Annotated in this window: 101 protein-coding genes and 2 tRNA genes (2 of these 103 only partly in view); 55 read left to right on the top strand and 48 right to left on the bottom strand. The window is 68.4% G+C overall.

Features of this window, described 5'->3' with window-relative positions:
- From mnmG to V5F75_RS03780, 7 genes are all read right to left on the bottom strand, one after another.
- Window positions 1–653, bottom strand: partial view of a tRNA uridine-5-carboxymethylaminomethyl(34) synthesis enzyme MnmG gene (gene mnmG / locus V5F75_RS03810; RefSeq protein ID WP_394033165.1) — the start only. 1258 nt of this gene lie to the left of the window's left edge; 653 of the gene's 1911 nt are visible here — the first part of the coding sequence; the start codon lies at window positions 651–653; its stop codon lies beyond the left edge, outside the window.
- Window positions 654–787: 134 nt separating this feature from the next.
- On the bottom strand, window positions 788–2089 hold the full coding sequence (mnmE, locus tag V5F75_RS03805; RefSeq protein WP_394033164.1) for a tRNA uridine-5-carboxymethylaminomethyl(34) synthesis GTPase MnmE: 1302 nt from the start codon (window positions 2087–2089) through the stop codon (window positions 788–790).
- Window positions 2090–2471: 382 nt separating this feature from the next.
- Window positions 2472–3194: a DNA polymerase III subunit epsilon gene (dnaQ, locus tag V5F75_RS03800; protein ID WP_394033163.1), complete on the bottom strand. Its 723-nt coding sequence runs from the start codon at window positions 3192–3194 to the stop codon at window positions 2472–2474.
- Between the two features lie 19 nt (window positions 3195–3213).
- Window positions 3214–3819, bottom strand: coding sequence for a dephospho-CoA kinase (gene coaE / locus V5F75_RS03795; protein ID WP_394033162.1), 606 nt, complete (start codon window positions 3817–3819; stop codon window positions 3214–3216).
- Window positions 3820–3823: 4 nt separating this feature from the next.
- The gene (locus V5F75_RS03790; RefSeq protein WP_394033161.1) at window positions 3824–4672 is read right to left on the bottom strand and encodes a shikimate dehydrogenase; all 849 of its coding nucleotides are present in this window, start codon (window positions 4670–4672) and stop codon (window positions 3824–3826) included.
- Window positions 4669–5283 carry a Maf family protein gene (locus tag V5F75_RS03785; RefSeq protein ID WP_394033160.1) on the bottom strand — a complete coding sequence of 205 codons (615 nt, stop codon included), beginning with the start codon at window positions 5281–5283 and terminating at the stop codon, window positions 4669–4671. The genes V5F75_RS03790 and V5F75_RS03785 overlap by 4 nt, the downstream gene beginning before the upstream one ends.
- A gap of 6 nt (window positions 5284–5289) precedes the next feature.
- Window positions 5290–6153, bottom strand: coding sequence for a pyruvate, water dikinase regulatory protein (locus V5F75_RS03780; protein ID WP_394033159.1), 864 nt, complete (start codon window positions 6151–6153; stop codon window positions 5290–5292).
- A 327-nt stretch (window positions 6154–6480) separates the two neighbouring features.
- Here V5F75_RS03780 and hemE point away from each other — a divergent pair, with 327 nt between their 5' ends.
- The 9 genes from hemE (at window position 6481) to V5F75_RS03735 (ending at window position 13915) form a co-directional block, all read left to right on the top strand.
- Window positions 6481–7527 carry a uroporphyrinogen decarboxylase gene (gene hemE, locus V5F75_RS03775; protein ID WP_394033158.1) on the top strand — a complete coding sequence of 349 codons (1047 nt, stop codon included), beginning with the start codon at window positions 6481–6483 and terminating at the stop codon, window positions 7525–7527.
- 26 nt (window positions 7528–7553) lie between these two features.
- Window positions 7554–7979, top strand: coding sequence for a protoporphyrinogen oxidase HemJ (hemJ, locus tag V5F75_RS03770; protein ID WP_394033157.1), 426 nt, complete (start codon window positions 7554–7556; stop codon window positions 7977–7979).
- 259 nt (window positions 7980–8238) lie between these two features.
- On the top strand, window positions 8239–9510 hold the full coding sequence (rho, locus tag V5F75_RS03765) for a transcription termination factor Rho (RefSeq protein ID WP_393987701.1): 1272 nt from the start codon (window positions 8239–8241) through the stop codon (window positions 9508–9510).
- A gap of 151 nt (window positions 9511–9661) precedes the next feature.
- Window positions 9662–10225 carry a NifU family protein gene (locus V5F75_RS03760; protein WP_394033156.1) on the top strand — a complete coding sequence of 188 codons (564 nt, stop codon included), beginning with the start codon at window positions 9662–9664 and terminating at the stop codon, window positions 10223–10225.
- 151 nt (window positions 10226–10376) lie between these two features.
- Entirely contained in the window at window positions 10377–11060 is a 684-nt protein-coding gene (tsaB, locus tag V5F75_RS03755) for a tRNA (adenosine(37)-N6)-threonylcarbamoyltransferase complex dimerization subunit type 1 TsaB (protein ID WP_394033155.1), read from the top strand.
- Complete coding sequence (locus V5F75_RS03750; RefSeq protein WP_394033154.1) at window positions 11057–11527, top strand: GNAT family N-acetyltransferase; 471 nt, start codon at window positions 11057–11059, stop codon at window positions 11525–11527. Before tsaB ends, V5F75_RS03750 begins: the two co-directional genes overlap by 4 nt.
- A gap of 150 nt (window positions 11528–11677) precedes the next feature.
- On the top strand, window positions 11678–12055 hold the full coding sequence (locus tag V5F75_RS03745; protein WP_394033633.1) for a Fur family transcriptional regulator: 378 nt from the start codon (window positions 11678–11680) through the stop codon (window positions 12053–12055).
- A gap of 41 nt (window positions 12056–12096) precedes the next feature.
- Window positions 12097–13002, top strand: coding sequence for a lyso-ornithine lipid O-acyltransferase (olsA, locus tag V5F75_RS03740; protein WP_394033153.1), 906 nt, complete (start codon window positions 12097–12099; stop codon window positions 13000–13002).
- 40 nt (window positions 13003–13042) lie between these two features.
- The gene (locus V5F75_RS03735; protein WP_394033152.1) at window positions 13043–13915 is read left to right on the top strand and encodes a Rossmann-fold NAD(P)-binding domain-containing protein; all 873 of its coding nucleotides are present in this window, start codon (window positions 13043–13045) and stop codon (window positions 13913–13915) included.
- A 112-nt stretch (window positions 13916–14027) separates the two neighbouring features.
- On the opposite strand, the gene trmB is transcribed toward V5F75_RS03735, so the two are convergent.
- From trmB to V5F75_RS03680, 11 genes are all read right to left on the bottom strand, one after another.
- Entirely contained in the window at window positions 14028–14738 is a 711-nt protein-coding gene (trmB, locus tag V5F75_RS03730; RefSeq protein WP_394033151.1) for a tRNA (guanine(46)-N(7))-methyltransferase TrmB, read from the bottom strand.
- Between the two features lie 187 nt (window positions 14739–14925).
- Complete coding sequence (gene metK / locus V5F75_RS03725) at window positions 14926–16119, bottom strand: methionine adenosyltransferase (RefSeq protein ID WP_393987708.1); 1194 nt, start codon at window positions 16117–16119, stop codon at window positions 14926–14928.
- 105 nt (window positions 16120–16224) lie between these two features.
- Complete coding sequence (locus tag V5F75_RS03720; RefSeq protein ID WP_394033150.1) at window positions 16225–16632, bottom strand: helix-turn-helix domain-containing protein; 408 nt, start codon at window positions 16630–16632, stop codon at window positions 16225–16227.
- 98 nt (window positions 16633–16730) lie between these two features.
- Window positions 16731–18383: an apolipoprotein N-acyltransferase gene (gene lnt, locus V5F75_RS03715; protein ID WP_394033149.1), complete on the bottom strand. Its 1653-nt coding sequence runs from the start codon at window positions 18381–18383 to the stop codon at window positions 16731–16733.
- 91 nt (window positions 18384–18474) lie between these two features.
- Window positions 18475–19449, bottom strand: a complete 975-nt coding sequence (locus V5F75_RS03710) for a hemolysin family protein (protein WP_394033148.1) — start codon at window positions 19447–19449, stop codon at window positions 18475–18477.
- A 15-nt stretch (window positions 19450–19464) separates the two neighbouring features.
- Window positions 19465–19986, bottom strand: a complete 522-nt coding sequence (gene ybeY, locus V5F75_RS03705) for an rRNA maturation RNase YbeY (protein WP_394033147.1) — start codon at window positions 19984–19986, stop codon at window positions 19465–19467.
- A 3-nt stretch (window positions 19987–19989) separates the two neighbouring features.
- Window positions 19990–21084: a PhoH family protein gene (locus V5F75_RS03700; RefSeq protein WP_394033146.1), complete on the bottom strand. Its 1095-nt coding sequence runs from the start codon at window positions 21082–21084 to the stop codon at window positions 19990–19992.
- 3 nt (window positions 21085–21087) lie between these two features.
- Window positions 21088–22506: a tRNA (N6-isopentenyl adenosine(37)-C2)-methylthiotransferase MiaB gene (gene miaB / locus V5F75_RS03695; RefSeq protein WP_394033145.1), complete on the bottom strand. Its 1419-nt coding sequence runs from the start codon at window positions 22504–22506 to the stop codon at window positions 21088–21090.
- A 174-nt stretch (window positions 22507–22680) separates the two neighbouring features.
- Window positions 22681–23706 (bottom strand): nicotinate-nucleotide--dimethylbenzimidazole phosphoribosyltransferase, encoded by a 1026-nt coding sequence (gene cobT / locus V5F75_RS03690; RefSeq protein ID WP_394033144.1) that lies wholly within the window; start codon window positions 23704–23706, stop codon window positions 22681–22683.
- A 117-nt stretch (window positions 23707–23823) separates the two neighbouring features.
- Complete coding sequence (locus tag V5F75_RS03685) at window positions 23824–24330, bottom strand: helix-turn-helix transcriptional regulator (protein WP_394033143.1); 507 nt, start codon at window positions 24328–24330, stop codon at window positions 23824–23826.
- A gap of 483 nt (window positions 24331–24813) precedes the next feature.
- Window positions 24814–25959 (bottom strand): DUF2778 domain-containing protein, encoded by a 1146-nt coding sequence (locus V5F75_RS03680; RefSeq protein WP_394033142.1) that lies wholly within the window; start codon window positions 25957–25959, stop codon window positions 24814–24816.
- 962 nt (window positions 25960–26921) lie between these two features.
- Here V5F75_RS03680 and V5F75_RS03675 point away from each other — a divergent pair.
- The 7 genes from V5F75_RS03675 (at window position 26922) to V5F75_RS03645 (ending at window position 34941) form a co-directional block, all read left to right on the top strand.
- Entirely contained in the window at window positions 26922–27842 is a 921-nt protein-coding gene (locus V5F75_RS03675; RefSeq protein ID WP_393989605.1) for an AAA family ATPase, read from the top strand.
- An 11-nt stretch (window positions 27843–27853) separates the two neighbouring features.
- Window positions 27854–28840: a DUF58 domain-containing protein gene (locus V5F75_RS03670; RefSeq protein ID WP_394033141.1), complete on the top strand. Its 987-nt coding sequence runs from the start codon at window positions 27854–27856 to the stop codon at window positions 28838–28840.
- Window positions 28840–29352, top strand: a complete 513-nt coding sequence (locus V5F75_RS03665) for a DUF4381 domain-containing protein (protein ID WP_394033140.1) — start codon at window positions 28840–28842, stop codon at window positions 29350–29352. Before V5F75_RS03670 ends, V5F75_RS03665 begins: the two co-directional genes overlap by 1 nt.
- Entirely contained in the window at window positions 29349–30374 is a 1026-nt protein-coding gene (locus V5F75_RS03660) for a vWA domain-containing protein (RefSeq protein WP_394033139.1), read from the top strand. Before V5F75_RS03665 ends, V5F75_RS03660 begins: the two co-directional genes overlap by 4 nt.
- Window positions 30371–32443, top strand: a complete 2073-nt coding sequence (locus V5F75_RS03655; protein WP_394033138.1) for a VWA domain-containing protein — start codon at window positions 30371–30373, stop codon at window positions 32441–32443. The genes V5F75_RS03660 and V5F75_RS03655 overlap by 4 nt, the downstream gene beginning before the upstream one ends.
- Window positions 32444–32549: 106 nt before the next feature.
- Complete coding sequence (locus tag V5F75_RS03650; RefSeq protein ID WP_394033137.1) at window positions 32550–34307, top strand: BatD family protein; 1758 nt, start codon at window positions 32550–32552, stop codon at window positions 34305–34307.
- 319 nt (window positions 34308–34626) lie between these two features.
- On the top strand, window positions 34627–34941 hold the full coding sequence (locus V5F75_RS03645) for a hypothetical protein (protein WP_394033136.1): 315 nt from the start codon (window positions 34627–34629) through the stop codon (window positions 34939–34941).
- 105 nt (window positions 34942–35046) lie between these two features.
- Here V5F75_RS03645 and V5F75_RS03640 read toward each other — a convergent pair whose 3' ends face one another.
- The 5 genes from V5F75_RS03640 to fabI form a co-directional block, all read right to left on the bottom strand.
- Entirely contained in the window at window positions 35047–35745 is a 699-nt protein-coding gene (locus tag V5F75_RS03640; RefSeq protein ID WP_394033135.1) for a 3-oxoacid CoA-transferase subunit B, read from the bottom strand.
- Window positions 35745–36398: a CoA transferase subunit A gene (locus V5F75_RS03635; RefSeq protein WP_394033134.1), complete on the bottom strand. Its 654-nt coding sequence runs from the start codon at window positions 36396–36398 to the stop codon at window positions 35745–35747. The genes V5F75_RS03640 and V5F75_RS03635 overlap by 1 nt, the downstream gene beginning before the upstream one ends.
- Window positions 36399–36615: 217 nt before the next feature.
- Window positions 36616–37827 carry an acetate/propionate family kinase gene (locus V5F75_RS03630; RefSeq protein ID WP_394033133.1) on the bottom strand — a complete coding sequence of 404 codons (1212 nt, stop codon included), beginning with the start codon at window positions 37825–37827 and terminating at the stop codon, window positions 36616–36618.
- 1 nt (window position 37828) lies between these two features.
- Complete coding sequence (locus V5F75_RS03625) at window positions 37829–39241, bottom strand: bifunctional enoyl-CoA hydratase/phosphate acetyltransferase (protein ID WP_394033132.1); 1413 nt, start codon at window positions 39239–39241, stop codon at window positions 37829–37831.
- Between the two features lie 91 nt (window positions 39242–39332).
- Entirely contained in the window at window positions 39333–40097 is a 765-nt protein-coding gene (gene fabI / locus V5F75_RS03620) for an enoyl-ACP reductase FabI (RefSeq protein ID WP_394033131.1), read from the bottom strand.
- 318 nt (window positions 40098–40415) lie between these two features.
- Here fabI and V5F75_RS03615 point away from each other — a divergent pair, with 318 nt between their 5' ends.
- From V5F75_RS03615 to V5F75_RS03585, 7 genes are all read left to right on the top strand, one after another.
- Complete coding sequence (locus V5F75_RS03615) at window positions 40416–41180, top strand: SDR family NAD(P)-dependent oxidoreductase (protein WP_394033130.1); 765 nt, start codon at window positions 40416–40418, stop codon at window positions 41178–41180.
- A 144-nt stretch (window positions 41181–41324) separates the two neighbouring features.
- Window positions 41325–41400, top strand: a tRNA-Lys gene (locus tag V5F75_RS03610).
- Between the two features lie 444 nt (window positions 41401–41844).
- Window positions 41845–43374 carry a histidine--tRNA ligase gene (gene hisS, locus V5F75_RS03605; protein WP_394033129.1) on the top strand — a complete coding sequence of 510 codons (1530 nt, stop codon included), beginning with the start codon at window positions 41845–41847 and terminating at the stop codon, window positions 43372–43374.
- Between the two features lie 541 nt (window positions 43375–43915).
- Window positions 43916–45103 (top strand): tyrosine-type recombinase/integrase, encoded by a 1188-nt coding sequence (locus tag V5F75_RS03600; RefSeq protein WP_394033128.1) that lies wholly within the window; start codon window positions 43916–43918, stop codon window positions 45101–45103.
- Window positions 45104–45625: 522 nt separating this feature from the next.
- Window positions 45626–47794, top strand: a complete 2169-nt coding sequence (locus V5F75_RS03595; RefSeq protein ID WP_394033127.1) for a calcium-binding protein — start codon at window positions 45626–45628, stop codon at window positions 47792–47794.
- Window positions 47795–48036: 242 nt separating this feature from the next.
- The gene (locus tag V5F75_RS03590) at window positions 48037–49062 is read left to right on the top strand and encodes a hypothetical protein (RefSeq protein ID WP_394033126.1); all 1026 of its coding nucleotides are present in this window, start codon (window positions 48037–48039) and stop codon (window positions 49060–49062) included.
- Between the two features lie 64 nt (window positions 49063–49126).
- On the top strand, window positions 49127–49828 hold the full coding sequence (locus V5F75_RS03585) for a hypothetical protein (protein ID WP_394033125.1): 702 nt from the start codon (window positions 49127–49129) through the stop codon (window positions 49826–49828).
- Between the two features lie 47 nt (window positions 49829–49875).
- On the opposite strand, the gene V5F75_RS03580 is transcribed toward V5F75_RS03585, so the two are convergent.
- Window positions 49876–50121 (bottom strand): helix-turn-helix domain-containing protein, encoded by a 246-nt coding sequence (locus V5F75_RS03580; protein WP_234050711.1) that lies wholly within the window; start codon window positions 50119–50121, stop codon window positions 49876–49878.
- Between the two features lie 181 nt (window positions 50122–50302).
- Here V5F75_RS03580 and V5F75_RS03575 point away from each other — a divergent pair, with 181 nt between their 5' ends.
- The 7 genes from V5F75_RS03575 to V5F75_RS03545 all read left to right on the top strand — a co-directional run bounded on the left by V5F75_RS03575 (window position 50303) and on the right by V5F75_RS03545 (window position 55059).
- The gene (locus V5F75_RS03575; protein WP_394033124.1) at window positions 50303–51313 is read left to right on the top strand and encodes a helix-turn-helix transcriptional regulator; all 1011 of its coding nucleotides are present in this window, start codon (window positions 50303–50305) and stop codon (window positions 51311–51313) included.
- Window positions 51314–51365: 52 nt separating this feature from the next.
- Window positions 51366–51719, top strand: a complete 354-nt coding sequence (locus tag V5F75_RS03570) for a hypothetical protein (protein ID WP_394033123.1) — start codon at window positions 51366–51368, stop codon at window positions 51717–51719.
- Between the two features lie 254 nt (window positions 51720–51973).
- On the top strand, window positions 51974–52387 hold the full coding sequence (locus tag V5F75_RS03565; protein ID WP_394033122.1) for a hypothetical protein: 414 nt from the start codon (window positions 51974–51976) through the stop codon (window positions 52385–52387).
- Window positions 52388–52520: 133 nt separating this feature from the next.
- Entirely contained in the window at window positions 52521–52967 is a 447-nt protein-coding gene (locus V5F75_RS03560) for a hypothetical protein (protein WP_394033121.1), read from the top strand.
- A 28-nt stretch (window positions 52968–52995) separates the two neighbouring features.
- Entirely contained in the window at window positions 52996–53211 is a 216-nt protein-coding gene (locus V5F75_RS03555) for a hypothetical protein (RefSeq protein WP_394033120.1), read from the top strand.
- Between the two features lie 568 nt (window positions 53212–53779).
- Window positions 53780–54286, top strand: coding sequence for a hypothetical protein (locus V5F75_RS03550; protein WP_394033119.1), 507 nt, complete (start codon window positions 53780–53782; stop codon window positions 54284–54286).
- Between the two features lie 245 nt (window positions 54287–54531).
- Window positions 54532–55059 carry a hypothetical protein gene (locus V5F75_RS03545; protein WP_394040904.1) on the top strand — a complete coding sequence of 176 codons (528 nt, stop codon included), beginning with the start codon at window positions 54532–54534 and terminating at the stop codon, window positions 55057–55059.
- 9 nt (window positions 55060–55068) lie between these two features.
- Here the strand turns inward: V5F75_RS03545 and V5F75_RS03540 are convergent, their stop codons facing one another.
- From V5F75_RS03540 to V5F75_RS03530, 3 genes are all read right to left on the bottom strand, one after another.
- On the bottom strand, window positions 55069–55968 hold the full coding sequence (locus tag V5F75_RS03540; protein ID WP_394033117.1) for a hypothetical protein: 900 nt from the start codon (window positions 55966–55968) through the stop codon (window positions 55069–55071).
- Entirely contained in the window at window positions 55969–57213 is a 1245-nt protein-coding gene (locus V5F75_RS03535) for an MBL fold metallo-hydrolase (RefSeq protein ID WP_394033116.1), read from the bottom strand.
- Between the two features lie 588 nt (window positions 57214–57801).
- Window positions 57802–58182: a hypothetical protein gene (locus V5F75_RS03530; RefSeq protein ID WP_394033115.1), complete on the bottom strand. Its 381-nt coding sequence runs from the start codon at window positions 58180–58182 to the stop codon at window positions 57802–57804.
- 160 nt (window positions 58183–58342) lie between these two features.
- Between V5F75_RS03530 and V5F75_RS03525 the strand changes: the two genes are divergently transcribed.
- The 3 genes from V5F75_RS03525 (at window position 58343) to V5F75_RS03515 (ending at window position 59484) form a co-directional block, all read left to right on the top strand.
- The gene (locus tag V5F75_RS03525) at window positions 58343–58534 is read left to right on the top strand and encodes a DNA-binding protein (RefSeq protein ID WP_238123355.1); all 192 of its coding nucleotides are present in this window, start codon (window positions 58343–58345) and stop codon (window positions 58532–58534) included.
- Between the two features lie 62 nt (window positions 58535–58596).
- Window positions 58597–58914 carry a hypothetical protein gene (locus V5F75_RS03520; RefSeq protein WP_394033114.1) on the top strand — a complete coding sequence of 106 codons (318 nt, stop codon included), beginning with the start codon at window positions 58597–58599 and terminating at the stop codon, window positions 58912–58914.
- 354 nt (window positions 58915–59268) lie between these two features.
- The gene (locus V5F75_RS03515; protein ID WP_394040902.1) at window positions 59269–59484 is read left to right on the top strand and encodes a hypothetical protein; all 216 of its coding nucleotides are present in this window, start codon (window positions 59269–59271) and stop codon (window positions 59482–59484) included.
- A gap of 420 nt (window positions 59485–59904) precedes the next feature.
- On the opposite strand, the gene V5F75_RS03510 is transcribed toward V5F75_RS03515, so the two are convergent.
- Window positions 59905–60774: a hypothetical protein gene (locus V5F75_RS03510; RefSeq protein ID WP_394033112.1), complete on the bottom strand. Its 870-nt coding sequence runs from the start codon at window positions 60772–60774 to the stop codon at window positions 59905–59907.
- Window positions 60775–60927: 153 nt separating this feature from the next.
- Between V5F75_RS03510 and V5F75_RS03505 the strand changes: the two genes are divergently transcribed.
- The 6 genes from V5F75_RS03505 (at window position 60928) to V5F75_RS03480 (ending at window position 65963) form a co-directional block, all read left to right on the top strand.
- Window positions 60928–61932 (top strand): PGN_0703 family putative restriction endonuclease, encoded by a 1005-nt coding sequence (locus V5F75_RS03505; RefSeq protein ID WP_394033111.1) that lies wholly within the window; start codon window positions 60928–60930, stop codon window positions 61930–61932.
- Between the two features lie 104 nt (window positions 61933–62036).
- Window positions 62037–62261 carry an AbrB/MazE/SpoVT family DNA-binding domain-containing protein gene (locus V5F75_RS03500; protein ID WP_234050726.1) on the top strand — a complete coding sequence of 75 codons (225 nt, stop codon included), beginning with the start codon at window positions 62037–62039 and terminating at the stop codon, window positions 62259–62261.
- A 32-nt stretch (window positions 62262–62293) separates the two neighbouring features.
- Complete coding sequence (locus V5F75_RS03495; RefSeq protein WP_394033110.1) at window positions 62294–62701, top strand: type II toxin-antitoxin system death-on-curing family toxin; 408 nt, start codon at window positions 62294–62296, stop codon at window positions 62699–62701.
- A gap of 268 nt (window positions 62702–62969) precedes the next feature.
- Window positions 62970–63485, top strand: coding sequence for a hypothetical protein (locus tag V5F75_RS03490; protein ID WP_394033109.1), 516 nt, complete (start codon window positions 62970–62972; stop codon window positions 63483–63485).
- Between the two features lie 424 nt (window positions 63486–63909).
- A complete protein-coding gene (locus V5F75_RS03485; protein WP_394033108.1) occupies window positions 63910–64509 on the top strand; it encodes a hypothetical protein in 600 nt (199 codons plus the stop codon).
- A gap of 341 nt (window positions 64510–64850) precedes the next feature.
- Window positions 64851–65963: an SIR2 family protein gene (locus V5F75_RS03480; protein WP_394033107.1), complete on the top strand. Its 1113-nt coding sequence runs from the start codon at window positions 64851–64853 to the stop codon at window positions 65961–65963.
- A 367-nt stretch (window positions 65964–66330) separates the two neighbouring features.
- Here the strand turns inward: V5F75_RS03480 and V5F75_RS03475 are convergent, their stop codons facing one another.
- Window positions 66331–67494, bottom strand: a complete 1164-nt coding sequence (locus V5F75_RS03475; RefSeq protein ID WP_394033106.1) for a Shedu immune nuclease family protein — start codon at window positions 67492–67494, stop codon at window positions 66331–66333.
- A 625-nt stretch (window positions 67495–68119) separates the two neighbouring features.
- Window positions 68120–68209, bottom strand: a tRNA-Ser gene (locus V5F75_RS03470).
- Window positions 68210–68586: 377 nt separating this feature from the next.
- Between V5F75_RS03470 and V5F75_RS03465 the strand changes: the two genes are divergently transcribed.
- The 5 genes from V5F75_RS03465 (at window position 68587) to V5F75_RS03445 (ending at window position 74741) form a co-directional block, all read left to right on the top strand.
- The gene (locus V5F75_RS03465) at window positions 68587–69282 is read left to right on the top strand and encodes a GntR family transcriptional regulator (protein WP_394033105.1); all 696 of its coding nucleotides are present in this window, start codon (window positions 68587–68589) and stop codon (window positions 69280–69282) included.
- Window positions 69283–69460: 178 nt separating this feature from the next.
- Window positions 69461–71074: an ABC transporter substrate-binding protein gene (locus tag V5F75_RS03460; RefSeq protein ID WP_394033104.1), complete on the top strand. Its 1614-nt coding sequence runs from the start codon at window positions 69461–69463 to the stop codon at window positions 71072–71074.
- Between the two features lie 60 nt (window positions 71075–71134).
- Window positions 71135–72160 (top strand): ABC transporter permease, encoded by a 1026-nt coding sequence (locus tag V5F75_RS03455; RefSeq protein WP_394033103.1) that lies wholly within the window; start codon window positions 71135–71137, stop codon window positions 72158–72160.
- Between the two features lie 23 nt (window positions 72161–72183).
- Window positions 72184–73059 carry an ABC transporter permease gene (locus V5F75_RS03450; protein WP_394033102.1) on the top strand — a complete coding sequence of 292 codons (876 nt, stop codon included), beginning with the start codon at window positions 72184–72186 and terminating at the stop codon, window positions 73057–73059.
- Between the two features lie 11 nt (window positions 73060–73070).
- Complete coding sequence (locus V5F75_RS03445; protein ID WP_394033101.1) at window positions 73071–74741, top strand: dipeptide ABC transporter ATP-binding protein; 1671 nt, start codon at window positions 73071–73073, stop codon at window positions 74739–74741.
- A gap of 64 nt (window positions 74742–74805) precedes the next feature.
- Here the strand turns inward: V5F75_RS03445 and V5F75_RS03440 are convergent, their stop codons facing one another.
- The 4 genes from V5F75_RS03440 to V5F75_RS03425 all read right to left on the bottom strand — a co-directional run bounded on the left by V5F75_RS03440 (window position 74806) and on the right by V5F75_RS03425 (window position 82048).
- Window positions 74806–76653, bottom strand: coding sequence for an aminopeptidase P family protein (locus tag V5F75_RS03440; RefSeq protein WP_394033100.1), 1848 nt, complete (start codon window positions 76651–76653; stop codon window positions 74806–74808).
- 350 nt (window positions 76654–77003) lie between these two features.
- Entirely contained in the window at window positions 77004–78593 is a 1590-nt protein-coding gene (gene purH / locus V5F75_RS03435; protein ID WP_394033099.1) for a bifunctional phosphoribosylaminoimidazolecarboxamide formyltransferase/IMP cyclohydrolase, read from the bottom strand.
- Between the two features lie 114 nt (window positions 78594–78707).
- Complete coding sequence (locus V5F75_RS03430; RefSeq protein WP_394033098.1) at window positions 78708–80468, bottom strand: heparinase II/III family protein; 1761 nt, start codon at window positions 80466–80468, stop codon at window positions 78708–78710.
- Window positions 80469–80695: 227 nt separating this feature from the next.
- Window positions 80696–82048: an RsmB/NOP family class I SAM-dependent RNA methyltransferase gene (locus tag V5F75_RS03425; RefSeq protein WP_394033097.1), complete on the bottom strand. Its 1353-nt coding sequence runs from the start codon at window positions 82046–82048 to the stop codon at window positions 80696–80698.
- Window positions 82049–82248: 200 nt separating this feature from the next.
- On the opposite strand from V5F75_RS03425, the gene V5F75_RS03420 reads away from it, so the two are divergent.
- Window positions 82249–83541 carry an adenylosuccinate synthase gene (locus tag V5F75_RS03420; protein WP_394033096.1) on the top strand — a complete coding sequence of 431 codons (1293 nt, stop codon included), beginning with the start codon at window positions 82249–82251 and terminating at the stop codon, window positions 83539–83541.
- A gap of 38 nt (window positions 83542–83579) precedes the next feature.
- On the top strand, window positions 83580–84917 hold the full coding sequence (locus V5F75_RS03415) for a hypothetical protein (protein WP_394033095.1): 1338 nt from the start codon (window positions 83580–83582) through the stop codon (window positions 84915–84917).
- A 248-nt stretch (window positions 84918–85165) separates the two neighbouring features.
- On the opposite strand, the gene coaA is transcribed toward V5F75_RS03415, so the two are convergent.
- The 7 genes from coaA to hisB form a co-directional block, all read right to left on the bottom strand.
- Entirely contained in the window at window positions 85166–86137 is a 972-nt protein-coding gene (coaA, locus tag V5F75_RS03410) for a type I pantothenate kinase (RefSeq protein ID WP_394033094.1), read from the bottom strand.
- A gap of 50 nt (window positions 86138–86187) precedes the next feature.
- On the bottom strand, window positions 86188–86529 hold the full coding sequence (locus V5F75_RS03405; protein ID WP_394033093.1) for a phosphoribosyl-ATP diphosphatase: 342 nt from the start codon (window positions 86527–86529) through the stop codon (window positions 86188–86190).
- Window positions 86530–86624: 95 nt separating this feature from the next.
- Complete coding sequence (hisF, locus tag V5F75_RS03400) at window positions 86625–87401, bottom strand: imidazole glycerol phosphate synthase subunit HisF (protein WP_394033092.1); 777 nt, start codon at window positions 87399–87401, stop codon at window positions 86625–86627.
- Between the two features lie 7 nt (window positions 87402–87408).
- The gene (gene hisA, locus V5F75_RS03395) at window positions 87409–88137 is read right to left on the bottom strand and encodes a 1-(5-phosphoribosyl)-5-[(5-phosphoribosylamino)methylideneamino]imidazole-4-carboxamide isomerase (RefSeq protein WP_394033091.1); all 729 of its coding nucleotides are present in this window, start codon (window positions 88135–88137) and stop codon (window positions 87409–87411) included.
- Window positions 88134–88781 (bottom strand): imidazole glycerol phosphate synthase subunit HisH, encoded by a 648-nt coding sequence (hisH, locus tag V5F75_RS03390; RefSeq protein WP_394033090.1) that lies wholly within the window; start codon window positions 88779–88781, stop codon window positions 88134–88136. Before hisH ends, hisA begins: the two co-directional genes overlap by 4 nt.
- Before the next feature lie 6 nt (window positions 88782–88787).
- Window positions 88788–89270: a DUF2628 domain-containing protein gene (locus V5F75_RS03385; RefSeq protein ID WP_394033089.1), complete on the bottom strand. Its 483-nt coding sequence runs from the start codon at window positions 89268–89270 to the stop codon at window positions 88788–88790.
- Between the two features lie 22 nt (window positions 89271–89292).
- Window positions 89293–89886 carry an imidazoleglycerol-phosphate dehydratase HisB gene (hisB, locus tag V5F75_RS03380; RefSeq protein ID WP_394033088.1) on the bottom strand — a complete coding sequence of 198 codons (594 nt, stop codon included), beginning with the start codon at window positions 89884–89886 and terminating at the stop codon, window positions 89293–89295.
- 150 nt (window positions 89887–90036) lie between these two features.
- Here hisB and V5F75_RS03375 point away from each other — a divergent pair, with 150 nt between their 5' ends.
- From V5F75_RS03375 to hslU, 3 genes are all read left to right on the top strand, one after another.
- Entirely contained in the window at window positions 90037–90834 is a 798-nt protein-coding gene (locus tag V5F75_RS03375; RefSeq protein WP_394033087.1) for an alpha/beta fold hydrolase, read from the top strand.
- Between the two features lie 148 nt (window positions 90835–90982).
- Window positions 90983–91531 carry an ATP-dependent protease subunit HslV gene (gene hslV, locus V5F75_RS03370; protein WP_394033086.1) on the top strand — a complete coding sequence of 183 codons (549 nt, stop codon included), beginning with the start codon at window positions 90983–90985 and terminating at the stop codon, window positions 91529–91531.
- A 49-nt stretch (window positions 91532–91580) separates the two neighbouring features.
- Window positions 91581–92891: an ATP-dependent protease ATPase subunit HslU gene (hslU, locus tag V5F75_RS03365; protein WP_394033085.1), complete on the top strand. Its 1311-nt coding sequence runs from the start codon at window positions 91581–91583 to the stop codon at window positions 92889–92891.
- Window positions 92892–92980: 89 nt separating this feature from the next.
- On the opposite strand, the gene V5F75_RS03360 is transcribed toward hslU, so the two are convergent.
- Both V5F75_RS03360 and V5F75_RS03355 read right to left on the bottom strand, forming a co-directional pair.
- Window positions 92981–94111 carry a hypothetical protein gene (locus V5F75_RS03360; RefSeq protein ID WP_394033084.1) on the bottom strand — a complete coding sequence of 377 codons (1131 nt, stop codon included), beginning with the start codon at window positions 94109–94111 and terminating at the stop codon, window positions 92981–92983.
- A gap of 637 nt (window positions 94112–94748) precedes the next feature.
- Window positions 94749–96086 carry a lytic murein transglycosylase gene (locus tag V5F75_RS03355; protein WP_394033083.1) on the bottom strand — a complete coding sequence of 446 codons (1338 nt, stop codon included), beginning with the start codon at window positions 96084–96086 and terminating at the stop codon, window positions 94749–94751.
- A gap of 324 nt (window positions 96087–96410) precedes the next feature.
- On the opposite strand from V5F75_RS03355, the gene galU reads away from it, so the two are divergent.
- The 4 genes from galU to V5F75_RS03335 all read left to right on the top strand — a co-directional run bounded on the left by galU (window position 96411) and on the right by V5F75_RS03335 (window position 100193).
- On the top strand, window positions 96411–97295 hold the full coding sequence (gene galU, locus V5F75_RS03350) for a UTP--glucose-1-phosphate uridylyltransferase GalU (protein WP_394033082.1): 885 nt from the start codon (window positions 96411–96413) through the stop codon (window positions 97293–97295).
- 111 nt (window positions 97296–97406) lie between these two features.
- Window positions 97407–98039: a DUF1007 family protein gene (locus V5F75_RS03345; RefSeq protein WP_394040898.1), complete on the top strand. Its 633-nt coding sequence runs from the start codon at window positions 97407–97409 to the stop codon at window positions 98037–98039.
- A gap of 71 nt (window positions 98040–98110) precedes the next feature.
- Window positions 98111–99094 (top strand): nickel/cobalt transporter, encoded by a 984-nt coding sequence (locus V5F75_RS03340; RefSeq protein WP_394033080.1) that lies wholly within the window; start codon window positions 98111–98113, stop codon window positions 99092–99094.
- Between the two features lie 184 nt (window positions 99095–99278).
- Window positions 99279–100193, top strand: a complete 915-nt coding sequence (locus V5F75_RS03335) for a class I SAM-dependent methyltransferase (RefSeq protein ID WP_394033079.1) — start codon at window positions 99279–99281, stop codon at window positions 100191–100193.
- Window positions 100194–100359: 166 nt separating this feature from the next.
- Here the strand turns inward: V5F75_RS03335 and V5F75_RS03330 are convergent, their stop codons facing one another.
- Entirely contained in the window at window positions 100360–103881 is a 3522-nt protein-coding gene (locus V5F75_RS03330; RefSeq protein ID WP_394033078.1) for a glycosyltransferase, read from the bottom strand.
- Window positions 103882–104681: 800 nt separating this feature from the next.
- Between V5F75_RS03330 and V5F75_RS03325 the strand changes: the two genes are divergently transcribed.
- Both V5F75_RS03325 and V5F75_RS03320 read left to right on the top strand, forming a co-directional pair.
- On the top strand, window positions 104682–108161 hold the full coding sequence (locus tag V5F75_RS03325; protein ID WP_394033077.1) for an indolepyruvate ferredoxin oxidoreductase family protein: 3480 nt from the start codon (window positions 104682–104684) through the stop codon (window positions 108159–108161).
- A gap of 430 nt (window positions 108162–108591) precedes the next feature.
- Window positions 108592–109821 carry an ArgE/DapE family deacylase gene (locus V5F75_RS03320; protein WP_394033076.1) on the top strand — a complete coding sequence of 410 codons (1230 nt, stop codon included), beginning with the start codon at window positions 108592–108594 and terminating at the stop codon, window positions 109819–109821.
- A gap of 119 nt (window positions 109822–109940) precedes the next feature.
- On the opposite strand, the gene V5F75_RS03315 is transcribed toward V5F75_RS03320, so the two are convergent.
- The 4 genes from V5F75_RS03315 to dnaA form a co-directional block, all read right to left on the bottom strand.
- Window positions 109941–110600 carry a L,D-transpeptidase gene (locus V5F75_RS03315; RefSeq protein WP_394033075.1) on the bottom strand — a complete coding sequence of 220 codons (660 nt, stop codon included), beginning with the start codon at window positions 110598–110600 and terminating at the stop codon, window positions 109941–109943.
- Between the two features lie 357 nt (window positions 110601–110957).
- The gene (gene recF, locus V5F75_RS03310; RefSeq protein ID WP_394033074.1) at window positions 110958–112100 is read right to left on the bottom strand and encodes a DNA replication/repair protein RecF; all 1143 of its coding nucleotides are present in this window, start codon (window positions 112098–112100) and stop codon (window positions 110958–110960) included.
- Between the two features lie 280 nt (window positions 112101–112380).
- Complete coding sequence (dnaN, locus tag V5F75_RS03305) at window positions 112381–113505, bottom strand: DNA polymerase III subunit beta (protein WP_394033073.1); 1125 nt, start codon at window positions 113503–113505, stop codon at window positions 112381–112383.
- A gap of 458 nt (window positions 113506–113963) precedes the next feature.
- A protein-coding gene (dnaA, locus tag V5F75_RS03300; protein ID WP_394033072.1) for a chromosomal replication initiator protein DnaA crosses the window boundary here: on the bottom strand, window positions 113964–114128 show its 3' end. The gene runs 1272 nt beyond the window's last position; 165 of the gene's 1437 nt are visible here — the last part of the coding sequence; the start codon falls outside the window, past its right edge; its stop codon occupies window positions 113964–113966.

Raw genomic sequence — 114128 nt, 5'->3', positions numbered from 1 at the left:
CCATCGAGCCGCGCCGGCGTGCCGGTCTTCAGCCGGCCGAGCGAGAGGCCCAGCCGCGCCAGCGCGGGCGAAAGCCCCAGCGCGGGCTTTTCACCGATCCGTCCCGCGGGAAAGCTCACCTCGCCCATATGGATGAGGCCATTCAGGAACGTGCCTGTGGTGAGGACCACCGCGCCCGCCGCAAGGCGCCGGCCATCGGCGAGGCGTATGGCCACCACCCGGCCGTCCCTGAACTCCAGATCGTCGGCTTCGCCTTCGAGAACGAAAAGCCCGGCGGTCTCCGCAAGCGCCTGCTGCATTGCCCGGGCATAGAGCCGGCGGTCGGCCTGCGCACGAGGGCCGCGCACCGCCGGCCCCTTTCGCCGGTTGAGCACCCGAAACTGGATTCCCCCCGCATCGGCCACGCGGCCCATGAGCCCGTCGAGGGCGTCGATCTCACGAACCAGATGGCCCTTGCCGAGGCCGCCAATGGCGGGGTTGCACGACATGGCGCCGATGGTGGACGCATTGTGCGTGACCAATGCGGTGTGCGCCCCGGCGCGCGCAGCGGCGGCGGCGGCCTCACAACCGGCGTGGCCGCCGCCCACCACGATCACGTCGAACGGCCGGGATTCGGCAGGCGCGGGGCAGGGGAGGTGGGAAGTGTCCATCATGCCTTCTGGAAACGCCGTCAGGCCGAGCGCGTCAAGCGCGGCCCTCAACAAATCCGCGACAGGGCATCCCGTGTTTCACGTGAAACACGCTCCGGCTATTCGCCGCCGCGCCCATCCGCACCTCCGCACCCGCCTCACTTGCCGATGCAGAAGGTGGAGAAGATGCGATCCAGCACATCCTCCACATCGATGCGGCCGATGGTGCGGTCCAGCGCCCGCGCCGCGAGCCGCAATTCTTCCGCCTTCAGTTCATCGCTGACCCACGGATTCTCCACCACCGCGCGCAGATAGCCCAGCGCCAGATCCACCGCATGGCGTTGCCGCTCTCGCGTGATGAGCGCCGGCTCGCCACCCACCAGAGCGTCCAGCAGCTCCCCGACCACGCCGAGCAGCTTTTCCAGCCCATCCTTCTCCACCGTGGAGAGGGCGATCCAGCCGCGCGGACAGGCGCCGCCCAGGTCCGCCTTCGTGCGCACCAGGATTGCGTGGCCGAGCTCCGGCGGCGGCGATTGCGCCTCGTCCGAGAGCCACAGCACGAGATGCGCTTCCTCCGCCCGGGCCAAAGCCCGGCGCACGCCCTCGGCCTCCACCAGGTCCACCGTCTCCCGCAGCCCCGCGGTGTCGAGCACCGTCACCGACTGGCCCGCCAGCTCCAGATGGATCTCCAGCACGTCCCGCGTCGTGCCCGCGAGGGGCGAGACGATGGCCACGTCGCGCCCGGCGAGCCGGTTCAGCAGGCTGGACTTGCCCGCATTCGGCGGACCGGCGATGGCGATGACGACCCCGTCGCGCACCCGCTCGCCGCGCTGCGAATCGCGCAGCGCCGCTTCCATCTCCGCCACCACCGGGGCCAGCGCGTGGCGCATGTCCGCGCCCAGGCGCTCCTCCACATCCCCTTCGTCGGCGAAATCGAGTCCCGTCTCCGCCATGGCGAGCGCCCACAGCAGGGCCTCGCGCCAGCTCTCCACGCGCCGCGAAAGGGCGCCCGAGGCCTGCGCGAGGGCCTGCCGACGCTGCGCCTCGCTCTCTGCGGCGATCAGATCCGCCAGCCCCTCGACCTCGGAGAGATCGAGCTTGCCATTGGCATGCGCCCGCCGCGTGAACTCTCCGGCCTCCGCCGGCCGCAGCCCCGGCAGGGATGACAGCGCGGAAAGCACCGCCGCGACCACGGCCCGCCCACCGTGCAGATGCAGTTCCGTCACATCCTCTCCCGTGGCGCTGGCCGGAGCGGGGAAGAAGATCTGCAGGCCGCGATCCAGCACGTCGCCGCCAGCGGGGTGCCTCAAAATGCCGTAGCGGGCCTGCCGCGCGGGTGGCACCTCACCGGCGAGCGCGAGAAGCGCGCCGCGCGCAATCGAGCCCGAAATGCGGATAACCGCGACCCCTGAAGGCAGCCGGCCCGAGGAAAGCGCAAAAATGGTGTCGGCGGTCGTCATCCGGTCGTCCCCTCCCGCCGCCGATCGCGGCTTGCCGCGGGCGCGTTCTGGCGCACACGAGAAGAAGATGGATAAACCGCCGCCGCCGCCGATCCAATCGGTGCCGCGAAGCAGAGCGTGGGGAGAAGATCGGGAGCGTCCATCACGCCACTACGCGCCGGGATGGGCGAAGACCCCCAAAAGGTCCTTCGCGCGGGAGCGTTTTTGACGACCCGGTTTCAAATCGCGTCAGAGGCGTCGTGGCTGGATCTCACGTTCCGATGAACTCGGCATCGAAACGAACCCGATTTAGCCGCCTGAGGCCTTCCCAATCGATCGACTTTTTCGCAATAAAACTCAAAAATTCAATTTTTGGTTGCACATGGGACTGCGTGAGCCCACCTCACGCTTCGTCCGGCTTCGCATCTTCTGGCGGCGCATATTTCAGCCACAGGGCCTTTTCCCCCAGGCTTGCGACGAACGCCGCATGGGCCTGCCCTTCCTCCGCGCTCACGCGCGAGGGGAGCGGCGCGGGGCGCGGCCGCACCGCCTTCGCCTCCACCACGAGCCGCGGCGCCTCACTGGTTTCCTCCACCAGGCCCATCAGGCTGGCCTGGCGGCCACCGAGCAGCTCGCTGTACACCTCCGCCAGAAGCTCGGCGTCCAGAAGCGCGCCGTGCTTCACGCGGCGGGAGCTGTCGATGCCGTAGCGGTTCATCAGGTCGTCGAGCCGGTTGCTCGCGCCCGGATGCCTGCGGCGGGCGAGGGCCAGCGTATCGACAACGCGATCACGTAAAATCGCCGGCCGTCCGAGCCGTGCCAGCTCCGCGTTCAAGAAGCCGATGTCGAACGCCGCATTGTGGATGACCAGCGTGTCGTCGGCGATGAATTCCAGAAATTCCTCGGCAACGGCGGCGAACACCGGCTTGTCCGAGAGGAACTCGCTCGAGAGGCCGTGCACATTGAAGGCCTCCTGCGGCATATCCCGCTCGGGATTGATATAGACGTGGTAGACCGTGCCGGTGAGGATGCGGTTCACCATCTCCACGCAGCCGATTTCCACCAGCCGGTCACCGCCATTGGCTTCGAGGCCCGTGGTTTCCGTGTCGAGCACGATCTCGCGCATAAGCGGATCTCCTTGAGTCTCAGGCGCCCGGCGCGCGCCGGCCGGGGCCGCACAAGGCCCGCATGATTCCCGCCACCTGATGGCGCGCCGCTTCAAAGCCGCGCCCGGTGTCGATGATGAAATGGGCGTGCCGGCGCTTCTCCGCGTCCGGCGTCTGCCTGGCGAGGATGGCCTCCAGCTTTTCCGGCGTCATTCCCGGCCGGTCGAGCACGCGCTGGCGCTGCACCTGCGGCGGCGCGCTCACCACCACCACCGCATGGGTGCGGCGGGTCGCCCCGGTCTCGAACAGGAGCGGTATGTCGAGCACGCACAGGCGCGTTCCCGCGCGCCGCGCCTGTTCCAGGAAGGCGCGTTCCCGCGCCCACACCAGGGGGTGGACGATGGCCTCCAGCCGCGCCATCGACTCCGGATCGTTCAGCACGCGCGCGGCGAGCGCCGGCCGCTCGACCACGCCGTCCTTCACGACGCCGGGAAAGGCCGCTCCAACCGGTTCCACCGCCTCAGTCCGGTAGAGATCGTGCACGGCCGCATCCGCATCGTGCACGGGAACGCCGAAGTCGCGGAACATGGCGGCAGTGGCCGATTTTCCCATGCCGATGGAACCGGTGAGGCCGAGAATCCACATGGCGTCACGCCTCCAGCTGCCCCTTCGCCTTCAGGTCCGCCACCAGAAGCGCGCGCAGGTCGTCCGTCACCTCGGGCCGCACGCCGAACCAGCGCTCGAAGCCCGGAACACCCTGGTGCAGCAGCATGCCGAGCCCGTCCACCGTCCTCAAGCCCCGCGCCTCGGCCGCCTTCAGGAACGGCGTCTTCAAGGGCACGTAGACGATGTCCGTCACGACAGCCTCGGGCCGTAGGCACGAGAGGTCGAGATCGAGCGGATCCGATCCCTTCATGCCGAGGGAGGTGCAATTGACGAGCACGTCCGCGTCTCCCAGCACCCCTTCCACATCGCCCAGCGGCAGCGGGCGCACCCGCGTTCCGTGGGGCGCGGCCACCGCCTCGGCGCGGGACAGGGTCCGGTTGGCAAGCACGATGCGTCCGAAGCCGCGGCTCGCCAGCGCGTGCACCACCGCACGCGAGGCGCCGCCGGCGCCGAGCACCACCACGCTCTCGCGCCGCCCCTCCCAGCCGGGGGCCATGGCGTCGAGATTGGCGAGGAAGCCATAGCCGTCGGTGTTGGCGCCGTGGAGGCGGCCATCGTCCAGCCACAGGGTGTTGGCGGCGCCGAGCGCCGCCGCGCTCTCGTCCGCCTCATCGAGGACGGAGAAGGCGATCTCCTTGTTGGGCAGGGTCACGTTGCAGCCCGCGTAGCCCCGCGCCGCAAGGCCGCGATAGAAGGCCGCCGCCTCCGCCGGCGGCACCTCCTCGCGGCCATAGGCGCCATCGATGCCGTAACGCGCGAGCCAGTAGCCGTGCAGCATCGGCGAGCGGGAATGGGCAACCGGCGACCCGGTGACGCAGGCCCGCACGGTCACGGCAGCATGCCCTGCTCGCGGAAGAAGGGCAGAAGCTGGAGCAGCGGCAGCCCCAGGATGGTGAAGTGGTCGCCCTCCACCTTGGTGAACAGGTGCACACCCACCGATTCGAGCTGATACGCCCCGACCGACGTGAGCACGCGCTGGCCCGCGGAGGCGAGATAGGTGTCCAGCATGTCCTGCGAGAGGGGGCGCATGGTGAGGTAGGCGCTCGCCACCGTCTCGAACACGAACTCGCCGTTCACCACCAGGGCGGCGGCGGAATGCAGAGCGTGCGTCTTGCCGGAAAGCGCCTCGAGCTGGCTGCGCGCCGCCTCCACCGTGCTCGGCTTGTGGAAGACCGCGCTGCCGAGGGCGAGCGTCTGGTCGGCTCCGAGCACGATGCGGCCGGGCGCCGCCATCGAGCCGGCGGCCGCCTTGGCCCGGGCGAGCATCAGCGCCACCCGGCAGGGGTCGAGATCGCCCGCCTCGGCCTGAAGGGTGCGTTCGTTCACATCGATGGAGACGGTCTCCACCGGCATGCCCGCATGCACGAGAAGGCTGAGGCGCGTGGCGCTCTTGGAGGCCAGGACGAGCGGCTGCTCGCCGCGCCAGAGGGTCTTGCTTTCCATGGGTCTTCAGGTCTCGGCGATGGCACGGCGACGGCGCTCGTTGAAGAGCGCCAGGATGGTGGCGGCCGTCTCCTCGATGGAGCGGCGGGTGACGTCGATCAAGGGCCAGCCGTTGCGCGCGCAGAGCCTGCGGCAGAAGGCGATTTCCTCCGAAACGGCATGGCGATCGGTATAGGCGGTGCCCGTATCGGCGGCGTTGAGGCCGAGCAGGCGGTTCTGGCGGATCTCCACGATCCGCTCCGGGCTCGCCACCAGCCCCACGACCAGAGGCTTCTTCAGCATCTCCATTCCCGGCGGCGTGGGCACGTTCGGCACCAGGGGAATGTTCGCGGTCTTGATCCCGCGGTTGGCGAGATAGATGGAGGTCGGCGTCTTGGACGTGCGCGAGACGCCGAGCAGCACCACGTCGGCGGTTTCCAGATCGTCGGTCATCTGGCCGTCGTCGTGCATCACCGTGAAATTCAGCGCGTCGATGCGCTTGAAATAGCTCGCGTCCAGGGAATGCTGGCCGCCGATGCGCGGGGTCGGCTCGCCGCCGAGGTAGGACTGGAACAGCCGCACGATGGGCGCCATGACCGAGAGATAGGGCACGCCCAGCTCCTGGCACTGCTGCTTCAGGTGGGTGCGGATCTCGTTGTCCACCAGCGTATAGAGCACGATGCCGGGGTTGGCCTCGATCTCGCTCAGCACCCGCTCCAGCTGCTTCATGGAGCGCACCAGCGGGTACACGTGCTCGATGGCCTGCACGTTCGCGTATTGGGCGCAGGCCGCGCGCCCCACGGTAATGAGCGTCTCGCCCGTCGCGTCGGACACCAGATGCAGGTGAAAGTAGCTCTCGCTCGGGACTCTCGTGGCCGTCACTTTATCCACCGCCGCTGTGGAAGGCTGTTGAAGAAGGCACGCTCCCTTGGCCGACGCAAGATCGGCCTGGGGAAAGGGGGGAATGTCATCCACATTTCGACTCGAAGGGAACGATTCAGAACCCCTCCTGTGTGCCGATGTGAATATCCCATGGCGCCCGGTCCGTTAATCCTTTGTTAACCGGCTCCGGAGCGCCATCGCGGGTGCGGCAAATGCGGTATCTGAATCGGGATGGCGTGTGGATTGGTTGTCGATGGCGCTGCGACTGGTTAATCAACCGTAAAGACTCTGAAGACTCTCTCTTTAAATAAGACTCTCATTGATTGAAGGCACGGGATGAGCCGCTCTCCGGCGACGCGATCGCCCTTCCTCGCCGTCCTGGACGGAACCCCCCTCGACCCGCCCCCGCTCTGGATGATGCGACAGGCCGGCCGCTACCTGCCCGAATACCGGGAGGTGCGCGCCATCGCCGGCGATTTCCTCACCCTGTGCTACAACCCCAAGTTCGCCGCCGAGGTGACCCTCCAGCCCATCCGCCGGTTCGGCTTCGACGCGGCCATCATCTTCTCCGACATCCTGGTGGTGCCCCATGCGCTCGGCGTGGACCTCACCTTCACCGCGGGCGAGGGCCCGCGCCTGGAACGGGTGGACAGCGCGCCACGCATCGCCTCCCTCGCCGGGCGGCTCGATCCCGCGCGCACGGAGCCTGTCTACGAGGCGATAGCCGCCGTGCGGGCGGAACTGCCGCCCGAAGTGGCGCTGATCGGCTTCTGCGGCGCGCCCTGGACGGTGGCCACCTACATGGTGGCGGGGCAGGGCACCGACGACCAGGCGCCCGCCCGCCTGCTGGCGCTGCGCGATCCCGTCCTGTTCGGGGTGCTCATCGACCGGCTGGTGGAAGCCTCCATCACCCACCTCTCGGCGCAGGTGCGCGCCGGCGCCGACGCGGTGCAGATCTTCGACACCTGGGCCGGCGTGCTCGATCCGCTGTCGTTCGAGGCGTGGTGCGTCGAGCCGCTGAAACGCATCGTCGCGGGCCTTCGGGCCGAGCATCCGGGTGTGCGGGTCATCGCTTTCCCCAAGGGGGCGAGCCTGGAGGCGCTGGAGCGCCTCGCCGCCATCGGCATCAGCGCCGTCGGCCTCGACTGGACGGCTGATCGCGCGGCCACGCGCGCCCGGCTTGGCGGCAAGGTGGCGCTGCAGGGCAATCTCGATCCCCTGCGGCTGATCGCCGGCGGCGATGCGCTGACGGAGGAGATCCGCCGGATCCGCGCGGATTTCTCGGGAAGCCGCCACATCTTCAATCTCGGCCACGGCATCCGCCCGGAAACGCCGCTCGCCCATGTGGAAGCGCTGGTGGACGGCGTGCGCGCGGCATCATGAGCCGGCGCCGGAGCTGAGGAGAGGCTATGCTCTACCTGTGGATCAAGGCGCTGCACGTCATGGCGGTCATCGCCTGGATGGCGGCGCTGCTCTACATGCCGCGGCTGTTCGTGTACCACGCCATGGCGCCGAAGGGCTCGGCACAATCGGAAACGTTCAAGGTCATGGAGCGGCGCCTTCTGAAGGCGATCTCCAATCCGGCCATGATCGTCACCTGGCTCGCCGGCCTGTTCCTGGCCTATGAGGGCGGCTGGTACACGCAGGGCTGGTTTCACGCCAAGCTCGCGCTGGTGCTGGCGTTGTCGGCGGTGCACGGCTTCCAGGCCCGCTGGGTGCGCGATTTCGCGGCGGATGCCAACGTGCGGACGGCAAGGTTCTACCGCGTCGCCAACGAGGTGCCGACCCTGCTGATGATCGGCATCGTCATCCTGGTGGTGGTGAAGCCTTTTTAATGAAGCCTTTTCCAAAGGAAGGGCTTGCGCTGCGCGCGCGGCGTGCATATCCTCCGCCTGCTTTCCTCAACGCAGGCAAACGCGCTCGCTGAGGCTTGAGCCCTCGGGTTTGACCCATCTGTGGCTCAGGCGCGCGCGTCAGGCGGACGCTCTCGCCCCGGCTGCTCCTGAAGACCTGCGATTTCCCTCCCTTCCTTTTTGTCCATTCCATGTGTCCGCATGGAGTGACTCTTCAAGACCCTGATCGAGGCTTTCCCATATGCGGGAAGTGAAACTTCAAGACCTGAAATCCAAGACCCCTGTCGAGCTGCTCGCCTTCGCCGAGGAGAACGGGGTGGAGAATGCGAGCACCCTGCGCAAGCAGGAGCTGCTGTTCGCCATCCTCAAGCAATTGGCCCTGAGCGAGACCGAGATCATCGGCGAGGGCGTGGTGGAGGTGCTCCAGGACGGCTTCGGCTTCCTGCGCTCCCCCGAGGCCAATTATCTGCCGGGCCCGGACGACATCTATGTCTCCCCCTCGCAGATCCGCCGCTTCGGCCTGCGCACGGGCGACACCGTGGAGGGGCAGATCCGCTCGCCCAAGGAAGGCGAGCGCTACTTCGCCCTTCTCAAGGTCAACACGATCAATTTCGAAGACCCCGAGAAGACCCGCCACAAGATCAATTTCGACAATCTGACGCCGCTTTATCCCGATGAGCGGCTCAAGCTCGAGCATGAAGAGACGACCAGCGGCAAGAAGGATTTCTCGCCGCGAATCATCGATGTGGTGGCGCCCATCGGCAAGGGCCAGCGCGGTCTCATCGTGGCGCCGCCGCGCACCGGCAAGACGGTGCTGCTGCAGAACATCGCCAAGTCCATCACCGCGAATCACCCCGAGTGCTACCTCATCGTGCTGCTCATCGACGAGCGGCCGGAGGAAGTGACCGACATGCAGCGCTCGGTGAAGGGCGAGGTGATCTCCTCTACCTTCGACGAGCCCGCCGCCCGCCATGTGCAGGTGGCCGAGATGGTCATCGAGAAGGCCAAGCGCCTCGTGGAGCACGGGCGCGACGTGGTGATCCTGCTGGATTCCATCACCCGCCTGGGCCGCGCCTACAACACCGTGGTGCCCTCTTCCGGCAAGGTGCTCACCGGCGGCGTGGACGCCAACGCCCTCCAGCGGCCCAAGCGCTTCTTCGGCGCGGCGCGCAACATCGAGGAAGGCGGCTCGCTCACCATCATCGCGACCGCGCTCATCGAGACCGGCTCGCGCATGGACGAGGTGATCTTCGAGGAGTTCAAGGGCACCGGCAATTCGGAGGTCATCCTCGACCGCAAGGTCTCCGACAAGCGCGTGTTCCCGGCCATCGACATCACCCGGTCGGGCACCCGCAAGGAAGAGCTGCTGGTTCCCTCCGACACGCTCAAGAAGATGTACGTCCTGCGCCGCATCCTGAACCCCATGGGCACGGTGGACGCCATCGAGTTCCTGCTGGACAAGCTGCGGCAGACCAAGACCAACCAGGACTTCTTCGACTCCATGAACACCTGACGGCGCTCCGCGCCGCCATGCGGACAGGGCCGGTTCGGGACATGTCAATTCCGGCATTTCCCGAAGCCGGCCTTTCGCATTTCCGGGGGAGGACCTATCTTCGCAAATGAGGAGCCGGCTCTGCCGGCACGCATTTTTTGAGGATTAGGCCATGTTCATTCAGACCGAAGCCACGCCCAATCCGGCGACTCTCAAGTTCCTGCCGGGTCGCCCCGTCCTGGGCGAGGGCGTGCTCGACCTGCGCACCACCGAGGATGCCGAGGCCTCACCCCTGGCGCGGCGGTTGTTCGAGGTGCGCGGGGTGGACGGCGTGATGCTGGGGCCGGACTTCGTCACCGTCACCAAGGCGGAGGGCGACTGGCGGCAGATGAAGCCCGCCATCCTCGGCGCCATCATGGAGCATTTCATGTCCGGCGCGCCCATCGTCGCCGAGGGCGTGACGCTCGCGGCCGACGACCACGGCGACGAATTCTATGACGGCGCCGACGCGGAGATCGTGGCTACCATCAAGGAGCTGCTCGACACCCGCGTGCGTCCGGCGGTGGCCAATGACGGCGGCGACATCACCTTCCGCGGCTTCAAGGACGGCGTGGTCTATCTCAACATGAAGGGGTCCTGCTCGGGCTGTCCCTCTTCCACCGCCACGCTGAAGAATGGCGTCGAGAACCTGCTGAAGCACTTCGTGCCGGAAATCCGCGAAGTGCAGGCCGCCTGAGGCGGCCTGGCTGGTAGCCGGTTCACGCGAGGGGAGTCGGCCATGGTCGCCCGGCTCCCGATATTAACCTTTTGGCAAGGTGAGCGGGGCGGGTCCCCTTCCGTTTGCGTCCGTTTCGGGCAATCGTGGCGGCGAGAGGGGCTTCCGGTTCATGTTCGTTCTGGCCATAGATACAGCGCTTTCGGCGTGCTCGGCGGCGGTGCTCGACGCGGAGAGCGACAGCATCGTGGCCGGTGATTCGCTGCTCATGGAGCGCGGCCATGCTGAGGCGCTGGTGCCCCTGGTGAAGCGCGTGATGGATGATGCCGGGCTCGATTTCGAGCACATCGGCCGCTTTGCCGTCACCGTCGGGCCGGGCAGCTTCACCGGGCTCCGGGTAGGACTCTCGGCGGCGCGGGGCTTCGCGCTCGCGGCTAACCGGCCGGTGGTGGGGGTGACGACGCTCGCAGCCCTTGCCACGCCCTTCCTCGCCCTCGACGACGCGGTGCCGGTGGTGAGCGCGATCGATGCCAGACACGGCCATGTCTTCCTGCAGATGTTCGGGGTCGGCGGGCGCACGCTGATCGCGCCCAAGGCGACCTCGGTGCGCGAGGCGGCGCGCGCGGTGGCCATCGGCCCGGCCCGGCTGGTGGGGTCCGGCGCCGGCCTCCTTGCCGAGGCGTGGCCGAGCGGCGAGGCGCCGCCGGTGTCGGTGGACGTGATTCCTGCGCCCGACGTGGCCTGGGTGGCGCGCCTCGGCGTGGCGGCGGACCCGGAGGCGGCCGAGCCCAAGCCCCTTTACCTGCGGCCGCCGGATGCCAAGCCGCAGGACAAGGCCCGCATCGCGCGGCGATGATGTCCCTGATCGACTACATCTTCCCGTCCGCGCCGCCGGTGATGCGCGCAGCGACGGCGGCCGATGCCGGGGAGCTGGCCGCGCTTCACGGCGCCTGCTTCGCCCAGGGCTGGGCGGCTGAGGAATTCGAGCGCCTGCTGTCGGAGAAGGCCGCGCGCGGCCATGTGGCGGTCGCCGGCCGGGGCAGCATCCTTGGCTTCGTGCTGTCCCACGTGGTGGTGCCGGAGGCGGAGATCCTCTCCATCGCGGTGGCCGCGCCGGCGCGCGGCCGGGGCCTGGGGCGGGAGCTCATCTCCCATCATCTCTCGCGCCTCGCGGCCGAGGGGGTCACCACCTCCTTCCTGGAGGTGGAGGAAGGCAATGTCCCGGCGTTGAAATTGTATGCAGGGATCGGCTATCAGCAGGCGGGGCGGCGCAAGGGCTACTACAGGGGGACCGACGCGCTGCTGCTGCGGCGGGATTTCTGAGGCTTGGTCCACGGCTTCGCGCCCGGTGCGGGAACCCCTTGCGGCATAAGGCCGGCAAGGCGATAAGGCGGTGATGTCCCGCCGTCATTGCGGAGGTGCCGCTTGAGCGGAAAGACCAGTGTCATCGAGCAGGCGTGCCTTGCCAAGGGCATGCGGATGACCGAGCAGCGCCGCGTGATCGCGCGGGTCCTCTCCTCCGCCGAGGACCACCCGGACGTGGAGGAACTGCACCGCCGCGCCGCCGCCATCGACGACAACATCTCCATCTCCACCGTCTACCGTACGGTGAAGATGCTGGAGGATGCCGGCATCATCGAGCGGCACGACTTCGGCGACGGCCGCGCGCGCTATGAGCAGATGCCGGACGAGCACCACGACCACCTCATCGACCTCAAGTCCGGCCAGGTGATCGAGTTCCGCTCCGAGGAGATCGAGAAGCTGCAGGAAGAGATCGCCCGGCGGCTCGGCTTCAAGCTGCGCGGCCACCGGCTGGAGCTCTATGCGGTGCCGCTCGACGACGAAGAGTAAAGAGCGTGGGCCAGCGCCGGAGAGAGACCGCCGGGCAGGGCGTGGATCCCCTTGCCCTTCCGCCCGATGGACCTGCCGGCGAGACGCCCGCCGCGCGTGCGCGCCGCAAGCGCGCTGGCGTTCCCGCCCTGGGCCCGGAATGTCCCCTCGGCACGGCCATCCTCGATCGGGTGCGGATGGGCACGGTGCTGGCCGGCATCGGCCTCGTGACGCTCATCGGCATTCCGCTGCAATGGGTGTCGCTGCGCCTGGGCCTGCCGTGGCGGCGGCACATCCCGGCGCTGTACCACCGCATCGTGCTGAAGGCGCTCGGCGTGCGCGTCACGGTGAAAGGCGCTCCCGATCCGCACCGGCCGCTGCTGATCCTGTCGAACCACAGTTCCTGGCTCGACATCTCGGTGATCGGCTCGCTGACGCCGCTGTTCTTCGTCGCCAAGAGCGAGGTCGCCTCCTGGCCGCTCATCGGCCTGCTCGCCAAATTCCAGCGCACGGTGTTCGTGGACCGGCAGAAGCGGCACGCGACCGGCGACGTGAATCGCGAGATCGCCGAGCGTCTGGTGGACGGTGACCCCGTGGTGCTGTTCGCCGAGGGCACCTCGGGCGACGGCAATCGCGTGCTGCCGTTCCGCACGGCCCTGGTGGGCGCGGTGCGGGATGTCTTCTCAACCCACGACGCGGTGGTGGTGCAGCCGCTGGTGGTGGCCTACACGCGGGTGCAGGGCCTGCCGATGGGCCGGGGCCTGCGCCCCCTCGCGGCGTGGTATGGAGACATGGAGCTCGCCCCGCACCTGCTAGCGGTGCTGCGCCAGGGTGCGCTCGACGTGGAGGTGACGTTCGCGTCGCCGCTGCGCCTCGGCGCGGGCCATGATCGCAAGAGCGTGACCCGCGCGGCGGAAGAGACAGTGCGCCGGCAGCTCGCCGCAAGCCTCGCCGGACGAGATGAATAAGCCGGCAAAATAAAAACTTTCCCATGGAAAGGGCTGTGCCTTGACGACCCTCGCCGCCGTTGGCCTCGGCTATTGCGCCCGCCACCTCATCGCCACCCGCCCGCAGGCCTTTACCGAGGTGATCGCCACCGCGCGCACGGAGGAGGGCATCGCGCGCCTGCCGCCCGGCACGCGCGGCTTCCGCTTTGACGGCACGTGCCTGTCGCCGGAGCTGGCGGATGCCCTTGCCGAGGCCGACGTGCTCTTGGTGTCGGCGCCGCCGGACGCCGCCGGCGACCCGCTGCTGCGGCTGGGCGCGGACGCGATTGCGTGGGGCCGCGCGCGGCAGGTGGTCTATCTCACCACCCTCGGCGTCTACGGCGACCATCAGGGCGCCTGGGTGGACGAGACGAGCCTTGCGCGCGCCGGCACGCCGCGGCTGGAGCGGCGGCTTCAGGCCGAAGCCGCGTGGTTCGAATTCGGCCACCGCCACCACATGGCGGTGGCGGCGCTGCGCCTTGCGGGAATCTACGGTCCCGGTCGCAACGCGCTGGCGCAGCTCAAGGCCGGTGACGCGCGCATCATCGACCGGCCTGGGCAGGTGTTCAACCGCATCCATGTGGAGGACATCAGCCGCGCCATCATGGCGGTGGTGGAGCAGGGCTTCGACGGCATCCTCAACGTCGCCGACGACCTGCCCACGGCGCCCGGCGAGCCGGTGGCCTACGCCGCGCGGCTGCTCGGCCTGCCGGTGCCGCCCGCCATCCCGTTCGAGGACGCGGCACGCGCCATGAGCCCCATGGCCCTCAGCTTCTGGGGCGCGAGCAAGAGGGTCTCGAACCGCCGCCTGAAGGAAGATCTGGGCGTGCGGCTCGCCTTTCCCAGCTACCGTGAGGGGCTCGATGCCCTCGCCGCTGCCGGCGAGGGGCGGTAGCGCGCTTTCCGTGCAGACCAGCCAGCGCTCGGCGCCGTGCTCTCGCCTCGCGTGGAGAGGCGCAGCCTTCGCGCGCGCCGGTTCTCGCTGTTCCTGAACGCGCCAGCGCGCCTCAGGCCCGCGTGAAGGCGAGATAGGTGGGAATGCGCCCCTCCTGCAGGGCCTTGGCCTCGTAGCGCGTGCCGGGCCAGCCGGGGTAGGGGGTGGTCCAGTCCGCCGCCGTGCCGGCGGTCCAGCGGAAGGCGCCGTGGGCCCGTACCGCGGCCAGCGTCCATCCCACATAGTCCGGCACGTCGGAGGCGACCCGCAGCGTTCCGCCGGGAACGATCACCCGCGCCAGGCGGTCGAGATTGTCGGGGCGCACGAAGCGGCGCTTCCAGTGGCGCTTCTTCGGCCAGGGGTCGGGATAGAAGAGATCGGCGCCGGCCAGCACCCCCTCGGGCAGGCGGTCGAGCAGCAGGGCGGCATCGGCGTCGAACAGGCGGATGTTGTCGCGTCCGCTGCCGTCGAGATCCACCAGCATGCGCGCCATGCCGTTGATGAAGGGCTCGACCCCGAGGAAGCCCACCTTCGGCCGGCGCGCGGCGTGGTCGAGCAGGTGCTCCCCGCCGCCGAAGCCGATTTCCAGCCACAGGGCATCCGGCGCGAAGGGGAACAGGGCGGTGGGAGCCACAGCCTCCTCGAGGGCGAAACGATAGCGGGGCAGGATCCGCGCCATGGCGTCCTGCTGCGTGGCGCGCAGCGCCTTGCCGATGCGCCGGCCGTAGAAGGCGCCGGGATTCAGGGGATCGGACGGGGATCGGCGGATGTCGGGATTGGCCACGTTGGAACTCTTGCCCTGCCGCATGGCAATGCGAAATGAGGAAACCGCCGTGATCCTCGCCCTGCAGGCGGCCAGCGCGACAGCATGAGCGCGCCGGCGCGGCGATGGCAAGGGCGTCAGGTGCGGCGCCTTAAAAGCGAATGGCCGGGACGAGCCCGGCCATTCGTGTTCGATAGACCGGCCGCGCTCAGGCGAAGGCGGACTTCAGCGCGTCCACGATGTCGGTCTTCTCCCAGGAGAAGCCGCCGTCGGCCTCCGGGGGACGGCCGAAGTGGCCGTAGGCGGCGGTGCGGGCATAGATGGGCTTGCACAGGCCGAAATGCTCGCGGATGCCGCGCGGACGCAGGTTCACCGCCTCGCGCAGCACCACTTCCAGCTTGGCCTCGTCCACCTGCCCGGTGCCGTGCAGGTCCACATAGACCGCGAGCGGATCGGAGACACCGATGGCATAGGCGAGCTGGATGGTGGCGCGGTCGGCGAGGCCGGCGGCAACCACGTTCTTCGCAAGGTAGCGCGCGGCATAGGCGGCCGAGCGGTCCACCTTGGTGGGATCCTTGCCGGAGAAGGCGCCGCCGCCGTGCGGGGCCGCGCCGCCGTAGGTGTCCACGATGATCTTGCGGCCGGTGAGGCCGGTGTCGCCGTCAGGCCCGCCGATCACGAACTTGCCGGTGGGATTGACGTGCCAGATGGTCTCCTTGGAGATCCAGCCGTCGGGCAGGGTCGAGCGGATGTAGGGCTCGACGATGGCCCGCACGTCCTGGGACGAGAGGTGCTCGTCCAGGTGCTGGGTGGAGAGCACGATCTGCGTCACGCCGGCCGGCTTGCCGTTCTCGTAGCGCACGGTCACCTGGCTCTTGGCATCCGGGCCGAGGGCGGTGGTGGCGCCGGAATGACGGGCTTCCGCCAGCGTCTTCAGGATCTTGTGGGCGTAATAGATGGGCGCGGGCATCAGCTCCGGGGTCTCGCGGACCGCGTAGCCGAACATGATGCCCTGGTCACCGGCGCCTTCGTCCTTGTTGCCGGCAATATCCACGCCCTGCGCGATATCGGCGGACTGGGAGTGCAGCACGACGTCGATGTCGGCGGTCTGCCAGTGGAAGCCGTCCTGCTCGTAGCCGATGTCCTTGATCGCGAGGCGCGCGGCATGGGCGATCAGGTCGTGGGTGATGGTGGAGGGGCCGCGGGTCTCGCCGGCGATCACCACCTTGTTCGTGGTCGCGAGCGTTTCGCAGGCGACGCGAACCTGGGTCGGATCCCAGCCTTCGGCTTCGGCAGTTCGGAAGAACGTATCCACGACCTCGTCGGAGATGCGGTCGCAAACTTTGTCCGGATGCCCCTCGGAAACGGATTCACTCGTGAACAGGTAGGATTGACGCGCCATGTCTCGGCCCTTCTTGCACCCGCACCGCGTTGCGTATGGTGCTTTTCGCAACGCGGCGGGGGGTGGTCAAGATCACCGAGGCCACGGCGTTCGTCAAATCGAACGTCAGCTCTCCGCTTCTCCGGCAAGGGCGATGACGAGGTCGACGATGCGACGGCGGACGCGTGCGTCCGAGATGCGCATGAAGTTGCGGGTGAGAGCGAGCCCGTCCGATGTCGCCAGGAAGTCCGAGACGTAAGCGGGGGATTGATCCTCCGCGAAACCTTCGCCTTCCGGCCCCACGGAAGGGGCTCCCTCGAAAAAGAACGCCACCGGCACGCCCAGCACTATGGAGATCTGCTGCAATCGGCTCGCCCCGATGCGGTTGGTCCCCTTCTCGTACTTCTGGATCTGCTGAAACGTGATGCCGAGGTGCTCACCCAGTTTCTCTTGGCTCATGCTGATCATCATGCGGCGCATCCGCACGCGTGAGCCAACATGCTTGTCTATAGGGTTCGGCGCCTTCTTGACCATGGTCTCTCCGGCTATGTCGGAAAAGAGTATTGTAACTTCGCGATGCGAAGGCTGCCCTGATTGCCCGCGAACATACGGACACAATGGGTTAGCGTCGATCAACTTTTGCGTGTAACGCGTGCGGAGAGTGGTAATAGCGCCAGGAGTAGACTGAAAAATTGCACCCAGAACAGGAACGATCTTGCATGCACCGCAGCAGGTGGAACCGTTTCCAGGGGTTGGGGCAGGCCACCATCCACCACCGCGCGAATACCCAGGGGACCGAGTGCGACGATTCGTCCCAGAGGGTCGACGATGGCGGAGATGCCCGTGTTCGCCGCGCGCACCAGGGGTAGGCCCTCCTCCACCGCCCGCAACCGTGCCTGCACAAAGTGCTGGTAGGGGCCCGGGGTCGATCCGAACCATGCGTCATTGGTCAGATTGAGAAGCAGGTGCGGTCTTTCCCCATCCGGAATCACGTTTCCAGGAAAGATAATTTCATAACATACCAGCGGAGCGACAGGCGGCAGGCCGGGCACTTCCAGCGCGTGCAGGGAGGCGGCCGAGGAGAAGCCGCCGCGCACACGCGTGAGTTGTTCTATTCCCAGGCGCTCCAGAAAGTCCTGAAGCGGCAAGTATTCACCGAAGGGAACGAGGTGCGCCTTGTCGGCGCTCCGCAGCACCTGTCCTTCGTGGTCGATGACGCGCACGGAGTTGAAGAATGGTGAATGTTGCCCTTCCGGGGGTGCCCCGTAGCGTACCGCTCCTGTAATCAAAGTAACGTTTGGGGGAAGTACTTCGCCAATGGCGGCTGCCGCCCACGGCTCGCGCTCGTAGATGAAGGGCAGCGCGCTCTCCGGCCACACCAGCACGGTGACGTCCGCAAGGCCCGCCGGATAGGTCGGCGAGGGTTCCGCGCTCTGGGCGAGATAGTCGTCGAGGATCTCCCGGCGGCGGGCATAGTTGAACTTCTGGTCCTGCGGCAGGTTGGGCTGCATGATGCGCAGCCGCACATCGGGCACGAAAAGGGTGGGGGTGGCGGCGAGGCGCGCTTCTCCCCAGAGCGCCGCGAGCGCGATCAGCGCCGCTGCCGTCGCTACGCCCGCGAGGTCCCGCCGTCGTCCGGACAGGGCGAGCACGGGGGTCGCCAGCAGCAGCAGCGCGAAGAAGGTGAGGCCGTAGGCTCCAACCAGGGCCGCGCTCTGCATCAGCGGCAGCCATTGCGCGAAGGCATAGCCGAAGGTGTTCCAGGGAAAGCCGGTGAGCACGTGCCCGCGCAGCCACTCGGACGTAGTGAAGGCGAAGGCGAAGGCGAACAGCCGCAGGGGACCATCCGACCACAGCAGGCGCGCCAGCGCGGCGCCCAGCGCGGTGAACAGGGCGAGCCCGGCCGGCATGGCCAGCACCGCGACCGGCAGGAGCCAGGCGAACACGTCCGCCTCCACCAGGAAGGCGGCGCCGATCCACCACAGGGAGGCGAAGAAGTAGCCGAAGCCGAAGGCCCAGCCGATGCCGGCGGCGGCCTTCAGCCGGGGCCATGTCGGGCCGCGGGCACCATCGAGCAGCAGCACCAGCACCGGGAAGCTCACCGCGAGCGCGGGCCACAGGCCGAACGGCGGCATGGCGAGGGCGCCGAGCGCCCCGGCCGCCATGGCCGTCAGGGCGCGCCGCCAGCCGGAAAGGCCGCGGACCCGCGCCGCGAGGCGTTGCAGGATACCGGGCGCGATCCGCCGTCCGCCGTCCGTCGGCGGGAGGGTGTTCTCGAATGTCATGACGGGGTCCGAACCGGTCTCGGGTGGCGGCGGGGCGGGCGGCCCGCGGCCGCCCTTTGAGTCGTCCGGCCGGCTGCGGGAAGCCGCCGCCTCATGCCTCGCCGGCGGCGACGGCGTCTTCCGCGGTGCCGGGCTTCACCGGGGGAATGATGCGCAGCTTCTTCACGCGGCGGGGGTCTGCCTCCAGCACCTCCACCTGGTACTGGCCGGGCAGGGTGATGATCTCGCCCTCGGGCGGCACCCGCGCGGCGAGCCGCACCACCAGGCCGCCGAGGCTGTCCACCTCTTCCAGCTCCTCCTCGGAAGCGAAGCCGGGGCCGAGCACCTCCACGATGGATTCGAGCGGGGCGCGGGCATCCACGAGATAGCTGCCGTCGTCCTGGTGTTCCAGCAGGCTCTCGGCGGCTTCGTCGTGCTCGTCCTCGATCTCGCCGACGATCTCCTCCACCACGTCCTCGATGGAGACGAGGCCGTCGGTGCCGCCGTATTCGTCGATCACCAAAGCGAGATGGGTGCGGGCGGCCTGCATGGAGACGAGCAGGTCCACCGCCGGCATGGAGGGCGGCACATAGAGCAGGCGGCGGGTGAGGCCGGCGTCTTCCAGGGTGCGGTCGAGGTCCACCGCCGAAAGGTCGACCTTGACCCCCGGCGGGCTCGCGGCGATGTCGCCGGCCAGGAAGCCGATGAGGTCGCGCAGGTGGACCATGCCCACCGGGTCGTCCAGGGTGTCGTCATAGACCACGAGCCGCGAATGGGCATCGGAGACGAAGACCTTGAGCAGATCGCTCAGGGAAATGTCCTTGCGCACGGCGACGATTTCGGCGCGGGGCACCATGATATCGCCGATGCCCACCTCCTTCAGGTGAAGGATATTGCGCAGCATCTTGCGCTCGGCGGGCGTGAATTCGCTCTCCTCCCCGGTTGCGCTCGACGCGTCCAGCACCTCCGTCAGATCGGTGCGGAGGGAGCCGTGCGGTCGGAACGTGCCGAGGAGGGCACGCAATCGATCGAGAAAACTCTGCGGCTCCGAGGAGCTGGTCTCGGTCGGTTGGTCGATGTTGGCCATGGCCTCTCTTCAGCTTCAGCCACCGTCCTGCGGCAGGCGGTAGGGATCGTCGATCCCGAGCCCGGCGAGGATCTGGCGCTCCAAGCCCTCCATTTCTTCTGCTTCGTCGTCTTCGATGTGATCATACCCTAGCAGGTGCAGGGTGCCGTGCACCACCAGATGGGTGAGGTGATGCGCGATGGGCTTCTCTTCCAGCTCCGCCTCGCGCTTCAGCGTCTCGTAGGCGACGATCACGTCACCCAGGGGCTGGGGCGCGTCCTCCACGTCCTCCGGCAGCTCCGGGGCGGGGAAGGAGAGCACGTTGGTGGCCTTGTCCATGTCGCGCCACTCCCGGTTCAGCACCTGGATGTGGGCGTCGTCGGTGAGGGTGATGCTCATCTCCGCGGGGGCCGGCACCTCCTCGGGCACGGCGGCGAGGGCCGCAAGGGCGGCGCCCACGGCGATGCCTTCGGCGTCCGGCAGGTCGGACCACTGGGGCGCCTCCACCAGGACGTCGATCTCGACCGCGTCGGGGGGCAGGGGGGCGGTATCGGCCATGGCTCAGCCCTCCGCCGCGAGCTTGCGCGGCGCGGCGGCGCGTTCATAGGCGGCGACGATACGGCCCACCAGCTCATGGCGCACCACGTCCTCGGCCTTGAAGGTGCACACGCCCACGCCCTCCACGCCCTCCAGCAGCCCCACCGCCTCCGCGAGGCCGGAGGTCTGGGCGCCCGGCAGGTCGGTCTGGCTCGGGTCGCCGGTGACGATCATGTGGGAGTTCTCGCCGAGGCGGGTGAGGAACATCTTCATCTGCATGGAGGTGGCGTTCTGCGCCTCGTCCAGGATCACGGCGGCGTTGGAGAGCGTGCGCCCGCGCATGAAGGCGAGCGGCGCGATCTCGATCTCCCCCGACTGCAGCGACCGTTCCACGAATGAGCGGTCCATGAGGTCGTACAGGGCGTCGTAGATGGGACGAAGGTAGGGGTCCACCTTGTCCTTCATGTCGCCGGGCAGGAAGCCGAGCCGCTCGCCCGCCTCCACCGCCGGACGGGAGAGGATGATGCGGTCCACCATGCGCCGTTCCAGCAGGTGCACCGCATAGGCCACCGCCAGCCAGGTCTTGCCGGTGCCCGCCGGGCCCACGCCGAACACCAGCGTGTGCCGCTTGAGCGCGCGGATGTAGGCATCCTGCGCCGCCGTGCGTGCCCGCACCGGGCGGCGGCGGAGCTGGATCTCGTCGAAGGTCTGGCGCTGGGCGGCGGGGTCGAAATCGAACAGCGAGCCCTGCGACGTCACCTCGCGGATGGCGCCGTCCACGTCGCCCTGGGAGATGTCGCGCCCCTTCCTCAGCGCCTCGTAGAGGTGCTCCAGGACCGCGCGGGCCTGCTCGCAGCCTTCCGGGCCGCCTTCGAGCGTGACGTGGTTGCCGCGCGAATCAGCCTTCACGCCCAGCTTGCGCTCGATCAGGGCGAGGTTTCGCCCGTAGTGGCCGAACAGCAGGGTGGCGAGGCGGTTGTCGTCGAAGGCGAGCACCACATGGGTGGGGGCCTCCTCCTCCGTGGTGGCCCAGGGGGCGGTCACCGCCGCGCGGGCGGGGCCCGGCGCGGGGCGATCGGAGCGGTCGGGACGGTCGCGGTCGCTGCCGGGTCTGCGCAAGCTCTAAGCCTCCAAGGGCGCCGCATGGGCCGCCGGGCCACGGGAACGGGCGATCTGCGCGGGAGCGGCCGGCGCGGCGGGGCCGCCCTGGTAGCGCCCTGCGAGGCTGTTGGGCCCCACATCGGTGATGGTGACGGTGACGATGTCGCCGATGCGGGCGGGCGGGTCGTTCACCACCACGCTCTGAAGATAGGGCGAGCGGCCGATGAGCTGGCCCGGCTGGCGGCCGGGCTTCTCCAGCAGGATGTCGAAGGTGCGGCCGCGGCAGGCGGCGTCGAAGGCGGCCTTGGAGGCCTCCAGCTCCTTCTGGAGGATGGCGAGGCGCGCGCTCTTCACCTCCTCCGGCACCTGGGCCTCGTGCTCGGCGGCCGGGGTGCCGGGGCGGGGGCTGTACTTGAAGGAATAGGCGCTGGCGAAGCCGACCCGGCGCACCAGGTCCATGGTGTCCTCGAAGTCGGCGTCGGTCTCGCCGGGGAAGCCGACGATGAAATCCGACGAGAGCGCAAGGTCCGGCCGGGCGGCGCGCATCTTCTCGATGACCGCGAAAAACGCCTCGCGCCCGTGCTTGCGGTTCATGGCGGCGAGGATGCGGTCGGAGCCGGACTGCACCGGCAGGTGCAGGTAGGGCATGAGCTGTGGCAGGTCGCGGTGGGCCGCGATCAGCGCGTCGTCCATGTCGCGCGGGTGGGAGGTGGTGTAGCGCAGCCGGGCGATGCCGGCGATGCCGGCCAGCTTCTCCAGCAGGCGGGCAAGGCCACAGGTGGCGCCGTCCTCGCCCTCCCCGTGGAAGGCGTTGACGTTCTGGCCGATGAGGGTGATCTCGCGCACCCCCTGGTCCGCGAGCCTGCGGGCCTCGTCCAGGATCTTCGCCACCGGGCGCGACATCTCGGCGCCGCGGGTATAGGGCACCACGCAGAAGGTGCAGAACTTGTCGCAGCCTTCCTGCACCGTCACGAACGCGGCGGGCCCGCGCGAGCGGGTGGCGGCGAGGGTGGGTGCGGGCAGGTGGTCGAACTTGTCCTCCACCGGGAAGTCGGTGTCGACCATGCGCCGGCCCGCCTTCGCTTCGGCCAGCAGCTCGGGCAGGCGGTGGTAGCTCTGGGGGCCGACCACGAGATCCACCACCGGCGCGCGGCGCATGATCTCGGCGCCCTCGGCCTGGGCGACGCAGCCGGCCACCGCGATCATGGTGTCGGCGCCGGCCTCCTGCTTCTGTTTGCGCAGGCGGCCCAGCTCCGAATAGACCTTCTCGGCGGCCTTCTCGCGGATGTGGCAGGTGTTGAGGATGACGAGGTCGGCGTCGGCCGGATCCTGTGTCTCCTCATAGCCCTCGCGCGCCAGGGTGTCCGCCATACGCTGCGAGTCGTAGACGTTCATCTGGCACCCGAAGGATTTCACATAGAGCTTGCGGGGCTGCTGCATTGTCGCGTGTTCTGCCGGGTCACACCTTCGCGCGCGGGCGCGACGTGATCGTGACGCCGGATCGGTTCGCCCCCCGTTGCTTCAGGATTTTGTGATCCTACCGGCAAACGGGGGCTTTGGGAACTGCGGACATCCCGGCGCGGGCCGGCGCCGCGCCTCAGCTATCCTGGCGCCTCAGCTATCCTGGGAAACGCCGGCCTCGGCGAAGGTGGCCATGCCGCGGTGGCACGCGACCGCCGCCTTCACCACGCCGATGGCGAGCGCCGCGCCCGAACCCTCGCCCAGCCGCATGCCCAGGTCGAGGACGGGCCTGAGGCCGAGCCGCTCCAGCACCGCCCCGTGCGCCTTCTCGGCCGAGACGTGGCCGGCGAGGCAGTGGTCGAGGGCGGAGGGGTCGATGGCGTGCAGCACGGCGGCGGCGGCGGTCACCACATAGCCGTCGAGGATCACCGGCACCTTCTCGTGCCGGGCGGCGAGGATGGCGCCGGCCATGGCGGCGATCTCGCGCCCGCCCAGGCGCCGCAGCAGCTCCAGCGGGTCCTTCAGGTGGTCCTTGTGCAGGGCCACCGCCTCGCGCACCACCTCGATCTTGCGCGTGAGCACATCTCCGGTGGAGCCGGTGCCGGCGCCCACCCAGTCCTCCGCCGTGCCGCCATAGAGGCCGTGGCAGATGGCGGCGGCCACCGTGGTGTTGCCGATGCCCATCTCGCCCAGGCACAGCAGGTCGGAGCCGCCGGCGATGGCCTCCATGCCGAACGCCATGGTGGCGGCGCAGGCCTTCTCGTCCAGCGCTGCCTCGCGGCTGATGTCGGGGGTGGGATGGTCGAGGGCGAGGTCGAACACCCGCAGGCCGGCGTCGAAGGTGGCGCAGATCTGGTTCACGGCGGCCTTGCCGGCGGTGAAGGTATCCAGCATCTGCCGCGTCACCGCGCCCGGATAGGGCGAGACGCCCCGGTCCGCCACGCCGTGGGTGGCGGCGAACACCGCCACCATGGGCCGGTTCACCACGGGCATGGAATTGCCCTGCCAGGCGGCCACGTGGACCGCGATCTCCTCCAGCCGGCCGAGGGCGCCCGGCGGCTTCACCAGCTCGCTCTGGCGCTTCAGCGCCGCGCCGCGGGCGCCCTCGTCGGGGCCGGGCATGGTGGCGATGAGGGCGCGGATATCGTCGAAGGGGAGGCCGGTTTCGGGAGCAAACATGGATAGCCCAGGGCAGCGCGCGGGACGGCGCGATCATGCGCGCTCAATAAAGCGCCCGGCGCCACATCGCAAATGCGGCGCCGGGAGAGGGGCCGGTGGTCGTGTCCGGCGGGAGGCTCAGGCCTCGCGGATCTCGGCGGCGGCGCGGGCCAGGATCTCGACGATGCGGGTTTCCGCCGCGCGGCTCTGCTCCAGCTTCTGCTGGGCGATGTCGCGCAGGTTCTCCACCGCCGCCTCGACGAGGCGCGGCAGCTCCGCGCCGGCATTGGGGCCGCTCTCGCTCCAGCCCATCCACTTGCGCACGCGGCTCATCTTGTCGCCGATCTGCGACAGGCGGGCGAGGATGGCGTCGGCGAAGTCGCGGTTCTGCTCCAGGTAGGCGCGGCCCTCCCCAGTGATGGAATAGAGCTTCTTGGCGCCGTCCGGCTCGGCGGTCACGTAGCCCGCCTCCTCCAGGAAGGTGAGGGTGGGATAGACCACGCCCGGGCTCGGCGAATACCAGCCGGCGGTCTTCTCCTCGATCACCTTGATGATCTCGTAGCCGTGGCGCGGCTGCTCCGCGATGAGGGAGAGCGCGAGCAGCTTCAGGTCGCCATGGGCCAGCATGCGGCCGATGCGGAACATCTCGCCGCCGCCACCACCGCGCCCACGACCGCCGCGCGACCCATGCATCTCGCCCCGCCCGCCTTCGCCGGCGCAATGGGCTTCATCCCGGAAGGATCGGCATCCGAACATTGTCAGACTCCTAAGATATGTCTTTAGATACGATCTGAGGCGAACATATCTTTTGATATATCTTGTCGTCAAGACGTGTGCCGCAGCCGCCAAGGCGGGCGCCCGCGAGGACGTGGAGACGGGAAGCGCCGAAATGTCGAGGATGGCGACGCCAAGGGCCGGTGAACCTTTGACTGGCCTTTGATCAAGCCCGCGCCGCGTTTGGGAGAAACCCGCGCATGACCGGCCTCCACCGCCAAGCGGCGTTCGCCTGGCGCCGGTCGCAGAGCGGGGGCAATGGACTCAAGTACCAAAACGCAACCGCCGCCGGAGCGTGAGCGCTGGCGCCAACGTCGGTGAGGCGTGGCGTTCAGGCGGCGCGAGGCGCGACGATCACTGTGCGGGTGTCTGCTGCTTCGGCAGCAGCCAGGAGAGCAGGGAGGGGGCGGGCTTCTGGCTGTTGGCGAGGCGCGCCACCACCACCAGCTTCTTCACCTCGCCGCGCCGATAGGCCTCCAGCACCTTGGTGTGCTCCTTCACGGAGACGCAGCCGTTGGAATCGCCGCGCGGGCCCATCATGAACGGGTGGACCAGGAAGCCGTCGCGGCCATACATCTTGCTGCCGCCCACGGGGCTGAGGCGCAGGGTCTCGACGCCGTGGAACAGTGCCTCGCGCGGGCGCAGGGTATAGACGTTGGGCGGGGTGGGGCCGCGCATCTTCAGCGCCACCTGCCGGATGTCGTCCATGGCCTCGCCATAGCCGGAATGGGCTTCCAGCTTCTCGCCATTGGGCATGTAGAGGGTGCGTCCCTCGATGTCGTAAAGCGCGAAGCCGCTGCCCGGCGTGGGCAGGGGAATCTCCTGCTCCACCGCACCCGGCACGGCGGGCGCGCTCGGGGCCGCGGGCAATGCGGGGGCGGGCGCCGCCGGTTCCGCCGGACGGCTGGCGGGCGCGGGCATCTCGGGCAGGTCGCCGGGGGTGAGGGAGGCGAGCTGGCGGCGGCCCCGCAGCAGCGGATTGCCCAGCGGCAGCGGCACCGCCGGCGCGGAAGGCTCCACCTCCGGCAGGCGGCCGGCCACCAGCGGGTTACGCGAGGGCACCGGCACGCTCTCGATGATGATGGCGGCGATGCGCGCGTCGCGCTCCGGGTTGGAACCCGCGGCGAGGGGCGGCGTGGCGAAGCTCTGCGGCGCGGCGGCGAGGCCGGGGCTGAGAATCCAGTAGGAATCGACGGCGAGGGCGCCCGCCGACGGCAGTCCGTCGGCCCGGCTCACGGAATCCGTCGCGCTGGCCAGGGTGAAGATGCGCGGGCCGGCGTTGATGGCCGCCCGGAGCGCGGCGTAGTCGATGCGGTCGACGGTGGTCTCGGGCTCGATCCGCGCGAATCCGGAGGTGGCGGCGAAGGCGCCGACGGCGATCACCGACACGCCCACGAGACCCGCCGCGACGACATGCGCCGCGCGCCAGCGCCGCCGCGGGGCCTCGTCGTACAGATCCGGGTCGAAATCCGGGTCCGTTGTGAAATTCGGTTCCGCCATGACCCTCGATGCTCGAAAGGCTGCCTCACTGCCGTCCCGGCCCCGGTCCCCCGGCAGCCAGTCTTCCATGCCGCGGTTGCCCGAGGCTGCCGCCCCGGAAACCGCCTCGCGCAGGCCCGCCGGATCTCGTGATTCCGGAGATTGAGCCCCACCCCGCCGACGCCAGCCCACGATCACCACACCATGTCCGAGGCGATGCCGGATACCATGATCCGCGATGCCCTTCCCTCGGACCCGGAAAGGGCCGGCCTTCCGGCGGCTGCCGCACTGCGGCGACCCACCTCAAGGCACTCGCCCGGACCCTAGGCCGGTTTCGTAACCAATGTCTTTACGGGGACCGGAACAGATTGAAAAGGCGAGAATAAGGAGTGACGGCAGCAGGTCCTGCCCGCCATCGTTCCCCGGCCGGGGAACCTGTTACCAGCCTCCACGCCCGGCACGCTGCGGCGCACCATGGGCGGTATTCCGCCTCAGCTCATCCGCATACCATCTCCCCTTTCCCGGCCATGGACTTGTCGGGCTCAAGTCATACACGCGCGCCCGGCGCCGGCACCGGCCGCGCTTTCACAACTGGGTGTGGCACCCGGCTGCGGCAAGCGGGGACGGGGTCTTCCCGACGCAGCGGAAGGCGCGGGGTGTCGCCGCGGAATCGAGCGCCGGCGCCGATCCGCCGGCCGTGATGGCGGAAGGGGGATGTTCCGCCTGCGTCAAGAGCACGCAGGCGGGCGCCGCGCCCCGCAGCGCCCCCTTTTGCGCGCGAAGTCATGATGAGCACACCCGTGCGTATCGCGCCGCGAGAGCGCTATAAGGGGCCCTTCGACCGCCCGAACTGGAACCGACCCGCGATGTCCTCGACACCCGATGCCGCCTTTGACGTCAGCGCCCAGGCCGGTGCGAGCGCCGCCGCCGCGAAGCCGGCCGCCGCCGACCTCGCCGGCGCGTTCGCGCGCCTCGCGGACTATATGAACGCCAGCATCCTCGGGCAGCCGGCGTTCGTGGACCTGCTGCTGGTGGCGGTGCTGGCGGACGGGCACCTCCTGGTGGAAGGCGCGCCGGGCCTCGCCAAGACCAAGGCCATCAAGGCCCTCGCCAAGGCCATCGACTGTGACGAGCAGCGCATCCAGTTCACGCCGGATCTCCTGCCCTCCGACCTCACGGGCACCGACATCTTCCGCCCGGAGGACGGCTCCTTCCGCTTCCAGCCGGGCCCGGTGTTCCACAATTTCATCCTGGCGGACGAGATCAACCGCGCCCCGGCCAAGGTGCAGGCGGCGCTGCTGGAGGCCATGGGCGAGCGGCAGGTGACCGTGGGCGGCGTCACCTATGCCCTGCCCAAGCTGTTCCTGGTGATGGCCACCCAGAACCCCATCGAGCAGGAGGGCACCTATCCGCTGCCCGAGGCCCAGCTCGACCGCTTCCTGCTGCATGTGAAGATCGACTACCCCAGCCTGGAGGCCGAGCGGCGCATCCTGCGCCTCGTGCGCGGGGAGGCGAACGGCGAGGTGGTGGGGGTCGGCGCGCCGCTCTCCCAGAGCACCATCTTCGCCGCCCGCCGCGCGGCGCTCTCCACCTATATGTCCGAGGCGGTGGAGGAATATCTGCTGCAGTTCGTGTTCGCGACCCGCAACCCCACCCTCTACGGCTCGGACCTGGACGGGCTGGTGTCGTTCGGGGCAAGCCCGCGCGGCTCCATCGCCCTCGACCGCTGCGCCCGCGCCCATGCCTGGCTGCGCGGCCGCGACTTCGTGACCCCGGAAGACGTGCAGGCGGTGGCCAAGCCCGTGCTGCGCCACCGCGTGCTGATGACCTTCGAGGCCGAGGCCGACGGCATGGGCGCCGACGACTTCCTCGACGCCCTCATCGCCCGCGTCCCCGTGAGCTGAACCGCGACGCCATGCCCCAGACCCCGCCCGCGCGCGCCGAAACGGCGACCGATCCCCTTTACGGCCTCGTCGCAAGCCTGGAGGAGCTGGTGGCGGCGCGGCCCGGCGACGGGGTGGGCGGCTTCGCGCCCGGCGGCAAGGTGCGCACCCACCAGTTCGGCGGCCACCGCTCCTCCTTCCGCGGGCGCGGCATGGAATTCGACGAGGTGCGTGCCTACCAGCCCGGCGACGACATCCGCACCATCGACTGGCGCGTGACCGCCCGCACCGGCAAGGCCCACACCAAGCTGTTCCAGGAGGAGCGCGAGCGGCCGGTGCTGCTGCTGGTGGACGCGCGCCGCGCCATGCGCTTCGGCACGCGCGACTGCTTCAAATCGGTGCTGGCGGCGCGCGCGGCGGCGGTGCTCACCTGGGTCGCCATCGCCGGGGGCGACCGGGTCGGCGGGGTGGTGCTGACGCCGTTCGAGCTGGCCGCCTTTAGGCCCGAGCGCAGCCGGCGGCGCATCCTCCATTTCGTCAAGGCCGTGGCGGAGGCCACCGCCCAGGGCCTCGGCCTGGAGGACACCGCAGCCGCGCCGGAGCCGACCCTCGCGGAAGCCTTCGCCCGCCTGCGCGGGGCGGCGCGGCCCGGCACGCTGGTGTTCATCGCCAGCGACTTCGCCGATTTCGACGCCGCCGCCGCCCGCGAGCTGAACCGCCTCTCCCACGCGAGCCAGGTGACCGCCGTCTTCACCTTCGATCCCCTGGAGGCGCGCCTGCCGCCGCGCGGCACCTACCGCATCAGCGACGGCGAGGCGGTGGCGCGGCTCGATCCGGCGCGGGGCGACCTTGCCGCCGCCTATGCCGCCCGCTTCACCGCCCGGCGCGCCCGCATCGAGAGCTTCGCCCGCCAGCACGGCATGGCCTTCGTGCCGCTGGAGACCGGGCAGGACGCGGGCGACCTTCTCCACCCCGAGCGGCTCGGGACCGGCCGCGCCGCGCGCCGGGCGGTGGGCTGATGGCGCAGGATCTCGTTCTGCCCCCGCAGGCCCCGCCGGTGACGCTGGACCCCGGCGCGGACCCGCTCGCCACCCTGCACGATATCCATCTGCCGGACGCGGTGGCCTTCTGGCCGCCGGCGCCGGGTTGGCTCGCGGTGGCGGGGCTGGTGCTGGCGCTCGTCGCGCTGGGCCTGTTCCTGGAATGGCGGCGCCGGCAGACGCTGGCCTATCGCGCCCTGCAGGAGTTCAAGCGCGTGGCGCGGCAGGGCGACACCCGCGCGGTGGGAGCCGCCGCCGCCGTGCTGGTGCGCCGGGTGCTGCTGAGCCGCGACCCCCACGCCGCCGCCGCCGCTTTCACCGGCGAGGCGTTCGCGCGCTTCGTCGGCGCCGGCCCGCAGGGGGTGCCGCCGCAGATCGGCCGCTTCCTTGCCATGGCGCCATACCTGCCGCCCGGCGCGCCCGAGGCGGAGGAGATCGACCGCGCGGCCCTGGTGGCGGCGGTGCGGCGCTGGATCCGGGGCCACGCATGATCACCTTCCAATGGCTCTGGGCCTTCCTGTTCGTGCCGCTGCCCCTGCTGGCGCGGCTGCTGCTGCCGGCCGCGCCCACCCCCAAGGCGGGGGCGCTGAAGGTGCCCTTCTTCCACGAGCTGGAGGACGAGGGACTCGTGGGCGGGCGGGGCCGGGTTCGCCCCTGGCGGATGCTGGGGCTCGCCCTCGCCTGGCTGCTGCTGGTGACGGCGGCGGCGCGGCCCACCTATGTGGGCCCGCCCATCGCCGTGCCGGTGGAGGGGCGGGACCTGATGCTGGCGGTGGACCTTTCCGGCTCCATGGCGCGGCAGGATTTCTCCGTGCGCGGCATTCCCATTGACCGGCTCTCGGTGGTGAAGGCGGTGGCCGACGACTTCATCGCCCGCCGCACGGGCGACCGGGTGGGCCTCATCCTGTTCGGCACCCGCGCCTATGTGCAGGCGCCGCTCACCTTCGACCGCAACGTGGTGCGCGAGCTGCTCGCGGCCTCCAGCATCGGCATGACCGGGCAGGAGACCGCCATCGGCGACGCCATCGGCCTCGCCATCAAGACCCTGCGCAACCGGCCGGACGACCAGCGCGTGCTGATCCTGCTCACCGATGGCGCCAACACCTCCGGCATGCTCGACCCGATGCAGGCGGCGGAGCTGGCGAAGCGCGAGCATGTGAAGATCTACACCATCGGCGTGGGTGCCGACCCCAGGGCCATGAACAACCCCTGGATGGTCAACGTGCCGAACGACCTGGACGAGGACGCCCTGCGCAAGATCGCCGCCATCACCGGCGGGCGCTATTTCCGCGCCCGCGACGTGCAGGGCCTCGCCGGCATCTATGCCGACATCGACCGGCTGGAGCCGGTGGCCGGCGACCCGCTCTACCTGAACGCCACGGTGGCCCTGTTCCAGTGGCCGCTCGGGGCGGCGCTGGTGCTCTCCTTCCTCACGGGCGTGGCGCTGCTGCGGCCTGCGAGAGCGCCGCGTCCACGCCGGACGGCGGCGCCGGCCGGGGAGGCGCAGCCGTGATCCCGGCCGATTTCCACTTCCTGCGGCCGCTGTGGCTGCTCGCGCTGGTGCCGGCGCTGCTGCTCGTCTTCGCGAGCTGGCGGGCGCTGAGGGCCGGGCACGAGGACTGGCGCGGCGTGGTGGACGCCCACCTGCTGCGCCATCTGGCGGTGCGGGGCGCGCGCGGCGCCGGCCGCTGGCCGCTGGCGATCCTGCTTGCCGGCTGGGTGCTGGCGAGCCTCGCCATGGCCGGGCCCACCTGGCAGAAGCTGCCGGCCCCCGCTCTCGACAGGCTCGACCCCACGGTGATGGTGCTGAACCTCGGCCGTTCCATGGACGCCACCGACCAGGCCCCGAGCCGCCTCGTCGCCGCCCGTCACAAGCTGGAGGACGTGGTGGCGCGCATGCGGGGCGGGCAGGTCGGCCTCATCGTCTATGCCGACGTGCCGTTCGTGGCCGCCCCGCTCACCGAGGATGGGCGCATCATCGCCCAGATGCTGCCGGAGCTGGCCACCGACCTGATGCCGGTTGGCGCCAACCGGCCCGATCTCGCCATCGCCAAGGCGGTGGAGCTGCTGCAGGGCGCCGGCGCGCGCGAGGGCCGCATCGTGCTCGTCACGGACGGCCTGGGCGATGACCCGGACAAGACCCGCGCGGCAGCGGCGGCGGCGGCGCGGGCAGGCTACCGGCTCAGCGTCATCGGCGTGGGCACCGTGGCCGGCAGCCCGCTGAAGGGGCCCTCCGGCATCGTGCGCGGGGCCGGCGGGGCGCCGGTGCTCACCCGCATGGATCAGGCGCGCCTCACCCAGCTCGCGGCGGACGGGCGCGGCACCTTCACGCCCCTCGCGGTGGATGGCCGCGACCTCGACGCGGTGCTCTCCGCTGCGCTCGACGCGCCGGCCCGCAATCCGCTCCAGGACAGCGGCATGACCGCCGACCAGTGGGCCGATGCCGGCCCCTATCTGGTGGTGGTGCTGCTGGTGCTGGCGCCGCTGGCGTTCCGCCGCGGCTTCATCATCGCGCTGCTGCTCGGCGTGCTGGCGCTGCCCGCCGCCGAGGCGCGGGCGCAGGAGGTTGAGCCCGTGCCAACGCAGGACACGCTCTGGGCCGATCTCTGGCGTCGGCCGGACCAGCAGGGCGCCGACGCGTTCGCGGGCGGCGACTTCGCCGGCGCGGCCGGTCGCTTCGAGGACCCGGCCTGGAAGGCGAGTGCCCTCTACAAGGCCGGCCGTTTTGATGAGGCCGCGTCCGCCTTCGGCAACCTTCCGGGCGCCGACTACAATCGCGGCAACGCCCTGGCCCGCGCCGGCAAGCTGGAGGAGGCGCTCGCCGCTTATGACGCGGCGCTGAAGGGCGATGCCGCAAATGCCGACGCTTTGTTCAACCGCGACCTCGTGCAGCAGCTCCTGCGGCGGCGCCAGGAGGAGCAGCAGAAACAGTCGGGCGGTGGTGGTGGCGGCCAGGGCGGCGGCCAGGATTCCGGCGGCGGGCAGGGCGGCCAGGACAAGAACAAGGCGGACGGCAAATCCGGCGACGGCAAGTCCGGTGACAGTAAGTCCGACGCCAAGAACGAGCAGAAGCCGGGCGAGGGCAAGCCCGGCGATGCCAAGCCCAACGACGAGAAATCGAACGAGGGCAAGCCGCAGGACCAGAAGCCGGGCAACGACAAGCCGGCCCCCGGCCAGGAGGGCGAGGGCAAGCCCGCGCCGAGGACGCCCGATGCCCAGGGCAAGAACGCCCCCGCCGGGTCCAAGGGCGCCGAGCCGCCGCAAAAGCCGGAACAGGCCGGCGCCGCGCAGAACCCGCCGCCCGAGCCCCCGAAGGCCGAGCCTTCCCCGCCCCAGGCTCAGCCGCAGGGGCCCGGCCCGCAGCCGCAGCGCGCGTCCCAGGTTGCGCAGCCGGGCGGCGAGGCGGGCGAGAAGGCCGATCAGGGGCAGCCGGGCGCCGTGGCGCTGCGGCCCATGAGCGAGCAGGACCAGAACAGCGAGCAGGCGCTGCGCATGGTGCCGGACGATCCCGCCGGGCTGCTGCGCGCGCGCATTCGCGCCTATTACGGCGGCAGCGGAGCGGCGGTGCGCGACGATGACTAGAGCGTTTTCGAGCGAAGTGGAAACCGGTTCGCGTGAAGAAAACGCGTCAACGCAGGAATCGGGAGCGTCTTCCCGATTCCGTGAAACGGGGAGACGCTCCCGCCGCTTGTCCTTTCTCCCCGCCCTGCTGCTGGCGGCCACGCTCGGCACCGGCGCGCAGGCCGCGAGCCTCAGCGCAGCGCCGGACCGGTTCGTGGTGACGGCCGGCGAGACCTTCGATTTCGTCCTCAGCCTCACCGATGGCGAGAGCTGGCAGCCGCCGGACGTCTCCGCACTCACGCGCGATTTCGACATCGTCGACCGCCGCCGCGCCAGCCACGCCGCCATGGTGAATGGCAAGCCGGTGCACGTGGATCAGTGGGTGATGACGCTGGCCCCGAAGCGCACGGGCACGCTGACCCTGCCGTCGCTCAACGTGGGCGGCTTCGCCTCGCCGCCGGCGCAGGTGCAGGTGGTGCCGGCCCCCGCGACCGGCCGCGCCCAGGCTTCGGACGAGCCCCTGTTCGTGCGGGTGGAGGCGGCGGACACCCCCGCCTTCGTGCAGAGCGACGTGCCGGTCACCCTGCGCATCTACGACAGCCTCGGCATGCGCTCTGGCTCCATGGAGAAGCCGGTGGCCGAGGGCGCCACCTTCACCGAGGACGGCGGCCAGCGCAGCTATGTGAAGACCAGCGGCCGGCGCCGTTACCGGGTCATCGAGCAGAGCTACATGATGCGGCCGCAGAGGAGCGGCGTCATCACCATTCCGCCGGTCAGCCTCAAGGCCAGCGTGCCCGGCTTCGCGGGCAGCGGGGCGGCATCGGACCTGCCGGGCCTGCTCGGGCGCGGGGCCATGGGCGGCCTCGCGGAGCGCGCCGTCACCGTGAAGTCGCAGCCGGTGAACGTCACCGTGCAGGCGCGGCCGGAGGGTGTGAGCGGCTGGTTCCTGCCGGCGCGCGGCGTCACCATCTCGCAGGAGTGGTCGGTCCCGCCCGGACAGATGAAGGTGGGCGACACGATCACCCGCACCATCACCATTACCGCCAAGGGCGCGAGCGCGAACCAGCTTCCACCCATCGAGGCGGCGCCGGTGGACGGCCTGCGCCAGTATGAGGAGGACAGCCACGCCGAGGCGACCCTCATCGACGGCGTGGCGGGAACCGTGCTCACCAAGCGCTTCTCCGTGGTGCCCACCCGGCCCGGCCCGGTGAGTCTGCCGGCGATCGAGGTGCCCTGGTGGAACCTCGCCGCCGCCCGGCAGGAGAAGGCGGTGCTGCCGGCGGTGACGCTCGACATCCGGCCTAGCGCCGAGAGTTCCCCGGCGCCCGCGCCGCCGCCCCTCCCGGTGGCCGCCGCGTCGGCACCGTCGCCTGTGCGTGACGCGGCCGTGGAAGGGGAGGGGCCGTCGTCCCTTCTCGGGTGGCTGCGGGCCCACAGGCTTGCCGCGAGCGTGCTGGGGGCCGTGCTCGTCGGCGTGCTGGTGCTGGCGTTCGTCTGGCGCCGCCGCGCGCGGGCGGCGCGGGGCGCGATGATGGCGATTACCCCGCCGGCCGGCGCGCGACGGCGCCGCCGCCCGCCGCTCCGGCCCGTGCCACACGATCCGGCGCAGGTGTTGGACGATCTCTTGGCTGCCTGCCGCAAGGGCGAGGCCGGCGCCGCCCATGCGGCCTACGGGCGCCTTGTGGGCCTCGGCGCCTTCGCCGCTCCGCCTCCGGAGCTGGACGCCGCCGCCGAGGCACTGGCCCGGCACCTCTATGGCGGCGATGGCCGCGCCTGGGACGGGCGGGCCATGCTGCGCGCCCTGGAGCGGGCGCGTCGGCAGGCGCGCGCGGTCAAGCGGCCCTCCGGTGCCCGGCTCGCGCCGCTCTATCCCGGCGCGGGCTGATACCATCGGCCGCTGTCCTCGATAGGCGCCAAGGGGCGCTCATGCGCCGCGCGGGGCTGGACCAGCGGTGGAGGAAGACGGCACCTGGGCGCCCATCATCTTACCATCGTTCTAGGCTTTGGACGACGCCGAGCGGGCTTGACCGCAGGTCCATGAGGATACCGTGCGGGCCATTGGGATAAGAGGTCGGCGGGTGTCGGATGCTGGCGCCGGCGGCCGGAAGAGGCATCCCCCCCCCCGCTGGACCGGAAATTGCTTGAAGTCGGGCATTGCCATTCGCGCGCGGAGAGGATGTCGCGCGCCCGCAGCGGAGATTGCCATGCCCCTCGATCTCAGGACCGAATGGACCGACGCCGACCTTGCCCGCCTCATTGCCTCGGTGTCGGACGATCGCGACTGGCGGCTGGAGGTGAGCGCCTCCGGCATCGCCGATCTCGCCGACAAGACCGCGGACCCCACCGGGGCGGACTATGACGAGACCCTGCACTGCTTTTTCGAGACCTGGATGGCGGGCACGGACTTCGTCGGCCCCTCCGCCGCCGGGGACAAGGCCCTGATCGGCAAGCTCGTCGCCGCGCTGCGGGCGAACTATCCCACGCTCAAGGCCGACAGGTTCATCTACGTGGACCTGTGAGCGACGGTAGGGGATGACGACCGTGCCCCGGCGCTGAAGGTGGCGCTCCGTCCTCGGGCCTTCCTGGGAATGAAAGGCGCCCGCCGGGGCGGGCGCCCGGGGGGCTCAGCCCAGCGCCATCTCCGGCACGTCGTCCGGCACGATGAGCTTCGCGGAGGTGGCGGCCAGGATCTCCTCCACCGACACGCCGGGCCCACGCTCCTGCAGCACGAGGCCGTCGTCGGTGGGGCGGATCACCGCCATCTCGGTGACGATCAGCGTCACGCGGCGGGCGGCCGTGAGCGGAAGGGTGCATTCCGGCACGATCTTCGGGTCGCCCTTGGCGGCGTGCTGCATGGCGACGATCACCGACTTGGCGCCCGCCACGAGGTCCATGGCGCCGCCCATGCCGGGCACCTTCTGGCCGGGCACCATCCAGTTGGCGAGGTAGCCGCGCTCGTCGACCTGCAGGCCGCCCAGCACGGTGAGGTCGAGATGGCCGCCGCGGATGAGGCCGAAGCTCATGGAGCTGTCGATGGAGGCCGCCCCCGGTACGGCGGAGACGAAGCCGCCGCCGGCATCCGTGAGGTAGGGGTCCTCCATGCCCTCGGGCGGGTGCGCGCCGAGGCCGATGACGCCGTTCTCCGCCTGGAAGAACACGTCGGCGCCGGGCTGCAGGAAGTTGGCGACGAGGCTCGGCAGGCCGATGCCCAGGTTCACCAGCATGCCCGGCTTCAGCTCCTGCGCCACGCGCGCGGCGATGATGGACTTGGGGTTCCATTCCTTGCCGGAGGCGGCCGGCGTCGGCTTTGTCATCTCGTTCATCACGCGGCCCTCGCCAGAAGATGATCCACCAGCACGCCGGGGGTGCGCACTTCGTCGGGCGGAATGACGCCCACGGGCACGATCACGTCCGGCTCGGCGATCACGGTCTTGCCGGCGAGCGCCATGATGGGATTGAAGTTCTGCGCCGTGAGCGAATATTCGAGGTTGCCCACGTAGTCCGCCTGCCGGGCGGCGAGCAGGGCGAAATCGGCGTGGATGGGCTTTTCGAGCAGGTAGCGCCTGCCGTCCACCTCCACCACCTGCTTGCCCTCTTCCACGGGGGTGCCGATGCCGGTGGCGGTGAGCACGCCGCCGAGGCCCATGCCGGCGGCGCGGATGCGCTCCACCAGCGTGCCCTGGGGCACCAGCTCCACGGTCACCTCGCCGGAGATCATCTTCTGCTGGATCTCCGGGTTGAGGCCGATGTGGGACATGATGGCGTGCTTCACCGCGCCCGCATGCACCAGGCGGCCGATGCCCTTGGTGGGCAGGCCGGCGTCGTTGGCGATGACGGTGAGGCCGCGCACGCCGCGCTCGACCAGGGCGTCGATGAGGCGCAGGGGGCTGCCGACCGCCATGAAGCCGCCGATGAGCACGCTCGCCCCGTCGGGGATGAGCGCGGCGGCGTCTTCCGGTTTGATGGCCTTCTTCATGGAGTTTCCTCTCGTCTCGCGCGGCAGTCCGGCCGGGCCGGATTGCCGCCGTTCGGGGCGGCTTCGCTCTGGAGCGTTTCCCCATTTCTCATGGAATCGGGAAACGCTCCAGGCTCCTGCGTTGACGCGTTTTCTTCACGCGAACCGGTTTCCACTTCGCTCGAAAACGCTCGATGGATGCGACCGCGCGGAGGGTTCCGCCCGGCCGCATCCGCGGCTATTCGGCGGCCTTCGCGTGCTGCTCGGCCAGGAGATTCTTGCAGGCGCGGGCGATCACCAGCTCCTCGTTGGTGGGGATCACCATGATGCGGGCGCGGCTGAACTCGGTGGAGATGACGCGGGCGCCCACGTCGTTCTGGTCGTGGTCGAGCTCGAGGCCGATCCAGCTCATGCCCTCGCAGATGCGGCGGCGGATCTTGCGTGAGTTCTCGCCGATGCCGCCGCAGAAGATGAGCGCGTCGAGGCCGCCCAGTGCGGCGGCGAGGCCGCCCAGCTCGCGGCGGATGCGGAACACGAAGTAGTCGATGGCCTCGTGGGCCTCCGGCACGTCGGCCGCCTCCAGGGTGCGCATGTCGTTGGAGATGCCGGACATGCCGAGCAGGCCGCTCTTATAATAGAAAAGGTCGCGGACCTCGTCGATGGTCTTCCCTTCCTGCTGCACCATGTAGAAGATCACGCCAGGATCGATCTGGCCGCAGCGGGTGCCCATGGGAAGGCCGTCGAGGGCGGTGAAGCCCATGGTGGACGCCACCGAGCGCCCGCCCAGGATGGCGCACATGGAGGCGCCGTTGCCCAGGTGCGCCACCACCACGCGCCCGTCGTGCAGGAGCGGGGCGATGCTCTTCAGCTCGCCGGTGATGTATTCGTAGCTGAGGCCGTGGAAGCCGTAGCGGCGCACGCCCTTGTCGTAATATTCGCGCGGCAGGGCGAAGACGTCGTTCACCTTGGGGTGGGCGCGGTGGAAGGCGGTGTCGAAGCACGCCACCTGCAGCGCCTCGGGGAAGGCGGCCTTGGCGGCCTCGATGCCGGCGAGGTTGTGCGGCTGGTGGATGGGCGCGAACGGCGAGAGCTCGCGCATCTCGTGCATCACCGCGTCGGTCACCACCACGGGGGCGGCGAAGTGCGGGCCGCCGTGCACCACCCGGTGGCCGACCACGCAGGCCCGCGCTTCCGGATACTGCGTGCGCAGCACGCCGAGGGCGGTGGCGAGGGCGGTGGTGTGGTCGCGCGCCTCGGTGAGCGTGAGCTCGCGGGTGATGGCGGGCGAAGCCGGGGACAGGGTGGCCTTCAGCTTCGGCTTGCCGCCGATGCTGTCGACCTGGCCCACGGCCATCAGGGTCGGCTCCACCGAGCCCTGGGCGATGTCATAGAGGCTGAACTTCAGCGAGGACGAGCCGGCGTTCAGCGTGAGGGCGACGGGACGCACCATGTCACACGCCCTCCTTTTCGGCCGCGGCCTTCTCAGCCATCAGGCGGGCCTGATGCACCACCGCCACCGCGCAGGAGGCGAGGCGCGCCTTCTCGCCGTCGGCGCGCGAGGTGAGGATGATCGGAACCTTCGCGCCCATCACGAGGCCGGCGGCCTCGGCGTGGGAAATGAAGGTGAGCTGCTTCGCCAGCATGTTGCCGGCGTCGAGGTCCGGCACCACCAGCACCTCGGCCCGGCCGGCCACCGGCGAGCGGATGCCCTTGATGCGGGCGGCGGTGATGTCCACCGCATTGTCCATGGCGAGCGGCCCGTCCACGAGGCCGCCGGTGATCTGCCCGCGCTCGGCCATCTTGGAGAGCAGCGCCGCGTCCACCGAGGAGGCGATGGCCGGGTTCACCGTCTCCACCGCCGAGAGCACGCCGACCTTGGGCGTGTCGATGCCCAGCGAGATGGCGAGGTCGATGGCGTTCTGGCAGATGTCCACCTTGGTGAGCAGGTCGGGCGCGATGTTGATGGCGGCGTCCGTCACCAGCAGGGGATGGGCGAGGCCGGGCACGTCCATGACGAAGATGTGGGTGAAGCGGCGGCCGATCCGGAGCCCGCGCTCCTTGCGCAGGGCGGCCTTCAGCAGCTCGTCCGTGTGCAGGTGGCCCTTCATGAGCACCTGGGCGCGGCCGTCGGCCACCAGATCCACGGCCTTGTTGGCGGCCGCGGCGTGTTCGGGGACATCGAAGACCTCGACGCCGTCGAGGCTCAGGCCGAGGCTCTTGGCGGCGGTCTCGATCTTGCGCGCGCTGCCCACCAGGATCGGGGTGATGAGCTTTTCCTTCATGGCCAGGAGCGCGCCGCCGAGGGAGGCGGGCTCCTCCGGCGCCACCACGGCCACCGACAGGGCCGGCAGGCTCTCGGCGCGTTCCAGCAGGGCGTCGAAGTGGCGGTGGCGCTGCACCACGAGGCCGGGCAGCTCCTGCTCCTCGTAGGTGTACTTGGCCTTGGGCGCCTGAACCACGGCCTCGCCTTCCAGCAGCAGCATGCCGTCGGCGACGCGCTTGACCTCGGTGGAGAGGCGCACCGAGCCGTCCGGGTCCTTGTCGATCACGGTCACCTTGGCGTCCAGCTCGTCGCCGGCGGAGGCGCGGGCGTGGAAGCGGAACACCTGGGTGCGGTAGAGGGTGCCGGGGCCGGGCAGCACGTTGCCCAGCACCGCGGAGATCAGCGAGCCCACCCACATGGAGGGCGCCACCACCACGTCTTCCTTGCCGTCGCCGTCGATGTCCTGGTTCGGCAGGTGCATCGGATTGTGGTTGCCGGAGACGTTGGCGAAGACGATGAGGTCGTCGGTGGTGCACGCGCGGCGCAGCTCGGCGCTATCGCCCGGCTTGAGCTCGTCGAAGGTCTTGTTTTCGCGCATCATTGCGGTGGAACCTTACCTTGGAGTGGTCCGAGAGGAAACGCTCGTTTCCGGGTCTGGCGCCGGCTGGCCGGGAAGGCGGGCGCGGCGGCGCTCAGCCGATGATGCTGTAGCCGCCGTCGATGAGGTGCACGCCGCCGGTCACGTTGGCCGCCTCGCGGCTGGCGAGGAAGGCGGCATAGGCACCCACGTCCTCGATGGTGGCGAGCAGGTGGGTGGGCGCGCGCGCGGCCGCAAGCTCCAGCAGCTCGTCGAACTCGGCGATGCCGGAGGCGGCGCGGGTCTTCAGTGGTCCGGGCGAGAGGGCATGGACCGAGATGCGCTTCTCGCCCAGCTCCGCGGCGACATAGCGCACCGAGGCTTCCAGCGCCGCCTTCACCGGGCCCATGATGTTGTAATTCTCCACCACCTTCTCGGAGCCGTAGAAGGAGACGGTCATGCAGGTGCCGCCCGCGCGCATCAGCGGCTCGGCGAGCCGCACCATGCGCAGGAACGAGTGCACCGACACGTCCATCGCCATGGCGAAGCCCTCGCGCGAGGAATCAACCACGCGCCCGTGCAGGTCCTCGCGCGGGCAGAAGGCGATGGAATGCAGCACCGTGTCGAGCCGGCCCCACCGTTCGGCGATGGTGGCGTAGACCGCCTCGAGCTGGATGTCGTCGGTCACGTCGAGGGGCAGGATCAGCTCGGCCCCGATCGATTCCGCCAGCGGCCGCACATGGTGCTCGGCCTTGTCGTTGAGATAGGTGATGGCCAAGTCCGCGCCCTGCTCGCGGAGGGCCTTCGCACAGCCCCAGGCAATGGATTGATCGTTCGCCACGCCCACGACGAGCGCCTTTTGTCCGGCCAGCGAAAACATGAGAGACCCTCTCCCGGCTGCTTTGCACGGCGCTCACGCCTAGAGCAAATCCACTGCAAATGGATGACGGCACTGCAGCATGCGCAAGTACGGAATTGTGCTTAGCACAAATCTGCCGAAAGCTTCTCCGTTTCGTGGAGCCTTCCTCCACAGCGAAGAAGAGCAGGCGCGGACGCCGCCAATACGTCGCCGCGCGGCGGGGTGCGGGAGGCGGCGCTTGCGGGGCGGTTCCGGGTCCAGTAAAAAAGCGAGCGCTCGTTCAGAAAACGGGCCGCGGCTCCACGCGGCTCCGGCGGGCGGAACGCACGGGAGGCGTCCATGGGGTTTCAGGTCTCGCTGGAAGGGCGGGCGGTGCTCGTCACCGGGGCATCGCAGGGGCTCGGGGCATATTTCGCCGAGCAGCTGGCGGCGGCGGGGGCCAAGGTGGCCCTCGGCGCCCGCAAGCAGGAGGCGTGTGCCGCGCTCGCCGGGCGCATCGTCGCCGCCGGCGGCACGGCCCTGCCGCTGGCGCTCGACGTTACCGACGCCGCGTCGGTGGTGGCCGGCGTCGCCGCGACGGTCGGCGCGTTCGGGCGGCTCGACGTGCTCGTCAACAATGCCGGCGTCACCGCCACCGTGCCGCTCATGGACATGAGCGAGGACAGCTGGGACCGCATCGTCGACACCAACCTCAAGGGCGCCTTCCTCTGCGCCCAGGGGGCGGCGCGGCAGATGGAGCGGCAGGGCGGGGGCGTCATCGTCAATGTCGCCTCCATCCTCGGCCACCGGGTGGCGGGGCAGGTGGCGGCCTATGCGGCCTCCAAGGCCGGGCTGGTGCAGCTCACCCGCTCCATGGCGCTCGAATGGGCGCGCCACGGCATCCGCGCCAACGCCTTGTGCCCCGGCTACGTGGAAACCGACATCAACCGCGCCTTCTTCGACACCGAGGCCGGGCAGGCGCTGGTGCGGCGCATCCCGAGCCGCCGGCTCGGCCGGCTGGAGGACCTCGCGGGGCCGCTCCTGTTCCTGTGTTCGGAAGCCTCCGCCTACATGAATGGCACGTCGCTGGTGGTGGATGGCGGGCATCTTGTCTCCTCCCTCTAGGCTGCGCGTCCGCCATGTTTTCGGCCGCCGCGGGGCGCCGCCGCGGTGAGTTATCCCCAGGTCTGCGCATTTTCCCATGCGAAAGGGGTTGCCAGGCCCGCGGCGGCTTGTTACATCGGCGACCTCTTCCGAGGCACCTCGGACGGGCGCATAGCTCAGTTGGTAGAGCAGCTGACTCTTAATCAGCGGGTCCTAGGTTCGAGCCCTAGTGCGCCCACCACTTCACAAAATCAATAAATCCGCGGCAGACGCGCTCAGGCGATAGCCTGAGGCGTGGGGAGTCGCCCTTCATGTCCGGCGGCCCGCCTGCCCATGAACGGCTTTGGTGCGTTGCGGAGAGCCGCCACGCCCCGCTGCCGTGCGGTGGGCGCTTCTGCGGGTGCGTGGAGCGCGCGGAATGGCGAAGCCGGGTGGCGGCGGTGCGATGTGCGGCCATGCCATCGGCCCCGGTCTTCGAGCGGCGCAAGCCACGTTTCGTCGAGACGCCGCAGGTGCTTGCGCCACGGCGATGAGCCGGGCGAGCGGACCGATGGCAGGGCGCCGTCGGGACGGGAGATATGGGCGCCGCACTGGCCTGTCCGTCGCGGCGGCGCCTTGCTCGGCAAGGCCCCGTCCTCTAAGACCCCGTTCGATTCCCTATTCCAGACGAGCGTTGAAGAGTGTCATGGCGAAAGATCTGAAGCCGAAGGCCCGCCTGCCCCGCGGCCTTGCCGACCGTACCGGCGCGGAGCTTGCCGCCACCCATGCCATGCTGGCGCGCATCCGCGCCGTCTATGCGCTCTACGGCTTCGAGGCGCTGGAGACCCCGGCGATCGAATACACCGACGCGCTCGGCAAGTTCCTGCCCGACCAGGACCGGCCCAACGCGGGCGTGTTCTCCTTCCAGGACGACGACGAGCAGTGGCTCTCCCTGCGCTACGACCTGACCGCGCCCCTCGCCCGCCACGTGGCCGAGCACTACGACGCCTTGCCCAAGCCGTTCCGCTCGCACCGCGCCGGCTACGTGTTTCGCAACGAGAAGCCCGGCCCGGGTCGCTTCCGCCAGTTCATGCAGTGCGACGCCGACATCGTGGGCGCGCCCTCCGTCGCCGCCGATGCCGAGATCTGCATGATGGCCGCCGACGCGCTGGAGGCGGTGGGCGTGCCGCGCGGCGACTATGTGATCCGCGTCAACAACCGCAAGGTGCTCGACGGCGTCATGGAGGCCATTGGCCTCGGCGGCGAGGAGAATGCCGCGCGCCGGCTCACCGTGCTGCGCGCCATCGACAAGTTCGACAAGTTCGGCGTCGAGGGCGTGCGCCTGCTGCTCGGCGCCGGCCGCAAGGATGAAAGTGGCGACTTCACCAAGGGCGCCGGGCTCGATGACCGCCAGAGCGCCGTGGTGCTCGCCATGCTCACCGGCGAGGGCGTTTCCGCCGATGCCGACGGGGTGAAGGTGGAGCTTTCCGGCGACGTGGCGCTCGCGGCCGCCCTCGCCAGCAACGCCGCCTTCCTCGCCGGCATGGAGGAGCTGAACCTCATCCGCGCCCTGGTGGCCGCCGCCGGCTACCAGGACCGCGTGAAGATCGACCCCTCCGTGGTGCGCGGGCTCGAATACTATACCGGCCCCGTCTACGAGGCCGAGCTGACCTTCGAGATCAAGGACGAGGACGGCCGTCCGGTGCGCTTCGGCTCGGTGGCCGGCGGCGGGCGCTACGACGGCCTCGTGGCCCGTTTCCGGGGCGAGACGGTGCCGGCCACGGGCTTCTCCATCGGCGTGTCGCGCCTGCTCTCCGCCCTCGCCTTCCTCGGCAAGATGGACGGCGAGGCGGAGCTGGGCCCGGTGGTGGTGCTGGTGATGGACAAGGAGCCGGCGCGCATCGCCGACTACATGAAGATGGTGTCGGACCTGCGCGCCAACGGCATTCGCGCCGAGATGTACCAGGGCGGCGGCGGCATGAAGGCGCAGATGAAGTATGCCGACAAGCGCGGCGCCCCCGCGGTGGTGATCCAGGGCTCCAACGAAAAGGCGGCGGGCGAGGTCCAGATCAAGGACCTGGTGGAGGGCGCGCGGATCGCCGCCTCCATCGCCGACAATGCCGAATACCGCGCCGCCCGCCCCGCCCAGCTCGCGGTGAAGGAGACGGAGCTGGTGGCCGCCATCCGCGACATCCTGGAACGCCGCGCCGCCCCGACCCTCGGCCTCGACGACTGAGGCCGGCACGGCGCCTCGCCCCACGCGCCGGCGGGCAGGGCTCCGGGGCGGAGCCTGTGCCGGCGCGCATGCTGAAAACGATGCGCAAACCCATGCCAGAGCCGTTGCGCGCTGACCTTTGAGTGTGCGGGGCGGGGGAGCATGCGAAGGGCGCACCTCGGCCGCAGCATGCCGAGGCGCCACCTCGGCGTTGTCCCGGACCTGGATCAATCAGGACGCGGGAGTCCGCCGTCAGGGGCGTTCCCGCACGGCGACCGCACTCAGAATGCGGGCCGACTCCCGGGAGCGCCCCAGGGCGGTTGCCTCGGCAGAACTTACTTCTCGTCGAAATTGGAGTGCTGGCGGAGAGGGGGTCCGACCTACTTCATGCCGCAGACATCCCTGCATTCCCGCAAACGTACAGAAAATATATGAGAGTCAGTGGATTATAGCACTTGGCGTTTGTCGGCGTTCCGTGTCGTCCGCTACAATCCCGGCTCAGCGCTGGGGCAGATGCTGGGGCAGCGGGATGGGGCGTGAAACCAAGCGACTGAATGCACGGATGGTGGCGACCCTGACCACGCCCGGACGCCATGCCGATGGTGGCAACCTCTACCTGTCCATCTCCACCAATGGCGGTCGGCGGTGGATCTTCCTGTTCCGATGGGATGGCCGGCAGCTGGAAATGGGGCTTGGCTCGGCGCGCGATGTCTCCCTCGCGCGGGCGCGGGAGTTGGCGGATGCGGCCAGGGCGAAGCTGGCGGAGGGCGTCAATCCCTTGCAGTTGAAGCGGAGCGAGCGGGTCATTCCCACGTTCGGCGAGGCAGCGGACGCCCTGGTGAACGACATCGCCCCCGGCTTCCGGAATACCAAGCACCTCGAACAGTGGCGTATGACCCTGACGGAGTATGCCGCCCCGCTGCGGTCCAAGTCGGTTGCAGAGATCACCACCGAGGATGTGCTCTCGGTGCTGAAGCCCATCTGGACCACCAAGAGCGAGACAGCTTCCCGGTTGCGCGGACGCATTGAGCGCGTCCTGGATGCGGCCAAGGCCAGAGGCGACCGGTCGGGCGAAAATCCCGCCCGTTGGCGTGGCCATCTCGACAGCCTCCTGCCCAAACGCCAGAAGCTCCAGCGCGGTCACCACGCCGCTATGGCCTATTCGGCGGTGCCCGCCTTCATGACGCGATTGCACGCCCTCGCGGGTTCATCGAGCCTTGCGCTTGAGTTCCTGATCCTGACCACCGCGCGCTCCGGGGAAATCCGAGAGGCCGTTTGGTCGGAGATTGATCTCGACACCAGGGTCTGGTCGGTTCCGGCGCACCGCATGAAGGCCGGGCGGGCTCACCGTGTGCCCCTGTCCGAATCCGCCCTGGATGTGCTGCGGCGCGCGAAGGAGCTTCAGGAGAACCCTGAGGGCGACGCCTTCATCTTTCCCGGAGGAAAGCCGGGCAAGGCGCTGTCGGTGATGGCGCTGGACATGCTGCTGCGGCGGCTCAAGGTCGAGGACACGGTGCATGGCTTCCGCTCGTCCTTTCGGGACTGGGCGGGCGAGGAGACGCCCTTTCCACGCGAGGTGGCGGAGGCGGCACTCGCCCACACCGTCGGTGACGCCGTGGAGCGCGCCTACCGACGTGCGGATGCGCTCGAGAAACGGCGCCAGTTGATGCAGGCATGGGCGACCTTCCTGGCGCAAAAGCCCGGCACTTCGGAACCGGCGATCGCGGCAGACGGTGACATCGAAGCATGATGGGCGAGCGGGGCCATCCACTGGCCCGCTTCCAGCACCGGCTTTCTCGGTCCGCATGAATCGAGGGCATCGGTCCTGCGATAGCGGCACCGATTTGCAGAACCCACGTGACCCGCCCGACCTGCGACCGGAATTGACGTGGCGCCGGTGTATAAGTTCAACCCACGAGAGAAACGCGGGTGACCGCCGGGTCGGTAACATCCTGGCGTGCAGCAGGACATGGGGGGCGCATGAGCGGGTTTCGCAGACTGACGGGCTTTGAAAAGACCGAGTATTACGAGACGCGGGGTCGGCGCGCCTCAGCTGGTGTCGCCCCACGCGATCGGCATCTAGAAATTCGGCCCGATGCAACGTCCCAACTCGTGACCAAGCTTCCGCAACGCTATGCCACGGCGCCAAGAGCGACATTCCCCACCAGCGGCTTGGATTGAAGCCCCGTGCGGCGCCGGTGAAGAGGCGTGTGTCCCGCTCTCCCGGCCATGTGCTGCGGTTTTTCCAATTGATTTTCAGAAGGCATAGATCATGGCGGCGTATAACGGCACGGATGCGAACGAGACCCTCTCGGGCGGCAGCGGAAACGATACCATCTCCGGCCTGGGGGGCTCCGACACCGTCCTCGGCTATGCTGGCGACGATACGCTGGATGGCGGCGCTGGGAATGACTGGGTCGAGGGCCAAGCGGGCAACGATGTCGTCAATGGTGGCGACGGCAATGACAGCCTCTATGGCGGCGGTGGCAACGACATCCTGGACGGTGGCGCTGGCGACGATGCGCTGGATGGCGGCGCCGGTAGCGACGTCCTGAGCGGCGGCGCCGGAAACGACATCCTCAGCGGCTCCTTTGGCAACGATACCCTCACCGGTGGCGCTGGACGTGACATATTTGTATTCAATACAGCTATCGGATCTATCGGAGAAGCCGATATCATCACCGATTTTTCTGTTCGGGATGACACGATCCAACTGGACAATTACATCTTCTCTGCTCTCTCCAGCACCGGAACCTTGAGCGCCGACAAGTTCTACATTGGCTCGGCTGCCCATGATGCCAGCGACCGGATCATCTACGATTCCCGTACCGGCGCTCTTCTCTATGATGCGGACGGCTCGGGTTCCGGGGCCGCAATCCAGTTCGCCACGCTCTCGACCGGCCTTGCGCTGACGAACGCGGACTTCGTCGTGACGGGAACCAACGCGGTCCACAGCCTCTATGGCACGAGCGGCAACGACACCCTCACGGGCGACGGGAGCCCCGACAGCATCTACGGCTATGCCGGCAATGACCGCCTCGCCGGCGGCGCCGGCAACGACACCATCGACGGCGGGACCGGCAACGACACGCTGGACGGGGGGGCCGGGATCGACTCGCTGATCGGGGGCACCGGCAACGACATCTATGTGGTGGATTCCTACGGGGATGTCGTGGTCGAAGCCACAGGTGGCGGAACTGACACGGTGCGCACGGCGCTTGTCGGCTATACCCTTGGCGCCAATGTGGAAAACCTGACCTATACCGGGGCCTCGGCCTTCACCGGAACCGGCAATGCCTTGGACAACACCATCACCGGCGGCAAAGGCAACGACAACCTGACGGGAGCCGACGGCAAGGACCACCTGCTGGGCGGCGATGGCGATGACTGGCTCTATGGAGACTGGTCGTCCAGCATTGGTGCCGACGACCGGCTCGATGGCGGTGCCGGAAACGACAATCTGGTGGGCGCGGGCGGCAACGACACACTGAACGGCGACGATGGCAATGATAGCCTGAATGGCGGCACGGGCAACGACGCCCTCAATGGTGGCGCCGGCAATGACACCTTGGACGGCGGGACCGGAAACGACACCCTGAACGGGGGCACGGGCAACGACACCCTGATCGGAGCTGACGGCAAGGACCACCTGCTCGGCGGCGATGGCAATGACTGGCTCTATGGGGACTGGGAGGCCGACATCGGCGCCGATGATCGGCTCGATGGCGGTGCCGGGAAAGACAATCTGGTGGGCGCGGGCGGCAACGACACGCTGAACGGCGATGACGGTGACGATGCCCTGAACGGCGGTGCGGGCAACGACACCCTCAATGGCGGCACCGGTAACGACGCGATGGAGGGTGGCGCCGGCAACGACACCTATGTGGTGGACAGCGCCAAGGACAAGGTGGTGGAGACCTCCGGCGCGGGTACCGACCTCGTGAAGTCCTCGGTCTCTCACACCCTGGCTGCAAACGTCGAGAGGCTGACGCTGACGGGCACGGCGGCGATCAGCGGTGTGGGCAACACCGGGGCCAACGTCATCACCGGGAATGGCGGGGCCAACACGCTGAAGGGCGGGGCCGGAAACGACAAGCTCTATGGCGGCGCCGGAGTGGACACCCTCGTCGGGGGCAGCGGCGCCGACATCTTCGTCTATACCGCGCTCTCCGACTCCACCGTGAAGAGTTCCGATACGATCTCCGACTTCTCCGCCACGGCGAAGGACAAGATTGATCTGTCCGCCCTCGACGCCCGGAGCGCGACGAAGGAGAACGACGCCTTTGTCTATATCGGCACGCGGGCCTTCTCGGGCACGGCGGGGCAGTTGCGCTTCGCAGGCGGCGTGCTTCAGGCCGATGTGAACGGGGACAGAACCGCCGACCTCTCCGTCAAGCTCACGGGGGTGTCGTCACTCGCGGCGGGCAACATCGTTCTGTAAGGGCGAAGGGGGCGGTGCCTTCGCACCGCCTTCAGCCCCTTGCGTCAGCACGGTTTCCGATGAGGTCGAGCGGATCGCAGCCGCGTTTGCGGCTCCCGATCTGTTGAAGCCACACAGCTCGTCTCACGCCCCATTCGACCTGTGACCGGAATTGACGTAGCGCGGGTGTATAAGTTCAACCCACGAGAGAAACGCAGACATCTGCCGGGCGGAGCGTCCGGCACGCCACATGACGGGGTCGCATGAGCTGGTTTCGCACACTGACGGGCTTTGAAGAGGGTGGGTATCAGGACACAAAGGACCGGCTTGAGGTCCGTGACGGTCGCCTGCACTCGCGTGCCAATGGCCGCTCCTTCGGCATCGGCACGCTGGAGCTGGTGTCGCTGGACGAGCTGCGGCGCCGCGCTGGGGTGCCGGGCGACACGGGCGGCCTGAAGGTGGATTTCATCCAGGCAGATGCCCGGAGATTGCATCGGCGGCAGGAGAGCGCCGGGGCGCTGTTCCAGGTGGCGTCCCAGTTCAACCTCTTGGAGATGATGGATTACCGCGTCACCCCCGAGGATGGCGTCGCCGGTTACGAAGGTGACCCCACCCAGGGGCCAGCCTGCGCCATAGCAGCCGGCGCGGCCACCATCTTCCGCAACTATTTCGCCCCCGTGGCCGGCGGCATCGGCCAGACCCGCGATCGGCAGCTCGACGGGTTGGCGGACCTCGGCGCCCGGCTCGGCACGCTGACCGGCCGCCCCGTGAGCGAGCTGTGGGAGATGCGCAACGGCTATGCCCTGTGCACGAAGGACGGCCTCGCCGCCATCGACGCGGCCGTGGCGGGTCTCGACGCCGAAGGGTTGGACACCCTGCGTGGCCTGCTGCGGATCGGGGTCCATGCCGATGTGGAGGTGACGGATGAGCCCGAGACGCCGGGCCAGAACGTGACGCAGGCTTTCTGCTCGGCGCTGCCGGTGAGCTACCAGCCCAGCGTGCCCAAGGCCCTTTGGATCACTTTCGCCCGGCTTGTGCTGGAGGCCGCCTATGAGGCGACGCTGCTTTCAGCCCTGGAGAACCTCGCGCGCGGCGCTTCGCAACGCGTGTACCTGACCCGGCTCGGAGGCGGGGCCTTCGGCAATGACGACCGCTGGATCAACGACGCCATCTTGCGCGCCCTGGAGCTGGCGCGGGCGTGGCCCCTCGACGTGCGCATCGTGGTGCGGGACCTCGGCGGGGTCGAAGGGCTGCGGTCCAACCTCCAGGCGCGGGGGCTGGCTTCATAGCACGACGACAGAAGGTACTCCCGTCCATCGCCGCAACCGTTCCGCCGTTTCCAGGATGTCCCGCATGTCCGCCAAGAAGATCGTGGTCTATTACCGCACACGCCCCGGCGAGCCCGTGGCCTCGGCGGCGGCGCTGGATGAGCAGAAAGCCGCCGTCGCGGCCGATCTCGCACAGCGCGATGTCACTGTCGTCGGTGAGTTCTGCGAAACGGATGACGGCGGGCTGGTGCGTCCGGCCCTGGCGGCGGCGCAACGGGCCTGCAATGCGGACGGCGCGACCTTGCTCATCGCCAGCGTCGAGGCTATCGGCCGGGGGAACCCGTTCGTGCCGAATATCTCCAGCGTGCCGGTGGAGTTCCTCCCGCGCACGCCTGAGCCGCCCGGCAGCTTCATCCGCTGTCCGGTGGGTCGTGGCGAGCAGGTGGCCTTATGGCTGCGGCGGCACGGGGATGATAGGCGCCTCTCCGTCTGCCTTGCCAATCCGGGGGCGGCGCCACTGACCGAGATCGAGAGGGGGTCAGCCGGCTTCACCGCGAAGCTTCCCGATCCCGAGACAGGCGGGCCGCTCACAACCTCGGTTTCGACCGGGAGCTTTCCAAGCCTTCCCGCCGGCCACTGCCTGGTCGTCGATACCTACGATCCCCTGGCAGATGGCGATGACGTCACCTCCTACGAGGTGAGCTTCAATGATCACCACGGTCAACGCCGCACGGGACGGATCTATGTGGACTCCGGAGGACCCAAGCGCTTCTGGATGCCGCTTTAGATGACCGCTCAAGCGGGACTTTCCCGGGCCCCGGCCGCCACGCCATCTCACTCGGCCGGCACGTCGCGCACCTGCCGGAGCAGGCCCAAGGGGTCGACGCCGATGGCTTCGGCCAAAGCGAGGAACTCGATCACGTCGATGCGGCGCTCGTTGCGTTCGATGTCGGCCACATAGGATTGCGGACGGCCCAGCCGCTCGGCCACGGCCGCCTGGGTGAGGCCGGCCGTCTTGCGGGCCTCGATCACCAATTGGCGCAGGCAGGCATAGCGGGGCTGGCGCAGGTCACGCGGCACATCGAGCTTCCGATCCCCAGCGGGGTTTCAACGGGAGCCGGTCAGTTAATCGACTTTTCGGATAATCGAGATTTCAGATAAAATGCCGCATTGTGCCTCCACTCACTCGCCCTCAAGTTGCGGCGCCGCGACGTCAGGCACGGGCGGGCGGAAGGCGGAACGGAAAGGGCGGATTCATCTCATGGCCACCAAGGACGGGACCTCCACGGACGATAGTCGCTTCAGCAAGGTCAGGGTCGCCCTGGACCTGGCGCTGTACCTGGCATCGACCACCAGCGGCCGGACCATCGATGACATCCAGCAGGAATACGGGCTGTCCCGCCGCACCGCCGAGCGCATGCGTGATCTGGTGGAGGACGTCTTCGGCGAGCTGGAGCGCCCACCAGACCACGAGTCCGGCGGCAAGAAAGTCCGCTATCGCCTGCCGCTGCCCAAAGGCTTCAGCTTCCTCACCATGCCCACGGCGGAAGAGCTGGCGGAGCTGACCAATCTCGCCGAGGCCATGCAGGCCCGCGATCCTGCGCGGGCCACCTTGCTCCGCAGTCTCCAGCGGAAGATCGGCGCGGCCCTGCTGCCGAAGGAGGCATTGCGCCTTGACCCGGATATCGAGGCCCATCTGAGCACGGAAGTGTGGGCCCATGTGCCCGGCCCCGCGCAGCTCTGCCGGCCCGAGGTGCTGAAAACCATTCGCCACGCCCTTCTAGCCGAGCGCGCGGTGGAGGTCCGTTACCGCAAGATCGGGGAGGAAGAGCCGCACCTCTATCGCCTCGTGCCGTTCGGCCTCATCCTGGGCACGCGCCATTATATCGTTTCGGGTTTTCTTGACCGGCCGAAGCCCCATCTGCTGCGGCTTGACCGCATCGACCATGTCACCGAGCTGGACGAGCCCGGCCGCCGGCCGGAAGGGTTCGACCTGCGGGCCTACGCGGACCGTTCCTTTGGCTTCTTCCAGGAAGAGCCGGAGCGCATCGAGCTGCTGTTCGCTCCCGCCGCTGCCGCCGAGGCCCGCAGCACCGCCTTCCACCCGACGCAGGAGATGCGAGAGCTGGAAGACGGGCGCCTTCAGGTGACCTTAGAGGCGGGTGGTCTCATGGAGCTGGCGCATTTTCTGGCCCCCTGGCGTGACCATGTGGAGGCGGTGCGGCCGGAACGTCTGCGCAGCTTGCTGTCACAAACTGAGCGTGCAACCTGAATACAGGGTGCGCCCTGGGGGCGTAACGGCATCGAACAGCAACGAGGTCACAATGTCGGTTTTTCCAAAGCGTGCCTCCCTGATCGCACTCGCACTGTTCTCCTTGTTGCTCCCAGCAAGCGTGTCGGCGCAGATCGTCGTCCCGGACGTGGAAAGATGGACCGACAAAGAGTGCAGGTGGCTGCATCGGCAGGCTCTGGACGCGTGCAAGAACCTCACCGACTGCACCGACACCAGCGATATGTCCATGTCGACGCAGCGGGGATTGAGCGCGCTGGATAACATCTTCACGGTTCGCGATCGTCAGAACTTTGATGGAATCTGCCTTAAGGTTTGTGAGACCAAGAAAATCCCCACTTACTCGGCGTTCAATAAGGAGTTTTGCACCACCGTGAAGTCCCGGTAGTGCATGGCATCGCCGCGACCGGCGACCGCCCTCGGCACTTCATCTTCTGAGCTGCGTGAGTAGCTTCCCGCTTGCGTCGTCACCGCGCCAGGCAGTGCCGAAGGCAGAAAGTCTTCTGCCGAAGCCGTTGCTCCTCACGCTGAGCAAGCATCGTGAATGCAAAGCCGCCCTTTTGCTCTTCGCAAGGGTACCGACACGTTCCGCGACATCACAGAGGTCCCAGAATGGCATCGCATCCGAGGATCGCACGACCCATGGCCTTCGCTCTCCCGGCCCTGGCTGTCCTGGCCATTGGCTTCATCAGCCCGGCTTTTGCGCAGAAGGGGCCGTTGGCGCAGATCCGGCCCGGTCTTTATTCCTTTGGTGAATATGGGGGCTGCGACGATTCCGACGGGATGGATCACCTCTACATCGACAAAACGGAACTGCACCAATACGAAAATCACTGCAAGATCCGGTCGGTGCAGCCCCTTTCCGCCTCCTATATCCTGAAGATGGAGTGCGAGAGCGAAGGCGAGTTCTCACCGCGCATCTATGAGCTCACGCCGCAGCCTCCCGATATGTTGATCGTGAGGACGCGGGATAGCGACACGGCAGCATCCGGGGCCGGTGATCCCACGACCTATCATTTCTGCCCGGCGGGCAGCCACGGGACGGCGGCGAAGTGAAGCATCGCGGGTTCCCCTTTCTCCTGCTCGCTCTGCCGTGGCCACCCGCGTCGATACCAAGGAATAGCCCCGCGCCTCACGGTGCCCTGTGCGCCGCCTTCCACCCTTACTCGCGACCGCGCGGGAGCCCTTCATGATGACCTCGAAGCAACAGACTGGCATCGGCTCTGCCCCTTCCGACCCCGCTGATGCTATTCCCTGCGTTGGCATCTTCTGGTTCGTGATGCAGGCGGGCCGCCCCGAGCTTTTCACCTGCCGCACACCGTGGCCGGAGGCGGAGGACTATGGCGACTTCAAAACCGAGGCGATGGCCCATTACGATTTCTGGCCGAGGCTGCGGAAGAGGCTGAAGCTCATGGGCGAATATGAAGACTGGCCGCGCGGGCGCGTCGTCTATCATGTGCGCGATGAAGTCTTCACCGCCTATATCGACCGGCAGTTGGCCGGCGATGGCTTCCGTGCAGCGATCCTCGAAGCTTTCCGCCTGCCACCCGAGCGAACCCGCTTCGCCTTCGATGCCCATTACAGCGGCGCGAAATTCAAGGTCTCGGGCCAGCCCGCCAGCTCCGGCGCATCTTGAGCTTCAGGCTGGTTCGAGCGTCCATAAGATGATGGGAAAATATCGAATTTCAACGCCCTCAACGAAGAAAGAACTTCGTGCGCGCTGGGCGAGCTATGGCGCAGCTCAAACAGCACGCAGGCTGGCCGAGGACAAGACCGCCCGGCGCAAGCTGCAAGCCATTGAGTTCACTCGCACGCGACCGCAGTCTGCGAATGACTGGCAGGCGGTGCGCCAGGTCAAGATCGCCAAAGAAAGGCGCTGAAATGTCTTTGCCCCGACTTCCCGTAGATCCTGCGGAGGAAGATGATGAGGCTGAGCGTGTTATTATTGAACAGATTCAAGCCAAGCAGCGGCGGAGGGCGGCACTCCGGCAGGCCGGCACCCCAGAGGTGGGCCTCTTCTGGGTCATCAACACTTTGGGCAAATTCAGGCTCCTGTCAAGATCAACCCCCTGGCCAGAAGCCCAGCAAATGATGGAATACTGGGTTCAGGAACATTCCCATATAGAAGAGTGGCCTGGGTATAAACTTAAGTACGAACTGGAAGGCGATTGGGCGGATTGGCCGCGTGGCCGCGTGCTTTATCACGAGCCTACGCATCAGTTCACAGTGTACGCCGACGTACAGCTCCTGACACTATACTACAGGCACCATCTTCTACGAGAGTTATCTCTGCCGCCTGATGCGACGACGTTCTTACCGGACCCGCACTACGACGCAAAATTTCAGATTCCACCGACTTTGGGCCCATCCAACGAGGACCCAGCCGTCTGACCGCTGCCCGCCCACTGCCGCGCACAGATTCAAGCTCTCTCAGAGAAAGGCCTCTAGATGACCTTCACAGGACTCCCGACGACCCCCGACGAGGAAAAGTCGTTGCGCTCCGTCATCGCCAGTTTCCACGAAAATGCGCTTCATAAGGCCTCCCTTCGTGAAGCGGAGGTGCCTCAGGTCGCCATGTTCTGGGTGACCAGGGTATTCGGCAGGTTTGTGCTCTTGTCTCTGGCTACACCCTGGCTAGAAGCCCAGCAGACAATGCATTACTGGAATGAGCCAACAGAGCATATTAAAGCGTGGCCCTCTTATAAAAAATCTCTCTACCTGGAAGGGGCCTGGAATGATTGGCCGCGCGGTCGGGTTGTGTACGATCAAAACCGTGGAGCATTCACGGTCTTTGTTGATCCTCAGCTCCTGACACCGTACTGCGAGCAGCGTATCCTGCAGGAATTCTACCTGCCGCTGGCAGCCACGGAATTCAAGACAGATCTCTCTTTCTACAACGCGCCGCTTCAGATTCCACCGACTTTGGGCACATCCAACGAGGACCCAGCCGTCTGACCGCCCCCACCCGAGCGGGCCCGCTTCGGCTTCGGTGCCCATTCTGGTGACGCGAGGTTCAAGGCATCGGGGCGGCCCGCCCGCTCCAGTTCATCTTAAGCTTCCAGCCGATTTTGGCCTCCGTAACACATTGGAAAGAGACAAGATTTCTCATGGACTTCTGCAAAGAGAGGTCCCTGCGCATGCGCCACGAGCTCCAGCTCAGGCCTGCAGACGTGTCGTCAAGAACCACGAGATCGATAAGGATGGCGAACGATATGACCCTCTCCTGGCCCGTGCGCATCATCGACTTCGAGGCGAGTTCCCTGGAGGAGGGCAGCTATCCCATCGAGGTGGGCGTGGCCGTGTGGCCTCGGAAGGACGCTCCCATCACCGTCTGGTCCACTCTGATCCGGCCCACCGACGATTGGCGCAGCTTTGGTCATTGGAGCCTGGCTTCACGCCGGGTCCATGGCATCGCCATGAGCGAGCTTTCGGCCGGCATGGCCGCGCAGGATGTCGCGGCTGCGCTCAATGAGAGGCTGGGCAGTGGTCTCGTCTGGTGCGACGGCGGACCCTATGATGCCTATTGGCTGCGCACCCTGTTCAGCGTCAGCAACCTGAAGCCGAGCTTTGCACTTGGCAATTGGTCCGCCCTTCTGCTCGGTCTGCCCGAAGCGCACCGCGAGGGTGCCATGGCCGCGCTGGAGGCAGCACCGCCCCGGCACCGGGCTGGGGCGGACGCAGAGCAGCTCATGCGGGCGCTGGAAGCGGGGATTGCCGCAACCGCGTAAGCTGCGGAACTATAGCTTGATGTCGCTGGGCTTCCCATAAGCCTGAATCGCAATATTCTTGTCCTTGAACTCTTCGACAAGGATCGCCTTTAGCTTCTTCCAGGCCCCGTCACGCTGGTCCTTGTCGAATCCATACACAATCAGATGCACGTCGGGGGATGGAGAGAGTGTGAGGGGCGCGCCCTCCGCCACCTTGCGCACCACTTCTGAAACCGTGCGGGCGCCACCGCTCATCTCGGCAATGGAGACGAGATTGCGGGCAATGGTCTGATAGGTTTCGATGACAACTGCTCTGCTCTGAATCAGCCGTTTCACGTACCTATCGATCTGCGTGACGACATTCTTCTCCCCGGATGTGCTCAGTTCCGGGTTGCCCAGCACCTTGGCCTCCCAAAACACCAGCTTCACGCCTGCATCGGTCTCGTTGAAGGTGGCGATGTCGATGCGGGGTGCGCTGCGGCTGCCCGGCTCGGCGGGGAAGGCGATCTCCACATCCACTACGTTGGGATTGGCATTGACGATGGCCTGAACGCCCGCCTTTTCGTCCCCAGCAAACAGAGCGGCCGCTTTCTTCAGCTTGGGCAGCGTCTCGCCGGGCACATAGGTACGGGTCAGGGCATCGAGGCCGTCCAGCGCGAACGCGCCGGTCTCGGTGTCGAGCGCCACCTGGCCGGAAAGGTCGGGATCGAGCAGATACTTCGGATGGGTGGTGGCGATGATGCGGTCATGCTTCATCTCCACCTTGAAGATGGACTGCCCGCGCCAATAGACGTTGAGATAGTCGTCCCGCACGCCGATGACGAGGCTCTTGTCGTGGAGCACATCCCGCCACCAGCCGGGTTGCTTCGCCAGCTCGGCCAAAGCCTCGATCATGCCATCCTTGCGAATGCCACGCTTGAACTCAGCCATTCACACCTCCCACCATTCGCCGTCGCGCCGCACGACGACATTCTCGAACAAAGACGGGAACCGATCCGCCTCGAAGGTGTGGATCGGCACCAGGGCCTGCGGCGCGATGGCGCCGGCGAGCCGCTTCAGATCGGGGATGGCCGCATGGCCCGAGGTGTGGATGACCTCGAAGCCGATGCCCTGCGCCTTCAGCGCCGCGAGGAGGGCGGCCGTCTTCTCATCTTTCAGATAGCCTGCCCATTGCGACCAGACGGCGTGGGCGCCAGCCAGGCACTGAGCCTTCACGAGGTCATCGAGCAGGCTGCCCCGGAACAGCACGACGTATCGTTCAGGGTGCGCGGCGAGGTCCTCCGGGAACACCCGGCCGGCCTTGTGGCGCTCGATCAGGTCGAAGCGCTCGGCCTTCTTCACCTTCACCCGCTGGTGCCAGGGCGTGAACAGCGCCACCTCCGACCAGGAGGTTTGCGGGATGGTGTCCTTCCCGGTGGCGTGCAGCATCTCGGCCGCGTAGAGGTCCACCATCAGCGTGCGGCCGTTGCGCTTGGCGGCGCGGAAGATCGTCACCACCCGGTCGATGTTCTGCGCCGAGGCAGCCACCAGCACCATGCCAGGCGTACGGCCGATGACCTCCGTCAGCTCCGTCTCGATCTCGGCCTCGGTGGGAAAGCGCACCTCTTCATCGAGCCGGCCGAGGCTGGAGCCCTCCATCAGCATCACGTGGATGTCCTTGGGCGGGCGGTTCACCAGCCGATCGAACAGGGCGCCCTTGCGGCCGTGGCTGCGGATGTCCCCGGAATAGAACAGCCGCCGCCCGCCCGCCTCCACCGTGAGGGCATAGGCATCGAAGGCGGAATGATCCACCAGATGGGGCGTGACGGTGAAGGGACCAATGGCGAGCGGCCGGCCATCCTCAAGATGGACCGTCGCCTGCAGCGCCGGCACGTCCTTGATGAAGAAGGACGAAGCGGCGAGGATGCGCTCGGTTCCCGCCCCCATGAAGACCTGAGGCGCCCCGGTCGCGTGGCCGAGCAGCCCCCAATGGTCGCGGTGGCCGTGGGAGAGCACGACCCCGAGCAAGGACGGATCAGGCGCGGCAAGACCCGCCACCTCCGGCAGCACGACAGGGGCATCGGGCTCAGCATCGAGCGGCAGGCCGCAGTCAAGCAGCAGGCGCTGCCCCTCGGCCTCCAGCTCCACCGCCGTCCCGCCGATCTCCTTCGTCCCGCGATGAATGCGTACACGCATGAGCGGGCCTCAGAGCTGGGCAGCGGCAAGAACCGCCGCGTCCGTCCGCCCACCCCGCCATCGTCCTGTCGCGCGCATGTTCCGCCCCCTATCAACACGTGGGTCGGAACGGTTACCACACACCTACGTCAATCCTGGGCGTAGCAGGATGATTTCCGGCGCCTGCGCACGCAAAAAGTGTGATTGGGCAGCTGGCCGGGATCAAATCCCGCTGCGCCCCTGCTGGCGCGGTTGCAGTGGTATTTGAGAACAGCGTTCGTGCATGCAATTCGACAGTGAATGCTGCGAAATAATCCGAGTCATTTTTAGCTCTCACCTGTTGAAAGAGCCCGGCCCCTTCAATGGTGACGATCTCCGGCCCTCAGCGCCTCTCCCATGGCTGCACTTGCCAGGAACAAGCCGAGGACAAGAGCACCAGCAAGCATCAAGACAACAGCGATCATGCTCATGAATGTTCCTCCTCTGACGGGAAGCCGATCTGGGGATGATGCCCCCATGCCACGTCATTTTCGGTCGTTGCTTTCTCGCCCCGCAGCCAGAGCGCGATGGGAGGGTCGCTCCCGCGAAAAATGACGGCGATCCACCGCCTCAGCGGGCCGGACACGCGAAAAGCGCGATCCGGCCGTTGATCGGCGCCGCCGGGGCAAAGATGTGCATTTCCAGTTCCAGGGTTGCGTCGGACGTGCGGACGAAGGTGAGAAGCCCTTCGCTGCCTTTGGTCTCGCCAATGTCGCAGGTCATCACCCGCTCCTCGCCGCCATAGAAGGTCCGTGTCGTCTTCGTGCGGCAGGCGAGCTTGTTGAAGGCGAACCCCTCGAAGTTCACGACGCCGCTATGCTGCGTGTCGCCGCACCCTGCCGGATTGTCGGCCCAGCGGCCGTAGGTCACGCCCTGCTGCGCGGAGGCCTCGGCCGTACAGAGCACTACTAAAATACCTAAAACTGTCGCTGATCGCAGAATTCGCGCCACGCTGGCCTCCGCTCCTGCTGCACTCCCAAGCAGGTGCAGCCCAGCGGGAGCGTAATCGCCAGCTTCGTCAGAACCGGGCGCGCCAATTTTTATCCGCCTGCGATGAGTCAGCGGAAAAGCCGCTTCTATATGGGCCAGTGCCACATCAACGGAGATCGCGATGGCACAGGCAGACGGGCACGGCGCCCTTTCCATTCTTGAGTTCTGCAAGTGGGCCGGCATCGGCCGCACCTTAGCCTACAAGGAAATCGAGTGCGGCAAGCTCCGCATCAAGAAGGTGGGCCGGCGCACCCTCATCACCATGGATGCGGCGCGCAATTGGCTGGACGCCCTGCCCAGCGGCGCCGGGTGAGTGCGCCGGATAGGCCAGCCATCACGCCACCCCATCTTCGACCCACGCGGAGAGTTTCTCCCATGAACATTGAAGACGCCCAGGCCGCCGAACTTGCGGCCTATTACCGCGAGGTGACGGACGCGGAAGACTTCATCGAAGTGATGCTCTGCCTCAACATTCCATTCACTGCGGACGAGGACTTCACCGAGTTCCAGGTGCAGGACCTCACTTATTATCCCGGAGTCGGCCGCATCCTCCGTGAGGGCGACGGACTGCTGGCCGCACGGGGTCTTGACGCCGTCCTCGGGCTCCTTGGGCGCAGCCGCGCTGAGATTCCACCCATGCCGGAGTTTAATCCGGGGCCGTGGGGACCCTTCGGGCCGCCGAAGGCCGCCTGAACCACCCCTCACCCGCCACAACACCATCAGCCTCCGCTGCCGTTCAACCCGGCACGGAGGCTTTTGTTTTGCTCGTCCGGCCGGTGAACGGCACCCCGGCAAACGAGGCGCAGGTCGGCGCTACTCAAACGCGGCCTCGCGCACCATATTCGCAATACCCCCCTGCGATGACGATCCCCCTGCCGTCCATCTCCTCTCCCCTCTCCCTCTCCCTCTCCCTCTCTCCTGACCATCTGCCCCAGATCACCCATGCCCTGGTGCGCTCCGCCACCACCTCGGCAGCAGGAGGAGAAAACCAAGATGAGCAGAAGCATTTTCCCCAGCGACGCCCCGCTGCCCGATGACCCGCCCCGGATGGCTCATGCCATCCATCGCCTGAACGCCCTCGGCATCTGCTTCGAGCGCAAGACCGCCTATCAGCTCAAAATCGACGAATGGAATTTCTATCCCGGCCGGGGCACCATCGTCCGTGACGGCCACCCCGCTGCCGAGCCGGACCGTGGCCTCGCCGCCTTGCTGGCGCGCATAGGGTGGGACGGCCAAGCCAACGCCGCCCCAAATCGCGTTTAAGCCACGCGCGATGCACATAACTTCCTGTTTCTACAGTGCTTTTCGAGTTCGATTTCCGTGAAGACGAAACGGAGGCTCCATACTCAACAAGTTCTCGAATACGGAGCCTCCGTTTCTGGCCGGGCGGACTACTTTTAGTTGAAGGCAGCTCTGCCGCTATTGCCGCGTCTACGCATCTCACAGCCGTTTTCATCGCATCCCGGCACCGGCACCGGCACCGCTGGCAGTGCAGCCAATGCTTGCCAAAGGATATGTCGATGATTGCCAGAAGACATGAGGTACCCGCACTCGGCGCATGTCTGGACGAAAGCACGCCGCCAGCGTTCCGCAGCTGACAGGTCTGGCTGCGGAACGCTGTGGTCCTTATGCCTGCATCAATAGACGCAATGCCATCGATATGGCTCAAGTCGTCAATTGTGTCTAAATTAGATCCATTGAATTGAGCGCCTTGATCGTTTCGTTAAGCAGCACATTCCGCTCGCGCTTCCCGCGAATGTACTCTATATCCGTATATCTGTATTCATCAAACACATTACTAATACGGAACGGCGCTTTATAACCGGCGTGGCCCTGCGCTTTCTTGCACATCGCGCGCGCGATGTGCACCCTCTTCATGGGGATGCGACCCGTTTCCCGGCGCCAAACACCCGCAAGCTTGTTGGTGTTAAGCGTCTCCGAACCCTCTCTCTTTGCCTCGCTTTTCATCAGCTTTGGGTCAAGGCCTTTCATGCAATACTGAAACCAGCGCCACTGGCTATGTATTGCATCCTCCTTGTGAAATCGCACAAAAATAAGCTTATCCGGGCCACCGCAATTGCTGAGCTCATCTTCGACATTCTGCCACCAGCGATGGAACGCGACCCTGTATTTTTCCGGAACATGAAACGCCAAATGCGTATGATAGCCGATCTTTCGCTCATTTTCATGGACTGCATAGTAGCAAGTCCTGAACTTTCGGTGCGTCACAAATTTACGAAACCGCCCCAGAAGGAGCTCAAGGGCCCGCGTGACAGCCTCCGGCTTTGTAATACCAGCAAGCTGCCAGGCGATCGTCATTTCGACATTCAGCACTTCACCCATATAGTTCGCAAACAGGATGCTCTCATACAGGCGGTGCAGTTCATTGCGGTTGATGTAGCGGGTCGATCGCACCAGTTTCCTGCGCCAAGCCATATCGCCGCTCGCTTTGTCTACGCGAATGGCGGATGCAAATGGCCCCATGAACTGCCCACTGGACTGGGTAGAAAGTTGCGGGAGGAGATCGGCGGAGGAGAACGAATCGAAGGACATGAAAGCGCCTCACAGGAGGTTGACGAAGGCGCCCGGAATTTGCCGGACAATAAATATAGAGTTTTGGAACCCGAATCAGACGGTCGCGAAGCTGCGTAATGTTGTCGCAGGCCGGCAGGAAATATCGTCACCGATCAGCAATCAGGTGACAAAATGTTAGATAATACATATGGTTATGAGAACTCACTTCTCCCTATTGTGCCTCGTGAGAGGCTCCAGCACTACCATGTGAATGAGCCGGGTGACACGCGCTTTGCGAGCTGTGCCCGCCTGCTTCAATCCATCTGGCGGGAAAGCCGGGGCCTGGCACCGGGCTTGCTTCGGAGCCGGGACGGACGCCAGCGCATCCTCGGCAGCCGCCTCGATCCAGACGACGCCCGCCGGGGCCGCAACCTCCTGACCCCCGACATCGCCCGCCTGACCCGCCGCGCGACGGCCTATCGGGAGATTGGCGCCTTCATCGAAGAGCCGAGGCTGTGGGAGAACCTCCTGTCGAGCCAGCCGCTCACCTTCAACCTGTTCGCCCGCTGCCAGACTGCGCCCGACCACGGCCGCGCCCTCTTCAACCACCTCTTCCCCGGTTTCTTCGGCGAAGTCAGGAAGCTCGCCTTCGAGCACTCGCCCGGCCGGGGCGACCCCACCTATCTCGGCGACTACACCGCCTTCGACCTCTTCGTGAGTGGCCTTGCCCCGGACGGCGGCCCGGCCTTCATTGCCATCGAGATGAAATATTCCGAGGCCATGCGCCAGCCGGGCCGAAGCAGCACGGCGCGCTACCGCGAACTGACCCGCACCTGCGCCCTCCACCTCGATCCCGAGGCGCCGGGCCTCCTGGCCGATCCGCTGGTTCAGCTGACCGCCGAGCACCTGCTTGCAGCCCTCATCCGCGAACGGCTGGGGCCGAGCGCCCGCGCCATCTTCGTCGTCATCGCCCCCGCCGGCAATCGCGACGTCTGGAATGCCGTGGACCTCTACCGCACCATGCTGGCCGACCGGACAGACAGCGTGCCCTTCATGGCCCTGATGCTGGAGGCCGTGATTGCGGCTGTCGGCGAGACCGGGGACCCTGACCTCGCCGCCCGCCTGCACGAGCGCTACACCGACTTCACGCCAGTTCATCGCCTGATCGAGGATTGGGAGCCGTTCACCGAGGAGTGAGCAGAACCGAGCCGATCCGCTCCCATGCCCCGCACAGCTGAGCGGATCGGCCTTGACCTCGCCATAGGGTTCATACATTCGTTCATACGGAAAGGAACATCGCCATGGTTGCGCTGAAGCTCGGAAAGATCGGCAACTCGGTGGGCGCGGTGCTGCCCAAGGAGGTGCTGGCGCGCCTCAAGGTGGGCCAGGGCGACACCCTCTATCTGACCGAGACCCCGGACGGCTACCACCTGTCGCCCTACGAGCCCGAGTTCGAGGCGCAGATGGAGGAAGCCCGCAAGATCATGAAGAAGCGCCGCAACGTGCTGCGCGAACTCGCGAAATGAGTGGGGCGAGCATCCGGGGTGAGCCGCGCTGGGTGACCAAGGCCGTCGTGCTTGCCGTTCATGACGCCCAGCTTGCGGAGCACGGTGGCGGCCGGGGCGTGCGGGACGAAGGGTTGCTGGAGACGGCTCTCGATCGTCCGAAGAACCGTTACCACTACATGCAGCCGGACGAGGCCGCCGAGGCACCAGTGTCCGCCTCCGACATGGCGGCGCTGGCCGCCGCCTATGCCTATGGCATCGCCAAGAACCACCCGTTCGTCGACGGCAACAAGCGCACGTCCTTCGTGGTGTGCGAGCTGTTCCTGGCCCTCAACGGCTATGAACTCGCCATGGACGACGCCACGGCAGTGACCACTTGGCTGGCGCTGGCCGCAAGCGAGCTGAGCGAAGACGAACTGGCGGACCGGATCGCGCCATTGATCCAAGAGGCAGCGGATTGAAAACTCACGGCCACGGCGGGTTCATACCCTGACGAGGTACCGTGTATTTCGGCCCGCGCCGCCTTTTTATATGACGCGAGCCGAAGCACTCCCGCTCGGCAGCGTCTCATTCCCGGCCTGGGTCCCTCTGCCTCAAGACCAACACCAGACCTCTTTCTTCCCATCTCTTCTACTCCAGCGGCTTTTTCCGCTGGGCTCTTCTCTCGACCTTCTCCGTAAAGCCACCCAGGCCGGGATGAGGCGCTCTTCTCACGCGAGAGGTCGCCTCATGTTCCCGCACGTTTCCGCCGCCGGCCAGCACCACCTTCTCGTCCGCCACCGCCGCCTGATCCACGCCCCGTCCGAGGCCATCATCCAGGCATGGTGCGATCCAGCCCTCTTCATCAAGCTCCACGCAGCCGAGCCCGACATGGGCGTCGCGTTCAGCCTCAACTCGGCGGACAAGCAGCACGCCTCCATCATCCTCGGCAGGCCCCACGACGAGATCCAGGAGCGGTTGCCCCTCTGCATGACCTATCAACTGAGCGGCCCCAGCGACGAGCGGCATGTCGCCGGCCCTGCCAACGACCCCTACGCGATGCGGCTTTGCCTCACCCTGTCGCCGACGCTCCATCTTGCGGCGGGCGGGCGCATGGCCTCCGTCACCTCAAGAACGTCCTGCACCCTGTCGCTCTTCGTCGCGGAAGGCGAGGTTTATGAAGACTGGGCATGGCCACTGCTGAACGACGCCCTGCAGGTGCTTGTCGACACGTTGGGACGGGAAGCGGCATGCGCCCTTGCATAATCTCCGGCAAATGCGGAGCATTGTGCTCCGCTCCCAAACTCGCCGGCTTGCGGAGCTGGCGTGTAGGCGGGGATACCTGCACGCCGGTCACTGACCGCGGCTAAGATGGCCTCTTCAGGATACCTCCACCATCCGCTCGGGGCGTTCAGGCGCATTGACCCACTTGCGCCAGGAGCCGAAGTTCGCTGCGAGCATCACGAATTGCCGGTTTGGGGCCGGGAGCGGACTGGCCGGTCTTAGCCTCGGCAAGTAGCGAAGCAGACATTCGCGTTTAGCAGGCGCATAATCGCTTTCGGCCCGAAGCCCCCTTCGTAACAAACCGCTCTGCCGCAGTGCATCGGCATCAAAGTGGACATTCCTTGACGCGATCACAGCAAGCGGTGTCATGTGTCGAGGTTGTGGAACCAAACGTAGGAGACTCGGCGTGGATATTGAGGCGTCACGACGCAAAGAAATCCTTGCCCATCTAACTGAATCATTCGACTGCATTGAGGAGTGCCGCATCTCCCTGCTGGGTTTCGAAGAACGTTTGAGGGCTGACGTTGTCGCAATATCCAAGTCCGAAACCGATCCTTGGATCCTTGCTTTTGAGGTCAAAGAGCCAAATGATAAGTGGGAGCTGAAGAACTGGTTGAAGGCTCTTCGGCAAGCTGGAGAATACCCCAATTGCAAAGTGACCGACGGGCGGGCTGGCGCCGCATATGGCAAGGTCATCAATGCGTCATTCTTGTACCCTGGACCTGAGCTATCTCCATGGGGAAGTCAGGACTCACAAGGCGGGCGCTTCTATAGAGACTATGACATCAAGCCGTTGAGCGGTGCTATTCTACTTGCCCAGCACTTCAAGGTCGGCACGGCAAAGCGAGATACCAAGACGGGCAAGTTCACCCTACGTCTGGGAACCGATCCAATATGGGATAGAAACGAGGGCTTCAGGAAAAAGTCCTCAAATCTGCTTTCCAAACGGCGGGTCGGTAGCTTGAAGAAGACGGTCTCTATCGAATCCCGAGAAAACCAAAACTAACGGCCCTGAGCCGACATTCGCGCCTGAAACCACGCATGATCGCTCCCAACCCGTCTCCGGACGGTCAGCTATCGGGTAGCGAATGGCGCGTAGCTGCCCTTCGGCTCCCGACCCCGACTTCGCCGTTCACGGCGGCTTGCGTGGAGCCCGAAAGCGGTCGTTCGTCTTGCCGCTGTTCTGACCGCACAAAGCCGATCTCGCGTGACTTGCTCTCGGCGAACCCTCACGATGTGCTGGTGTGAACTGCGCGACGACGGCGCGGAATGAGGGAGCCTCCTGTGAAGAGAGCCTTGGTCTTGTTAGGTGCCGGTGCCGCAATTGACTTCGGCGCACCTTCGACGATGAAGCTGACCGACATCATCGAGAAGACGGTCATGGCGGACCGGGTCATGCAGATGACCGGCGGCGACGGAGCCTTCCAGACGATTAAGACTGGCCTGACGGGTTACCTGAACAAGCCCGGCATCGTGCATTTTGAGCAGATCTATCACTGCGCGCACGAACTCCTGTTCGCGACGCCGCCGACTGTAGGCGCCTATGACGAATTCAAGCCGATCATGCAGCCCTTCCTGGCTGATAGGACAGGGCTTAAGGAGGCGGCTCTTAAGGCTCTTTGCGGGAAGATCGTGGAGGTCATCTACTGTGAGCTTGCCGCCCGCTCGGCAGCCCCGGCATGGGATTTGCGGCTACTGGCGGACTTCGTGAACGGTCTGCGCGCGAACCACGTCACCCGCGTCTACACGACCAACTACGACGATTTCCCGCTCCAGGCTGTGCCCGACCTCTACACCGGCTACGGATCGACCATCCGCGATGGCGCTCGGTGGTTCGATATCGACACGTTCTGGGACCAGCAGGACAGGACCGCCCTCCTGCACCTGCACGGTTCCGTGCACATGGGCTTTCCTCGCACGCCGGGCGCCGACATGGGGGAACTCACTTGGTTCGACGACCGCGCCGAGGCGCTGAAACACGCGTTCTTCTCCGGCAGTTCGCCTTCCCGCATGGATGGAACCTACACGCTTCGAACGTCGGTCGTGACCGGCCTCGAAAAGTTGTCTCGGGTCCAGGCGCGACCGCTCTCACATTACTATTCCGCGCTCGCCATCGACGCGATGCGGGCAGATATCATCTACGTCATCGGGTCCGGCCTCGCCGACCTGCACCTTAACACTTGGTTGGCTGAGGCCCGGGCACGCTCCCCCAAGCCTCCCCTCCTCTTCGTCGACTACAATCCCGGCACCCTGAAGGACGGCGGCTACTTCTCGAACGACCGCAAGGTGATCGAACTGTTCCACCGCCTCCAGGTTCACGTCAACGGCTCCATGCGCGGCAATATAGCCGGGGATTGGCTGGTCACGCAGGATCGTACTGCCGCGGTCTGGGACCGCGGCTTCCGCGCTTTCCTGGAAGAGCCTGGACAACACGCCCATGTGCTCAGCCTGATAACCTGAGCCGGCAAAGCGCCCTGAGCGCTGACGCGCCCGCTGCAGGCCGACCGTCCAGGTCGGCTCAAGCCGTGTTTCAACCGAGCATTGGCAACCCGCAGGGCTCCCATCCGGACCTGACCTGACAGGGGTCAATACGGCAGCTTCTCAGCTACTGGGGCGAAGGTCAAAAAGGGGTCAGCGGACGGACTGATACGTCTGCTTTGTCGATCATCCGATTGAAAGCGGACGGCCGGAAACCCCCCCAGTAGCGGATCGGCTGGTTCTGGCTCGGTGACCAGCTATAGCTGACGTTGCATCGCTGGCTGCACCCGCGTGACGCCCGTACCCTCGCCGCTCGCCCCTGCCGGATAAGCGCGCGTACCCTTTCCGATCAGTCCTTCACCGTGCTGGCCCGATACGTATCCGCCTGCCGTGCCGAGCGGTCGACGACGAAGGCTGCCCTCGCGAAGAGCTCACTATAGGTGAAGATGTCTATGTTTCGGGAATCCCTCCTGAAGAGCTCGAAGGTCCGGAATTTGGCCTCCCGCTCCATATCGCTTCCGGAGAAGGCGTCGTCGCTCCCGATGACGAGGATGCACTTGGGGTCAGCGGTGCGATGGCGGATCAGCGCTCCGTCGCGGTCGTAGTTCCCTGCGGCGTGGGTCTCCGCCTTGACCACCCAGTCGGCTTTCTGCTGGAGGATCTGCGAGACCGACTCCATCAGATCCGTGGACAAACGCCACGCCCCAGAGCGTGCTCGGCTTCCGCCGAACAGCGGCGTGCCCGGCTGCTTAACCTCGACCAGCACTGTGAAGTGGGTTGCGCCAAGAAGAAAGTCCACGACGGGTGCGTCCCGCCCCGCGAGGTCCGATGATCCCACTACCGTCTCCTCCTGGAGAATGCCGAGGAACCGATAGTCGAGGCCGAAGCCGAATATCCACTCGTTGTGTCCGAGGAAGTGCTGCCAAGCCTTTTCAGGTTGGTCCGTCCTCACGCCCTCTCTCTCAGCGTACGCCTTGACCTCTCCGGCGTCATTGAGCATGAGCCGAAACTTCTCCAGCTGCGCCTTACGGTAACCGATGTTGACGATGTCGTGCGAAGTGATGAGCCCGCTCCTGACTAGCTCATCGACGATCCTCTGGCCGTCTGGCTGAATGAGCAGCGCTTTAATTTTCTTCGCGAACTCCGGGTCGATGCCGGAGATGCCTCCCTCCACAACGGGAATCCTGGGCTGGTTCAGGCTCGCCAGATCGAGGTCCTTCAGCAATTGCAGGAGTGACGCCAGCTTCTCGAACGAGAAGTGGGTGAGCTGGAATGGCTCGTCCGACAGGAAACGGTCCTCGACCCAGCCCTCGTGCTTGTGGTGCTTGAAGCGCTTAAGCGTTACCGCCGTGATCTCGTTTGATCCGTAGATGAAGGTTAGAGTGAGCTTGATGCGGTTCCTTGATGGAAAGGGCGGGGAGTACTCGACGGTTGTGGTGCCGTCTTCCTCGACGACGTAGTTGAAGAATCGGCCGGCACCGTTCTTGAAGTCTCGCGGGTAGAGATGGTCCACCTTACATCCGCTAACAAAAGTGGTCTCGTCAGCTCCGCTCATCAGGTTTCCCCATCCCGACCCCGATATAGCCACGCTACAGCCCGACAGGCTGAACAGCAAACGCTGGCGTTCGGACCACCGTCCTCGCGGCGCGGAACGCGTCTTGCATCTCGCGCACAGGCAAGGCAGCCCACTGGAGCGGGGCGCAGCGAAAGGCGGCTTATGCTTCTCAGCGGCCGCCAAAAGCTATCCCGCGAATGTCTAGTTTCGGGTAGCGAGTTTGGAAGTGCAAACGGCCAACTTGGGGCGCAAAGCGGTCGTCGCTGAGACGGCAGACGAGGGGCGGCAAAGGGTCAACTGGAGACAAAAACGCCGTGGCGGACCGCTCCGATGCACCCTTGGCTCTGCATTGCCTCTTGAGCAGCATCCGGGATGCTTGGCCTGGGCGATGGGATCGTCATCACGTGTGTTCCTGAGATTCGAGGGCTCCGAAGGAGGTCCTACAGATTCAACCCGGCTGACGCCTGCCTCTGTTCGCCCAAGCCCGCTGGAAGCCGGAGTCAGCGCTGGGGCAGATGCTAGGGCACACCCTCCTCGAGAGAGCGAAAAGCCTTTAAATATCAATCTAATAAGGCAGATAGAATGGCGGAGAGGGGGGGATTCGAACCCCCGATAGACTTGCGCCTATGCCGCATTTCGAGTGCGGTGCATTCGACCACTCTGCCACCTCTCCGCAGAGGTGCGTACGCCGGCAGGACGCCGACTGAACGCCGTGAGTGGATCGCGCGCTTCTAGCGGACCATGGCGTTGCGTTCAAGATCCTTCATGCGCTCCTCCCCGGTCTTTCTTCTCCCCGCCCGGAACGGCGTCCGGCGGTGCAACTTCCTTGCGGGGATTGCCTTGGGTCTCCTGTTCCGCTTCACGCCTTCACCCTGGAGGGCGAGCTGGCGCGGGATCGTCGGGCGGCGAGAACAGCCCGCATGCCGCATCGCGGCCGGGGCGGGCGCGAAGGGGCCTATTGCGCCGGCGCGGCGGGCTCCTCCATCATGGGGCGTGTTGCGCGCGCCGCCACCGGCGCGCGCCGTGGGTTTCCGGTCCGGATATTCGGTGATGTCGCAAGCGCCACGGGCGGCGAAAATGGACGAGAAGCGCGAGCTGATCGTGGATCAGCTCCGGCGGGTCCTCTCGGAGGAGATCGTCACCGGCGTGCTCGGCCCGGGCGTGAAGCTGGACGAGCAGGCGCTGGCGGATCGCTTCCAGGTGTCGCGCACGCCGGTACGGGAGGTGCTGAGCCAGCTCTCCGTGCTCGGCCTCGTGGAGCGGCGGCCCCATCGCGGCGTGGTGGTGCTGCAGCAATCCCAGGAGCGGCTGCTGCAGCTGTTCGAGGTGATGGCGGAGCTGGAGGGCGCCTGCGCCCGCTTCGCGGCCGAGCGCATGTCCGCGGCCGAGAAGGCGCTGCTGGCGGCGGTGCATGCCGAGGCGTCGGCGCTGGTGGAGGCGGAGGATGCGGCCGGCTACGACGCCCTCAACAGCCACTTCCACCAGCTCGTCTACGACGGCACCCACAATCCCGCGCTGGTGGAGCTGGCGCTGGACGCGCGGCGGCGGGTCTTTCACTTCCGTCACGCGCAGTTCCGCATCGCCAACCGGGTCCGCAACTCGCACCGGGAGCATTGCCGGGTGGTGGAGGCCATCCTGGCGGGTGACGGTGGGGCGGCCTATGAGGCGATGAAGGCTCACATCCTGACGGTGAAGGACGTCTCTGCCGCCATGGTCGCGCGGCGCCCGTTGCGCAGCGTCTCCTGAAGCTGCGCCTTGCGCGTTTTTCGGGCAGGTGCCGCGAAGATAGACAGCGGCTCCTCCTGTTTCGCCGATGCTGGCGCGGATAACGCGGCCTCTCCCGATCTTCCAAATGGCCCAAACCTTGCTTTCTTGGATTGCATGTAATCTTGCATCCAATCTGGGTGCCGCAAGGAGGCTGGCCATGCAGCGCCGGGAGTTCCTGAAGTCCACGCTTGCCGTCGCGCTCGGCGCCGGGGTCCTGCCGCTGGCGCGGGTGCTGCCCGCCGCGGCCGCGCCGGCCGACACGGTGGTGGTGGCCACCGGCGCCACAATCAACTCGCTGGACCTGCACCGCCAGGGCACCAACCGCGCCAGCTACCAGGTGGCGGTGAACGCCTACGACCGGCTCGTGAAGTTCGGCACCAAGACCCTGCCCGACGGCAGCATCAGCTACGATTCCAGTACCATCGAGCCCGACCTCGCCGAGAGCTGGACCGTGAGCGACGACGGCCGCACCATCACCTTCAAGCTGCGGCCGAACGCCGTTTTCGCCGACGGCACGCCGGTGACCGCGCAGGACGTGAAGTGGTCCCTCGACCGCGCGGTGAGCCTCGGCGGCTTCCCCACCACCCAGATGAAGGCTGGCCTTTTGGAGAAGCCCGAGCAGTTCGAGGCGGTGGACGACAGGACCTTCCGCATCACCCTGCCGCGCGCCTCCAAGCTGACGCTGCCGGACCTCGCGGTGCCGGTGCCGTTCATCATCAATTCCAAGGTGGCCAAGGCCCACGCGACGGCGGAGGACCCGTGGGCGACGGAATATCTCCACCGCAACACCGCCGGCTCCGGCGCCTTCGTGGTGGAGCGGTGGGACCCCGGCCAGCAGCTCGTCTACGCCCGCAACGACAAGTGGACCTCCGGCAAGCTGCCGCAGGCGAAGCGCGTCATCATGCGCGAGATCCCCTCGGCCGCCACGCGGCGCGCGCTGATCGAGCGCGGCGACGTGGACCTCGTGTTCAACATCCCCGACAAGGACGCCAACGAGCTGAAGGCTTCCGGCAAGGCCAAGGTGGTCTCCACCCCCATCGAGAACTGCCTCTACGTGCTCGCCCTGAACGAGAATTTCGAGCCCTTCAAGAACAAGAAGGTGCGCCAGGCCATCGCCTATGCGGTGCCCTACGAGGCCATCTTCAAGACCGCCGCCTACGAGGCGGGGGTGCCCATGTGGGGCGGCGCGCAAAAGGCGGAGAGCATCGCCTGGCCCCAGCCCTCGCCCTACAAGCTGGACATCGAGAAGGCGAAGGCGCTGCTGGCCGAGGCCGGCTACAAGGACGGCTTCACCGTGCCGTTCTACATCAATCTCGACCTCGCCTCCTGGATGGAGCCCGCCGCGCTGCTGATCCAGGAGAGCCTCGCCAAGATCGGCATCAAGGCGCCCATCGAGAAGATCCCCGGCGCCAACTGGCGCACCGCCGCCTCGGTGGAGAAGCGCCTGCCCATGCACCTCGACGATTTCGGCGGCTGGCTGAACTATCCCGACTACTATTTCTTCTGGGCCTACACCCCCGGCACCATCTTCAACTCTTCCAACTACGACAATCCGGAAGTCGTGAAGCTGGTGAACGAGACCCTCGACATGCCCGTGAGCGACCCCGCCTACGCGCCCAAGATCCGGCAGATCATCGACACCGTCTATGAGGACGTGCCGCGCATCCCGCTCTACCAGCCGGCCCTCTCCTCGGCCATGACGCCCAAGATCGGCGGCTACGAATACTGGTTCCACCGCCAGCCGGACGCACGGCCCCTCACCAAGTCCTGACCGTTTCCGGGCGGACCGCTCCCGGCCCGCCCGCCTTGCGCCACGGGGAAAGGAAAGGCGATGGCATCGTCCCGGATCGTGATCGTCCTGAAGCGCCTCGCGCAGGCGGTGCCGACGCTGTTCGGCGTGGTGGTCGTCACCTTCATCCTCACGCGGGCGCTGCCGGGCGATCCGGCGGCCTATTTCGCGGGGCCGGCGGCGACGCCGGAATCCATCGCCCAGGTGCGCGCGGCGCTGGGGCTCGACAAGCCCTTGCCGGCCCAGTTCGTGCGCTATCTCCAGGATCTCGCCGCCGGCAACCTCGGCCAGTCCATCTCCACCGGCCAGAGCGTGCTCTCCGACATCGCGGCGCGCCTGCCCGCCTCCCTGGAGCTGACCCTGTCGGCGCTGGCGCTGTCGCTCGCCATCGCGGTGCCGCTCGGCATCCTGGCGGCGACGCGGCCGGGCAGCCTCGTCGACCATGCCTGCCGGGTGGTGGTGACGGCGGGCGTCTCGCTGCCGGTGTTCTTCACCGGCCTCGCCCTCGTCTATGTGTTCTACTACCGGCTCGGGATCGCGCCGGCACCGGTGGGCCGGCTCGACTTCGCCTATCTCCCGCCGCCCACGGTCACCGGCTTCTTCGTGGTGGACGCGCTGCTCGCCGGCGATCCGGAAACCGCGGGGGCGGCCTTCAGCCAGTTGGTGCTGCCGGCGGTGACGCTGGCCATCTTCACCCTGGCGCCGCTGGCGCGCATGACGCGGGCGGCCATGCTGCAGGTGCTGGCGGCGGACTTTGTGCGCACCGCGCGGGCGGCGGGCCTCTCCCGGCGCAAGGTGCTGCTCGGCTATGCCCTGCGCAACGCGCTGCTGCCCGTCATCACCACCTTCGGCATGGTGTTCTCATTCGCGCTCGGCGCCAACGTGCTGGTGGAGAAGGTGTTCGCCTGGCCCGGCATCGGCTCCTACGCGGTCGAGGCGCTGGTGGTCTCCGATTATGCCGCCGTGCAGGGCTTCGTGCTGGTGATGGCGATCCTGTTCGTGGTCATCAACCTGCTGATCGACCTCTCCTACACGCTGATCGACCCGCGCGTCGGCTTCGACGGGTGAGCCGCATGGACGGAGCGAATGACATGACGCCCCTCGCCGCCCCCGCCGCCCGCGCGGAGGGCATCGGCCGCCACATGCTCCATGTGCTGCGCGCCAACCCGATGACGCTCATCGCCTTCACCCTGCTGGTGATGCTGGTGCTGGCGGCCCTCGCCGGGCCGCTCCTCGTGCCCCACGACCCGCTCGCCACCGATGCCGCCAACGCCCTGAAGCCCCCGTCCTGGCGGAACTGGTTCGGCACCGACGACCTCGGCCGCGATGTCTTCTCCCGCGTGGTGGTGGCGGCGCGGCTCGATCTCGCCATCTCGCTTTCGGCGGTGGCGCTGTCGTTCGCGGCGGGCGCGGTGCTGGGCTCGCTCGCGGGCTTCTACGGCGGCTGGACCGACCGCATCGTCTCGCGCGTGCTCGACACGGTGATGGCGTTCCCGCTGTTCGTGCTGGCCATGGGCATCGTGGCGGCGCTGGGCAATTCGGTGGGCAACATCGTGCTCGCCACCGCCATCGTGAACCTGCCCTTCTATGCCCGCCTCAGCCGCACCGAGGTGAACATCCGCCGCGAGGCCGGTTTCGTGCAGGCGGCGCGCCTTTCCGGCAACTCGAACCTGCGCATCCTGTTCGCGCAGATCTTCCCCAATGCGCTGCCGCCCATGATGGTGCAGATCTCGCTCAACCTCGGCTGGGCGATCCTGAACGCGGCGGGCCTGTCCTTCATCGGCCTCGGGGTGCGCCCGCCGGCGCCCGAGTGGGGCATCATGGTGGCCGAGGGCGCGCGCTTCATCGTCTCCGGCGAATGGTGGCTGGCCCTGTTCCCCGGCGCGGCGCTGATGCTCGCGGTGTTCACCTTCAACATGCTGGGCGACGGGCTGCGCGACATCGTCGATCCCCGCGCCCGAAGCTGAGGAGACACGCCATGGCCGCATTCCTGGATGTGCGCGACCTCAGCGTCGATTTCCGCACCCGCAACGGCCTCGTGCACGCGGTGCGCGGTGTCAGCTTCACCCTGGAGAAGGGGCGCACGCTGGGCATCGTGGGCGAATCGGGCTCCGGCAAGTCGGTGACCTCCTATTCGCTCATGCGCATCCTCGATGCGGCGGGCGTCATCGCCGGCGGCGGCATCAGCTTCGACGGGGTGGACATCGCCGCCGCCTCCGAGCGCGCCATGCGCGACATCAGGGGCCGGGAGATCTCCATGATCTTCCAGAACCCGCGCGCCGCCCTCGACCCCATCCGCAAGGTGGGCCACCAGATCGAGGACGTGCTGCGCCAGCACGTGCAGGCCGACGGTTCCAACGCCTACGGGAAGGCCATCGAGGCGCTCAAGGCGGTGCGCATCAGCAATCCGGAGGAGCGCTACCACGCCTATCCGTTCGAGCTTTCGGGCGGCATGTGCCAGCGCGTGGTGATCGCGCTCGCGCTCGCCTGCCGGCCGCAGCTCCTCATCGCCGACGAGCCCACCACCGGGCTCGACGTGACCACCCAAAAGGCGGTGATGGACCTCGTGGCCGAGCTGACGCGCGCGCGCGGCATGGCCATGATCCTCATCACCCACGATCTCGGCCTCGCCGCCGCCTATTGCGACCATCTCATCGTTATGAAGGACGGGGAGGTGGTGGAATCGGCGCCGGCGCAGGAGCTGTTCCATCGTCCCCGGCACGCCTACACCCGCCGCCTGCTGCGCGCGACGCCCCATGGCAGCGCCAGCGTGCGCGACCTGCTGCCTGAAGATGCCGCGCCGCCGGCCCCCGCCGCCCCTCCCGCGCCGGCCGGGAGAAAGCCGGCCGAGCCGCTGCTCGTGGTCCGGAACCTGGTGAAGGAATATCCGCTGAAGTCGGCGCGCTCGGGCGCGTTCCGCGCGGTGGACGGCATCTCCTTCACGGTGGGGCGGGGCGAGAGCGTGGGGCTGGTGGGCGAATCGGGCTGCGGCAAGTCCACCACCTCGGCCATGGTCATGCGCCTTGCGGACCCCACCTCCGGCACCATCCTCTTCGACGGGGCGGACGTGGGCGCGGTGCCGGCCGCGAAATTCGCCCGCTCGCCCTGGCGCGGCCGGCTGCAGATGGTGTTCCAGGATGCCACCGACAGCCTCAACCCGCGTTTCACCGCCCGCCGCGCCATCGCCGATCCGCTCCTGCGCCTCGGCGCGCGGGGCGACGGCACCGCCATGCCGAAGGCGGCGGTGGCGGCGCGGGTGGAGGAGCTGGCGGCGCTGTGCGGCCTGCCGGCCCATCTTTTGGACCGCTTCCCGCACCAGCTCTCGGGCGGGCAGAAGGCGCGCGTGGGCATCGCCCGCGCCATCGCGGTCTCGCCCGACCTGCTGGTGCTGGACGAGCCCACCGCCGCGCTTGACGTATCGGTGCAGGCGGTGGTGCTGAACCTTCTGGTGGACCTGAAGGAGACGCTCGGCATGAGCTATCTCTTCGTGTCCCACGACCTCGCGGTGGTGAGGCTGCTGTGCGATCGCGTCATCGTCATGCAGGGCGGGCGCATCGTCGAGGAGGGCGATTGCGCCACGGTGCTGGACGCCCCGCGGCAGGACTATACGCGCACGCTCCTCGCCGCCATTCCCCACCCGCCGTTCTGAGGGCGCCCGGCAAGGGCCCTTGCTCAGGCCCGCGCGGCTCCGGCCGGGACCGGAGCCGATGGGATCACAGGGGCGCGGTGGCGCGGATCAGCCAGGCGAGGGCGTCGCCTTCGAGAAGGGGCGAAAGCGCGTTGCGCACCAGCCGATGATAGGCGTCGATGGCGCCGCGCTCGGCCACGGTGACGAGGCTGAGGTCGATCAGCCTGCGGTCGTAGGGCACCAGGGTGAGCGTGGAGAAGCCGAGGCAGGGCCGCTCCGCCCCCGGCACTGAGCGCGGCTCCACCAGCACCAGATTCTCGATGCGGATGCCGTAGGCGCCTTCCTTGTAGTAGCCCGGCTCGTTGGAGAGGATCATGCCCGCCTGGAGCGGGACATGGCCGAGCTGGGAGATGCGCGCCGGCCCCTCGTGCACGGACAGGCCCGCGCCCACACCATGGCCGGTGCCGTGGTCGAAATCGAGCCCCGCCGCCCACAGGAACTGCCGCGCGAAGGGATCGAGCTGGGCGCCGGTCGTGCCCTTGGGGAATACCGCGTGGGTGAGGGCGAGGTGGCCCTTCAGCACCAGCGTATAGCGCGCCCGCATCTCCTCGGAGGGCATGCCCACCGCCAGGGTGCGGGTCACGTCGGTGGTGCCGTCGGGATACTGGGCGCCGGAATCCAGCAGGAACAGCTCGTGGGGGTGGATCGCGCGGTTGGTGGCGCGCGTCACCCGGTAGTGCACGATGGCGCCGTTCTCGCCCGCGCCGGCGATGGTGGGGAAGGAGATGTCGGAAAGCTCGCCGGTCTCGCGCCGGAAGGTCTCCAGCGCCTCCACCGCGTCGATCTCGGTGAGGGTGCCCGCGGGCGCGGCGAACTCGAACCAGGCGAGGAAGCGCGTGAGCGCCACCGCGTCGCGCACATGGGCGGCGCGCATGCCGGCGATCTCCGCCGGATTCTTGCACGCCTTCAGCAGCGCGATGGGGTCGGTGCCCTTGCTCACGGTGCCGCCCGCGCCCTCGATCACCTGCGCGAGGTGCACCGGCGCCGTGGCCTGGTCCACGCGGAAGATGCGCCCCGCGGCGAGCGCGGCAAGGGTGCCCTCCAGGTCGGCGGCAGTGTGGATGTGGGCCTGAGCGCCGAGGGTGGCGCGCACCTCGTGCGAGAGCTTGGCGTGGTCCACGAACAGGTGCGGCAGCCCGTCCGCCGGCACGATGCACCAGGAGAGCGGCAGCGGCGTGTGGTCGACGTCCGCGCCACGGATGTTGAACAGCCACGCGGTGCCGTGAGGATCGGAGATGAGCGCGCCGTCGAGCTTCTGCTCCGCCAGCGCCTCCTGGACGCGGCGCAGCTTGGAGGGGGCATCCTCCCCCGCCACCGCGAGGTCGAGCAGCCGGATGGCCGCGCGCGGCGGCGCGGGCCGGTCGCTCCAGATGGCGTCGAAGGGATCCTCCGGCACGCTCGCCAGGATGCCGCCGGCCGCCGCCACCGCCTTGGCGAAGCGCTCGCGCCCGTCGAGGGTGGTGCGCCACGGGTCGAAGCCCAGGCTCGCGCCCCTGGGCAGGTGGGTCTCCAGCCACGCCTCGGGCTTGAGCTGCGAGAGGGGCACCACGGTGAAGGCGCCGGTGTCCACCTGCGCGGGGGCCTGCAGGGTGTAGCGGCCGTCCACGAACAGGGCGGCCCGGTCCTTCAGGACGATCAGCAGCCCGGCCGAGCCGGTGAAGCCGGTGAGCCAGGCGAGGCGCTCCTCGCGGGCCGGCACGTATTCGTTCTGGTGGGCGTCGGCGCGGGGCACCACATAGCCGTCGAGCCCGCGGCGGGACAGCTCGGCCCGCAGCGCCGCGAGCCGGCCGGGACCGGCGGCGCCATCGGCGAGATCGTCGAACGACTGGAAGACGGCTTTGAAATGGTCGGGCTTCTGATGATGGACAGTCATGGCAATGGGGGCCTGCAGGGAGATCGACGGCCAATGCCCCCAGCCTAGAGTGTTTTCCCGCGAAGTGGAAACCGGTTCGCGTGGAGAAAACGCGTCAACTCAATGGCCTGGAGCGTTTCCCTGTTTCCATGAAGCAGGGACGTGCTTCTGCGACGTTCTCAGGCGAAGCGCACCGGTCGCACGAAATAAGGGAAAGGCTGCGGCGCGGGAGGGGCGCGGCGCGAAGCGCGCCGGCCCCTCCGATGGCCCGCAAAGCCGCATGGGGCGCGGGCGGCGGCGCCGCAAGCGCAACCGCTTGCGTTCTCCTCACCCGTCGCCGCCGGGCGCATGTGCCGGCGCCCCCACGGGCCTCAGTGGCGGAAGTGGCGCACGCCGGTGAAGACCATGGCGAGGCCGGCTTCGTCGGCGGCGGCGATCACCTCGGCGTCGCGCATGGAGCCGCCGGGCTGGATCACCGCCGTGGCGCCCGCCTCCACCGCCGCCAGCAGGCCGTCGGCGAAGGGGAAGAAGGCGTCGGAGGCCACCACCGAGCCCTTGGTCAGGGGCACCGCGAGGCCGGCGGCCGTCGCCGCGTCCTCCGCCTTGCGGGCGGCGATGCGGGCGGAATCCACGCGGCTCATCTGGCCGGCGCCGATGCCCACCGTGGCGAGGTCCTTGGCATAGATGATGGTGTTGGACTTCACGTGCTTGGCCACGCGGAAGGCGAAGCGCAGGTCGGTCAGCTCGGCCTCGGTGGGGGCGCGCTTGGTCACGACCTTCAGCTCCAGGTCGTCGGCGCTGATGTTGTCGCGGCCCTGCACCAGGAAGCCACCGGCCACCGTCTTCACCACGAGGCCGGAGGCCCGCACGTCCGGCAGGCCGCCGGTGATGAGCAGGCGCAGGTTCTTCTTGGCGCCCACCACCGCGATGGCCTCCTCGGTGGCGTCGGGGGCGACGATCACCTCGGTGAAGATGTCCACCATGGCGCGGGCGGCCTCGGCATCCAGGGTGCGGTTGACGGCGATGATGCCGCCGAAGGCGGAGACGGGATCGCAGGCCAGCGCCTTGCGATAGGCCTCCTCCAGGCTCGCCCCCTCGGCCACGCCGCAGGGATTGGCGTGCTTCACGATCACCACCGCCGCGGTGCGGGCCGGATGGAACTCGGCCACCGCCTCGAAGGCGGCGTCGGTGTCGTTGATGTTGTTGTAGGAGAGCTGCTTGCCCTGCACCTGCCGGGCGGTGGCGACGCCGGGGCGGATCTCGTCGGACCCGTAGAAGGCGGCGGACTGGTGCGGGTTCTCGCCGTAGCGCAGGGCCTCGATGAGCTTGCCGCCGAGGGCGCGGTAGGCGGGCGCCTCCTCCTTCAGCTCGCGGGCGAACCAGTTGGAGATGGCGGCGTCATAGGCGGCGGTGCGGGCATAGGCCTTCTGCGCGAGGCGGCGGCGCAGGGCCAGTGTGGTGCCGCCATGCGCGGCGATCTCCTTCAGCACCGCCTCATAGTCGGCGGCATCCACCACCACGGCCACGTCGTTATGGTTCTTGGCCGCGCCGCGGATCATGGAGGGGCCGCCGATGTCGATGTTCTCGATGGTCTCCTCGAAGTCGGCCTTGCGGGCGACGGTGGCCTCGAACGGATAGAGGTTCACCACCACGAGGTCGATGGGGGCGATGGCGTGCTCGGCCATGGCCGCCTGGTGGCCGGCGTCGTCGCGGATGGCGAGGATGCCGCCATGCACCTTCGGGTGCAGGGTCTTCACCCGGCCGTCCATCATCTCGGGAAAGCCGGTGAGCTCGGAGACGTCCTTCACCTTCAGGCCCGCATCGGCGATGGCCTTGGAGGTGCCGCCGGTGGACACCAGCTCCACCCCGTGCCCGGCGAGGGCGGTGGCGAAGGGCACCAGACCCGTCTTGTCCGACACCGAGATCAGGGCACGGGTCACGGGACGGATATCGGCAGGCATGGCGGCGGCTCCGGTGAACGAAAAGTGCCGTTCGCCTAGCACTAATGGACGCCGCCCGAAAGGGCGCCGCGCGCCGCCCACCCCTGCGGTGGGCTCAACCTTGCCGCCCCGCCCTCAGCGCGGGCGGGCGGTGCCGCGATTGCCGATATAGGTGCCGTTGAGGTTGCCGCTCGGGGCCTCGCGGGTGCGCATGAAGGTCCACACCAGGCGCGGTGTGTCCCGCACGTCGCCGATCAGCACCAATTGGGAGGTGCGGCGCGGCCCGCCCGAGGCGGCGAGGTAGATGCTCTCCTCCACCGCCAGCGGCACATGCGGCGCGGCGAAGGCCCAGGCCTCGCCGTTGGGCAGGCTGAGCAATGCGGTGTGGGGATCGTCGAACCGCTCCACCGCCACCTGGGGGTGAAGGTGGAAGCGGACGGCGAAGGCGTGGGAGGAAAGCTGGGCCCCCTCGGCTGCCGGGCGGAACACGTCCTCTCCGTCGAGCCGGTTGCCTTCCAGGGCGAGGCGCCAGGAGCGCTGGTGGATCACGCCGAACTCCGGCGCGTAGCCGTCGTGGCTGGCGCGCAGCAATATGGCCTCGTTGCGGGTGCCGCGCTGCACGTCAACGGTCTTCGGCCCGTCGACGATGGGCAGGCCCACGAGCCGCATGAGATGCGAGCCCTTGAGGAAGCGGCAGGAGGAGGTGTCGGCGATGACGGCGGTGGAATGGGCGGCGGTGGAGCGCGCCACCTGCCGCCACTGCTCGCGATTGGTGGCGGGCACGCCGCAATTGACAACGATGCGGTTGCGCCCGGTGGAGAATTCGAAGGCGAGGCAGCTCGCGTGCGCCTCCCAGCTCACCGGCATGGGCGGCGGGGGGCCGGTGTCGGCGATCAGCACGGCGCCCTTGGCGTCGAGCCGCTGGTAGCCGGAATAGGGCGCGTTCGCCACCGGCGCGCCGCGCGCGTCGTCATAGGCGAGAATGGTGGCGAGCTGGTCCGCCGCGGTGAAGCCCATGCCGTGGAAATGGGCGAAGGCGCCGTCCCCGTGGCGGAAGAAGCGCAGCATGGGCATCATGCGGTCCACCGCATTCATCAGCGCGGCGGGGGCCTGGTGGTTGCGCGCGGTGAAGGCCTGGCGCAGGGGCAGGAGATCGAGCAGCAGCTCGATCAGCATGCCGGGATTGCGGGTGATGGGCCCGCCGTCGGGCAGGATCTGCCGGTCGAGCTCCTCGCCGAGCCGGCGCTGCGCGGCCTTCAGCAGCCGCCCCTGGTCCGACATGCACAGCCCCGCGAAGGTGAGGGCGATGATGACCAGCAGGCGTGGATAGCCGTCCGGCGCCTCGCCCGCCCCGCGGCGGAGCTGGCGCACCTGCCGGGCCAGGGAGCGCATGAAGCGGCGGTAGAAGTCGAGCTCGGCATCCTGCAGCAGGAAGGTGGCCTGGGTGAGCCACGAGATCACCCGGCGGGCGGTGACCTCCGGCCGGCCGGCGACGGCGCGGGCGATGCCGGGGTTGCGGATCCAGTCGCCCACCAGGGCGCGGGCATTGGCGCGGGCGATGGTGGTGTTGGCGGCGTGCAGGTGCCGCAGCCAGCCGAAGCCGTGCAGCGCCTCGGCCCAGTCCACCGAGGGCGGCACCACCTCGAACGGGGTGCGCCCGTCGAGCTGCACCGCCTTGCCGGCGAAGGCGAAGCGGCCGGAATAGATCTCGGCCGCGAGGGTCGGATCGCCGGTGCGCAGGTCGTGGGGGGCGATGAGCAGGCGCTCGGGCACCGGCACCGGGGCGTAGGCGAGGCCGAGCGCGCTCGCATCCGCGCGCCCCAGCAGCGCGCGCAGCCACTGGCCCGCCACCAGCGTGGCGAGGCGGAGACGCTCGGCGAGGCTGTCTCGGCTCACGTGGGTCCTCCGGCTCCCCGGTCGCGCCGTGGAGAGGGTCGCCGTGGAATGGAAGCGCCCGGCTAGGCCATGCCACATGACGGTGTCTCTCCCTCGGCACATCAGGCGGCGAATCATCAGGCCGGTGACACGGGGCTCCGTTCCGGGCCGGGCGCAGGGGCCGCGCCGCCGCCCCGCGCGGCAGCCGCAGCACCCCTGGAACCCTTGTGGGGAAAGGTCTCCCTAGGTCACCCGATGCGCCGGAGACGGGCCGCGAAGAAGCCGTCGAGCCCCGAGCGTTCCTTCTCCCCGCGCATCCATTGACTGGGTAGAGTGCGCACATCCCCTTGAGGAGTTATGAACGGCGCGATGCCCTCGATCTCCTCCGCCGTCACCGGCACGCGCGCCACGTCGCTCCGGGCCGCCAGCAGGCGCTCCACCTGCGCCTCGCCTTCCTCCGGCTCCAGCGAGCAGGTGGAATAGACGATGAGGCCGCCCACCTTCACGAGGTCCACCGCGTGGTCGAGGAGCCGGCCCTGCAGGGCGGCGAGGGTGGCGATATCCGCCGGGCGCTTGGAGAGGGCGATGTCGGGGTGCCGGCGCAGGGTGCCGGTGGCCGAGCACGGGGCGTCGAGCAGAACTGCATCGTAGGGGCCGCCGGCGAACTGGAGGGTGTCGGCCTCCACCACGGACGCGGAGAGATGCAGGCGGGCGAGGTTCTCCTTCAGCCGCGCGAGGCGGGCCGCCGAGCGGTCCACCGCCGTGACGGCGGCGCCCGCGGCGGCGAGCTGGGCCGTCTTGCCGCCCGGCGCGGCGCACAAATCGGCCACCGCGAGGCCCCGCACCTCGCCCAGGAGGCGGGCGGGCAGCGCGGCGGCGGCGTCCTGCACCCACCAGTCGCCCTCGGCGAAGCCGGGCAGCAGGCGCACCGGGCCGGCCTGGAGAACCCGCACCGTGCCGGTGGGCAGCACCTCTCCCGAGAGCTTCTCCGCCCACGACGCCGGGTCGGCCTTCACGGTGATGTCGAGGGGCGGCTCCACCTCGTGCATGGCGGCGATGGCGCGGGCGGCGTCGGCCCCGTAGGCGGCGGTCCAGCGCTCGCGCAGCCAGGCGGGGGTATCGGCGAGGAAGGGGTCGATGCCCTCCAGCGCGCCGTCCTTGTCGCGGGCGATCCGCCGCAGCACCGCGTTGACGAGCCCGGCAAAGCCGGCGGTGGCGCGGTCGGCGCGGGCGAGGTCCACGCTGAGGCCCACCGCCGCGTGGTCCGGCACGTCCATGAACAGGAGCTGGGTCGCGCCCGCGAGCAGCACCGGCTCCAGGCGGGGGGCGGACTTGGGCAGGCCGCGCTCCATCAGCCGGCCGAGCGCCGCGCGCAGCGTGCCGATCCGCCGCAGGGCGGTGGCCACGATGCGATAGGCGAGCGCGCGGTCGCGGGGGTCGAGCCCCTGGGGCGCGGTCTCGAAGGCGTCCTCCAGCGTGGTGCCGTGGTGGAGGATGCGGTCGAGCCCGTCCACGGCGAGGCGGCGGGCGGCGAAGCCGGCGGGCACGGCGGCACGGGGCGGACGGGGGGAACGCGAAGGCGCTTTCACGGGCGGTTTCATCGCGCGAGATAGAGCACGAACCCGCCGATCCCGCCAGCCGCGCGCCGCTGGCACACCATTTTACCGTCTGACATGGCGGTACCTTGCCTCCAAAGCCCTGATCCCGTAAGAGACATGGGCAACGCCCCGGACCAAAGCCGGGGCTTTGCTTTGTTCGCGCGGGCCGATGTGACCCGCGCCGCGCGAGGAGGCAATTCAGCGTGGCCAACGTGGTCGTGGTCGGCTCTCAGTGGGGCGACGAAGGCAAGGGTAAGATCGTCGACTGGCTCTCCGAGCAGGCCGACGTGGTGGTGCGGTTCCAGGGTGGGCACAATGCCGGCCATACCCTGGTGGTGAACGGCGTCACCTACAAATTGTCGCTCCTGCCGTCGGGGGTCGTGCGCCCCGGCAAGCTCTCGGTCATCGGCAACGGCGTGGTGCTCGATCCCCAGGCGCTGGTGGACGAGCTGGCCCGCCTCGCGGCCCAGGGGGTGGAGGTCGGTCCCGACCGGCTGCGCATCGCCGAGACCACGCCCCTCATCCTGCCCCTCCACCGCGAGCTTGACGCCCTGCGCGAGGCGGGCGCCGCCGGCACCCGCATCGGCACCACCAAGCGCGGCATCGGCCCCGCCTACGAGGACAAGGTGGGCCGCCGCGCGATCCGCCTCATCGACCTGGTGGACGCCAAGACCCTGCCGGCCAAGGTGGACCGCCTGCTCTCCCACCACAACGCCCTGCGCCGCGGCCTCGGCCTGGAGGCGCTGGACGGCGCCGCGCTGGTGGACGAGCTCACCGCCATCGCGCCCAAGGTGCTGCCCTTCATGGACCGGGTGTGGGAGCTGCTCGACAAGGCGCGCCGCGACGGCAAGCGCATCCTGTTCGAGGGCGCCCAGGGCGCGCTGCTGGACATCGACCACGGCACCTATCCGTTCGTGACCTCCTCCAACACGGTGGCGGGCTCGGCCTCCAGCGGCACCGGCATCGGCCCCGGCGCGCTCGACTACGTGCTCGGCATCACCAAGGCCTACACCACCCGCGTGGGCGAAGGGCCCTTCCCCACCGAGCTCACCGACGAGGTGGGCAAGACCCTCGGCAGCAAGGGCCGCGAGTTCGGCGTGGTCACCGGCCGCGCCCGCCGCTGCGGCTGGTTCGACGCGGTGCTGGTGCGCCAGACCGTGCGCACCTGCGGCATCCACGGCATCGCCCTCACCAAGCTCGACGTGCTGGACGGTTTTACCGAACTGAAAGTCTGCGTGGGCTACAAGGTGGACGGCCAGACCATCGATCACCTCCCGGCGGAGAGCGGAGCCCAGGCACGGGCCGAGCCCATCTACGAGGTGATGGCGGGGTGGCAGGAATCCACGATGGGCGCCCGCTCCTGGGCCGACCTGCCTGCGGAGGCGGTCAAGTACGTGCGGCGGGTCGAGGAATTGATCGGCTGCCCGGTGGCGGTGTTGTCCACGAGCCCGGAGCGGGATGACACGATTCTGGTGCACAATCCGTTCCAGGATTGACCGGAATCCTTGAACTCGAAGGCGAAGCTTAGGCGCTGATGGCTGATTACTACCCGCTCCTCGCACGTGCCGTCTCCAGCTTGCCGCAGAACACGGCGGAGGCGCGCAAGGCCGTGTTCGACCGCGCGCGCACCGCGCTGCTGCGGCAGCTGCGGGGCGTGGACCCGCCGCTGCCGGAGGGCGAGATCACGCGGGAGCGCCTCGGCCTCGAGGAGGCGATCCGCCGTCTGGAGGCCGAGCACGCGCCCCAGGACAATGTGAAGCCCGAGGCCGGGCCTCAGGACGTTGCGGCACCCGCGAACGCGGAACCGCAGCAGCCTGCGCCCGCGCCGGAGGACACGCGCGCGGCCGAGCCCGTCCCGGCCGCACCTCCGCAGGAGGAGGCGGCGCCCGCGGACACGCCGGCCGCGCCCCCGCAGCCCGCGGAAGAAGCGCCCGCCGAGGCTGCCCCCCTTCGCCGCGGCGTCGTGCGCCGGGGCGAGGTGCGCAGCCGCGAGCCGGCCGCGCCCGTGCGGCCCAGTGTTCGCGCGGCCGAGCCCCGCAAGGCATCCTGGACACGCTTCGCCCTGTGGGCGGTGCTGGCGCTGGTGGTGCTGGGCGGCATCGTGGCCGCGGTGGTGGGCCTCGGCCTGTTCTCCTCCGGCACCCAGCAGACCGCGCAGACCCCTCCCGCCGCCGCCCCCGCCGCGCCGGTGGAGCAGCCCAAGAGCGAGGACCGTGTGGCCTCCACCACCGGCGAGGCCGCGCGCCGCGCGCCGGCCCCGACGAGCCGGGCGGTCGGCACCCAGCGTGCCGTGCTGCTGGAGGAGAGCCCCGGCGGCGCGAGCCCGCCGCAGACCTTCGAAGGCACCGTCACCTGGAAGACCGAGACCTTCAATGCCGGTCCCGGACTGCCGCCGGACATCGGCATCCACGGCGAGATCGTGATCCCCGAGCGGCAGATCTCCGTGGGCTTCGTGCTCCGCCGCAACACGGACCAGACGCTGCCGGCCACCCACACCATCGAGATCTCGTTCAAGCTGCCGCAGGACTTTGCTTTCGGCGGTGTCGCGAACGTGCCCGGCGTGCGGGCGAAGCAGAGCCAGCAGGCTCAGGGCGTGCCGCTCGCCGGCCTCGCGGTGAAGGTGAGCCCCACGCTGTTCCTGGTGGGCCTTTCCACCGCGCCGTCCGACCGCCAGCGCAACCTCGCGCTGCTGCAGCTTTATCCGTGGTTCGACGTGCCCGTGGTCTACACCAACAACAAGAAGGCGGTGATCGTCTTCGAGAAGGGCACCCCCGGCCAGCAGGCCTTCAACGACGCCTTCTCCGCCTGGGGCGAGCTGATCCAGGCGCCGCCGCAGCAGGAGGCCCCCGCCGCGCAGAAAAGCGGCGAGTGAGGCTTCTGCCATTGCGTTGTTTCGAGAAGGCCGGCGGCTTGTCCCGCTGGCCTTTTTCTTTGGCGCGGCGTTGGGACGAGACGTCACGCGCGCATTTTCCGGCGCGGCGGCTTCCGGCTCGCGTGAATAAAATGCGCAGTCTCAATACGCGAGAAGAATCGCCCTGAGCCGATGCGAGCGGAAGATGCTCCGGCGCGGGCTCCACGCGCGAGACGGTCGGTTGCGCGCAAGGAGCCGCCCCGGAAGCTTCAGAGCCGGCGCAGGCTCACCTCCGCCACCTCGTGGTCGCCCGCCTTGCGCAGGATGAGGTCGGCGCGCTGGCGCGTGGGCAGGATGTTGTCCTTGAGGTTCGGCAGGTTGATGGTGCGCCAGATGGAGAACGCCCGTTCCCGCGCGCCGTCCTCGGTGAGCTTCGAGTAGCGGTGGAAGTAGGAGAGCGGATCGAGGAAGGCGGTGGAGCGCAGCCGCATGAAGCGCGACACGTACCAGTCCTCCAGCACCTCTTCCTCGGCATCGATGTAGATGGAGAAGTCGAAGAAGTCGGAGACGAAGGGGATGGCCTTGCCGTCCTTGGGCGGGCGCGTCGTCTGCAGCACGTTCAGCCCCTCGACGATGAGGATGTCGGGGCGGTCCACCTCCACCACCTGGTCGGGCATCACGTCATAGAAGAAGTGGGAGTAGAGCGGCGCGCGCACCTTGCGGCGGCCGGCCTTGATGTCCGTGAGGAAGCGCAGCAGCGCCGGCAGGTCGTAGCTTTCCGGGAAGCCCTTCTTCTCCATCAGCCCCTCGCGCTTCAGCACCGCGTTGGGGAAGAGGAAGCCGTCGGTGGTCACGAGGTCCACCTTGGGCGTGTTGGGCCAGCGGGCGAGCAGGGCCTGCAGCACGCGCGCGGTGGTGGACTTGCCCACGGCCACCGAGCCGGCGATGCCGATGATGTAGGGCATCTTGCCCTCGCCCTCGCGCTCGCCGTCCTTCTGGTCGAGGAAGTAGCTCATGGCGCGGAACAATTTCTGCGTCGCCGCCACGTAGAGCGAGAGCAGGCGCGAGAGCGGCAGGTAGATCTCCTCCACCTCGCGGATGGAGAGATGGGCGTTGAGGCCCTCCAGGCGCGCGATCTCGTCGCGCCTGAGCGTCATGGGCGTGTCGCGGCGCAGCGCGGCCCACTCATCGCGCGAGAAGGTCCGGTAGGGAGAGAGGCTGGCGTCGATCCGGCGGTCCATCCTGGTGCCCCGCTCTTGCTCTGGTCTTGGGTCTGTCCGGCTTTCGGGTCTCAGCTCCTGGCCCGGCCGGCTTTTTCGGCGAGGCCGGATTGCCCGGTGCGCCGGGCAAGCTCGGCATGGATCTCGCTCAGGGCGATGCCGCGGGCGTTCAATACCACCAGGAGATGGTAGAGGAGGTCCGATGTCTCGCCGATGACCTCCTCGCGCGCGCCGGAGACGGCGGCGATCACGGTCTCCACCGCCTCCTCGCCCAGCTTCTGGGCGCACTTGGGCACGCCCTTGTCCAGCAGCGAGCGGGTGTAGGAGGAGCCGGCGTCGGCTCCGGCGCGGGCGGCGATGATGGTCTCCAGCTCCGCGAGGGTGAAGGCGTCGCTGGTGGCGTTCTCACTCATGGGGCACCCCGATGTTCCCCGCCGCGGATGCGGACGGAGGGGGAAGGGAGCGGACCGCCCGCGCCGCGCGGGCGGCGGGCGGAGCGGCGCGGCGCTCACGCATCCAGGCGGACCGGCAGGCCGGCCTCGGCGAGGCATTCCTTGGCCTCGCGGATGGTGAAGGTGCCGAAGTGGAAGATGGAGGCGGCGAGCACCGCCGAGGCCCCGCCCTCGCGGATGCCGTCCACCAGATGGTCGAGGGTGCCCACTCCGCCGGAGGCGATGACGGGCACGTGCACCGCGTCCGACACCGCGCGGGTCAGGGCGCAGTCGAAGCCCTGGCCGGTGCCGTCGCGGTCCATGGAGGTGAGCAGGATCTCGCCGGCGCCGAGGTCCACCACCTCGCGGGCGTACTGGATGGCATCGATGCCCGTGGGCTTGCGGCCGCCGTGGGTGAAGATCTCCCAGCGGTCGCTCTCGCCCGGCGCGCTCACCTTCTTGGCGTCGATGGCGACCACGATGCACTGCTCGCCGAATTTCTCGGCCGCCTCGCCCACGAAGGCGCGGCGGTTCACGGCGGCGGTGTTGATGGAGACCTTGTCGGCCCCCGCGTGGAGCAGGGTGCGCACGTCGTCCACGGTGCGCACGCCGCCGCCCACGGTGAGGGGCATGAAGCACTGCTCGGCGGTGCGGCGCACCACGTCGAGGATGGTGCCCCGGTTCTCGTGGCTGGCGGTGATGTCGAGGAAGGTCAGCTCGTCGGCGCCGGCGGCGTCATAGGCGCGGGCCGCTTCCACCGGGTCCCCGGCGTCGCGCAGGTCCACGAACTGGACACCCTTCACCACGCGGCCGTCCTTCACGTCGAGGCAGGGGATGACGCGGACTTTCAACATGGCACACCTACCGTCCGGCCACCAGGGCCAGCGCCTCGCGGGGATCGAGCCGGCCGTCATAGAGGGCGCGGCCGGTGATGGCGCCCTCCAGCTTCGCGGCGCGCGGCTCCAGCAGCGCCTCGATGTCGTCGAGCGAGGCGAGCCCGCCGGAGGCGATGACCGGGATGGAGACCGCGTCCGCCAGCGCGATGGTCGCCTCCAGGTTGAGGCCCTTCAGCAGGCCGTCACGGGCGATGTCGGTGTAGATGATGGCGGAAACGCCCGCATCCTCGAAGCGCCTGGCGATGTCCTCCGCCGGCAGGTCCGAGGTTTCGGCCCAGCCCTGGACCGCCACCCGCCCGTCGCGGGCATCGAGGCCCACGACGACCCGGCCGGGATGGGCCCTGGCGGCGGCCTTCACGAAATCGGGGTCGCGCACCGCGGCGGTGCCGAGGATGACGCGGGTGACGCCCTTGCCCAGCCACGTCTCCACGGTCGCCATGTCGCGGATGCCGCCGCCGAGCTGCACGGGGATGGAGACCGTCTCCAGGATGCGCTCCACGGCGGCGGCGTTCACCGGCTTGCCGGCGAAGGCGCCGTTGAGGTCCACCAGGTGGAGATAGCGGAAGCCGAGGGTCTCGAACTCCCCGGCCTGGGCGGCGGGGTCGTGGTTGAACACGGTGGCGCGCGCCATGTCGCCCTGTTCGAGGCGAACGGCGAGGCCGTCTTTCAGATCGATGGCCGGAAAAAGGATCACGGATGCCACTTCAGGAAATTCGCGAGCAGGGCCAGACCCAGGGTCTGGCTCTTCTCGGGGTGGAACTGGGTGCCGGCCACGTTGTCGCGGGCCACCATGGCGGTGATGGTGCCGCCATAATCGGTGGTGGCCACGAGGTCGAGCCCCTCGGCCGGCTTGAGGTGATAGGAATGCACGAAATAGGCGTTGAGCCCGCTCTCGCCGGTGCGGATACCCGCCAGCAGCGGGTGCTCGCGCGCCGGGTTCAGCGTGTTCCAGCCCATGTGCGGGATCTTGAGGTGCGGGTCGGACGGCGCGATGCGGACCACCTCGCCCCTGATCCAGCCGAGGCCGTCGGTGACCTTGTGCTCCAGCCCCCGCTCGGCGAGGAGCTGGGCGCCCACGCAGATGCCGAGGAAGGGGCGGCCCTTCTCCTGCACCGCCTCGGTCATGGCCTCCACCATGCCGGGCACGGCATCGAGGCCAGCGCGGCAATCGGCGAAGGCGCCGACGCCCGGCAGCACCACCCGGTCGGCCGCGCGCACCACATCAGGATCGGAGGTGACGACGATGCTCTCGCCGCCGACGCTCTGGGCGGCCCGCTCCATGGCCTTGGCGGCCGAGTGCAGGTTGCCGGAATTGTAATCGATGATGGCGACGGTCATGGGACCTCAATTCCCCGGAAAGGCGCCGATGACGGACGGCCCCGGCGCCACCAGGGGCGCGGCGGCGGCCGGGCGGGGCGCTAGGGTTTCGGGTGGCACCGGGCGGCGCGGCGTCCAGGCCGCGAAGAAGCGCTGCTCGGCAATGTCCCGCCGGGGCGCGATGACCACGCCTTCCTCCACATAGCCGAGGCGCGCGAGCTTGCGCGCCCGGAGCGCGGGCAGCTCGAAGGCGACCAGCAGGTTGAAGCCGATCATCACCACCTCGACGCTCGCCTCGGGCGCCCCGCCGGCGGCGTGCGCCACCGCGAGCAGGATCGAGACCGCCACATAGGCAAGAAGCACCAGCCACAGCCGGTGATAGAGCAGCACCAGCGGCGCGAACAGGAGCGCGAGCCAGGAGAAGGCCTCGCGCACGAACACCACGCGCCCTTCCGCTGCCGCCACGGTATCCTGCGGGCGGGTGCGGGAGAAGACCGTGAAGGTCGCCATGATATGCTCCCCGTCCGTTCCTTCAGGTTCCGAGCGCGCCCTTGGTGGAGGGGATTTCCCCCGCCGCCGCCGGGTCGATGGCCACCGCCGCGCGCAGCACGCGGGCAAGGCCCTTGAAGCAGCTTTCCGAGATGTGGTGCGCATTGACCCCGTAGAGGGTCTCCACATGGAGCGTCACGCCGGCGTTCATGGCGAACGCCTGGAAGAACTCGCGCACCAGCTCGGTGTCGAAGGCGCCGATCTTGGCCACCGGGAATTCCGTGCGGAACACCAGGAACGGGCGGCCGGAGATGTCGATGGCGACGCGGGTGAGCGTCTCGTCCATGGGCATCAGGCAATCGGCGTAGCGGGTGATGCCGCGCAGGTCGCCCAGCGCCTTCCTCACCGCCTGGCCGAGCACGATGCCCACGTCCTCGGTGGTGTGGTGGAAATCGATGTGGAGATCGCCCGTCGCCTTAATGGCGAGGTCGAAGCGGGCATGACGGGCGATGGCGTCCAGCATATGGTCGAGGAAGCCGATGCCGGTGGAGATGTCGGACTTCCCCGTCCCGTCGAGGTCGACGGAAAGGGAGATCTTCGTTTCCTTCGTCTCGCGAACGATGTCTGCCTTGCGCATGACCGCCTCTGGACCGCTTCGGAAGGCTGTTGAACCCTTCCAAGGCAGCGGGTTCTAGCAGCATCCCTGCTGCATTGCCATATGGCAATGAGATGACGCGCGCGCGAGTCCTCCGTCGCCGCGACACCGGCCGTTTGAACGGGAGACCCGATGCCGACGACCGAGAATGATGGAATCCGCCTGGATTATCAGGTCACCGGCGAAGGGCCGGCCCTGCTTCTCCTTTCCGGCCTTTCCGCCCAGCGGGCCTTCTGGGGGCTCGTGCGGCCGCTGCTCTCGGGCTTCACCCTGGTCGAGTTCGACAACCGCGACATCGGCGCGAGCGGGCAGGCCGCAGGCCCCTACACGGTGGCGGACATGGCCCGCGACGCGCGCGCCGTGCTCGACGCGGCGGGGGTGGGGAAGGCCCATGTGGTGGGCCATTCCATGGGCGGGGCCATCGCCCAGGAGCTCGCCATCGCCGCGCCGGAGCGGGTGGACCGGCTGGTGCTCGCCAGCAGCTACGCCCGGCACGACCTCTACAGCCGCGGCGTCCTGCGCCTGCTCGGCGACCTGCGCCGGCAGCTCGACGACGAGCTGGTGTTCGGTGCCGCGCTCACCAGCTTCGTGATCGGCGCGCACACCCTGCGCCGGCTCGATCTCTACGATTTCGTCCAGGCCGCGCTCGATGCCGGGCTGCAGCAGCCGAAGGCCGCCTTCTTGCGCCAGCTCGACGCCTGCGCGGCGGCGGACACGGTGGACCGGCTCCACCACATCCGGGCGCCGGCCCTGGTGCTCTATGGCGATGGCGACCGCCTGTTCTCCCCGGCCATGGCGCGGGCGCTCGCCGCCGGCATTCCCGCCGGCGCCGACCTCGACGAGATCGTGGACGCGGGCCACTGCCCCATGGTGGAGCAGCCGGAAGCGTTCGCGGACGCGGTCCGCCGCTTCCTCGGCGGCGGGCGGTGAGGCGCCCGCGCGCCGGCGCTTCGCGATCACGCATTGCGTCGGCGACGGAACGGCCTAAGTAAGCCCCAGGGTGGAGCCCACCCGCAGAAGGTCACGCGCCGTGCCCCACCCCGCCGCCGGGGGAGACGCGGCCCGAGCGGAGCGCTTGATGCATTCTTCCCCGGATACCATTTACGGCACCACCATCGTCTCCATCCGCAAGGGCAACCGGGTCGCCATCGCGGGCGACGGGCAGGTGACGCTCGGCAACACGGTGCTGAAGGCCAACGCCCGCAAGGTGCGCCGGCTCGGCCGGGGCGACGTGATCGGCGGCTTCGCCGGCGCCACCGCCGATGCCTTCACCCTGTTCGAGCGCCTGGAAGCGAAGCTGGAGCAGTATCCCGGCCAGCTCCAGCGCGCCGCCGTGGAGCTGGCGAAGGACTGGCGCACCGACCGCTACCTCAGGCGCCTGGAGGCCATGATGATCGTGGCGGACGCCTCCGTCACGCTGGTGCTCACCGGCACCGGCGACGTGCTGGAGCCTGAGGCGGGCATCGCCGGCATCGGCTCGGGCGGGAGCTATGCGCTCGCCGCCGCCCGCGCCCTGGCGGATCGCGAGGACGATCCGGAGGCCATCGCCCGCCGCGCGCTGGAGATCGCCGCCGACATCTGCATCTACACCAACCGCAACATCGTCATCGAGACCATCGGCGCCTGAGGGCCGCCGGGTTTCGCCCGAACGCCCCGCGAACGGAAGCCATACCCGCATGAGCAGCGACTTTTCCCCCCGCGAGATCGTCTCCGAGCTCGACCGCCACATCGTCGGCCAGGCGAACGCCAAGCGCGCGGTGGCCATCGCCCTGCGCAACCGCTGGCGCCGGCTGAAGCTGGACGACAAGCTGCGCGAGGAGGTTCTGCCGAAGAACATCCTGATGATCGGCCCCACCGGCGTCGGCAAGACCGAGATCTCCCGCCGGCTCGCCCGGCTCGCCGGCGCGCCCTTCCTGAAGGTGGAGGCCACCAAGTTCACGGAGGTCGGCTATGTCGGCCGCGACGTGGAGCAGATCGTGCGCGACCTCGTGGAGGTGGGCATCGGCCTGGTGCGCGAGGCCAAGCGCAAGGACGTGCAGGCGAAGGCGCACCTCGCCGCCGAGGGCCGCGTGCTCGACGCCCTGGTGGGCGCCGGCGCCTCCCCGGCCACCCGCGACGCCTTCAGGAAGCGCCTGAGGGCCGGGGAGCTGGACGACAAGGAAGTGGAGATCGAGGTGCAGGCGGGTGGCGGCGGCATGCCGCTGTTCGACATCCCCGGCATGCCGGGGGCGCAGATGGGCGCCGTCTCCCTCGGCGACATGCTCGGCAAGGCCTTCGGCGGGCGCACCAAGAGCCGCCGGGTGACCGTGAAGGAGGCCCATCCCCTCCTCCTCACCGAGGAGGCCGACAAGCTCATCGACCAGGACGCGACCGTGCAGGACGCCATCCACGCGGTGGAGAACAACGGCATCGTCTTCCTCGACGAGATCGACAAGATCGCCGGCCGCGAGGGCCGCTCGGGCGCCGACGTCTCCCGCGAGGGCGTGCAGCGCGACCTGCTGCCGCTCATCGAGGGCACCACCGTCTCCACCAAGCACGGGCCGGTGAAGACGGACCACATCCTCTTCATCGCCTCCGGCGCGTTCCACGTCTCCAAGCCGTCGGACCTGCTGCCGGAGCTCCAGGGCCGCCTGCCCATCCGCGTGGAGCTGGAGGCGCTCACCCGCGCCGATTTCGTGCGCATCCTCACCGAGACCGAGGCGAGCCTCGTCAAGCAGTCGGTGGCGCTGATGGCCACCGAGGGCGTCAGCCTCACCGTCACTCCCGACGCGGTGGAGGCCATCGCCGACGTGGCGGTGGAGGTGAATGCGAGCGTGGAGAACATCGGCGCCCGCCGCCTCCAGACCGTGATCGAGCGGGTGCTGGACGACCTCTCCTTCACCGCCCCCGACCGCTCCGGCGAGGCGGTGGTGATCGATGCGGACTACGTGCGCTCCCGCGTCGCCGATCTCGCCAAGAATGCGGACCTCAGCCGCTTCATCCTGTAGGGCCAGAAACCTGTAGGGCCAGGGCCCGTGAGTGCGGCTCACGGGCCTTTTCCCGCGGCTTCGATCTTCGGGCCCGCGGCGCCGGGGGCTCAGGCCGCCTCGCCGGCGGCCATGATGGCGCCGATGGCCGGAAGCACATGGGCGCGCATGGCCCGGCCGTAGAACAGCCCGAAATGCCCCGCCTGCGGCACCACCAGGCGGGCGCGCTTCGCCTGCGGCACGTTCACGCACAGATCGTGGGCCGCCTCGGTCTGGCCGAGGGCGGAGATGTCGTCCTCGGCGCCCTCGATGGTGAGGAGGGCGGTGTGGCGCAAGGCGGCGGGGTCCACCGCGTGCCCCGCCACCGCGAGGCTGCCCCGGGCGAGGGCGTTGGCCCGGAAGATGGTGGCGACATTCTCCATGAAGAACTCGCCGGGCACGTCCATCAGCGTCCAGCACAGCCGCGCCAGGGGGTAGCGGATGGGGTCGTCGCCTTCGTCGAAGGCGAGCTGGAGCGGCAGGCGCCCGCCGGTGAGGCTCTGCCGCCAGAGATAGAGGGCGAAGGTGTCGGTCTGCCGCCATGCCGGGAACACCCGCCGCCCGGAGCCGGGAAAGCGCTCGGCCACGGTCTCGATGACCTGCGCGCCCAGAGCCTCCAGGGAGCGGCCCTGCAGGATGCGCCACAGCCGGGTGGGATTGCGCGCGGGATCGATGGGCCCGCCGATGAGGGTGAGGCTCGCGGGTGGAAGGCCCGCCTCCGTCAGCAGCAGGGACCCCACCAGCGCCGGCACGGTGCCCTGGCACACGCCCACCACATGAGTGGTGCCCCCCGCCTCGGCGAGGGCGCGAATCATCTGCGCGGTCTCGATGCAGTCGTCATCGAAGCCGAACGGGCCGACGGCGGCGGGCACGTAGCGGGCGTCCGGCCAGTCGGTGATGGCCACCTCGTCGGCCACGCAGAGCAGCGCCACCACCAGGTCGCGCATGAGGAAGGGGAAGCCGCCGGCCAGCGGCGCCACCACCAGCACCCGGCGCCCGGTCGCCGCCGGCGCGTCCCCGCCCCGGCGGAAGCTGCGCACGCGGCCGAACGGCAGATGGGCGCGGATCGTCTCCTCGATGGCGAAGTCCGTCTCTGGCAGGCAGACGCGGCAGATGCCGAAGGCACGGAACGCGTCCTCGTCGAAGCGCCGGTCGGGGGCCGGCGCGCCGGAGACGAGGGGACGATGGTCGTCGAACCACATGACCCACTCCTAAGGCAGCTCGCCCGATGGTAGCAAGGAGCGAGGCTTCACCGCGAGGGGGCATATGTGCGGCGGCGCCCCATCCCGCTCAGGCGGGCGGACCGAGCGGGGCCGCGAGGCGCCGCGCCCGCGCGACGTCGCCCGGCATGGACGCCCGGCCGCGATGACGATGTGCGGCGGGTTCACGATATGCGGCGGGTTGACGGTGCGCCCCTCGCCGGCGCGGCCGGGCCGAAGGGCCCGTTCCACGGCGCCTCCGCGACGGAGCCGCGCAGGCGGCCGGACATGATCGGCACGCCGCCGAAGTTCCGGTCGAGGCAGGAGGGGGGAAGCGTGGTGCGCCGGATGACGGCGCGGCGTGCTCGCCCCATTCCAGCGCGCCGAGACCCAAGGCCCATAACCTGGCCCGCAGGCTTGCGGCCTTGGGCGAAGTCCGCCCGACATCGGTCAGGGACGGGGCGGCGGCGTGACTGGAGGGAACAGGGGAAAGAGGAACCGGGGCGCGGCAGTCTCAGGCACCCGGCGCGCCCCGGCCGTGAATGGGGAACCGTGCGGAGGGCGCCGCGGTGCGGGAGCCTTCCAGTTCGCGAACGTGGGCGCACCGCGACGGCGGGAGCCGCCGCCGCGCGCCGGGCGCTCAGCGCCGCATCTGCTCCAGGAGGGCGACGTCGGGGTAGCCGTCCGGCAGCAGGCCGCGGCGCACCTGGTAGTCCTGGATGGCGGTCTTGGTCTTCTGGCCGAGGATGCCGTCCACGTTGCCGATGTCGTAGCCCATCTGGGCGAGCCGGCCCTGGATCTCCTGGCGCTCGGACTTGGAGAGGCCGCGTTCTTCCTTGGGCCACGCCTGGGCGAATTCGCCGCCGCCGCGCAGCTTGTCGGCGAGGTGGCCGATGGCGAGGGCGTAGGCATCGGCCGGGTTGTACTTCAGGATGGCGTTGAAATTGCCCATCATCAGGAAGGCCGGGCCGTTGGCGCCCGCCGGCAGCAGCAGATAGGCCTGGTCCGACGCGCGCGGGAAGCCCTTGCCGCCGGGCCGGGTGACGCCCAGGCTCGCCCACTGGCCGAGCGACTGCTTGAAGGTGCGGTTGGCGTAGCGGTAGTCGAAGCCCTGCGGCAGCGCCACCTCGTAGCCCCACGGCTTGCCCAGCTCCCAGCCGTCCAGCTTCAGGTTGTTGGCGGTGGAGGCGATGATGTCGGGGATGGAATCCACCACGTTGCGCTTGCCGTCGCCGTCGAAGTCCACGGCGAAGCGCTGGAACGAGGTGGGCATGAACTGGGTGGGGCCGAACGCGCCCGCCCACGAGCCCTTCAGGTGGTCGTAGGGCACATCGTCCTTCTCCAGGATCTGGAGGGTGGCGATGAACTCCTCGCGGAAATAGTCCTGCCGCCGGCCGATGCAGGCCAGGGTGGCGGTGGAGACCAGCACGTTGCGGTTGCCGATGCCCTTGGGGTCGCCATAGGTGGATTCGATGCCCCAGATGGCCGCCACCGCGTAGCGGTCCACGCCATAGGCCTTCTCCACCTTGTCGAAGATGGGCTTGTAGCGGGCCAGGATCTCCTTGCCCTTCTTCACCCGCCAGTCGCTCACCAGCATGGTCACGTAGGCGCCGATGGGCTTCGAGAACTCCGGCTGGCTGTCCAGGAAGTCCATGATCTTCATGTCGGGCTCGAGCGCGCTGGTGTAGCGCTCGAAGGTGCGGCGGGAGACGCCCTTGGACTGGGCCAGCGGCCACGTGGCGGCGATGCAGGCGGGGAAGTTCGCCTGCGCGGCGGCGATGGCCTGGGGCGTCATGTCCGGATGGCCGCCGCCGCCCTGGGGCTGCTGGGGCGCGCCGAAGCCGGAGAAGCCGCCGAAGATGGAGCCGGTGGTCTGGGCCTGGGCGCTCGCCGGCGTGATGAGCGAGATCGCCGCGAGAGCCAGCGCGGCGCCGAGGAGACCCTTCGCCGCGGTGCCCCTGGTGGTCGTGGAAGCCATCTCGTGAACCCTCGTCGCGTCGTGATGCCGCCCTGTGGCGGCGCTTTGTGCGTATCGTCCCTAGTGGGCGCGGGTTTGGTTGCGCCACGGTTAACAAGGGCCTTGAATTTGCGCCTTTTACAGGGCATCGCCGGGCGCGCGGGCCGTCACGGGCGGCCAGCCTCCGCCGCGAGCCTCGGGGATCACGGGGCTCGGGTGCGGTTAGGGAAACATCAACCATGCGGCGCCAGATTTCAGCCCGCATTCTGATCGATAGCTGCGCGGCGCTCATGCGCCCCGGTGGGCCTGCGGCCTCCGGAAAAGAGTCAAGGCGGACTTCACGAGATGCGTAAGCCCATTCGCAAGGCCATTCTGCCCGTGGCAGGCCTCGGCACCCGTTTCCTGCCCGCCACCAAGGCGGTGCCGAAGGAGATGCTGACCGTGGTCGATCGGCCTGTCGTCCAGCACGTGGTGGATGAGGCCCGCGCCGCGGGCATCGAGCACATCGTGTTCGTGACCGGGCGCAACAAGGCCGTCATCGAGGACCATTTCGACCGCCAGTTCGAGCTGGAGCGCACCCTGCAGGAGCGCGGCAAGACCAAGGAGCTGGAGCAGCTCGACCGCGACACCCCGAAGGCCGGCACCACCTCCTTCACCCGCCAGCAGCTTCCCCTCGGCCTCGGCCATGCGGTGTGGTGCGCGCGCGACCTCATCGGCGACGAGCCGTTCGCGCTGCTGCTGCCCGACATGCTGCACATGTCCCGCAACGGCAAGGGTTGCCTCGCCACCATGGTGGAGGCCTACAACGAGACCGGCGGCAACATGCTGGCCGTCTACGAAGTTCCGGACGACCAGACCCACCAGTACGGCATCGTCGGCACCGGCGCTTCCCACGGCAAGGCCCAGGCCATCACCCAGATGGTGGAGAAGCCCAAGGCCGGCACCGCCCCCAGCAACCTCGCCATCTCCGGCCGCTACATCCTCCAGCCCACCATCTTCGACCTGCTGGCGAAGCAGGAGCGCGGGGCCGGCGGCGAGATCCAGCTCACCGATTCCATGCTGAAGCTGAAGGAAAGCGAGAGCTTCTACGCGGTCACCTTCGACGGTGCCATCTACGACTGCGGCTCCAAGATCGGCTTCCTCATGGCCAACGTGGCCTACGCCCTGTCGCGTCCCGACATCGCCGGCGAGTTCCGCACGGCGCTCGGCGAGATGCTCGCCCGCAACTGACGCAAGGCCCGGCGGCGCGGATGCGCGCCGCCACCATGCCGCGGCCGCATTTGGCCGCCTTCCTGGGCCCCGTTCCGGGCGCCGGGCCGCGATGAGGGAGCGAGGATGAGGATGCGTTTCGCGTTGCTGGCCGTTGTCCTGGCCCTCGCCGTCCTGTCGCCACGCCCGGCGGCCGCCCACCCCCACGTGTGGGTGACCATGCGGACCGAGCTCGTCTACGGCCCCGATGGCGCCCTCACCGGCCTCAAGCAGGCCTGGACCTTCGACGAGGCCTTCACCGCGTTCGCGCTCCAGGGCCTGGAGAAGCAGAAGGACGGCACCTATGGCGCGGACGTGCTGAAGCCGCTCGCCCAGGTGAACGTGGAGTCGCTGAAGGAATACGATTATTTCGTCACCGCCAAGTCGGCCACGACGAAGCTCGCCCTCAACGAGCCCGTCGACTATTACCTGACCTATTCCGACGACGCCCTGACGCTGCACTTCACGCTGCCGCTGAAGAAGCCGCAGCCCGCCAAGGGCACCGTCTCCGTGGACATCTACGACCCCACCTACTTCATCTCCTTCACCTTCGCGGACAAGGACCCGGTGAAGATGGTGGGCGCCCCGGCCGGCTGCACCGAGCAGGTGGTGTCCCCCGAGCAGCCGCAGAACCTCCAGTTCGGGGAGAGCTTCTTCGCAAATCTCAGCGCCTCCAGCAATTTCGGCGCCCAATATGCCGACAAGATCACGGTGAAGTGCCCGTGACGCCCGGCGTGCGTCTCTCCCCCGCGCCGGCTCCGGCGCGAGGGATCGCGGGATGGCTCTTCCCCGCGATCGTGGTTGCGCTGAGCGTCACGGCCTTCGGGCTGCTGCTGGCGCTGCTGCTGTTTCCCGATTTCGCCTTCGCCCAGTCGCTCGGGCAGGCGGTGAGCCAGGGCAATGCCCAGCCCGGCCCGAAGCCCACCCCCTTCGGCCTCGGCGGGGTGCCGGCTTCCGGCATCGGCGGCTATATCATCGCCCGGCAGGCGGAGTTCTATCGCGCCCTGGTGCAGGCGGTGCGCGCCGCCAAGGCGGATGGCCACGGCGCCTTCATGCTGGTCGGCCTCTCCTTCGCCTATGGGGTGTTCCACGCCGCCGGGCCCGGCCACGGCAAGGCGGTGATCTCCTCCTATCTCCTGGCGGACGGCGGAACGCTCCGGCGCGGGGCGCTGCTCTCGCTGGCCTCCGGCGTGATGCAGGCGCTCGCGGCCATCGCCTTCGTGGGCATCCTGGCCCTGGCGCTCGGCGCCACCGCCGTCTCCATGGCGCGGGCCATGAACGTGGTGGAGATCGCGGCCTATGGCGGCATCGCGCTGTTCGGGCTCTACCTCACCCTCACCAAGGGGCGCGCCTTTGTCCGCGCCGTGCGGGGAGAGGAGATCCACGGGGCGGACTGTGACTGCGGCGACGCACACGCGCCCGATCCCGCCCTGCTGGCGCAGGGGGGCTGGCGGCGGGCCGCCGTGGCGGTGGTCTCGGCCGGCGCCCGGCCGTGCTCGGGCGCCATCCTGGTGCTCACCTTCGCGCTGTCGCAGGGGGTGTTCATGACCGGCGTGATGTCGGCCTTCGCCATGGGCCTCGGCACCGCGCTGACCGTCAGCGCCATCGCCGCGCTCGCGGTCTACGGCAAGCGCCTCGCGGTGCGCCTCGCCGGCCGCGACACCCGCTGGGCGACGATCGCCCGCGGCGCGGTGGAGGTCGGCGCCGCCATCCTGGTGATGCTGTTCGGCCTCGCCCTGCTCACCGGCTACCTGGAAAGCGAGCGCCTGCTGCCGGGCTGAAGGCCGGAGAGGGTCCGCGCCGTCACGGGGGCGAAAGCTCAAACCATAGAAACAAGCCACCCTACCTCCTCGCGCGCGGGCGATGAGCGACGCTGGTGGAGAGGCGCCCGAGCGGATTTGACCGGCAAATCCCCAATTGGTATTCGGTCAAGCAGATGCTTCATTTGTGGCGGGGGAATACGACATGGAACACGGGCGCGTATGCTCCGTTTGCAATCATTCAGCTCAAAAGCCTTTTAATGTAATTGATAATGTTCCATATTTTATTTGCGAGAATTGCGGATCGATACTGGCCGATCTCGCATTTCTCGAGGAGACGATGAAGGGGAAAGCTCGCGTTTATGATGACGACTATTGGTCGGATGAGATCAAGGCCGCGCAAGAACGTGGGTACGGCGGAAATCTGGTTCGCATGGCCGAGGTTTTTTATTACGCCAAGAGGCCCATAAATCGCTTTCTCGACATAAGTTGCGGTCCCGGCCTGCTGCTCAATGCCGTGTCTGAGCTTCTGCCCGAGGTGAGTCATCGTTTCTGGGGCGTGGAACCCTTCCCGCCACCTGCGCAATTTTGTTCAAAGCACCCGAATTTCAAGGTTGGCTTTCTGCATGATCTTGATCTCAAGTTCGACGCCGGTGTCTGCATCGAGGTCATCGAGCACCTGACACCCGACATCCTGCGCACGATGACGCGGGAGCTTGCAGCCGTCTCCGAGCCGGGAGCCGTCTATTACTTCAATTCCTCGCAGCCGAGTTTCGTGATCAACAGCGATCCCGGCTATCTCGACCCTCACAAGAGAGGGCATATCGCGAGCTACTCGATCGAAGGGCTTCGGCTCATGTTCGGGGAGGCCGGCTTCACGATCCACCCGCTGCCGGGTCGGGATTGGGGCTTCCTGGCCGAATACGGCCCCGGACCCGCCGAAGACAGCAACGGCATCTCCGCGCGCATCTGGGGCATTCTTCCGGAAAATCGCGAAATGCTGTCCTCGGGCCGATTCGGCGGTCTGCTGCTGACGGCGGGGCTCGAGGCCGCGCGGTGCTATCTCGAAGCGGCCGTCGCCAACTGGGCCGTGGGCGAGCTCAGGAAGGCGCAGCAATAAGGCTGTCGCCCTTTTCCGGCCCGGGCCTCCGCGAGGTCCGCGCGGCGTTCGGGCGGAAGCGCTCCGGCATGAGCGGGCAGGACTTTCCGGACCTTCCGACCCGCAGCCTTCCGCAATCGTCTCTCAAGATGGCGGGACCTCACCGGTCCCGCCATCTTGCTTTCGCTCATCCAAGCTCGGCGATGCACTGAGACAGCATTCGGCGCACGGAGGCGATGGAATGCTGATCGCGCGAGAATGCCAGCGCGGCGCGGGCGCGGGCGGCGGCGGCGGCGCGGTCTTCCAGAACCGACCGGATCGCCGCGGCGAAGTCGGCCGGCGCGTCCGCGACCAGCGCCACATGGTTCAGATCCGGCAGCCCCTGGATGCCGACGCTGGTCGTGACGACCGGCACGCCGCGGGTGAAGGCTTCGATGACCTTGCCCTTGACCCCCGCGCCATAGCGCAGCGGCACGATCGCGGCGTCCGTCGCCTCGTAAAGGTCGGCGAGCTCGTCGTCCGTCACCCATCCGCGCACGTCGATGTCCGGCCCCGCCAGCGCCTTCACCGCCTCCGGCGCATTGGAGCCGACGATGGTCAGGTGGAACGGGACATTCGCCGCGCGCAGCAGCGGCAGCACCTCCCGCTCAAGCCAGATCACGCCGTCGAGGTTCGGCGGATGGCCGAACCCTCCGACGAACAGCAGGTTCGACGATCCGCTGCCGGCAACCGCGCCGATCTTCCGCTCGCCGACGGCGAATTCGTCCTCGCCGAAGACACAGATCGGCAGCTGCAGCGCCTGCACGTGCGGCGCCTTTTGCCGGACATAGGCGACTTCCTCGCTTCCGGGATAAAGCACGACGTCGCAGCTGGAGAAGACCCCCTCCTCCAGTTCCCGCATTTCCGCGATCTTCGGCGCCAGGGCCGGGTCCTGCGTCAGCTCAAGCTCGCGCTCCATGCGCATGAAGTGCAGATCGTGGCCGTAATAGATCTGTTTCACCTGCGGGAACCGGCGCAGCGCCTCAAGATAATTGACTGCGATATGAGGGCGGCTCAGGAAGACATAATCGATCTGGTCGGCGCGCTCACCGAGCCAATCGGCGAAGCGCTTATAATATGTAATTCCATATATGACTTCGACGCCGAGTTGTTGATATTCCCTTGTATATACGGGGTCCTGATAAAGGTTGTCCGGCCAGAATGTCACCTGGAAGCCGCTATCCACGAGCAGCTTGATGTACATGTACATCGTGCGGGAGCCGGCATCGCGATCCTTCTGCGGAACGTAATGATCGACGACGACGATGTGAGGCTTTCCGCCGCTGCGGTCGCGAGCCTCGAAGACATTGACGGCATTCGCGAAATGCTCGCTCTCCAGGGTCTCCTTCCAGCGCGCGAGCAGCTTCTCCTGGTTGGCGACCTGATAGGCCTTGATGCCGGAGCTGGTGTCGCGGCCGTGGCTTTGGCCCTCGTGGTGAAAGACCTCCGAAAGCGGCTGGTAGACGACCCTCAGCCCGTGGGCCCGCACGCGGAAGGCGAGATCTGAATCCTCGCAATAGGCGGGAGAAAACAGCTCGTCGAAGCCGCCCAGCGCGGTCCAGACCTCCCTGGGCAGCGCGATCGAGGCGCCGGAGATGTAGTCGACATCCTTCAGGTAGTTGAATTCCGGCAGGCGCGGGTCCTGGTTCCGGCCGAAGTTCCAGGCGGAGCCGTCGCGCCAGAAGATGCCGCCGGCTTCCTGCAGCGTTCCGTCGCCGTTGAGCAGCTTCGAGCCGACCATGCCGACGGCCGGGTCCGCTTCGGTGACCCGCAGCAGCGCCGACAGCCAGCCCGGCAGAACCAGCGTGTCGTTGTTGAGAAGCACCACGTGGCGGCCCGTGGCCGACCGGGCGGTGACATTGCAATTGCCGAGGAACCCGAGGTTCTTCTCATGCCGGACCACCCGCACCGGCCCGCCGATGGCCGAGAGCACATCCGCCGAGCCGTCGGGGGAATGGTCGTCGCCGACCAGAATCTCGAATCGGCGGTCGGTCTGCGTCTCCAGGATCGAGACGATGCAGGTCAGCGTCAGATGAAGGTTCTCATAGACGGGGATGATGATCGAGGCATCGAGCCTGTCGGTCGGCAGAGCGGCGGCAAGCCGCTGCGCCCGCTCCAGCAGCCGCGTGCAATCCTCGCTGCCGCGGAACGCCGCCCTGTCCGAGGCGAACCGATCGACCACGCCGAAAAGATCCTGATAGAGCGGACGATACTCGTCGCCATAACGGTCCTGAACATAATGGTCGGACCCCGTGCCTCGGGGGGAGGGGGCCTCCGCCGGCCTTCCCGCGGCCTCCGGTCGTGGCTCGGGCTTCGAGGGTTCGGAGGCCTCCTTGGCCGGAGCGTGGGGCGGCGCTTCCTTGCGGCCACGGAGCGTCCAACGGATGTGGCGCTCGACATCCCGCATGGTCCGGTAGGTCCGGCTCGATTTGAAGCGTCGGACCGGGCTGCGCTGCGTCTTCGCGAGCTCCGCATCCATTGTGGCGATCCGCTGCAGCAGCTCGTCGACACGCTGTTCGAAGCGCCCCTGCGTGTTCTGCTTCTCCACCGCCAGCTGCGCGTAGCCGCTTTCCTTCAGCTCGATCTCGGCCAGCAGCGCCTTGATGCGCAGGTGGAAGCTCTCCTCCGCCTCCTGCTTCTCCGTCGCAAGCTGGGTATAATTGGCATCCTTCAGCTCGATCTCGGCCAGCAGCGCGTTGACGTGCGGGTTGTGCGGGCTCTTCGCCTCCGCCGCGAGGCGTTCGCACCTGGACTGCCGCTCATGCAGCTCGGCTTCGAGTTCGGCCACGCGCGCGTCAAGCTTGTATTTCTGGCCCTCCATCGCCGCCTGGACCTCCGCGGCCCGGTGGCGCCCTTCCTGCTCCAGATCGCGCTGCTGCTGGCGCAGGCGCGGCAGCTCGATCATGAAGTCGTCGAGCCCGCCGCGCTCGAAATAAAAGCTGTCACAGAGATGCGGCAGCTCCCCGTCGGTGGCGATCGCGATCCAGTACAGCACGCGGCCAAGACCGTTGTCGGCCTCGATCCTGTCCTCGTCCCGCTTCTCGAAGCAGGCGAGGCCCGTGTCCGACGCGCCGCCCTCGCGAACGATGATGGAGCCGATCAAAGGCCGCTGGCCGAAGAGCCGGACCTGGCGAAAATTGGCGTTCAGGAGTGCCGCGAACTCGTCGTGGGTCAGCTCGCGCACATGATGGGGATTGGGGACGAGGCCGAAGGGCGAGTAGATGTCGCGATTCGGCGAGCTCATCAGCAGGAATCCGCCCGGGCGCAGCACGCGCCGGATCTCGCTCAGGAACTGTTCCTGCTCGTAGAAGTGCTCGATGGTCTCGAAGGAGACCACGCAGTCCACCGACTGGTCGTCGAGCGGAATGGCCTGCGCGCGGCCCTGCTCGAACCTCAGGTTGGCGGCGGCATAGGCGCTGCGGGCATGCTCGACGGCGGCGGGGTCCACCTCGACGCCGACGACGGAACGCGCCGCCTGGGACAGGAGCGCGCTGCCGTACCCCTCGCCCGAGGCAACATCGAGCACGTCGAGCCCCCGGCACATCTGCCGGGCCAGGAAGTAGCGATGGAGATGTTCGACCTCGACCTGGCCGCTGATCCCCAGAATCATCCGCTCGCCGGTCCAATCCAGGCCATGGCTCGGCTTCGGCGTCTGAAACAACTCACCCATGGCCCTTCAGTCCCTCACAGCACGCGGGCGAACGCCCGGCCGGCCGAATATGGTCGCCGGCATGCTAATGGCTGATTACAAGCCGGGCCAGCCGAAGGCGCACCCGCCAAAAAGGTGTTCCGGCTCCATGCCACGTCATGAGCGACTGGAATGCCTCACGACGCACCAATGAGGCGGTAAAGGCGTACACAATTATTGGTTGTAGCCATTTGCCTTGGTGAGCGTCGTCAATCTCACCAGGCCATATTACTATTTCGGGTGCGGATCGGTGTGGCAGCCTTATGGCAAGACACGTCAGCCTCTACAGGCGCTTGACCAATCTGCCGGCCATGCAATCAACCATGAGTTGTTTCGGCGAAATTCGACGACTAAAATCTGTGGAACTCCTTGAAGGCCCGGCTTGAACATCGACGCCTGATGATGCGCCGGCTCGGACCCTTCGCCGCACACATGCCGGATCGTCTCTCGGCTCCAAAGGCTGCCGCGGCGCAGCCTCGGATGTCGCGCCCGCCAGGCGATGCCGGTGACCTGTCATTGCACGGCCCACGACATCCGTGAGCCTGCCCGCCGGACATGCCGCGGCGCCGTGCGGTCCATGCCGCATTGCGCCAAAATGCGTCACGCCCAACTCCGAGGCAATTTCATTGCGAATCGGCCGGGAACAACGAAATTGCAGGGTGCGACACTCCGTGTCAGCCTAAAGTTGAACGGCTTCGGGCCGCCGTTCCGGCAGGACCAGGGATCGATCCAGGTGCCATGCCGCGGCGGCCGAAAAGACGAGCCGGCACGGAGGCGCCAAAATGGCATTGAAGCCCGTCTCGCTGGAGGACAAATACGACCTCGGCCAGGACCGCGTGCTCGTCTCGGGCACCCAGGCGCTGGTGCGCCTCGCCCTCATGCAGAAGGCCCGCGACCGGCGCGCCGGGCTGAACACGGCGGGCTATGTCACCGGCTATCGCGGCTCGCCGCTCGGCGGGCTGGACCAGCAGTTCATGCGCGCCGAGAAGGTGCTCGCCGCCGGCGACATCCGCTTTCAGCCGGGCCTCAACGAGGACCTCGCCGCCACCGCCTTGTGGGGCTCCCAGCAGGCGGAGCTGCGCGGCGAGGGCCGGTTCGACGGCGTGTTCGGCCTCTGGTACGGCAAGGGGCCGGGGGTGGACCGCTCCGGCGATGTGTTCCGCCACGCCAACAATGCCGGCACCTCGCGCCACGGCGGCGTCATCGCCCTGATGGGCGACGACCACACCTGCGAATCCTCCACCACCGCCCACCAGAGCGAGTTCCACTTCGTGGACGTGATGATCCCCGTGCTGAACCCCGCCGGGGTGCAGGAGATCATCGACTACGGCCTCCACGCCTGGGCGCTCTCGCGCTTTTCCGGCGCCTGGGTGGGTCTCAAGGCGGTGAAGGACACCATCGAATCCACCGCCGTGGTGGACGGCCGGCTCGACCGCGTGGGCATCGTGCTGCCCGAGGATGCGGCGATGCCCCCCGGCGGCCTCAACATCCGCCTCGGCGATACGCCGGTGGCCCAGGAGGAGCGGCTGCAGGAATACAAGCGCGACGCGGTGCTCGCATTCCTGCGCGCGAACGCGCTCAACCGCCTCGTCACCTCCGGCGGGCGGCGCGCGCGCATCGGCATCGCCACCGTGGGCAAGAGCTATCTCGACGTGCGCCTCGCCCTCGACGAGCTGGGCATCGACGAGGTGCGCGCCAACGATCTCGGCATCCGCATCTGGAAGGTGGGCTGCCCCTGGCCGCTGGAGAGCGAGGGCCTGAAAGCGTTCGCGCGCGGGCTCGACCTCATCATGGTGGTGGAGGAGAAGCGCTCCCTCATCGAGGTGCAGCTGCGCGAGGAGCTCTACGGCACGGCCGACCAGCCCTGCTGCATCGGCAAGAAGGACGAGGCGGGGCGCTGGCTGTTTCCGGTGAAGGGCGCGCTCGACCCCAACGACATCGCCATCGCCCTCGGCCGGCGCCTGCTCGCCTACGGCCCCATCCCCGACATCGCCGCCCGCGTGGCGAGGCTGGAGGAGGCACAGACCGCGCTCGCGGCCACGGCGGACGTCGCCGCCCGCATCCCCTATTTCTGCTCGGGCTGCCCGCACAATTCCTCCACCAGGGTGCCCCAGGGCATGCGCGCCTATGCGGGCATCGGCTGCCACTACATGGTGCAGTGGATGGACCGGCAGACCACCGGCTTCACCCAGATGGGCGGGGAAGGCGCCAACTGGATCGGCGAGGCGCCGTTCTCGAAGCGGGCGCATGTGTTCCAGAACCTCGGCGACGGCACCTACAACCATTCCGGCTGTCTCGCCCTGCGCGCGGCCTGCGCGGCCAAGGTGAACGTCACCTACAAGATCCTGTTCAATGACGCGGTGGCCATGACCGGCGGCCAGCGCCACGAGGGCGGGCTCACCGTGCCCGCTATCGCCCGGCAGGTGGCGGCGGAAGGCGTGGAGCGGGTGGTGGTGGTCACCGACGAGCCCGGCAAGTATCCGCCGAACACCGTCTGGCCGGCGGGCCTCGCCATCCACCACCGCGACGCGTTGGACGCCGTGCAGCGCGAGCTGGCGGCCGTGCCCGGCGTCACCGTGCTCATCTACGACCAGACCTGCGCCGCCGAGAAGCGGCGCCGGCGCAAGCGCGGCGCCTTCCCGGACCCGGACCGGCGCGTCATCATCAACGAGCGGGTGTGCGAGGGCTGCGGCGACTGCGGGGTGAAGTCCAACTGCGTCTCGGTGCAGCCGCTGGAGACCGAGTGGGGGCGCCGGCGGGAGATCGACCAGTCCTCCTGCAACAAGGACTTCTCCTGCGTAAACGGCTTCTGCCCCTCGTTCGTCACCGTGCACGGGGCAAGGCCCAGGAAGGTGGAGGCTGCTGCCGCCGGCGCCGCGCCCTGGCCGGCACTGCCGGAGCTGCGGCGGCCCGAGATCCGCGGCACCTATTCCATCATCGCCACCGGGGTCGGCGGCACCGGTGTCGTCACCGTCGGCGCCATCCTCGGCATGGCCGCGCACCTGGAGGGCAAGGCCTGCGGCATGATCGACATGGCCGGGCTGGCTCAGAAGGGCGGGGCGGTCTTCAGCCACATCCGTCTCGCCGAGGCCCCGGCCGACATCACCGCCATCCGCGTGCCGGCGCGCGGGGCGGACCTGGTGCTGGGCGGCGACATGGTGGTGGCGGGCGCGCGGAAGGTGCTGGCGGCGGTGAAGCCGGGCGAGACCGTGATGGTGGTGAACACCCACGAGGTGATGCCCGGCGACTTCGCCCGCAACCCGGATTATGCCCTGCCGGTGGAGCGCCTGCGCCGCGCCATCTCCGCCGCTGCCGGGGCCGGCAACACGCACTTCGTGGAGGCGAGCCGCCTTGCCGCCGCGCTGTTCGGAAATGCGCTGGCGCAGAACATCTTCCTCCTGGGCTACGCCTGCCAGCTTGGCGCCCTGCCGGTTTCGGTCCAGGCGCTGGAGCAGGCCATCACGCTCAATGGCGAGGCAGTGGCCATGAACCAGGCCGCCTTTCTCTGGGGCCGGCGCGCCGCTCATGATCTCCCCGCCGTGGAGGCGCTGGCCACGCCGCAGGGCGGGGCGCCCAGCGACGCGCGCCGCCTGTCCCTGAACCTGGAGGAGATCATCGCCCGGCGGGTGGAGGAGCTGACGCGCTACCAGGACGCTGCCTATGCCGCGCGCTACCGGCTGCTGGCGGAGCGCGCCCGCCGCCGCGAGGCGCAGGCCGCGCCCGGCCGTTCCGGCCTTGCCGAGGCGGTGGCGCGCGGCTTCTTCAAGCTGATGGCCTACAAGGACGAGTACGAGGTGGCGCGCCTTTATGCCGATGGCGACTTCCGGCGGCAGGTGGAGGCCGCCTTCGAGGGCGAGCTGAGGCTTGAATTCCACCTCGCGCCACCCCTCTTCGCCCGGCCCGATCCGCAGACCGGCGAGCCGCGCAAGCGCGCCTTCGGCCCCTGGATGCTCAGGGCGCTGGCGCTGCTGGCGAAGCTCAGGGGGCTGCGGGCCACCCCCCTCGACATCTTCGGCTACAGCGCCGAGCGGCGGATGGAACGCGCCCTGATCGCCGATTACGAGCGGCTGATGGACGAGGTGCTCGCCCGCCTCGACCGGGACAATCATGCCCTCGCGACGGCCCTGGCCTCCATCCCGGAGAAGATCCGGGGCTACGGGCCGGTGAAGGCCCGCCATCTGGCCGCGGCGAAGGCGGAGGAAGCGGAGCTTCTGGCGCGCTTCCGCGCCCCACCAGCCGCGCGGGCGCAGGCGGCCGAGTGACGCCCGAGGCCCGTGAACACCCTTCATGGGCCCATGGCCAGGCCCGCGCGGCGCTCGGGCGAAACTGAACCGGCGCAGGCCGGGACCGACGGCGAAATGCCCGCGCCCGCGTTTCACGGGGAGCAAAACACCTTTGCCCGCCGGCGGGGGAGACCCTTCCGGGCGATGCCCGGCAATGCCTTCCGCTCCCCCGCCCGTCGAAAAGTGCCAGATATTAATGCATTGATATTACGTTGAAAATCGCGAGAGAGCAGGGCGCCCCCTTTGCGCCGGTCCGTGCCCACGGATCACCGCCCGGCCCGCCGTCGCTGCGCCCGGTGCCGGGAGAGGTCCGTTGCGCGCCGCGCCGGCCCGTGCCATGCCGCCGGGCCTGCCGCGCCCTCCGTTTCCTGCGCCGAAGCCGCGGCACCTGCCACGCGAGGATCGATCCATGCCCGCCACCGAAGCCGACCTGCTGCGCCGCCTCATCGCCGAACGGGCGGAGGACCGGCGCCGCTTCCTGGCCGAGCTGGTGAAGGTGCCCTCCGACAACCCGCCCGGCGACTGCGCGCCCCACGCGGCCCGCGCCGCCGCCCTGCTGGAGGAGCTTGGCTTCACCGTGGAGCGCCACGCCGTGCCGGAGCCGACGGTGAAGGCGGCGGGCATGGTCTCGGTGACCAACCTCATCGTGCGCCACCGCTTCGGCGCCGGCCCCACCGTCGCCCTCAACGCCCATGGCGACGTGGTGCCGCCCGGCGAGGGCTGGACCCACGATCCCTATGGCGCCGAGGTGGTGGACGGGGTGATGTATGGCCGGGGCGTCGCGGTCTCGAAATCCGATTTCGCCACCTACGCCTTTGCCCTCGACGCGCTGAAGCGCTCGGGCCTGCCGCTGAAGGGCGCCGTGGAGCTGCATTTCACCTATGACGAGGAGATCGGCGGCGAGGTGGGGCCGGGCTGGCTGCTGGCGCAGGGCCTCACGAAGCCCGACTATGCCGTTTCCGCCGGCTTCAGCTATGCGGTGGTGTGGGCCCACAACGGCTGCCTGCACCTGGAGGTGGAGGTGAGCGGCCGCTCCGCCCACGCCGCCATTCCCGCCACCGGCATCGATGCCCTGGAGGCGGCGACGCACATCCTCTCGGCTCTCTACGCCTATCGCGGCACGCTGAAGGGCAAGGTGTCGGAGGTCGCGGGCATCGGCGCGCCGCAGCTCAACGTGGGGCTCATCTCCGGCGGCATCAACACCAATGTGGTGCCGGACCGGGTGGTGTTCCGCCTCGACCGGCGCATCGTGCCGGGCGAGAGCCCGGAGCAGGTGGAGGAGGAGGTGCGCGCGGTGATCGCCCGCGCGGCGGCCGATTTCCCGCAGGCGCGCCTGACCGTCCGCCGCATCCTGCTGGCGCGGCCGCTGGTGCCCGGCGAAGGCGCGCGGCACCTCGCCGCCGTCATCTGCCGCAACGCCTCCGCCGTGGTGGGGGAGGAGGTGCGCCCCACCGGCGTGCCGCTCTACACCGACGCGCGGCTCTATGCGGAAGCGGGCGTGCCCGTGGTGCTCTACGGCGCCGGTCCCCGCACCATCGAGGAAGCCAATGGCCACCGCGCCGACGAGAACCTGCGCCTGTCCGACCTGGACAAGGCGACCGAGGTCATCGCCCTGACGCTCCGGGACCTGCTGGGCTGAGGGCGAGGGAAGGGCGCCGCCCGCCCTCCTCGAACCGGAGGGCGGAGCGCATTGGCCGGGCCATGGCGCGGGCAGTGCGACAGTCGCCGCCCGCGCCCCTGACCGGAAGGCGCCGCGGCTCAGCCGGCGACGTAGACGCGGGTGCCGCTGGGCACGCGCTCATAGAGGTCGATGATGTCCTGGTTGAGCAGGCGGATGCAGCCCGAGGACACCTGCTGGCCGATGCTCCAGGGCTCGATGGTGCCGTGGATGCGGAACATGGTGTCGCGGTCGCCGTCATAGAGATAGAGCGCGCGGGGGCCGAGCGGGTTGTCCTCGCCGCCCGGCAGGCCGGCGGCATAGGGGCCGTAGCGCTGGGGCTGGAGCTTGATCATGTTGGCCGTGGGCGTCCAGTGCGGCCACTTCTCCTTGCGCTTGACGGCGGCCCAGCCCTTGAAGGAGTAGCCCTGCTTGCCCACGCCGACGCCGTAGCGCAGCGCCTTGCCATCCTTCTGGACGAGGTAGAGGTACTTCTCGTTGATATCGACCACGATGGTGCCGGGCGCCACCGGGGGCAGGTGGCGCGGATAGGCCACCTCCTGGCGCAGGAACTTCGGGTCCACCTCGCTGATGTCGGTGGCGTCCACCGGGTGCGGCTCGCCGTCGATGGGGCCGTACATGCGCGCCATGGGGCTCACCGGCGGCGGCGAATTGGTGACGCAGGCGGCGAGCATGAGGGGAGCCGCGAGAACGAACAGGCGACGCGAGAGAAACTCGGGCTTTATGGGATCACTGGCCATGGTCTGCCCAACACGGAGGGAACGGGTTGCCATCGCGCATCAACGCACGGCGCGCAGCCGGAGGCCCGCCTGCTTTCTGCGTATCTCATCGCGGTGAGGTATCGTTAAGGTTAACGCCACGGAAAAATCCGCTCACGGGTTTCCCACCGGCGCGGGAAAGGCTGTAGCACGCGCCGTCGCCGTTCGGGTGGCCTGCATGCAACACTTCCGGTCGGAATGGCCATCTGGCGTCTTTTTTCGCATGCCGCGGCGGCGCTCATACCAAGGCCCGTGAGTTCGACTCAAGTGCCTTGGTTAAGACCGCGCGGCGCTTGAGCGGACCCACTCGGCGCCGGTCAAAGACCAGGGCCGATGGCATCAACCGGCCGGCACCACCCGGCCGGGCGAAACGGTGAAGCGCTCGGCGCCGTCGAGGGCCGCGAAGGCTGCGGGATCGGCCCCCGTCATCCAGACCTGGGCGCCCAGCCGCGCCAGCGCCTCGAACAGGCCCTCCCGGCGCTGCGAATCGAGATAGGCCGCCACGTCGTCCAGAAGCAGCACCGGCGACAGCCCCTGCATGGCCGCCACCAGCCGCGCATGGGAGAGGGTGAGGCCGATGAGCAGGGATTTCTGCTCCCCCGTGGAGCAGCGCGCGGCCGGCAGCTCCTTCACCCCGTGGCTCACCTCGAGGTCGCACAGGTGCGGGCCCTCCAGGGTGCGGCCGGCGGCGCGGTCGCGGTTGCGATTGTCGCGCAGCAGGGCGCGGTAGCGATCCTCGGCCTCCAGCGCCGGCATCTCGGCGACGAGCCGTTCCAGCGCACCTTCGAGCGCGATCCGGGCGAACGGGAAGGGGGAGGCATCGTCGCGGTGGGCGGCGATCTCCGCGGAAAGGCGCGCCACCGTCTCCAGCCGCGCCGCCGCCACCGCCACCGCCAGCTCCGCCAGCTCGTGCTCCACGGCGTCGAGGAAGCGCGGGCCGCCATTTTCCTCCAGCAGCCGGTTGCGGGCGCGCAGCGCGCGCTCCAGCGCGTTCACGCGGGTGCCGTGGCCGGCGTCCACCGCCAGCACCAGCCGGTCGAGATAGCGCCGCCGTTCGGCGGGCGGGCCGGTGAACAGGCCGTCCATCTCCGGCGTCAGCCAGATCACCTTCAGGTGGTCGAGGAAGGCGGAGGCGGAGGGCACGGGCTCGCCGTCGATGCGGCAGCGCCGCTGGGGCGTCTCCAATCCGTCGAGGCCGGTGCCGAGTCGCGCCTCGCCGAGCGCGCCCTCCACCCGTGCGGAAACCGCCCAGCTCCCCGGCGCGCCGAGGCCGGCCTCCGGCCCCTGCCGGCCCACCTCGGTGAGATGGGCGCGCCGCAGCCCCCGGCCGGGGGAGAGGAAGGACACCGCTTCCAGCACATTGGTCTTGCCGGCGCCGTTGGGCCCGGTGAGCACCACCATGCCTTCGCCCACCATGAGCTGCGCCGCCCCGTAGGAGCGGAAGCGGGTGAGGGCGAGGGTGCGGATGCGGGCGTGAAGCATGGCCGGAAAATGAGGAGGCGCGGCCTCGGCGGACGGCCGATCCTGGAGCATTTCCGGCGAAAACCGGTCCGCCGGAAATGCTCTAACTTATTGGTTCGACGCAATTCCGGACGCAAAACCGCTGCGCGTTCTTGCTGGAATTGCTCTAGGGCATTTCCCCGTTTCATGGAAACGGGAAATGCCCTCGATTCCTGAATTGACGCGTTTTCGAGCGAACCGGTTTCCACGTCGCTCGAAAACGCTCTGGTCGCGCGCTGCCTTCGAGGCGGCGCGCGGGCGCTCACACCCGCATGGGCATCAGCACGTAGAGGGCGTCGGTCCTGGTGGAGTCACGCACCAGCGTGGGCGAGCCGGGGTCCGCCAGCTTCAGCTCTGCGGTGTCGCCCTCGAGCTGGGCGGTGATGTCGAGCAGGTAGCGGGAGTTGAAGCCGATATCGAGCGGCTCGGCGGCGTAATCCACCTCCAGCTCCTCGGTGGCGCTGCCCGAATCGGGATTGGTGACCGACAAGGTGAGCTTGCCCTCGGCGAGGGAGAGCTTCACCGCCCGCCCGCGCTCGCTGGACACGGTGGAGACGCGGTCCACCGCGGCGGCGAACTCGTCCTTGTCCACGTTCAGGATCTTGTCGTTGCCCTGGGGAATCACGCGGCCGTAGTCGGGGAAGGTGCCGTCGATCAGCTTGGAGGTGAGCACGATGGCGCCCACCTGCACCCGGATCTTGGTGGAGGAGATGGAGACGGTGGCCTCCGCTTCCTTGTCCTCCAGGAGCTTCTGGATCTCGGCCACGGTCTTGCGGGGCACGATGACGCCCGGCAGGCCGGCCGCGCCCTCCGGCGCCTCCAGCTCGGCCTGGGCAAGGCGGTGGCCGTCGGTGGCGACCGCCCGCAGCATGGGCTTGCTGGTCTGCGCCGGGTCGGTCACGTGCAGGTAGATGCCGTTGAGGTAGTAGCGCGTCTCCTCGGTGGAGATGGCGAACTGGGTCTTGTCCACCAGGCGGCGGAACTCCACGCCCTTCACCTTGAAGGTGTGCGGGAAGTCGCCGGCGGCGAGGTCGGGGAAGTCGTCCTCGGGCAGGGTCTGGAGCTGGAAGCGGGCGCGGCCGGCGCGCACGGTGAGCGTGCCGCGCTCGCCACCCGCCTCGAGCTGCACCTGGGCGCCCTCGGGCAGCTTGCGCACGATGTCGTAGAGCACGTGCGCGGGCACGGTGGTGCCGCCGGGCTGGCCCACCTCGGCGGGCACGGTCTCCACCACCTCCAGGTCGAGGTCGGTGGCCTTGAGCTCCAGCCCGGACTTGCCCGCGCGGATGAGCACGTTGGCGAGAATCGGGATGGTGTTGCGCCGTTCCACGACGCGGTGCACGTGGCTCAGCGACTTGAGAAGCTCGGTGCGCTCGACGGTGACCTTCATGGCCCAGGCCCGTTCGTTCTTCGCCCCGTAGCGGCCGCCGCGGGCGCAGGGCGCGCGGCGGGCACTTCGGGCCATTGATGCTTCACGCCTCCTCACGCGGGCCGGCATCGGCCTCGCGCGGAAGCGCTCCGGAAGAGGACCCGCCGGATGCTGAAGATCCGGACGGCGGGGCCGCCTCCAAATTCGAGGGGCGGAGCAGCGGCCCGGCCCTTCCCGCGCGGGGCGGGGCCGGAACGGCTCCTGGGTGGCGGACGCACGCGAGAGCGCGCGCCGGGCCGCCGACATTGCCGCCCATGCCCGCGCAAAGCAAGGGCGGGCGGCGAAATTCCCGCCGAGGTCCGGCTTGTCCCCGCCGATCCACAGCCCAAGGTGCGCTGCCTTGCCGGCAAAACGCAGAAGGCCGGCGGAGCGCCCCCGCCGGCCTTCTGGCAGAACCCGTCGCTGGCGCGTGGTGGCCCTCAGGCCTCCTGCACCGCGCGCTTCAGCACCTCGATCTCGTCGGCGAGCACGCGATCGGTGCCGACGAGGCGGTCGATCTTGCGCACGGCGTGCAGCACGGTGGTGTGGTCCCGCCCGCCGAAGCGCCGGCCGATCTCCGGCAGGGAGCGCAGGGTGAGGGTCTT

The sequence above is a fragment of the Xanthobacter albus genome (genome assembly GCF_043194895.2).
In the GTDB taxonomy this organism is placed as follows: Bacteria; Pseudomonadota; Alphaproteobacteria; order Rhizobiales; family Xanthobacteraceae; genus Xanthobacter.
The sequence above is the reverse complement of the archived record's forward strand: the minus strand, read 5'-3'. Positions and strand labels throughout refer to the sequence as shown.

What these genes read in the sequence shown, in the direction of transcription:
- V5F75_RS03450 (WP_394033102.1), top strand. Translation starts at nt 72,184, where the DNA reads ATGACGCCCCTCGCCGCCCCCGCCGCCCGCGCGGAGGGCATCGGCCGC.
- miaB (WP_394033145.1), bottom strand. Translation starts at nt 22,506, where the DNA reads ATGCAGCAGCCCCGCAAGCTCTATGTGAAATCCTTCGGGTGCCAGATG.
- V5F75_RS03750 (WP_394033154.1), top strand. Translation starts at nt 11,057, where the DNA reads ATGATGTCCCTGATCGACTACATCTTCCCGTCCGCGCCGCCGGTGATG.
- V5F75_RS03645 (WP_394033136.1), top strand. Translation starts at nt 34,627, where the DNA reads ATGCCCCTCGATCTCAGGACCGAATGGACCGACGCCGACCTTGCCCGC.
- V5F75_RS03360 (WP_394033084.1), bottom strand. Translation starts at nt 94,111, where the DNA reads ATGTGGTTCGACGACCATCGTCCCCTCGTCTCCGGCGCGCCGGCCCCC.
- V5F75_RS03455 (WP_394033103.1), top strand. Translation starts at nt 71,135, where the DNA reads ATGGCATCGTCCCGGATCGTGATCGTCCTGAAGCGCCTCGCGCAGGCG.
- V5F75_RS03785 (WP_394033160.1), bottom strand. Translation starts at nt 5,283, where the DNA reads ATGGAAAGCAAGACCCTCTGGCGCGGCGAGCAGCCGCTCGTCCTGGCC.
- hemJ (WP_394033157.1), top strand. Translation starts at nt 7,554, where the DNA reads ATGCTCTACCTGTGGATCAAGGCGCTGCACGTCATGGCGGTCATCGCC.
- recF (WP_394033074.1), bottom strand. Translation starts at nt 112,100, where the DNA reads ATGCTTCACGCCCGCATCCGCACCCTCGCCCTCACCCGCTTCCGCTCC.
- V5F75_RS03510 (WP_394033112.1), bottom strand. Translation starts at nt 60,774, where the DNA reads ATGTCCTTCGATTCGTTCTCCTCCGCCGATCTCCTCCCGCAACTTTCT.
- hslV (WP_394033086.1), top strand. Translation starts at nt 90,983, where the DNA reads ATGCATTCTTCCCCGGATACCATTTACGGCACCACCATCGTCTCCATC.
- lnt (WP_394033149.1), bottom strand. Translation starts at nt 18,383, where the DNA reads ATGACATTCGAGAACACCCTCCCGCCGACGGACGGCGGACGGCGGATC.
- purH (WP_394033099.1), bottom strand. Translation starts at nt 78,593, where the DNA reads ATGCCTGCCGATATCCGTCCCGTGACCCGTGCCCTGATCTCGGTGTCG.
- V5F75_RS03640 (WP_394033135.1), bottom strand. Translation starts at nt 35,745, where the DNA reads ATGAACGAGATGACAAAGCCGACGCCGGCCGCCTCCGGCAAGGAATGG.
- hemE (WP_394033158.1), top strand. Translation starts at nt 6,481, where the DNA reads ATGAGCCGCTCTCCGGCGACGCGATCGCCCTTCCTCGCCGTCCTGGAC.
- V5F75_RS03675 (WP_393989605.1), top strand. Translation starts at nt 26,922, where the DNA reads ATGAACGCCAGCATCCTCGGGCAGCCGGCGTTCGTGGACCTGCTGCTG.
- V5F75_RS03320 (WP_394033076.1), top strand. Translation starts at nt 108,592, where the DNA reads ATGCCCGCCACCGAAGCCGACCTGCTGCGCCGCCTCATCGCCGAACGG.
- V5F75_RS03460 (WP_394033104.1), top strand. Translation starts at nt 69,461, where the DNA reads ATGCAGCGCCGGGAGTTCCTGAAGTCCACGCTTGCCGTCGCGCTCGGC.
- V5F75_RS03570 (WP_394033123.1), top strand. Translation starts at nt 51,366, where the DNA reads ATGTCGGTTTTTCCAAAGCGTGCCTCCCTGATCGCACTCGCACTGTTC.
- V5F75_RS03345 (WP_394040898.1), top strand. Translation starts at nt 97,407, where the DNA reads ATGCGTTTCGCGTTGCTGGCCGTTGTCCTGGCCCTCGCCGTCCTGTCG.
- V5F75_RS03625 (WP_394033132.1), bottom strand. Translation starts at nt 39,241, where the DNA reads ATGATGCGCGAAAACAAGACCTTCGACGAGCTCAAGCCGGGCGATAGC.
- V5F75_RS03670 (WP_394033141.1), top strand. Translation starts at nt 27,854, where the DNA reads ATGCCCCAGACCCCGCCCGCGCGCGCCGAAACGGCGACCGATCCCCTT.
- V5F75_RS03425 (WP_394033097.1), bottom strand. Translation starts at nt 82,048, where the DNA reads ATGAAACCGCCCGTGAAAGCGCCTTCGCGTTCCCCCCGTCCGCCCCGT.
- V5F75_RS03575 (WP_394033124.1), top strand. Translation starts at nt 50,303, where the DNA reads ATGGCCACCAAGGACGGGACCTCCACGGACGATAGTCGCTTCAGCAAG.
- V5F75_RS03720 (WP_394033150.1), bottom strand. Translation starts at nt 16,632, where the DNA reads ATGGTCAAGAAGGCGCCGAACCCTATAGACAAGCATGTTGGCTCACGC.
- V5F75_RS03515 (WP_394040902.1), top strand. Translation starts at nt 59,269, where the DNA reads ATGGCTCATGCCATCCATCGCCTGAACGCCCTCGGCATCTGCTTCGAG.
- V5F75_RS03445 (WP_394033101.1), top strand. Translation starts at nt 73,071, where the DNA reads ATGGCCGCATTCCTGGATGTGCGCGACCTCAGCGTCGATTTCCGCACC.
- tsaB (WP_394033155.1), top strand. Translation starts at nt 10,377, where the DNA reads ATGTTCGTTCTGGCCATAGATACAGCGCTTTCGGCGTGCTCGGCGGCG.
- V5F75_RS03635 (WP_394033134.1), bottom strand. Translation starts at nt 36,398, where the DNA reads ATGAAGAAGGCCATCAAACCGGAAGACGCCGCCGCGCTCATCCCCGAC.
- hslU (WP_394033085.1), top strand. Translation starts at nt 91,581, where the DNA reads ATGAGCAGCGACTTTTCCCCCCGCGAGATCGTCTCCGAGCTCGACCGC.
- V5F75_RS03315 (WP_394033075.1), bottom strand. Translation starts at nt 110,600, where the DNA reads ATGGCCAGTGATCCCATAAAGCCCGAGTTTCTCTCGCGTCGCCTGTTC.
- V5F75_RS03500 (WP_234050726.1), top strand. Translation starts at nt 62,037, where the DNA reads ATGGTTGCGCTGAAGCTCGGAAAGATCGGCAACTCGGTGGGCGCGGTG.
- V5F75_RS03540 (WP_394033117.1), bottom strand. Translation starts at nt 55,968, where the DNA reads ATGGCTGAGTTCAAGCGTGGCATTCGCAAGGATGGCATGATCGAGGCT.
- V5F75_RS03550 (WP_394033119.1), top strand. Translation starts at nt 53,780, where the DNA reads ATGACCTTCACAGGACTCCCGACGACCCCCGACGAGGAAAAGTCGTTG.
- V5F75_RS03355 (WP_394033083.1), bottom strand. Translation starts at nt 96,086, where the DNA reads ATGGCTTCCACGACCACCAGGGGCACCGCGGCGAAGGGTCTCCTCGGC.
- V5F75_RS03615 (WP_394033130.1), top strand. Translation starts at nt 40,416, where the DNA reads ATGGGGTTTCAGGTCTCGCTGGAAGGGCGGGCGGTGCTCGTCACCGGG.
- V5F75_RS03660 (WP_394033139.1), top strand. Translation starts at nt 29,349, where the DNA reads ATGATCACCTTCCAATGGCTCTGGGCCTTCCTGTTCGTGCCGCTGCCC.
- V5F75_RS03665 (WP_394033140.1), top strand. Translation starts at nt 28,840, where the DNA reads ATGGCGCAGGATCTCGTTCTGCCCCCGCAGGCCCCGCCGGTGACGCTG.
- V5F75_RS03520 (WP_394033114.1), top strand. Translation starts at nt 58,597, where the DNA reads ATGAACATTGAAGACGCCCAGGCCGCCGAACTTGCGGCCTATTACCGC.
- V5F75_RS03595 (WP_394033127.1), top strand. Translation starts at nt 45,626, where the DNA reads ATGGCGGCGTATAACGGCACGGATGCGAACGAGACCCTCTCGGGCGGC.
- V5F75_RS03465 (WP_394033105.1), top strand. Translation starts at nt 68,587, where the DNA reads ATGTCGCAAGCGCCACGGGCGGCGAAAATGGACGAGAAGCGCGAGCTG.
- dnaQ (WP_394033163.1), bottom strand. Translation starts at nt 3,194, where the DNA reads ATGCGCGAGATCGTGCTCGACACGGAAACCACGGGCCTCGAAGCCAAT.
- V5F75_RS03710 (WP_394033148.1), bottom strand. Translation starts at nt 19,449, where the DNA reads ATGGCCAACATCGACCAACCGACCGAGACCAGCTCCTCGGAGCCGCAG.
- V5F75_RS03565 (WP_394033122.1), top strand. Translation starts at nt 51,974, where the DNA reads ATGGCCTTCGCTCTCCCGGCCCTGGCTGTCCTGGCCATTGGCTTCATC.
- V5F75_RS03590 (WP_394033126.1), top strand. Translation starts at nt 48,037, where the DNA reads ATGAGCTGGTTTCGCACACTGACGGGCTTTGAAGAGGGTGGGTATCAG.
- V5F75_RS03745 (WP_394033633.1), top strand. Translation starts at nt 11,678, where the DNA reads ATGCGGATGACCGAGCAGCGCCGCGTGATCGCGCGGGTCCTCTCCTCC.
- V5F75_RS03505 (WP_394033111.1), top strand. Translation starts at nt 60,928, where the DNA reads ATGTTAGATAATACATATGGTTATGAGAACTCACTTCTCCCTATTGTG.
- hisF (WP_394033092.1), bottom strand. Translation starts at nt 87,401, where the DNA reads ATGTTGAAAGTCCGCGTCATCCCCTGCCTCGACGTGAAGGACGGCCGC.
- coaA (WP_394033094.1), bottom strand. Translation starts at nt 86,137, where the DNA reads ATGGACCGCCGGATCGACGCCAGCCTCTCTCCCTACCGGACCTTCTCG.
- V5F75_RS03525 (WP_238123355.1), top strand. Translation starts at nt 58,343, where the DNA reads ATGGCACAGGCAGACGGGCACGGCGCCCTTTCCATTCTTGAGTTCTGC.
- V5F75_RS03630 (WP_394033133.1), bottom strand. Translation starts at nt 37,827, where the DNA reads ATGGTGCGTCCCGTCGCCCTCACGCTGAACGCCGGCTCGTCCTCGCTG.
- V5F75_RS03385 (WP_394033089.1), bottom strand. Translation starts at nt 89,270, where the DNA reads ATGGCGACCTTCACGGTCTTCTCCCGCACCCGCCCGCAGGATACCGTG.
- fabI (WP_394033131.1), bottom strand. Translation starts at nt 40,097, where the DNA reads ATGTTTTCGCTGGCCGGACAAAAGGCGCTCGTCGTGGGCGTGGCGAAC.
- V5F75_RS03405 (WP_394033093.1), bottom strand. Translation starts at nt 86,529, where the DNA reads ATGAGTGAGAACGCCACCAGCGACGCCTTCACCCTCGCGGAGCTGGAG.
- V5F75_RS03560 (WP_394033121.1), top strand. Translation starts at nt 52,521, where the DNA reads ATGATGACCTCGAAGCAACAGACTGGCATCGGCTCTGCCCCTTCCGAC.
- ybeY (WP_394033147.1), bottom strand. Translation starts at nt 19,986, where the DNA reads ATGGCCGATACCGCCCCCCTGCCCCCCGACGCGGTCGAGATCGACGTC.
- V5F75_RS03440 (WP_394033100.1), bottom strand. Translation starts at nt 76,653, where the DNA reads ATGACTGTCCATCATCAGAAGCCCGACCATTTCAAAGCCGTCTTCCAG.
- mnmE (WP_394033164.1), bottom strand. Translation starts at nt 2,089, where the DNA reads ATGACGACCGCCGACACCATTTTTGCGCTTTCCTCGGGCCGGCTGCCT.
- V5F75_RS03480 (WP_394033107.1), top strand. Translation starts at nt 64,851, where the DNA reads ATGAAGCTGACCGACATCATCGAGAAGACGGTCATGGCGGACCGGGTC.
- cobT (WP_394033144.1), bottom strand. Translation starts at nt 23,706, where the DNA reads ATGTTTGCTCCCGAAACCGGCCTCCCCTTCGACGATATCCGCGCCCTC.
- metK (WP_393987708.1), bottom strand. Translation starts at nt 16,119, where the DNA reads ATGGCGCGTCAATCCTACCTGTTCACGAGTGAATCCGTTTCCGAGGGG.
- V5F75_RS03335 (WP_394033079.1), top strand. Translation starts at nt 99,279, where the DNA reads ATGGAACACGGGCGCGTATGCTCCGTTTGCAATCATTCAGCTCAAAAG.
- V5F75_RS03375 (WP_394033087.1), top strand. Translation starts at nt 90,037, where the DNA reads ATGCCGACGACCGAGAATGATGGAATCCGCCTGGATTATCAGGTCACC.
- hisS (WP_394033129.1), top strand. Translation starts at nt 41,845, where the DNA reads ATGGCGAAAGATCTGAAGCCGAAGGCCCGCCTGCCCCGCGGCCTTGCC.
- V5F75_RS03760 (WP_394033156.1), top strand. Translation starts at nt 9,662, where the DNA reads ATGTTCATTCAGACCGAAGCCACGCCCAATCCGGCGACTCTCAAGTTC.
- V5F75_RS03685 (WP_394033143.1), bottom strand. Translation starts at nt 24,330, where the DNA reads ATGTTCCGCATCGGCCGCATGCTGGCCCATGGCGACCTGAAGCTGCTC.
- V5F75_RS03325 (WP_394033077.1), top strand. Translation starts at nt 104,682, where the DNA reads ATGGCATTGAAGCCCGTCTCGCTGGAGGACAAATACGACCTCGGCCAG.
- V5F75_RS03415 (WP_394033095.1), top strand. Translation starts at nt 83,580, where the DNA reads ATGGCTGATTACTACCCGCTCCTCGCACGTGCCGTCTCCAGCTTGCCG.
- galU (WP_394033082.1), top strand. Translation starts at nt 96,411, where the DNA reads ATGCGTAAGCCCATTCGCAAGGCCATTCTGCCCGTGGCAGGCCTCGGC.
- coaE (WP_394033162.1), bottom strand. Translation starts at nt 3,819, where the DNA reads ATGTGGATTCTCGGCCTCACCGGTTCCATCGGCATGGGAAAATCGGCC.
- V5F75_RS03555 (WP_394033120.1), top strand. Translation starts at nt 52,996, where the DNA reads ATGATGGGAAAATATCGAATTTCAACGCCCTCAACGAAGAAAGAACTT.
- hisH (WP_394033090.1), bottom strand. Translation starts at nt 88,781, where the DNA reads ATGACCGTCGCCATCATCGATTACAATTCCGGCAACCTGCACTCGGCC.
- V5F75_RS03490 (WP_394033109.1), top strand. Translation starts at nt 62,970, where the DNA reads ATGTTCCCGCACGTTTCCGCCGCCGGCCAGCACCACCTTCTCGTCCGC.
- V5F75_RS03330 (WP_394033078.1), bottom strand. Translation starts at nt 103,881, where the DNA reads ATGGGTGAGTTGTTTCAGACGCCGAAGCCGAGCCATGGCCTGGATTGG.
- dnaN (WP_394033073.1), bottom strand. Translation starts at nt 113,505, where the DNA reads ATGAAGGTCACCGTCGAGCGCACCGAGCTTCTCAAGTCGCTGAGCCAC.
- V5F75_RS03600 (WP_394033128.1), top strand. Translation starts at nt 43,916, where the DNA reads ATGGTGGCGACCCTGACCACGCCCGGACGCCATGCCGATGGTGGCAAC.
- rho (WP_393987701.1), top strand. Translation starts at nt 8,239, where the DNA reads ATGCGGGAAGTGAAACTTCAAGACCTGAAATCCAAGACCCCTGTCGAG.
- V5F75_RS03545 (WP_394040904.1), top strand. Translation starts at nt 54,532, where the DNA reads ATGGCGAACGATATGACCCTCTCCTGGCCCGTGCGCATCATCGACTTC.
- V5F75_RS03585 (WP_394033125.1), top strand. Translation starts at nt 49,127, where the DNA reads ATGTCCGCCAAGAAGATCGTGGTCTATTACCGCACACGCCCCGGCGAG.
- hisB (WP_394033088.1), bottom strand. Translation starts at nt 89,886, where the DNA reads ATGCGCAAGGCAGACATCGTTCGCGAGACGAAGGAAACGAAGATCTCC.
- V5F75_RS03680 (WP_394033142.1), bottom strand. Translation starts at nt 25,959, where the DNA reads ATGGCGGAACCGAATTTCACAACGGACCCGGATTTCGACCCGGATCTG.
- V5F75_RS03535 (WP_394033116.1), bottom strand. Translation starts at nt 57,213, where the DNA reads ATGCGTGTACGCATTCATCGCGGGACGAAGGAGATCGGCGGGACGGCG.